This window comes from Candidatus Paraluminiphilus aquimaris (assembly GCF_026230195.1).
GTDB lineage: Bacteria > Pseudomonadota > Gammaproteobacteria > Pseudomonadales > Halieaceae > Luminiphilus > Luminiphilus aquimaris.
Genome location: NZ_CP036501.1, coordinates 749,729 through 865,071 on the forward strand (window position 1 = coordinate 749,729; position 115,343 = coordinate 865,071).

105 protein-coding genes and 1 tRNA gene (2 of these 106 running past the window's edge) are annotated in these 115,343 nt (G+C 52.6%); 47 read left to right on the forward strand and 59 right to left on the reverse strand.

From position 1 onward, the window contains the following. Positions 1-386: the 3' portion of a protein-export chaperone SecB gene (gene secB, locus E0F26_RS03420; protein ID WP_279242649.1), read on the forward strand. Its footprint begins 118 nt before the window's first position; 386 of the gene's 504 nt are visible here — the last part of the coding sequence; the start codon falls outside the window, past its left edge; the stop codon is at positions 384-386. Here the strand turns inward: secB and ntrC are convergent. From ntrC to glnA, 4 genes are all read right to left on the reverse strand, one after another. Further along, positions 383-1,777: a nitrogen regulation protein NR(I) gene (gene ntrC, locus E0F26_RS03425; RefSeq protein WP_279242650.1), complete on the reverse strand. Its 1,395-nt coding sequence runs from the start codon at positions 1,775-1,777 to the stop codon at positions 383-385. The two genes, secB and ntrC, sit on opposite strands and share 4 nt — an antisense overlap. A 1-nt stretch (position 1,778) precedes the next feature. Beyond that, positions 1,779-2,837: a nitrogen regulation protein NR(II) gene (glnL, locus tag E0F26_RS03430; protein WP_279242651.1), complete on the reverse strand. Its 1,059-nt coding sequence runs from the start codon at positions 2,835-2,837 to the stop codon at positions 1,779-1,781. 10 nt (positions 2,838-2,847) lie between these two features. Beyond that, on the reverse strand, positions 2,848-3,375 hold the full coding sequence (locus tag E0F26_RS03435; protein WP_279242652.1) for a DUF4124 domain-containing protein: 528 nt from the start codon (positions 3,373-3,375) through the stop codon (positions 2,848-2,850). 122 nt (positions 3,376-3,497) lie between these two features. Further along, positions 3,498-4,904 carry a glutamate--ammonia ligase gene (gene glnA / locus E0F26_RS03440; RefSeq protein WP_279242653.1) on the reverse strand — a complete coding sequence of 469 codons (1,407 nt, stop codon included), beginning with the start codon at positions 4,902-4,904 and terminating at the stop codon, positions 3,498-3,500. Between the two features lie 397 nt (positions 4,905-5,301). Between glnA and typA the strand changes: the two genes are divergently transcribed. Continuing rightward, on the forward strand, positions 5,302-7,119 hold the full coding sequence (gene typA, locus E0F26_RS03445; protein WP_279242654.1) for a translational GTPase TypA: 1,818 nt from the start codon (positions 5,302-5,304) through the stop codon (positions 7,117-7,119). A gap of 6 nt (positions 7,120-7,125) precedes the next feature. On the opposite strand, the gene E0F26_RS03450 is transcribed toward typA, so the two are convergent. Beyond that, positions 7,126-7,584 carry a GNAT family N-acetyltransferase gene (locus tag E0F26_RS03450; RefSeq protein ID WP_279242655.1) on the reverse strand — a complete coding sequence of 153 codons (459 nt, stop codon included), beginning with the start codon at positions 7,582-7,584 and terminating at the stop codon, positions 7,126-7,128. A gap of 107 nt (positions 7,585-7,691) precedes the next feature. On the opposite strand from E0F26_RS03450, the gene parC reads away from it, so the two are divergent. Further along, on the forward strand, positions 7,692-9,941 hold the full coding sequence (parC, locus tag E0F26_RS03455; protein WP_279242656.1) for a DNA topoisomerase IV subunit A: 2,250 nt from the start codon (positions 7,692-7,694) through the stop codon (positions 9,939-9,941). A gap of 15 nt (positions 9,942-9,956) precedes the next feature. Here parC and E0F26_RS03460 read toward each other — a convergent pair whose 3' ends face one another. Then, positions 9,957-11,198, reverse strand: a complete 1,242-nt coding sequence (locus tag E0F26_RS03460; protein WP_279242657.1) for a hypothetical protein — start codon at positions 11,196-11,198, stop codon at positions 9,957-9,959. A 102-nt stretch (positions 11,199-11,300) separates the two neighbouring features. Between E0F26_RS03460 and serB the strand changes: the two genes are divergently transcribed. The 3 genes from serB (at position 11,301) to epmA (ending at position 13,844) form a co-directional block, all read left to right on the forward strand. Further along, positions 11,301-12,182: a phosphoserine phosphatase SerB gene (gene serB, locus E0F26_RS03465; RefSeq protein ID WP_279242658.1), complete on the forward strand. Its 882-nt coding sequence runs from the start codon at positions 11,301-11,303 to the stop codon at positions 12,180-12,182. 124 nt (positions 12,183-12,306) lie between these two features. Next, positions 12,307-12,879, forward strand: coding sequence for an elongation factor P (gene efp / locus E0F26_RS03470; RefSeq protein ID WP_279242659.1), 573 nt, complete (start codon positions 12,307-12,309; stop codon positions 12,877-12,879). Between the two features lie 20 nt (positions 12,880-12,899). Next, complete coding sequence (epmA, locus tag E0F26_RS03475; RefSeq protein WP_279242660.1) at positions 12,900-13,844, forward strand: EF-P lysine aminoacylase EpmA; 945 nt, start codon at positions 12,900-12,902, stop codon at positions 13,842-13,844. Here the strand turns inward: epmA and E0F26_RS03480 are convergent. From E0F26_RS03480 to E0F26_RS03500, 5 genes are read right to left on the reverse strand one after another with little or no spacing between them, the layout of a single operon-like run. Beyond that, positions 13,841-14,272 carry an acyl-CoA thioesterase gene (locus E0F26_RS03480; RefSeq protein WP_279242661.1) on the reverse strand — a complete coding sequence of 144 codons (432 nt, stop codon included), beginning with the start codon at positions 14,270-14,272 and terminating at the stop codon, positions 13,841-13,843. The genes epmA and E0F26_RS03480 overlap by 4 nt on opposite strands. Beyond that, positions 14,269-15,687 (reverse strand): Na+/H+ antiporter NhaC, encoded by a 1,419-nt coding sequence (gene nhaC / locus E0F26_RS03485; protein WP_279242662.1) that lies wholly within the window; start codon positions 15,685-15,687, stop codon positions 14,269-14,271. Before nhaC ends, E0F26_RS03480 begins: the two co-directional genes overlap by 4 nt. A 3-nt stretch (positions 15,688-15,690) precedes the next feature. Further along, entirely contained in the window at positions 15,691-16,953 is a 1,263-nt protein-coding gene (locus E0F26_RS03490; protein ID WP_279242663.1) for an SAM-dependent methyltransferase, read from the reverse strand. A 9-nt stretch (positions 16,954-16,962) separates the two neighbouring features. Next, positions 16,963-17,715, reverse strand: a complete 753-nt coding sequence (locus E0F26_RS03495) for a DUF1365 domain-containing protein (RefSeq protein WP_279242664.1) — start codon at positions 17,713-17,715, stop codon at positions 16,963-16,965. Then, positions 17,712-18,992: an NAD(P)/FAD-dependent oxidoreductase gene (locus E0F26_RS03500; RefSeq protein ID WP_279242665.1), complete on the reverse strand. Its 1,281-nt coding sequence runs from the start codon at positions 18,990-18,992 to the stop codon at positions 17,712-17,714. The genes E0F26_RS03495 and E0F26_RS03500 overlap by 4 nt, the downstream gene beginning before the upstream one ends. A gap of 142 nt (positions 18,993-19,134) precedes the next feature. Here E0F26_RS03500 and E0F26_RS03505 point away from each other — a divergent pair, with 142 nt between their 5' ends. The 6 genes from E0F26_RS03505 to E0F26_RS03530 all read left to right on the forward strand — a co-directional run bounded on the left by E0F26_RS03505 (position 19,135) and on the right by E0F26_RS03530 (position 24,537). Then, positions 19,135-19,764 (forward strand): sigma-70 family RNA polymerase sigma factor, encoded by a 630-nt coding sequence (locus E0F26_RS03505; RefSeq protein ID WP_279242666.1) that lies wholly within the window; start codon positions 19,135-19,137, stop codon positions 19,762-19,764. Between the two features lie 156 nt (positions 19,765-19,920). Then, the gene (locus E0F26_RS03510; protein WP_279242667.1) at positions 19,921-20,571 is read left to right on the forward strand and encodes a ChrR family anti-sigma-E factor; all 651 of its coding nucleotides are present in this window, start codon (positions 19,921-19,923) and stop codon (positions 20,569-20,571) included. Between the two features lie 227 nt (positions 20,572-20,798). Next, positions 20,799-21,941 (forward strand): Re/Si-specific NAD(P)(+) transhydrogenase subunit alpha, encoded by a 1,143-nt coding sequence (locus tag E0F26_RS03515; protein ID WP_279242668.1) that lies wholly within the window; start codon positions 20,799-20,801, stop codon positions 21,939-21,941. Position 21,942: 1 nt separating this feature from the next. Beyond that, positions 21,943-22,224 (forward strand): NAD(P) transhydrogenase subunit alpha part 2, encoded by a 282-nt coding sequence (locus E0F26_RS03520; RefSeq protein ID WP_279242669.1) that lies wholly within the window; start codon positions 21,943-21,945, stop codon positions 22,222-22,224. Between the two features lie 2 nt (positions 22,225-22,226). Beyond that, complete coding sequence (locus E0F26_RS03525; protein WP_279242670.1) at positions 22,227-23,585, forward strand: NAD(P)(+) transhydrogenase (Re/Si-specific) subunit beta; 1,359 nt, start codon at positions 22,227-22,229, stop codon at positions 23,583-23,585. 250 nt (positions 23,586-23,835) lie between these two features. Further along, entirely contained in the window at positions 23,836-24,537 is a 702-nt protein-coding gene (locus E0F26_RS03530) for a GDSL-type esterase/lipase family protein (RefSeq protein ID WP_279242671.1), read from the forward strand. Positions 24,538-24,540: 3 nt separating this feature from the next. Here the strand turns inward: E0F26_RS03530 and E0F26_RS03535 are convergent, their stop codons facing one another. The 13 genes from E0F26_RS03535 to E0F26_RS03595 form a co-directional block, all read right to left on the reverse strand. After that, on the reverse strand, positions 24,541-26,385 hold the full coding sequence (locus tag E0F26_RS03535; RefSeq protein WP_279242672.1) for an ABC transporter transmembrane domain-containing protein: 1,845 nt from the start codon (positions 26,383-26,385) through the stop codon (positions 24,541-24,543). A 1-nt stretch (position 26,386) separates the two neighbouring features. Next, entirely contained in the window at positions 26,387-27,094 is a 708-nt protein-coding gene (gene tatC / locus E0F26_RS03540; RefSeq protein ID WP_279243187.1) for a twin-arginine translocase subunit TatC, read from the reverse strand. A 14-nt stretch (positions 27,095-27,108) separates the two neighbouring features. Beyond that, positions 27,109-27,450 carry a Sec-independent protein translocase protein TatB gene (tatB, locus tag E0F26_RS03545; protein WP_279242673.1) on the reverse strand — a complete coding sequence of 114 codons (342 nt, stop codon included), beginning with the start codon at positions 27,448-27,450 and terminating at the stop codon, positions 27,109-27,111. 12 nt (positions 27,451-27,462) lie between these two features. After that, positions 27,463-27,657 carry a twin-arginine translocase TatA/TatE family subunit gene (tatA, locus tag E0F26_RS03550; protein WP_279242674.1) on the reverse strand — a complete coding sequence of 65 codons (195 nt, stop codon included), beginning with the start codon at positions 27,655-27,657 and terminating at the stop codon, positions 27,463-27,465. Positions 27,658-27,695: 38 nt separating this feature from the next. Further along, a complete protein-coding gene (locus tag E0F26_RS03555) occupies positions 27,696-28,028 on the reverse strand; it encodes a phosphoribosyl-ATP diphosphatase (protein WP_279242675.1) in 333 nt (110 codons plus the stop codon). Continuing rightward, positions 28,021-28,404, reverse strand: a complete 384-nt coding sequence (gene hisI, locus E0F26_RS03560; protein ID WP_279242676.1) for a phosphoribosyl-AMP cyclohydrolase — start codon at positions 28,402-28,404, stop codon at positions 28,021-28,023. Before hisI ends, E0F26_RS03555 begins: the two co-directional genes overlap by 8 nt. 31 nt (positions 28,405-28,435) lie before the next feature. Further along, complete coding sequence (gene ubiB / locus E0F26_RS03565; protein WP_279242677.1) at positions 28,436-30,010, reverse strand: 2-polyprenylphenol 6-hydroxylase; 1,575 nt, start codon at positions 30,008-30,010, stop codon at positions 28,436-28,438. Continuing rightward, positions 30,007-30,654, reverse strand: coding sequence for a ubiquinone biosynthesis accessory factor UbiJ (locus tag E0F26_RS03570; protein WP_279242678.1), 648 nt, complete (start codon positions 30,652-30,654; stop codon positions 30,007-30,009). The genes ubiB and E0F26_RS03570 overlap by 4 nt, the downstream gene beginning before the upstream one ends. A 4-nt stretch (positions 30,655-30,658) precedes the next feature. Next, a complete protein-coding gene (ubiE, locus tag E0F26_RS03575) occupies positions 30,659-31,423 on the reverse strand; it encodes a bifunctional demethylmenaquinone methyltransferase/2-methoxy-6-polyprenyl-1,4-benzoquinol methylase UbiE (RefSeq protein WP_279242679.1) in 765 nt (254 codons plus the stop codon). 26 nt (positions 31,424-31,449) lie between these two features. Then, on the reverse strand, positions 31,450-31,836 hold the full coding sequence (locus E0F26_RS03580) for a gamma-butyrobetaine hydroxylase family protein (RefSeq protein ID WP_279242680.1): 387 nt from the start codon (positions 31,834-31,836) through the stop codon (positions 31,450-31,452). Between the two features lie 20 nt (positions 31,837-31,856). Next, on the reverse strand, positions 31,857-32,429 hold the full coding sequence (locus tag E0F26_RS03585) for an SPOR domain-containing protein (protein WP_279242681.1): 573 nt from the start codon (positions 32,427-32,429) through the stop codon (positions 31,857-31,859). Positions 32,430-32,444: 15 nt separating this feature from the next. Next, on the reverse strand, positions 32,445-34,130 hold the full coding sequence (gene argS, locus E0F26_RS03590; RefSeq protein WP_279242682.1) for an arginine--tRNA ligase: 1,686 nt from the start codon (positions 34,128-34,130) through the stop codon (positions 32,445-32,447). A gap of 72 nt (positions 34,131-34,202) precedes the next feature. Continuing rightward, on the reverse strand, positions 34,203-36,401 hold the full coding sequence (locus E0F26_RS03595) for a primosomal protein N' (protein ID WP_279242683.1): 2,199 nt from the start codon (positions 36,399-36,401) through the stop codon (positions 34,203-34,205). A gap of 40 nt (positions 36,402-36,441) precedes the next feature. On the opposite strand from E0F26_RS03595, the gene rpmE reads away from it, so the two are divergent. Then, complete coding sequence (rpmE, locus tag E0F26_RS03600; protein WP_279242684.1) at positions 36,442-36,657, forward strand: 50S ribosomal protein L31; 216 nt, start codon at positions 36,442-36,444, stop codon at positions 36,655-36,657. 67 nt (positions 36,658-36,724) lie between these two features. Here the strand turns inward: rpmE and E0F26_RS03605 are convergent, their stop codons facing one another. Continuing rightward, positions 36,725-39,136: a penicillin-binding protein 1A gene (locus E0F26_RS03605; protein ID WP_279242685.1), complete on the reverse strand. Its 2,412-nt coding sequence runs from the start codon at positions 39,134-39,136 to the stop codon at positions 36,725-36,727. Between the two features lie 169 nt (positions 39,137-39,305). On the opposite strand from E0F26_RS03605, the gene E0F26_RS03610 reads away from it, so the two are divergent. From E0F26_RS03610 to hemE, 10 genes are all read left to right on the forward strand, one after another. Then, positions 39,306-40,382, forward strand: a complete 1,077-nt coding sequence (locus E0F26_RS03610) for a pilus assembly protein PilM (RefSeq protein ID WP_279242686.1) — start codon at positions 39,306-39,308, stop codon at positions 40,380-40,382. Further along, positions 40,375-40,941: a PilN domain-containing protein gene (locus E0F26_RS03615; protein ID WP_279242687.1), complete on the forward strand. Its 567-nt coding sequence runs from the start codon at positions 40,375-40,377 to the stop codon at positions 40,939-40,941. The genes E0F26_RS03610 and E0F26_RS03615 overlap by 8 nt, the downstream gene beginning before the upstream one ends. Further along, positions 40,938-41,558: a type IV pilus inner membrane component PilO gene (locus tag E0F26_RS03620; protein WP_279242688.1), complete on the forward strand. Its 621-nt coding sequence runs from the start codon at positions 40,938-40,940 to the stop codon at positions 41,556-41,558. Before E0F26_RS03615 ends, E0F26_RS03620 begins: the two co-directional genes overlap by 4 nt. Beyond that, positions 41,551-42,090 carry a pilus assembly protein PilP gene (locus E0F26_RS03625; protein WP_279242689.1) on the forward strand — a complete coding sequence of 180 codons (540 nt, stop codon included), beginning with the start codon at positions 41,551-41,553 and terminating at the stop codon, positions 42,088-42,090. Before E0F26_RS03620 ends, E0F26_RS03625 begins: the two co-directional genes overlap by 8 nt. Before the next feature lie 16 nt (positions 42,091-42,106). Beyond that, positions 42,107-44,227, forward strand: a complete 2,121-nt coding sequence (locus E0F26_RS03630; protein ID WP_279242690.1) for a type IV pilus secretin PilQ — start codon at positions 42,107-42,109, stop codon at positions 44,225-44,227. Positions 44,228-44,257: 30 nt separating this feature from the next. Continuing rightward, positions 44,258-44,782 (forward strand): shikimate kinase, encoded by a 525-nt coding sequence (locus E0F26_RS03635; RefSeq protein WP_279242691.1) that lies wholly within the window; start codon positions 44,258-44,260, stop codon positions 44,780-44,782. Between the two features lies 1 nt (position 44,783). Further along, positions 44,784-45,875 carry a 3-dehydroquinate synthase gene (gene aroB / locus E0F26_RS03640; protein WP_279242692.1) on the forward strand — a complete coding sequence of 364 codons (1,092 nt, stop codon included), beginning with the start codon at positions 44,784-44,786 and terminating at the stop codon, positions 45,873-45,875. Positions 45,876-46,019: 144 nt separating this feature from the next. After that, positions 46,020-50,504 carry a glutamate synthase large subunit gene (gltB, locus tag E0F26_RS03645; protein ID WP_279242693.1) on the forward strand — a complete coding sequence of 1,495 codons (4,485 nt, stop codon included), beginning with the start codon at positions 46,020-46,022 and terminating at the stop codon, positions 50,502-50,504. Between the two features lie 10 nt (positions 50,505-50,514). Further along, positions 50,515-51,936, forward strand: coding sequence for an FAD-dependent oxidoreductase (locus E0F26_RS03650; RefSeq protein ID WP_279242694.1), 1,422 nt, complete (start codon positions 50,515-50,517; stop codon positions 51,934-51,936). A 61-nt stretch (positions 51,937-51,997) separates the two neighbouring features. After that, entirely contained in the window at positions 51,998-53,062 is a 1,065-nt protein-coding gene (gene hemE / locus E0F26_RS03655) for a uroporphyrinogen decarboxylase (RefSeq protein ID WP_279242695.1), read from the forward strand. Here the strand turns inward: hemE and cysE are convergent. Both cysE and trmB read right to left on the reverse strand, forming a co-directional pair. Then, entirely contained in the window at positions 53,050-53,874 is an 825-nt protein-coding gene (gene cysE / locus E0F26_RS03660; RefSeq protein ID WP_279242696.1) for a serine O-acetyltransferase, read from the reverse strand. The genes hemE and cysE overlap by 13 nt on opposite strands. A gap of 33 nt (positions 53,875-53,907) precedes the next feature. Next, positions 53,908-54,591 carry a tRNA (guanine(46)-N(7))-methyltransferase TrmB gene (gene trmB / locus E0F26_RS03665; RefSeq protein WP_279242697.1) on the reverse strand — a complete coding sequence of 228 codons (684 nt, stop codon included), beginning with the start codon at positions 54,589-54,591 and terminating at the stop codon, positions 53,908-53,910. A gap of 59 nt (positions 54,592-54,650) precedes the next feature. Here trmB and E0F26_RS03670 point away from each other — a divergent pair, with 59 nt between their 5' ends. Continuing rightward, positions 54,651-55,379, forward strand: coding sequence for an acyltransferase (locus E0F26_RS03670; protein WP_279242698.1), 729 nt, complete (start codon positions 54,651-54,653; stop codon positions 55,377-55,379). Here E0F26_RS03670 and E0F26_RS03675 read toward each other — a convergent pair. Beyond that, entirely contained in the window at positions 55,363-55,926 is a 564-nt protein-coding gene (locus E0F26_RS03675; protein ID WP_279242699.1) for a ComF family protein, read from the reverse strand. The genes E0F26_RS03670 and E0F26_RS03675 overlap by 17 nt on opposite strands. Positions 55,927-56,291: 365 nt before the next feature. Here E0F26_RS03675 and E0F26_RS03680 point away from each other — a divergent pair, with 365 nt between their 5' ends. Further along, entirely contained in the window at positions 56,292-56,504 is a 213-nt protein-coding gene (locus E0F26_RS03680; protein ID WP_279242700.1) for a DUF3094 family protein, read from the forward strand. Between the two features lie 84 nt (positions 56,505-56,588). Here the strand turns inward: E0F26_RS03680 and E0F26_RS03685 are convergent, their stop codons facing one another. The 3 genes from E0F26_RS03685 to E0F26_RS03695 all read right to left on the reverse strand — a co-directional run bounded on the left by E0F26_RS03685 (position 56,589) and on the right by E0F26_RS03695 (position 58,467). Continuing rightward, positions 56,589-57,134 carry a hypothetical protein gene (locus E0F26_RS03685; protein WP_279242701.1) on the reverse strand — a complete coding sequence of 182 codons (546 nt, stop codon included), beginning with the start codon at positions 57,132-57,134 and terminating at the stop codon, positions 56,589-56,591. Beyond that, on the reverse strand, positions 57,134-57,535 hold the full coding sequence (locus E0F26_RS03690; protein WP_279242702.1) for a hypothetical protein: 402 nt from the start codon (positions 57,533-57,535) through the stop codon (positions 57,134-57,136). The genes E0F26_RS03685 and E0F26_RS03690 overlap by 1 nt, the downstream gene beginning before the upstream one ends. Before the next feature lie 473 nt (positions 57,536-58,008). Continuing rightward, on the reverse strand, positions 58,009-58,467 hold the full coding sequence (locus E0F26_RS03695) for a tellurite resistance TerB family protein (protein WP_279242703.1): 459 nt from the start codon (positions 58,465-58,467) through the stop codon (positions 58,009-58,011). A 107-nt stretch (positions 58,468-58,574) separates the two neighbouring features. Here E0F26_RS03695 and E0F26_RS03700 point away from each other — a divergent pair, with 107 nt between their 5' ends. Together E0F26_RS03700 and E0F26_RS03705 are read left to right on the forward strand one after the other, a co-directional pair. Then, entirely contained in the window at positions 58,575-60,203 is a 1,629-nt protein-coding gene (locus E0F26_RS03700; RefSeq protein WP_279242704.1) for a hypothetical protein, read from the forward strand. 256 nt (positions 60,204-60,459) lie between these two features. Continuing rightward, the gene (locus tag E0F26_RS03705; protein ID WP_279242705.1) at positions 60,460-60,672 is read left to right on the forward strand and encodes a hypothetical protein; all 213 of its coding nucleotides are present in this window, start codon (positions 60,460-60,462) and stop codon (positions 60,670-60,672) included. Here E0F26_RS03705 and E0F26_RS03710 read toward each other — a convergent pair. After that, the gene (locus tag E0F26_RS03710) at positions 60,662-61,411 is read right to left on the reverse strand and encodes a winged helix-turn-helix domain-containing protein (RefSeq protein WP_279242706.1); all 750 of its coding nucleotides are present in this window, start codon (positions 61,409-61,411) and stop codon (positions 60,662-60,664) included. The two genes, E0F26_RS03705 and E0F26_RS03710, sit on opposite strands and share 11 nt — an antisense overlap. A gap of 160 nt (positions 61,412-61,571) precedes the next feature. Next, a complete protein-coding gene (locus E0F26_RS03715) occupies positions 61,572-62,867 on the reverse strand; it encodes an NAD(P)/FAD-dependent oxidoreductase (RefSeq protein WP_279242707.1) in 1,296 nt (431 codons plus the stop codon). Positions 62,868-62,941: 74 nt separating this feature from the next. Here E0F26_RS03715 and E0F26_RS03720 point away from each other — a divergent pair, with 74 nt between their 5' ends. Together E0F26_RS03720 and E0F26_RS03725 are read left to right on the forward strand one after the other, a co-directional pair. Beyond that, a complete protein-coding gene (locus E0F26_RS03720) occupies positions 62,942-64,369 on the forward strand; it encodes a glutamine synthetase family protein (RefSeq protein ID WP_279242708.1) in 1,428 nt (475 codons plus the stop codon). A 22-nt stretch (positions 64,370-64,391) separates the two neighbouring features. After that, positions 64,392-65,234 carry a shikimate kinase gene (locus tag E0F26_RS03725; protein WP_279242709.1) on the forward strand — a complete coding sequence of 281 codons (843 nt, stop codon included), beginning with the start codon at positions 64,392-64,394 and terminating at the stop codon, positions 65,232-65,234. Here the strand turns inward: E0F26_RS03725 and E0F26_RS03730 are convergent. After that, on the reverse strand, positions 65,224-65,445 hold the full coding sequence (locus E0F26_RS03730; RefSeq protein WP_279242710.1) for a PA3496 family putative envelope integrity protein: 222 nt from the start codon (positions 65,443-65,445) through the stop codon (positions 65,224-65,226). The two genes, E0F26_RS03725 and E0F26_RS03730, sit on opposite strands and share 11 nt — an antisense overlap. A gap of 334 nt (positions 65,446-65,779) precedes the next feature. After that, positions 65,780-66,310, reverse strand: coding sequence for a shikimate kinase (locus E0F26_RS03735; protein WP_279242711.1), 531 nt, complete (start codon positions 66,308-66,310; stop codon positions 65,780-65,782). An 83-nt stretch (positions 66,311-66,393) separates the two neighbouring features. Here E0F26_RS03735 and gcvT point away from each other — a divergent pair, with 83 nt between their 5' ends. Beyond that, complete coding sequence (gcvT, locus tag E0F26_RS03740) at positions 66,394-67,503, forward strand: glycine cleavage system aminomethyltransferase GcvT (RefSeq protein ID WP_279242712.1); 1,110 nt, start codon at positions 66,394-66,396, stop codon at positions 67,501-67,503. 91 nt (positions 67,504-67,594) lie between these two features. On the opposite strand, the gene E0F26_RS03745 is transcribed toward gcvT, so the two are convergent. Next, on the reverse strand, positions 67,595-68,146 hold the full coding sequence (locus tag E0F26_RS03745) for an HNH endonuclease (RefSeq protein WP_279242713.1): 552 nt from the start codon (positions 68,144-68,146) through the stop codon (positions 67,595-67,597). 240 nt (positions 68,147-68,386) lie between these two features. Between E0F26_RS03745 and E0F26_RS03750 the strand changes: the two genes are divergently transcribed. Together E0F26_RS03750 and E0F26_RS03755 are read left to right on the forward strand one after the other, a co-directional pair. Then, on the forward strand, positions 68,387-71,083 hold the full coding sequence (locus E0F26_RS03750) for a TonB-dependent receptor (protein WP_279242714.1): 2,697 nt from the start codon (positions 68,387-68,389) through the stop codon (positions 71,081-71,083). Positions 71,084-71,143: 60 nt separating this feature from the next. Next, entirely contained in the window at positions 71,144-72,184 is a 1,041-nt protein-coding gene (locus E0F26_RS03755) for a threonine aldolase family protein (protein ID WP_279242715.1), read from the forward strand. 57 nt (positions 72,185-72,241) lie between these two features. Here the strand turns inward: E0F26_RS03755 and E0F26_RS03760 are convergent, their stop codons facing one another. Continuing rightward, positions 72,242-72,853, reverse strand: coding sequence for a fumarylacetoacetate hydrolase family protein (locus E0F26_RS03760; RefSeq protein ID WP_279242716.1), 612 nt, complete (start codon positions 72,851-72,853; stop codon positions 72,242-72,244). A gap of 217 nt (positions 72,854-73,070) precedes the next feature. Between E0F26_RS03760 and E0F26_RS03765 the strand changes: the two genes are divergently transcribed. Beyond that, the gene (locus E0F26_RS03765) at positions 73,071-74,603 is read left to right on the forward strand and encodes an arylsulfatase (RefSeq protein ID WP_279242717.1); all 1,533 of its coding nucleotides are present in this window, start codon (positions 73,071-73,073) and stop codon (positions 74,601-74,603) included. A gap of 99 nt (positions 74,604-74,702) precedes the next feature. On the opposite strand, the gene E0F26_RS03770 is transcribed toward E0F26_RS03765, so the two are convergent. Both E0F26_RS03770 and E0F26_RS03775 read right to left on the reverse strand, forming a co-directional pair. Then, positions 74,703-75,491, reverse strand: a complete 789-nt coding sequence (locus tag E0F26_RS03770; protein WP_279242718.1) for an SDR family oxidoreductase — start codon at positions 75,489-75,491, stop codon at positions 74,703-74,705. A 77-nt stretch (positions 75,492-75,568) separates the two neighbouring features. Then, positions 75,569-76,705 carry an MFS transporter gene (locus E0F26_RS03775; protein WP_279242719.1) on the reverse strand — a complete coding sequence of 379 codons (1,137 nt, stop codon included), beginning with the start codon at positions 76,703-76,705 and terminating at the stop codon, positions 75,569-75,571. A 75-nt stretch (positions 76,706-76,780) separates the two neighbouring features. Between E0F26_RS03775 and E0F26_RS03780 the strand changes: the two genes are divergently transcribed. Beyond that, the gene (locus tag E0F26_RS03780) at positions 76,781-77,209 is read left to right on the forward strand and encodes an arsenate reductase ArsC (protein WP_279242720.1); all 429 of its coding nucleotides are present in this window, start codon (positions 76,781-76,783) and stop codon (positions 77,207-77,209) included. A 60-nt stretch (positions 77,210-77,269) separates the two neighbouring features. Here the strand turns inward: E0F26_RS03780 and E0F26_RS03785 are convergent, their stop codons facing one another. Then, positions 77,270-78,175: an SDR family NAD(P)-dependent oxidoreductase gene (locus tag E0F26_RS03785; RefSeq protein WP_279242721.1), complete on the reverse strand. Its 906-nt coding sequence runs from the start codon at positions 78,173-78,175 to the stop codon at positions 77,270-77,272. A 73-nt stretch (positions 78,176-78,248) separates the two neighbouring features. Next, positions 78,249-81,353 carry a bifunctional proline dehydrogenase/L-glutamate gamma-semialdehyde dehydrogenase PutA gene (gene putA, locus E0F26_RS03790; RefSeq protein WP_279242722.1) on the reverse strand — a complete coding sequence of 1,035 codons (3,105 nt, stop codon included), beginning with the start codon at positions 81,351-81,353 and terminating at the stop codon, positions 78,249-78,251. A gap of 94 nt (positions 81,354-81,447) precedes the next feature. Here putA and E0F26_RS03795 point away from each other — a divergent pair, with 94 nt between their 5' ends. From E0F26_RS03795 to E0F26_RS03810, 4 genes are all read left to right on the forward strand, one after another. After that, a complete protein-coding gene (locus tag E0F26_RS03795) occupies positions 81,448-82,113 on the forward strand; it encodes a crotonase/enoyl-CoA hydratase family protein (protein WP_279242723.1) in 666 nt (221 codons plus the stop codon). A 32-nt stretch (positions 82,114-82,145) separates the two neighbouring features. Further along, positions 82,146-82,343 carry a hypothetical protein gene (locus E0F26_RS03800; RefSeq protein WP_279242724.1) on the forward strand — a complete coding sequence of 66 codons (198 nt, stop codon included), beginning with the start codon at positions 82,146-82,148 and terminating at the stop codon, positions 82,341-82,343. Continuing rightward, complete coding sequence (locus E0F26_RS03805; protein WP_279242725.1) at positions 82,322-83,197, forward strand: fatty acid desaturase; 876 nt, start codon at positions 82,322-82,324, stop codon at positions 83,195-83,197. The genes E0F26_RS03800 and E0F26_RS03805 overlap by 22 nt, the downstream gene beginning before the upstream one ends. 67 nt (positions 83,198-83,264) lie before the next feature. Next, positions 83,265-84,698 (forward strand): Glu/Leu/Phe/Val family dehydrogenase, encoded by a 1,434-nt coding sequence (locus E0F26_RS03810; RefSeq protein ID WP_279243188.1) that lies wholly within the window; start codon positions 83,265-83,267, stop codon positions 84,696-84,698. 68 nt (positions 84,699-84,766) lie between these two features. Here E0F26_RS03810 and E0F26_RS03815 read toward each other — a convergent pair whose 3' ends face one another. After that, positions 84,767-85,423, reverse strand: a complete 657-nt coding sequence (locus E0F26_RS03815) for a YciC family protein (RefSeq protein ID WP_279242726.1) — start codon at positions 85,421-85,423, stop codon at positions 84,767-84,769. 148 nt (positions 85,424-85,571) lie between these two features. On the opposite strand from E0F26_RS03815, the gene E0F26_RS03820 reads away from it, so the two are divergent. Continuing rightward, positions 85,572-86,252, forward strand: coding sequence for a nitroreductase family protein (locus E0F26_RS03820; RefSeq protein ID WP_279243189.1), 681 nt, complete (start codon positions 85,572-85,574; stop codon positions 86,250-86,252). 20 nt (positions 86,253-86,272) lie between these two features. On the opposite strand, the gene E0F26_RS03825 is transcribed toward E0F26_RS03820, so the two are convergent. Together E0F26_RS03825 and E0F26_RS03830 are read right to left on the reverse strand one after the other, a co-directional pair. Then, a complete protein-coding gene (locus E0F26_RS03825; protein WP_279242727.1) occupies positions 86,273-86,839 on the reverse strand; it encodes a DsbA family protein in 567 nt (188 codons plus the stop codon). Next, on the reverse strand, positions 86,836-87,513 hold the full coding sequence (locus tag E0F26_RS03830) for a DsbA family protein (RefSeq protein WP_279242728.1): 678 nt from the start codon (positions 87,511-87,513) through the stop codon (positions 86,836-86,838). Before E0F26_RS03830 ends, E0F26_RS03825 begins: the two co-directional genes overlap by 4 nt. Before the next feature lie 107 nt (positions 87,514-87,620). On the opposite strand from E0F26_RS03830, the gene E0F26_RS03835 reads away from it, so the two are divergent. Both E0F26_RS03835 and E0F26_RS03840 read left to right on the forward strand, forming a co-directional pair. After that, positions 87,621-89,708 carry an NADPH-dependent 2,4-dienoyl-CoA reductase gene (locus E0F26_RS03835; protein ID WP_279242729.1) on the forward strand — a complete coding sequence of 696 codons (2,088 nt, stop codon included), beginning with the start codon at positions 87,621-87,623 and terminating at the stop codon, positions 89,706-89,708. Between the two features lie 15 nt (positions 89,709-89,723). Further along, the gene (locus E0F26_RS03840) at positions 89,724-90,092 is read left to right on the forward strand and encodes a hypothetical protein (RefSeq protein WP_279242730.1); all 369 of its coding nucleotides are present in this window, start codon (positions 89,724-89,726) and stop codon (positions 90,090-90,092) included. 11 nt (positions 90,093-90,103) lie between these two features. On the opposite strand, the gene E0F26_RS03845 is transcribed toward E0F26_RS03840, so the two are convergent. Beyond that, positions 90,104-90,742, reverse strand: a complete 639-nt coding sequence (locus E0F26_RS03845; protein ID WP_279242731.1) for a glutathione S-transferase — start codon at positions 90,740-90,742, stop codon at positions 90,104-90,106. Positions 90,743-90,867: 125 nt separating this feature from the next. Here E0F26_RS03845 and E0F26_RS03850 point away from each other — a divergent pair, with 125 nt between their 5' ends. Further along, positions 90,868-92,001, forward strand: coding sequence for a pyridoxal-phosphate-dependent aminotransferase family protein (locus tag E0F26_RS03850; protein ID WP_279242732.1), 1,134 nt, complete (start codon positions 90,868-90,870; stop codon positions 91,999-92,001). Positions 92,002-92,170: 169 nt separating this feature from the next. Here E0F26_RS03850 and E0F26_RS03855 read toward each other — a convergent pair whose 3' ends face one another. From E0F26_RS03855 to E0F26_RS03870, 4 genes are all read right to left on the reverse strand, one after another. Then, a complete protein-coding gene (locus tag E0F26_RS03855) occupies positions 92,171-93,724 on the reverse strand; it encodes a long-chain-fatty-acid--CoA ligase (protein WP_279242733.1) in 1,554 nt (517 codons plus the stop codon). A gap of 143 nt (positions 93,725-93,867) precedes the next feature. Beyond that, positions 93,868-94,506, reverse strand: a complete 639-nt coding sequence (locus E0F26_RS03860) for an NUDIX hydrolase (RefSeq protein ID WP_279242734.1) — start codon at positions 94,504-94,506, stop codon at positions 93,868-93,870. 74 nt (positions 94,507-94,580) lie between these two features. Next, entirely contained in the window at positions 94,581-95,741 is a 1,161-nt protein-coding gene (locus tag E0F26_RS03865) for an aspartyl/asparaginyl beta-hydroxylase domain-containing protein (RefSeq protein WP_279242735.1), read from the reverse strand. A gap of 94 nt (positions 95,742-95,835) precedes the next feature. Then, positions 95,836-98,847 carry a TonB-dependent receptor plug domain-containing protein gene (locus E0F26_RS03870; protein ID WP_279242736.1) on the reverse strand — a complete coding sequence of 1,004 codons (3,012 nt, stop codon included), beginning with the start codon at positions 98,845-98,847 and terminating at the stop codon, positions 95,836-95,838. Positions 98,848-99,281: 434 nt separating this feature from the next. Here E0F26_RS03870 and E0F26_RS03875 point away from each other — a divergent pair, with 434 nt between their 5' ends. Beyond that, positions 99,282-101,117 carry a putative 2OG-Fe(II) oxygenase gene (locus tag E0F26_RS03875; RefSeq protein WP_279242737.1) on the forward strand — a complete coding sequence of 612 codons (1,836 nt, stop codon included), beginning with the start codon at positions 99,282-99,284 and terminating at the stop codon, positions 101,115-101,117. A 49-nt stretch (positions 101,118-101,166) separates the two neighbouring features. Here E0F26_RS03875 and E0F26_RS03880 read toward each other — a convergent pair whose 3' ends face one another. Beyond that, positions 101,167-101,793, reverse strand: a complete 627-nt coding sequence (locus E0F26_RS03880; RefSeq protein ID WP_279242738.1) for a hypothetical protein — start codon at positions 101,791-101,793, stop codon at positions 101,167-101,169. Positions 101,794-102,018: 225 nt separating this feature from the next. On the opposite strand from E0F26_RS03880, the gene E0F26_RS03885 reads away from it, so the two are divergent. Beyond that, the gene (locus E0F26_RS03885) at positions 102,019-103,785 is read left to right on the forward strand and encodes an amidohydrolase (protein ID WP_279242739.1); all 1,767 of its coding nucleotides are present in this window, start codon (positions 102,019-102,021) and stop codon (positions 103,783-103,785) included. 187 nt (positions 103,786-103,972) lie between these two features. Continuing rightward, positions 103,973-104,857: a Rossmann-fold NAD(P)-binding domain-containing protein gene (locus E0F26_RS03890; RefSeq protein ID WP_279242740.1), complete on the forward strand. Its 885-nt coding sequence runs from the start codon at positions 103,973-103,975 to the stop codon at positions 104,855-104,857. A 220-nt stretch (positions 104,858-105,077) separates the two neighbouring features. Here E0F26_RS03890 and E0F26_RS03895 read toward each other — a convergent pair. Beyond that, positions 105,078-105,154: transfer RNA gene (locus E0F26_RS03895), tRNA-Ile, on the reverse strand. 154 nt (positions 105,155-105,308) lie between these two features. Here E0F26_RS03895 and E0F26_RS03900 point away from each other — a divergent pair. Then, on the forward strand, positions 105,309-105,686 hold the full coding sequence (locus tag E0F26_RS03900; protein WP_279242741.1) for a hypothetical protein: 378 nt from the start codon (positions 105,309-105,311) through the stop codon (positions 105,684-105,686). Between the two features lie 36 nt (positions 105,687-105,722). Here E0F26_RS03900 and E0F26_RS03905 read toward each other — a convergent pair whose 3' ends face one another. The 6 genes from E0F26_RS03905 to E0F26_RS03930 are packed head-to-tail and all read right to left on the reverse strand — an operon-like array spanning position 105,723 to position 112,082. Then, on the reverse strand, positions 105,723-107,009 hold the full coding sequence (locus E0F26_RS03905; RefSeq protein ID WP_279242742.1) for an NADH:flavin oxidoreductase/NADH oxidase family protein: 1,287 nt from the start codon (positions 107,007-107,009) through the stop codon (positions 105,723-105,725). A gap of 19 nt (positions 107,010-107,028) precedes the next feature. After that, a complete protein-coding gene (locus tag E0F26_RS03910) occupies positions 107,029-107,589 on the reverse strand; it encodes an acyl-CoA thioesterase (protein ID WP_279242743.1) in 561 nt (186 codons plus the stop codon). 54 nt (positions 107,590-107,643) lie between these two features. After that, positions 107,644-108,849: a Coenzyme F420 hydrogenase/dehydrogenase, beta subunit C-terminal domain gene (locus E0F26_RS03915; protein ID WP_279242744.1), complete on the reverse strand. Its 1,206-nt coding sequence runs from the start codon at positions 108,847-108,849 to the stop codon at positions 107,644-107,646. After that, on the reverse strand, positions 108,846-110,291 hold the full coding sequence (locus E0F26_RS03920; protein WP_279242745.1) for a parallel beta-helix domain-containing protein: 1,446 nt from the start codon (positions 110,289-110,291) through the stop codon (positions 108,846-108,848). Before E0F26_RS03920 ends, E0F26_RS03915 begins: the two co-directional genes overlap by 4 nt. Then, entirely contained in the window at positions 110,291-111,490 is a 1,200-nt protein-coding gene (locus E0F26_RS03925; protein ID WP_279242746.1) for a cytochrome-c peroxidase, read from the reverse strand. The genes E0F26_RS03920 and E0F26_RS03925 overlap by 1 nt, the downstream gene beginning before the upstream one ends. Further along, on the reverse strand, positions 111,468-112,082 hold the full coding sequence (locus E0F26_RS03930) for a c-type cytochrome (RefSeq protein WP_279242747.1): 615 nt from the start codon (positions 112,080-112,082) through the stop codon (positions 111,468-111,470). Before E0F26_RS03930 ends, E0F26_RS03925 begins: the two co-directional genes overlap by 23 nt. Before the next feature lie 145 nt (positions 112,083-112,227). On the opposite strand from E0F26_RS03930, the gene E0F26_RS03935 reads away from it, so the two are divergent. Beyond that, a complete protein-coding gene (locus E0F26_RS03935; protein ID WP_279242748.1) occupies positions 112,228-112,692 on the forward strand; it encodes a hypothetical protein in 465 nt (154 codons plus the stop codon). Positions 112,693-112,729: 37 nt separating this feature from the next. On the opposite strand, the gene rpoD is transcribed toward E0F26_RS03935, so the two are convergent. Both rpoD and dnaG read right to left on the reverse strand, forming a co-directional pair. Continuing rightward, on the reverse strand, positions 112,730-114,535 hold the full coding sequence (gene rpoD, locus E0F26_RS03940; protein WP_279242749.1) for an RNA polymerase sigma factor RpoD: 1,806 nt from the start codon (positions 114,533-114,535) through the stop codon (positions 112,730-112,732). 141 nt (positions 114,536-114,676) lie between these two features. After that, positions 114,677-115,343: the final stretch of a DNA primase gene (dnaG, locus tag E0F26_RS03945; RefSeq protein WP_279242750.1), read on the reverse strand. The gene runs 1,202 nt beyond the window's last position; only the last 667 of its 1,869 coding nucleotides appear in the window; its start codon lies beyond the right edge, outside the window — the gene reads right to left on this strand; the stop codon is at positions 114,677-114,679.

Consider the following 115,343-nt stretch of genomic DNA (forward strand, 5'->3'; position numbering starts at 1 on the left):
TTCGGCAGAACTGGCAGCCAAGCGTTAACGTCGACCTCAACACACGCTCAGCAAAGGCCGACGAAGATGGTAATCACGAGGTGGTGCTATCGATCACCGTGACGGCGAAAATTGAAGATAAAAACGCGTTTTTGGTCGAAGTTCAGCAAGCGGGTATCTTCTTTGCATCAGGCATTGAGGCCGAGCCGTTGAAGCAAATTCTTGCAACGGTCGCACCTAACATTCTGTTTCCCTATGCGCGAGAAGCCATCGATAACATCGTCGTAAAAGGCGGTTTCCCTGCGTTGATGCTCGCCCCTGTCAATTTTGATGCACTGTACGCGCAAGCTATGGCGCAGCAAGCAGCACAGGGTGGTGACCAGCCCGCTGAGGGCGCAACGCACTAAGCAAGCTGGCTGAGCTTTCGCGTGAGGGTATTTCGTCCCCAACCGAGAAGCTCAGCCGCTTCTGCTTTCTTACCCGCGGTGTGCTCCAGCGCCGCACTCATCATGATCGACTCGATTTGAGGCATGGCATGCTTGAGTACATTCGTCTCTCCGGCCAGAAGTCTGGTTCTGACCCAATCTGAGAGCTGCTTTTCCCACGAACCATCGGGCTGTGCGCCTTGATCTTGCTCTGATACCAGTTCTGGTGGGAGATCACTCATTAAAATGGTATTGCCCGCACCCATCACCGTAAGCCAGCGGGAGGTGTTTTCAAGCTGACGAACATTACCTGGCCAATCCAATGCGCTCAGATAATCTCTGGCCTGTGCGGATAATTCTTTTGTGGGTACACCGAGCTCTGAGGCGGCTTTTGCCAAGAAATGATTGAGTAGCACGGGTATGTCTTCGCGGCGGTCGGCGAGCCTTGGTACGTTTATGCCAATGACATTGAGGCGGTGATACAGATCCTCACGGAATGACCCTTCGGCGACAAGTGTCCTCAGGTCTTGGTGCGTTGCAGCAATGACCCGAACGTCTGTCTTGATAGCAGTAGCGCCACCGACCCGGAAAAACTCGCCCTCAGCAAGTACGCGAAGCAATCGGGTTTGCGTGTCGTGGGGCATGTCGCCAATTTCATCGAGGAAGAGTGTTCCGCCGTTGGCTTGTTCAAAGCGCCCCTCCCGCTTTCCAGCAGCCCCCGTGAAAGCGCCTTTTTCATGACCGAACAGCTCTGATTCCATCAGATCTTTGGGGATGGCTGCCATATTCAGTGCAACAAATGGGGCTTTTGCTCTTGGGCTATGTTGGTGGAGCGCCCGTGCCACAAGTTCCTTGCCTGAGCCAGATTGACCGCTGATCAGAACGGTGATGGCGCTTTGAGATAGCCTGCCAATAGCTCTGAATACCTCTTGCATCGCGGGCGCATTACCAATGATTTCTTTACTGCTATTAGGGTCATTTGCGCTATCAGAGGGTGCTTTTTGGGTGTAAGCAAGCGCTCGAGAGGCAACCTCAAGCATCTCGTCGATGTCGAAAGGCTTTGGTAAATATTCGAAAGCGCCGGATTCATAAGAGGTGACGGCGCTATCCAGATCAGAGTGCGCAGTGGTGATGATAACGGGTGTGTCCGGTACGGTAGCCTTGAGCTCTTTTAGTAGCGTAAGGCCATCCATTCCTGGCATTCGAATGTCACTGATAATGGCTTTAGGTGAGTCGTGCTCAAGTGCACTGAGTAACTCGTCTGCATTCTCGAAGGTCTTGCATGCGATGTTGTCTCCGCTAAGCGCTTTCTCAATCACCCAGCGTATGGAGCTGTCGTCATCTACTACCCAAATTTGATTTCCATCTGTCATGTTAGTTATCCATAGGTAGAAGTAGCGTGAAACAGGTATGCCCGGGTTGGCTACTGGCCTGAATAACGCCACCGTGCCGCGTCAAAATCATTTGTGAAAGCGAGAGTCCTAGACCGCTACCCTCAGGCCTTGAGGTCACCATCGGTAGGAAAATGGATGACATGAGGTCTTCGGGTATGCCCGGACCGTCGTCGATTATTTCAAGAGCACAAACCAGCTTGTGTCGCTGACCGTTAAGTGTGTACTGGCGTTTGCTCCGCGTTCTAATGGTGAGAGAGCAGCCGATAGGTGAAGCCTCCCACGCGTTACGAGCGATGTTTAGCACGGCCTGTGTCAGCTGGTCTGCATCGGCGTCGAACTCAGGGAGGCTGGGGTCATAATCCCGCGTTACCGTGATGCTTTTCCCTGCCTCGGCCTCGATTAACTGGCGGACGCGCTCTGTGACCTCGTGCACATTCATTGGCCGCTTATCCAGTGATTCTCTGGGGCCTAGGAGCCTGTCCACGAGAGCTTGGAGACGGTCCACCTCGGAAATAATGATGCTTGAGTATTCATCGAGTTCGTCATTGGGGAATTTTCTTGCCAGAAGTTGCGCTGCACCGCGTATTCCTCCCAGTGGATTCTTTACTTCGTGTGCTAGACCTTTGACGACGTTGTGAAGGCGGCTTTGCGCCTCGCGTAAATTTTCCGTTTCACTGATAGCCCGTGCGCGATCCAGCGCCGATATCTCCAGAAGAATGCGCGAGTCACGGTCGTAGTTAAGGGGAGTTATCACCACATCAACACTCACATCGCGACCGGTTTTGAGGCTCAGTTTCAAGTCTCTGCTGACAGCAGGTAAGCGAGTACTAACTACCGCTGTGAGTGTTTCATGCCAGTGTATGGCCGCATCCCCTGCGGCGCTGGCAAGCTCGCCAAATGGCAGACCCACTGCACGAAGCGACGATGTTTCAAGCAGCACTTGTGCGGCCTGATTCAGTGTGTCGACAATGCCGTGCTCGTCAATAAGGACAACGCAAGTTGTCAGCGAGTCTAGATCAAAGCCGGGTGATACATTCATGGGCGCCGACTCATAAGATCGAGGGCCTTAAGACGAAGACAGTGATGGGCTCTGAGACTGCAAGGACTGAGCCGTCTTTTGCAAACCACTTTGCCTCGAGTTTATGGGCTCCGCGGATGACATAGCTCAAGGTCCATTGAAGCGTCGTTTGCGCGTCATCTACTTTTTCACCGTCGAGATAGAGTGCGACAGTTTCACCGTCCCCAAGTTTGGCTGACGCCTTCACCAATACGTCAAAAATACCGGCGCCCATGGGAATCGTTGCATTGTCGGATGGACGGGTGATGCTGAGCTTTCGCTCAGCCATCTCTTCCATGTCTCCGCTCGCTTCTGGCTCAGCAGGTACAACAGAAAGCGCTTGCGCGGTATTGACCTGAGTGGGGAGGTTCATTTCCTCAGCCGCCCCACGCTCTTTAGCTGGCGGCTTGTCGCTGAACGTAACCACGCCGTTGGCGTCGACCGACTTGTAGATTTGCGCGTTTGCAAGGCTTGAAAACGCAAGGATGGTCGCAGCCAAAAGGCACAAGCACTTTTTCATAGAGGACCTCCTTGGGTGGGTTTTTGCACTATATTGGTGCATTTCTGTCTTTGTTACGCGATATCTAGAAATTTAGAGCAAAAAAAAGCCCGCGGTGTACTGCGGGCCCTGCGCTCGCTGTTTTACAGCGAGTAGTACATGTCAAACTCGACGGGGTGAGTGGTCATATTGAGACGCTCCACTTCCTCGCGCTTGAGCTCTAAGTAGCCGTCAATCATGTCGTCAGTGAATACGCCACCGGCTGTCAGGAAGCCACGATCAGCGTCGAGTGCGTCGAGCGCCATTTCAAGCGTTGATGCCACGGTTGGGATCTCAGCCGCTTCTTCTGCCGGTAGATCGTACAGATCTTTGTCGGCTGCCTCTCCAGGGTGAATCTTGTTTTGGATGCCGTCGATACCCGCCATCATCATCGCTGCGAAGCAGAGATAGGGGTTGGCAGTTGGATCACCAAAACGCACCTCGATACGCTTCCCTTTGGGAGAAGGCTCGTAGGGGATTCGGATGGATGCAGAGCGGTTGCGCGCTGAGTATGCAAGCATTACGGGCGCTTCGAAGCCTGGAACAAGTCGCTTGTAGCTGTTAGTTGAGGCGTTGGCGAACGCATTGATTGCGCGAGCGTGCTTGATAATACCGCCGATGTAGTAAAGCGCAGTCTCTGAAAGACCTGCGTAATCGTCTCCAGCAAAGGTGTTCACGCCATCTTTTGAAATGCTCTGGTGTACGTGCATACCGGAACCGTTGTCGCCAACGAGTGGCTTTGGCATGAAGGTCGCCGTTTTTCCGTAAGCGTGCGCAACGTTGTGGACGCAATACTTCAGTATTTGCACTTCGTCGGCTTTCGCTACGAGGGTGTTGAAGCGAATACCGATTTCACACTGACCGGCTGTTCCCACCTCGTGGTGGTGTACTTCCACATCCAAACCCATCTGCTCCATGGCAGAGCACATCGCAGCGCGGATGTCGTGGAGTGAATCGACGGGTGGAACGGGGAAGTAGCCACCTTTGACACCAGGTCGGTGACCTGTGTTGCCTTCATCAAAGCTGTCGTTTGACGCCCAAGCGGCTTCTTCGGAATTAATCGCGTAGCTGGCGCCCTGCATTTCAACTTTGTACTTTACGTCGTCGAATACAAAGAATTCTGGCTCTGGGCCGAAGAAGGCTGTATCGCCGAGGCCTGTGGACGCGAGATACGCTTCAGCACGTTTCGCGACACTGCGTGGGTCACGCTCATAACCTTGCATCGTTGAGGGCTCGACAACGTCACATCGCAAAATGGCGGTCGCATCGTCGGTAAAAGGGTCGATAATCGATGTGCTGTCATCGGGCATGAGGATCATGTCTGACTCGTTGATTCCTTTCCAGCCAGCGATCGACGATCCGTCGAACATCTTGCCGTCTTCGAAAAAGTCTTCGTCGACTTGGCTTGCGGGGATGCTTACGTGCTGCTCTTTACCGCGTGTATCGGTAAAGCGCAGATCTACCCAACGAATATCGTTGTCTTTTATCAAATTGAGCGTGCGCTCTGACATGGATGCCTCCTAAGGACTGTAAAACCCGATCTAATCGGTCTGTGTGTGCGTAACTCAACCGCTTATGCACTTTCGTGAAACATAATAGCAAAGCTTGTGCCACTTCTCGATGTAAAGTGATGGCTGGGTAAGTGTTTGTTTTTCATTGCGAAAGTAAAAATTTAACGTAATGCGGCTGGCAATATAAGCACGAATTTGGTGCGGCAATGCATTAAGCGCACTTATTTGGTGCGTTTAGGGCCTGTTTGGCAGTCTCGCCCTGCGTCGATGGAACAACTTGGCCGCGTTTTTGTTAATGGTTGTGAATCGGCTTTATAAGGGCTTATTCACGGTCTTACCTTGCGCTGCTTGTGGTACAGTCGCGCCCGCTAAAAAACCAACGATAGAGACAACCCTTGTGATTGAGAATCTTCGAAACATTGCGATCATCGCACACGTAGACCACGGTAAAACAACATTGGTCGATTGCCTGCTTCAGCAGTCAGGCACGCTTGATCGAAAAAACCAGGGTGCGGAGCGCATCATGGATTCCAACGATCAAGAGCGCGAGCGCGGTATTACGATCCTTGCGAAGAACACAGCTATTCGTTGGAATGATTACCGCATCAATATTGTCGATACACCCGGGCACGCCGACTTTGGAGGCGAGGTTGAACGCGTATTGTCGATGGTAGATAGCGTGCTACTTATTGTAGATGCGGTTGACGGGCCAATGCCTCAAACCCGCTTCGTGACATCTAAGGCCTTTGAACGGGGTCTCAATCCAATTGTTGTGGTTAACAAAATTGACCGACCCGGGGCACGTCCCGACTGGGTAATTGACCAGGTTTTCGACCTGTTTGATTCCTTGGGGGCGACGGACGAGCAATTGGATTTCCCCATCATGTATGCCTCGGCTTTAAACGGCATTGCCGGTGACGACCCGGAGAGCATGGCTGACGATATGGAGCCTTTGTTTAACATGATCGTTGATCATGTGTCGGCACCTGCGGTGAATTCCGACGGGCCTTTTCAGATGCAGATTTCGGCCTTGGACTACAACAGTTATGTGGGTGTCATTGGGGTTGGTCGAATTACTCGCGGTCAGCTCACGTCTAACACTCAGGTCTCTATTGTCGATCGGGACGCAGGTGCGCGAAGCGGAAAAATCCTTCAGGTTATGGGGTATCACGGTTTAGAACGCGTCGAGGTTGAGACTGCTGAAGCGGGTGACATTGTCTGTGTGACGGGCATCGACGCCCTTAACATTTCGGATACCCTGTGCGATCCGTCCGCGAGTGAGGCGCTCCCGCCGCTCTCGGTTGACGAGCCTACGGTCAGTATGACTTTCCAAGTGAACGACTCTCCGTTTGCGGGTTTAGAGGGCAAGTACGTCACGTCACGGAACATCAGAGAGCGACTGGATAGAGAGCTTATTCACAATGTGGCGTTGCGGGTTGAGCAAGGCGACAGTCCAGATAAGTTTGTCGTGTCAGGTCGAGGCGAGCTTCACCTGTCAGTGCTAATTGAGAGCATGCGTCGCGAAGGCTTCGAGCTTGGGGTATCACGTCCAGAAGTGATTCAGAAAGAAATCGACGGCAAGCTTTGTGAGCCTTACGAGCAGCTCGTTATCGATTGTGAGTCCGAGCACCAAGGCGGTGTTATGGAGGAGCTCGGGCAGCGGCGCGCTGAGATGAAGAACATGGTGCAAGATACGAGTGGTCGTGTGCGACTCGAGTTCATTGTGCCTGCTCGTGGGTTGATTGGGTTTCGCTCCATGTTCATGACGCTCACCTCGGGCAGTGGGATTATGACGCACATATTCGACCACTACGGACCGGTCAGTAAGGCGGAGCTCGCACAGCGCAATAACGGTGTCCTGGTATCCATGGTCAAGGGTAAGACTCTAGCGTATGCACTCTTTACACTTCAGGACCGAGGTCGACTCTTTATTCAGGCAAACGTAGAGGTCTACGAGGGGCAGATCGTTGGTCTCCATAGCCGAAGCAATGACCTCGTTGTGAACCCAACAAAGGCCAAGCAGCTTACAAACGTGAGGGCGTCGGGCACTGATGAAGCGCTGATTCTGACAACCCCCGTGCTTCACACGCTTGAGCAGGCGCTGGAATTTATTGACTCAGACGAGCTTGTGGAAGTGACGCCCGACAGCATCCGCTTGCGCAAGAAGTTGCTGTTAGAGCACGAGCGTAAGCGTGCATCGAGGGCGGCTGCTTAGCCGCCGTTATTGAGTCGTCCCGCTGTAGAGCATCTCGTAATGGGGTATGTCGTCTTCCATGTAGGGGCCGTTCTCGGTCACAAAACCTAGGGCTTCATAGAACTCCTGCAGGTAGGCTTGCCCGCTAATGCGGATGCCCGTATCCCATTTGGACGCACAAAACCCCATGCCGATTTTCATGAGCTCGACGCCGCGTCGTTGACCTCTGAGTTTGCGTGATATGGATACGCGCCCGATTGAGCATTCGTCATAACTCACGCCGGGCGGGACGACTCTGAGTGTTGCGACTAGCTCATCACCCATATGCCCGGTTAGATGCCAGCACTTTAGGTCTTTGTAATCGGGGTCTTGGTAGGGGCACGTTTGCTCCACCACAAATATATCGGCACGCAGCATTAAAACTTCATGCCACGCTGCGGCTGACATTGTGTCGAAATGACGCCAACGCCACTTAATTTCTTCCATGTTAATCGCGCTACTATGAGATAATTCTGAGAAGCGAAGGCTACCACGACTGGGGTCATGCGCTTTTAAATTTCGAACGCTTTGTTTGCAAAGGTAGTAGTCAGTTTATGTCCGATATGTTCAACACGCCCCAAGCAACGGAAACGCTCTCGATAAAAGAGTATGCCGAAAAGGCGTATCTCGATTATTCGATGTACGTGATTCTAGATCGAGCGCTGCCGCATGTCGGCGATGGCTTGAAGCCGGTACAACGACGAATCGTGTATGCGATGAGCGAATTGGGTCTGAAGTCCTCGGCCAAATACAAAAAGTCAGCAAGAACCGTCGGTGATGTCATTGGTAAATTCCACCCGCACGGTGACAGTGCAGCTTATGAGGCAATGGTGTTGATGGCGCAAGACTTCTCTTACCGTCATCCACTCGTGGATGGGCAGGGGAACTGGGGCAGTGCCGATGACCCGAAATCCTTCGCCGCAATGCGCTATACAGAGTCAAAACTCACTAAATACGCTGACGTGCTTCTGGGGGAGTTGGGGCAAGGGACTGTCGACTGGCAACCTAACTTTGATGGCAGTCTGGACGAGCCTGTCGTGCTGCCCGCGCAGGTGCCTAACTTATTGCTCAACGGCACGACCGGTATTGCGGTAGGAATGGCGACCGACATTCCGCCCCATAATCTTCGTGAGGTGGTGAACGCCACAATCCATTTGCTCGATTATCCCGATGCGACGGTCGACGCGCTCTGCGGACACATACAAGCGCCCGACTTCCCTACTGACGCAGAAATTACGACATCGCCCGAGGAGGTGCGCGACATCTATCGCACCGGCCGCGGCAGCATCAAAATGCGTGCCGCATGGCAACGTGAGGACGGGGCGGTCGTCCTTAACGCGCTGCCGTACCAGGTTTCTGGTTCAAAAGTGCTCGAGCAGATTGCCGCTCAAATGCAGGCAAAGAAGCTCCCCATGGTGTCTGACCTTCGAGACGAGTCGGACCATGAGAATCCCACACGGTTGGTGATCGTTCCTCGATCAAATCGCGTCGACCTTGACGCCATGATGAGTCACTTGTTCGCGACAACTGACCTCGAGCGTTCTTACCGCGTGAACCTCAATGTCATCGGTATGAATGGTCGCCCCGGGGTTCGCTCGCTAGACCAGCTTCTGCGTGATTGGGTGCAGTTCAGACGCCAGACAGTTCGCAGGCGCTTGGAATATCGACTCGAGAAAGTGCTAAAGCGACTTCACATTCTAGAGGGCTACCTGGTCGCCTATCTTAATATTGATGAAGTTATCCGCATCATTCGCGAGGAGGATGAACCCAAGGCGGAATTGATGGCGCGCTTCGCGCTCTCTGATATTCAAGCAGACGCCATTCTCGATTTAAAACTGCGTAATCTGGCTAAGCTTGAAGAGATGAAGATTCGTGGGGAGCAGTCTGATCTCAGCGATGAGCGAGACGGCTTGGAAAAGACCTTGAGTAGCAACGCACTCATGACAAAGCTCATTCGCGGCGAGCTTGTCGACATTGCACACGAATACGGAGACGACCGGCGATCGCATCTCGTTCAGGTCGAGGAAGCGAAAGCGTTTTCAGAACTCGAGCTGACCAGTGCCGACCCAATGACCGTCGTTGTCTCTGAAAAAGGCTGGATCAGGGCTGCACGGGGTCATGATATTGATCCCGAGACTCTGAACTATAAGTCAGGCGATGCCTTTAAGTTTGCGGCACTGGGTCGGAGTAATCAGACGACCGTTGTTTTTGACTCGACGGGGCGAGCCTACTCGATTCCAACGCATCAACTCCCTTCCGCTCGGGGTCAAGGTGAACCTTTGACTGGGAGGATCTCACCACCATCAGGTGCTACGTTTGAAGGGTTGATGACAGGTACCGAACATCAAAAGTTTTTACTGGCAAGTGATGCCGGCTACGGCTTTGTTGCGAAATTTAGCGATCTTGTCGCCAAGAATAAAGCAGGCAAAGCGGTGCTCAGCCTACCTAAAGGCGCACAGGTAATGCCGCCAGTTGCTGTACCGGAGCGACAGAATTTGCTGGTGGCAGCGGCAACGACCGAAGGTCGCTTGCTGATATACCCACTAGCGGACCTTCCAGAGCTTGCCAAAGGCAAAGGGAACAAAATTATTGGGATTCCCACGGCGAGAGCCCAGTCGAGGGAGGAGTTGCTTGTTGGACTATTGGTCTTTGGAGACGACGATATTCTCCAGGTCAATTCCGGACGGCAGCACTTAAAACTGCGCTTGTCTGACTTGGAGCACTATCGTGGTGAGCGAGGAAGGCGTGGCAATCGTCTACCCAAGGGATTCCAAAAAGTCAGTGGGTTAGTTATTGCGCAGTAGCAGCAAGATGACCGATTAAAAGGGAAGGTCCGTTTGATCTCCGACGTCTGGAAATAATCGTCGTTGGAGTAATCGGCTCTGTTTTTCAAGCTCTGGCAAAAAGGCGCTTGTTGGCGAGCCGAGTTGGCAATCGCCATCTGCAGTATCGATGGTGTCAAAAAGGTCGGTGACCTCTTTAAAGCCGCTGATCGAGGTGGCCAACTTAATTGATGTGCCAGCCCGCTGTGCAAGTATATGAGCTTCGTCCAGTGCGGTCTGGATGTACAGACCTGCGTACGCCGACGCGTGTTCGCCCCGGCTGAGATCACTGTGGCTTACGCCGATCCCCGCGGCGAACTTCAACCGCCTACTGCGCTCGGCAACGGGAAGCAACTGCTGCAGAAGAGCTGATCCAACGGTTGCTCGCAGCGGTGATGTCATTCCCCGCCATTCACCCTCAAAGCTCATCGAGAGGCTCTGTGGTCGATTCGTGTCAGTTGTTCCCCCGAGCATTTGCGCGACGGCTTTGAGTAAGGCTTCGTAGGTGGCGACGTAACTGACAAGGCTCAGTTCATCGAGCGTTTCGATGTATCGCGTCAAATGATCCAGGCTGAGCGTAACAACAGCCATTGAGCGCATCGCGGACTCGTCCATAGCTTCAGATGAGGAGGTATCGATAAGATCCAGAGGGAGTGCGGAAAGGGCATCATCGAGCTCGTCTAATGGATCGCCCGCCCGCTCTGATGTTTTCTGTTGAGAGACCCGCGTGACAAGTGACCAGAGTCGATTTGTGTGCCCACGGTAGAGCGATGTGGTGAGGGCATAGATGAAGAGGGCGATCACAAGGCTAAGGCCTGTAATGGTCCAGCGAAGGGTTGTATCCCTGGCCTTAGTATTCAATGTGATGGTCAAGGTTCCGGCGAGGTCAGGGCCAATTTTGAGCGGGCCTTGATATTGTACGTCACTTGCGGGCGTCCCCACGGTGACCAGTGGCTCGCCCTCAACATCAGCCACACTTGCTGCGGCAACGAGATCGTTAGCAATTAAGCGATTCAGCTCGCTCGATACGGTGAGTAAGTCACCCGCGGCAATCAGGCCGGAGGTGCGGGATGCGGCTGAGCTGAGAATCACTCGAGCGTAGGCCGCGCGCTCATTGTCATCGCTATTTTCCTGCGAGATGAGTGAAAGGGTTAGGGTAATTTGCGCTGCAATAAGGACAGCAATAGCGGCGACCACGCCTGCTCGCTGACCAAAATCGAGGCGCCCCCAGAATCTCACGTTTGATTACCCCCTCACCTGTGGATTATTCACCGGCTTTGCCGAATTTACAGATAGATCAGAGTATCATGCTCACTTTGAATTGAGCGTACTGTGATCGTTATGCAACTCACTATTTTGGCTAAGTCCGCAGAGATGCCTGAGTTGAATTCTTTAAAAGGGTTCCTTCAGAGCGAAGGTGTTGGCGTGGCGCAAACACAGGCACTACCGATACCAAAAACGCTCGAAGGTCAGCGATCTGCTCTAAGACTGAGCCTCACCGGAAACACTTCGCATCTTGATCCAAGAGATATCGTCCTAAGTGGCCTTAAGGACGGTGTTGATGCCAACCTGCACAGTGCCAAAGAGCATGCCCCCGATATCAAGCTTGCTGTCTTTGATATGGATTCGACTCTGATTCAGTGCGAAGTTATTGACGAGTTAGCGAAGCACGCGGGTGTAGGTGACCGTGTTGTCGACATAACGGAGCGCGCCATGCGGGGCGAGCTCGATTTTAACGAGTCATTCACCGAGCGGCTCGGGTTACTAAACGGATTGGATGCGCGTGTGGCTCAAAAGGTTGCTGCCTCTCTCCCGTTTAGCGAGGGAGCACACGAATTGATGCTGACGTTGCGTGCTCGCGGCGTGAGAACCGTTGTGCTCTCGGGCGGCTTTGATGTCTTTGCGAACAGCGTCATCACTGCCTTGAAAATGGACGAATACATGGCCAACACCCTTGAGATTGTTGACGACAAGCTAACGGGGCGTGTGGTTCCTCCGATTGTAAATGCCGATGAGAAGCGAGCGCGATTGGTGGCAATAGCAGAGAGCATGTCGATCGATCTTTCTCAGACCATGGCGGTAGGCGACGGTGCTAATGACCTCAAGATGCTCCAGGCGGCGGGAATCGGCATAGCATTTAGAGCCAAGCCGGTCGTTCGAGAGCAAGCCCGCTATCAGCTAACCCACGTTGGACTCGATGGTGCGCTCTACCTGATGGGGTGAAACAGGTTGCCGTTCATGCCGTCGCGAAATGCGCATTTAATTGGGTGCTGTTTACCATGTGCTCGCTCGTAAGACACCGACTTTGATATGATTGGCGCTTACCAAAACTGCAGGGTCAGCACTCATGCCTAACTTTTCTACCAATGAATTCAAACCAGGCCTTAAAGTCATGCTCGAAAACGAGCCTTGCTCGATTCTCGAAAATGAGTATGTGAAGCCCGGTAAGGGTCAGGCATTTAACCGCGTCAAATTGCGTAATTTGCGTTCGGGTCGTGTCTTAGAGAAGACCTTCAAGTCGGGGGATTCGCTCGAAGGCGCCGACGTGCTCGATATTGATCTCGAATACTCCTACACCGACGGTGAGTTTTGGTATTTCATGGACCCTAATACTTTCGAGCAGCACTCTGCAGACAGGGCCGCGGTGGATGATGCAGAGAAGTGGCTGAAAGAGCAGGAAAAGTACGAGGTTACGCTTTTCAATGGCGCGCCTTTAGCCGTTACGCCGCCTAACTTTATTGAATTGGAAATCACCGAGACCGACCCTGGTCTGAAGGGCGATACGGCTCAGGGCGGGAGCAAGCCTGCGACCTTGAGCACGGGTGCTGTCGTTCGCGTGCCCTTGTTCCTTTCAGAAGGCGAGATTATTCGTGTTGATACGCGAAGCGGTGAGTACGTCAGTCGCGCGGCTAAATCATAAGCCATTAGCGCTTAGCCGTTATGTCAGATTGGCAGTCCAACGCGCGTGTTGACGACCTGCATGCGCGTGCGCAGCTGCTAGCATCTATCAGGGCCTTTTTCTCTGAGCGTGATGTGCTGGAGGTCGACACCCCGCTCCTTTCTCGCTATGGCGTTACCGACCCCAATATCGAATTATTCACTGTCTCCTCTGACAGCCCGCGCTATCTCCAGAGCTCTCCTGAATATGCTATGAAGCGCCTTTTGGCCTTAGGTCTGGGTGATATTTATCAGCTGGGTAAAGCTTTCCGGTGGGGCGAGAGCGGTGCGCGGCATAATCCTGAATTTACGTTGCTGGAATGGTACCGGAAAGACTTTAGCCACTTCGACCTTATTCGCGAGGTGGCGCAGTTGATCAAGACGGTTTTGCCGGTCAGCGCCTGGCAGGTTTGGTCCTATGCGGCGTTATTCTCAGAGATTTTAGATGTCGACGTGTTTGACGTGTCGACAGAGGCGCTTCGCAAGAAGGTCGAATCCGAGGGTATTTCTATCGATGCCTCGCTTTCTCGTCTCGATTGTCTTGATTTACTGATGACGCATCGAATTGAGCCCGCCATCACTGGGTGGGGCCTCGTCTTTGTCACTGACTTTCTTCCTGAACAATCAGCGTTAGCTCGAATCACCACCCGTGGCGCGAGAACAGTTGCCGCCCGATTCGAGGCCTATTACGGCGGTATTGAGTTAGCCAACGGCTATTGGGAAGAGACGCAGGCGGAGGTTCTCGCAGCGCGATTTGCAGACGATAACGCGAAGCGGCAGTTGCGCGGGCAACAGCCGATGACTCCAGACGTTAGGTTGCTTGAGGCTCTAAAGGCAGGAATCCCCAATTGCGCAGGCGTCGCTTTAGGTGTGGATCGACTGCTTATGTTGAGTCTGGGGAGAGCCTCTATCGCTGAGGTTTTACCCTTTGCATGGGACCGCGCCTAGCCAATCAATGCGGGCGTGTATCCGTCAATAAATGCTTTGGGTGGACGCTTTGGTTTGCCCGATGAAATCTCAATGCACACAAATTGAAGCCGAGCACGTAAAACCGTTTCTCCTGTGAGCAATGATTTAATCTGCATACGGCGCTCCATTAACATGCGCCTCTCCCACGTTGTAATCCATGTCCCAACCTCAAGTTGCTCGCCAAGGCGAGTGGCTTGAAGATATTGATATTCTGCATGTGTCAGTGCCATGGCTCGGTCGAGCGCTTTGTAGGCCTTTGCACCTAAGCCAAGCGCAGTGGTGTGTGCCCACGCGGCATCGTTGCACCAATTGACGTACTGCGTGTTGTTAGTGTGGTCCAGCGCATCAATGTGCTGGGGTAAGACCGTCACGCTGTGTGTGAAGGGCGTCGGGTAATCCCAAGTCATGCGGGCTCAACTGCTGCGGGTTTTTGTTTCACCAACAAATAGCCAAAGGCGATGGCGATGAGAGGGCAGACGATGTTGAAGATCGCATAGGGTGCGTAGTCAAATGTTGCAACGCCCAGCGTTGCCGCCATGTAAGCACCACAGGTGTTCCAAGGTATGAGAGCTGACGTCATAGTCGCGGAATCTTCTAACGTCCGAGACAGATTTTCTCGACTTAGATTGAAGTCGTCGTAGGTATTGGCGAAAAGCCGCCCGGGTAATGCAATGGCGAGAAATTGGTCGGCTGCGAGGATGTTGGTTACAAACCCACCGGTAACGGTAGCCAAAACTAAGTCCCCCGTGGACTTCACTGCCTTGAGCACCGCATCGAGAATTTGCTTCAAAATGCCTGTTCGCTCTAGCACACCCCCAAAAGCCAGCGCACTGACAATCAGCCAAACCGTGTTGAGCATGCTGGCTATTCCGCCCTTGCTAATCAGGCTATTGAGTGACTCATTATCGGTCGTTCCCTGAAAGCCTTCAAAGAGTGTGCGCCACAGCCCCTCAAGGAGAGGTCTTGTTGTGTCTGGGTTCGCTGCCAAGGCGAACTTTTCCAGCACTGGAACTTGTAGCGTCAGCGCCGTAATGATGCCGGCAACGGTTGCGAGCATGATGGCAGGGTACGCGGGAACCTTTCTCCATATGAGAAGCAGCATGACGACAAGCGGTGTCAGGACGCCAAAACTGACATTGAATTCGCCTCGAATTGCTGAGCGTAGCTCGGCAATTTGCTCTGGAGCCGCGGCCGAACCCGAGTCCATAAAGGAATAAAAGAGCAAGGCGACGCAAAAAGCGGGGACGGTTGTCCACAGCATGTGTCGGATATGAGCAAAGAGGTCAACATTGGTGCAGGCGGCGGCCAGATTTGTGGTATCCGACAGCGGGGAGAGCTTATCGCCAAAGTAGGCACCACTGATGATCGCGCCTGCGGCCATGGCAGGTGGTAGACCGTAGCTATCGGCAATGCCGATGAGGCCAATACCCAACGTGCCTGCAACGGTCCAAGAGCTGCCAATACTGATTGATGCGAGCGCACAGATGATGGCCGCTGCGGCGAAGAAAATATCGGGATCGAGAATCGAAACACCGTAGTAGATCATCGCGGGAACCGTACCTGCGATCATCCAGCTACCAATCAAGCCGCCCACAGCGAGAAGAATGAGTATGGGGGCTAGCCCAACCTTTATACCGTCGACCATGCTGTCTTGCACGTCCGCCCAGCTCATGCCGCGATACATTCCTACCAAGCCCGCGCATGCCGTGGCGATCAGCAGCGCTACCTGATTCGGCCCATAGGAAGCGTCAGCTCCAAACAGTTGAACCGCTGAGAACAGGAGAAGGACAAGTAGGGCAATCGGGGCAAACGATAGAAGCATAAGTTATGTAGGCCGGTAGTACGGCTTCGCCATGGTTATCTGATAAGTACCAATAATACGTTCACGGAAGCCACCTTCACAGTAGCTGAGGTAAAACCGCCACATTCGGATGAATTTTTCATCAAACCCCATCGACTTCACGGCGTCGAGCTCCGCTAAAAAGCCCTCCTGCCAGTGCTCAAGTGTTTTGGCGTAATCGAGTGCGATATCGCGAAGACCGATCATCTGCATGTCTGTTTTTCGCGTCAATGCACTGCTAATAACGTCCAGTGAAGGCAGGCAACCACCTGGGAATATGTACCGCTTGATAAAGTCCACTGATCGACGATACTCGTCGTAGCGTTGTTTGTTTATGGTGATCGCTTGAATCACTGCCTTACCGTTTGGCTTGAGCAACTTGCTGACACAGCTAAAGTACGTGTCAAAGTATTCATGACCAACCGCCTCAATCATTTCAATGGACACGAGCTTATCGAAGCTGCCTTTTAGATCGCGATAGTCTTCGAATAAAAGCGTAATCTTATCCGCTAGCCCCCGAGCGTTGACTTCCTTCTGAGCGTGCTCAAGTTGCTCTCGCGATATCGTTGTTGTTGTGACTTTGCACCCATAATTTTCCGCTGCGAAAATGGCCATTCCTCCCCAGCCCGTGCCAATCTCGATGAGGTGGTCTGTTGGTTTGAGCTCAAGATCTTCGCAGATCAATCGAAGCTTGTGCTGCGAGGCCTCGCTCAGATTGTTGCAGCCCTCAGGGAAGACGGCTGATGAGTACATGAGGGTGGGGTCGAGGAAAAGAGAGAAAAAATCATTCCCAAGATCATAGTGGGCTGCAATATTCTCTCGAGACCCCGTCAGCGAGTTCCGCCGCGCACTGTGTGCGAGTTTGAGTGTCGCCTTTACAAGCCAGTTTTGCTGATCCTTCATGGCTTCGAGAAGCGGCATGTTCGCACTAAAAACACGTGTGACATCCGTGAGTTGCTCGGTACTCCAATCACCATCGATGTAAGCCTCTCCGGCGCCAATCGTGCCGCCCATAATAATTCGGGAGTAGGCTCGGGGGTGATGAATGGTCACCGTAACGCTGGGTGCGACGGAAAGGTCGTTCCCGCCGAAACGAAATACTTGCTCGCCGTCACGCAGAATGAGTTCGCCGTGCTTGAGGTTGCTAAACAGACGAAACGCCATTCTCTGAGCCAGCTCGGTGCTCTTCCAGCTTTTTATTAAGGGCAGTTTAGCAATCTGTTTGATATCAACATTTTGAGTAGACATTGGGCTCTCCTAATGTGCTGAGTTATTTTTAGGGTGTGAGTAGAGCGGGACTCGTCGAAGAAGTAAGACCAGGGCTTGCCAGTAAATACCGAGGGTTACCTTTACAGTTTCAAGGGGGAATTTGGCAAGCAGTGTAAGGCCTGCTCTGGCGGAAATCGGGACGCGGCGGAGTTGCAATACAGCATGGAATACTCGCTTGTCTTGCTCGATGTTAGTCAGCTTGATCGCCAGGGACTCCGAGGGTGTTGTTGAAAACCATCGATAGCGTTGATCCATTCCATGAAACGGCGATACGTGAAGCTCTTTGGCAAATTCGGTTTGGAACGGCTGGGCTGAGTCTGTAACGGGGAGTACGTAGCTATGACGTTCGCCCCAGGGGGTGTTGGTCACCTCTGCGACGATATAATTGAGCTTCTCAGTGCTCGCCTCGAAACAAAAATAACAGGCGATGGGGTTATTTTGCAGGCCAAAGTAACGCCAATTAGCGAGGAGGAAAACGCGACCCGAAAACGCATAACCCGTTGCCTCCAAAATACGTGCCTTGACGGCATCTGATATGGGCATGTCTTGAGGCCCAATAAAATCGCTTCGAACGAATCTTGCCGGTGCCAGCGGCTTGCGGCTCCATAGGGGGATGTTGTCGGTAAGGGTCTCCACAGCATCGACATCGACGAAGGGCATAAAGACCTGGTAACTGAAGCGATGCGGTTTAGGAGTTAGTCGAGCGTGGCTCAATTGTCCCACATAAAAGGCAGTATTCATGCTGGCATACCTTTTACTGCTAGACCCCTTTTGGCCAGTATCGCATCGGCAACGCGGTTACCACTAAATAGCCCGTCTTCGTGGAACCCATTTCGCCAGTACGCACCGCAAAACCAGGTATTGCGAGGTCCATTTATTTCTTCCCAGCGCTGTTGTGCGGCAATACCTGCAATGGTGAATTGCGGGTGCGCGTATCGGTACTCGCCAAGGATCTTTTTGGGGTCAATGGACGCTGTATCGTTGAGCGTTACACAGAAGGTTTCAGGGCAATCGAAGCCCTGCAGGATATTCATATTGTAAGTGAGCGTTGCCTGATCATTGCGGCTTTTCAGCCTGTAATTCCAGCTAGACCATGCGCGCTGCCTTTTGGGTAGCAGACGCGTGTCGGTGTGCAATACCACGTCGTTTTCGGAGTAAGGAAGCTCAGAAAGAATCGCGTGTTCGTTAGGGTCTGCATCGCATAGGAGGCTTAGTGCTTGATCACCGTGAGCTGCGATGACGATATCGTCGAAAAATAGTACTTCACCGTCGTGGGTGCGAAGTTGAGGCTTTGAGTCAGCTGCTCGCTGTATCGCGGCCACGGCGCAAGACGTCCTAATGGATTCCAAAAATGGCGCACATAGCGGCTTCAGGTAGCTCTGGCTCCCTCCCTTTAAAACACGCCACTGAGGCCTATTTTTCACTTGGAGTAAGCCATGATTCTTAAAGAATCGAACGAAAAACTCTGCGGGGAAATTGAGGCTCTCTTCAAAATTTGCAGACCAAATTGCAGACGCCATGCTGATCAAATAGTTTCTGCGGAAAAACTCGCTGAACTGATGCCGTTCTAGATACTCCTGAAGTGTCTCACCACTTTGTAGTCGACCAGACTCAAGATCTGCGATGGCGACTTCATTGAAACGAAGAATGTCACGAACCATTCCGATGAAGGTGGGCGACAGTAAATTCCTGCGTTGGGCGAAAAGCGTATTCAGGTTATTGCCCGCGTATTCGAGGCCGCTTGTGTCATCGGAGACTGAAAACCCCATGGTGGTCGGCTGGTTTACAACGCCAAGCTCGTCCATGAGTGCGATGAATTGGGGGTAAGTCCAGTCGTTGTAGACGATAAAGCCTGTATCGACGTCGTAGTCTCCGCTGGCGACGCTCACGCGTTTAGTGGCCGTGTGTCCGCCGATAATATCGGCGGATTCGAAAATCGTGACAGGCTCTCCGGCTTTAGCCAGTCTGTGAGCGCAGCCGAGACCGGAGATCCCTGAACCAATGATGGCGGTTGTCATTTCATTCCTTCTTCCACATTTGGACGATCTGAATTCTCGAATCAATAATTCCTTTATGTCATATTTAATATACACATGTTAGTGTCAACTAAATTAGATTATGTGTATTCTTTCCGAAGATGCGCTCAAAGGGGAGTGATGGATGGTAGACAAGCAGGGAGAAGGCGCCCGGGGACAACCCGCGACCTCTGCTTGGTCCGTTCCCGAAGGGCGCCGGACCGACGAGTGGAGTCTATGCGTTGTTCGAATTGCGGAGCATCGTGATCGCGCCGCATTCGCAAAATTCTTCGCGCACTTTGCGCCGCTGATAAAAGCGTTTGCTCTATCGGGCTCGTCGCTCTCAGCCGCTCATGCCGATGAGCTGGTGCAGGAAGTGATGTTAAAAGTTTGGCAGAAGGCTGCCGGATTCAATCCTGAGAAAGCGGCCGCAAGTACCTGGGTGTATACGATTGCGCGCAATTGCCGGACGGATATGTTTAGGCGCCTACAAAAATTTGATACACAGTTGGAAGCTGAAGATGTGGGCTTCGAGCTCGAGAGCGATGAGCCGACGATGGCATTGCATGCGTCGAGGGGTGCCATTCGCGTTCGAGCGTTAATGAGTGACCTGCCTCAGGACCAAGCGCAGATCCTTGCCAAGGTCTATATGGAGGGGAAGTCTCACTCTGAGACCGCAGCTGAATTAGGTTTGCCACTGGGAACTGTGAAGTCGCGGGTTCGATTGGCGATTCAAAAACTACAAGTATTTATGGAGGCCGGATCAGAGGAGTGATCCGCATGGTGAAATATCGGTATTAATTTGCATATACTTACAAAAGCTTTGGAAGCGTTGAACCGACGATTACAGTCGATCGTAACCTGAGCGAAGTAAGTAAGCAGTTGATATGCAAGGCCGATCAGGACCTGTGGGGCAGGGCAGCAAAGGATTATGATTACATACCATCCAGATACAAATACGTTGACCGAATTTGCGGCGAACTCGTTGTCACCCGCACAAAGCGTCGTTGTGGCGACCCACCTAGAGGTGTGTGAGTTATGCCAGCAGCGCCTGGCAGAGCTTGAGTGTATGGGCGGCGCGCTCTTAGAAGACCTACCGCCCGTGGACGTGGATACCGCGGTATTTGACAAGGTTCTCGCCAAACTCGACGAAGTCGAGGAAGCGCCCGCTGCAAACGATGCGAATGCTTCGGACCTAGCGTGGACAGTTAAGCAAGTGCGACAGGGAAATCTTGAGGGGTTGAACTGGAGAAAAGTTACCAAGACCTTGCGCATTGCGGACTTAGGGCGCATTGACGGTGCGGCGGAATTTTCGCTCTATCATATTGCCGAGGGAGGTAGCATTCCTCAGCATAATCATTCCGGGACTGAAGTGACCCTTGTTCTGCAGGGTGGCTTTAGTGATGAAAGCGGTACGTATCATGCGGGAGATTTTGTGACTCGCGAGTCGGGTGAGGAGCACTCTCCTACAGCAATCGCCGGCGGCGACTGCATATGTCTCGCTGTATTAGAATCACCTTTGAGATTTACACGCTGGCATCATCGCCTTCTCAGCCCTCTATTGCAGTTGCGGGCGGGCTAACCCACTGGTCGTCCTAGCTCGTACCTAGCGAACTTGTGCGCGTTACGCGCGGTTCAGGGTTATTTACCTCTTACGCCGCTCGCTAAGCGCCCGCGGTTTCGTACCTGCTGATTTACTTGCTTTATACGCGCTATTGTGGATTTTTGTCGCGATAGAGCGGACTCAATGAGATCCTCTCAGCGAGCATTTACGTATCACCCACCAAACTTTAAAAGCGAGCATTATTCATGCGTATTGTTATTCCTCGCGAGTCGGTAGCGGGCGAGCATCGCACCTCTGCTACTCCCGAAACTGTTAAAAAGATGATTCGCCTCGGGGCAGAAGTGGCTATTGAATCTGGCGCCGGCGCGGCTGTGGGATTCACTGACAGCGTTTACACTGAGCTCGGGGCAGAAATTGTAACGGATAGAGCGGCGTTGCTAGGCTCTGCCGATATGGTCTTGAGACTCCGTAAGCCAGAGTCTGACGATATAGACATGATGAAGTCAGGTTGCATCCACGTCTCCTACCTCGACCCCTTCAACGAGCGAGATCTGATCAAAACGCTCGCCGCGAAGGGCATCACAGCGATCAGCATGGAGATGATTCCCCGCTCAACGCGGAGCCAAAAAATGGACGCCTTGAGCTCGCAAGCCAACCTTGCTGGCTACGTTGCAGTCATGTTGGCCGCTGCAAAGTTACCTAGCATCTTCCCTATGTTGATGACACCTGCCGGAACGTTGAAGCCCGCCAAGGTGTTCATAATCGGTGCCGGTGTTGCTGGTCTGCAAGCTATCGCGACCGCCAAACGATTAGGCGCGCGAGTGACGGCCTTCGATACGCGCCCCGTGGTAGCAGAGCAGGTGCAGTCGCTTGGGGGCAAGTTCCTTGAGATCGATCTTGGTGACACGGGACAGACGGCAGACGGATATGCGAAGGAGCTTACGCCTGAGCAGGTGGAGATTCAGCGCCAAGCCCAAAAAGACGTCATTGCTGACTCGGACGTTGTGATTACCACGGCGCAGGTATTTGGTCGAAAGCCTCCCGTACTTGTGACCAAAGACATGGTCGAAGGCATGGCGCCTGGCTCGGTGGTTGTCGATATGGCGGCCGAGACTGGTGGTAACGTTGAAGGATCCGTTCCAGACGAGACGGTCGTCGTCGACGGTGTCACCATCGTCGGTACCGCGAATCTCGCAAACGAAGTTGCACGGGATGCCTCGCAAATGTACGCGAGCAACTTGTTTAACTTGGTTGAGGACACGTGGGATACCGAAGCTAAGACATTTGTTCTCGACATGGAGAACGATATTTTGCCGGGTTGTGTCATTACACACGGTGGAGCGGTGGTTCACCCCACCATTAAGAACCTAATGGAAGGGGAAGGTTAAGATGGATATTTCATATCTTCTATTTATTTTGATGCTCTCGGTCTTTTTAGGCTTTGAGTTGATTAACAAGGTGCCTGCCACCCTACACACGCCATTGATGTCGGGTGCTAACGCCATCTCGGGTATCACGGTTGTAGGGGCAATAGCGCTGGCCGGTAACGGTAATCAAGATCTCGCGCAATGGCTCGGTGCGGGCGCTGTAGCACTTGCGAGCGTCAACGTTGTGGGTGGCTACATGGTTACCGACCGCATGCTTGGCTTCTTTAAGAAGAAGGAGGGTTGAGCATGAGTATCGATCTAATAATTCAACTGGGATATGTCATTGCGGCTGGTCTCTTTATCTTTGGCCTTAAAATGTTGGGCTCTCCCGACACAGCGCGTCGGGGTAACGGTGTGTCAGCCATCGGGATGTTGGTTGCCATCGTCTCGGCGCTGCTCGATCAGGGCATTGTTCAATACGAATATATTTTAGGCGGGATGATTGTTGGTGGGGCGATCGGGGCTATTGCGGCGCGCACGGTGGCGATGACTTCCATGCCTGAAATGGTGGCCCTGTTTAACGGGGTAGGTGGCGCGGCCTCAGGTCTCGTGGGTGTGGCAGCCCTATCAATCGCAGAGGGTAGTTTCACTTACATTACGATCATCCTGTCGATTTTGATTGGTGGTGTTACGTTCACTGGCTCCTTGGTGGCTTATGGGAAGCTATCTGAGACCATTGGTAGCGGCGCGATGACGTTTGGCGGACAGAAGTTCGTAAACGGCCTCATTGTCATTGGCATCTTGGCAAGCGCCGCAATGTTCGTGATGGATCCGACCGATACGAACATGCTGTATACGGTTGTCGGCTTGTCACTTCTGTTTGGCATCATGGTGGTTATTCCCATCGGTGGTGCCGACATGCCGGTGGTGATCTCTCTCTTGAACTCATACTCGGGCTTGGCCGCCTGTGCAGCCGGTTTCGCCGTCGACAATAATGTTTTGATCGTCGCAGGTTCACTTGTTGGCGCCTCAGGCATCATCCTCACGCAGATCATGTGTAAGGCAATGAATCGCTCATTGAGTAACGTTTTATTCTCTGGGTTTGCTAGCGTTTCAACCACAGTTACTGAGGTTGAGGGTGAGATTAAGCCTATCTCTGTAGAGGATGCTTATTACGTCTTAGAAGCAGCAACTAACGTTGCGATCATTCCCGGCTATGGGATGGCTGTGGCGCAGGCGCAGCACGCAGTAAAGGAGCTCATGGAGCTGCTCGAGGCCAATGGCTGCGAGGTGAACTATGGTATTCACCCTGTTGCCGGACGTATGCCGGGGCACATGAACGTGCTGTTGGCTGAGGCCGATGTGCCCTATGACCAGCTACTGGAGATGGACGACATCAACCCAAGGATGGAGACGGTCGACGTTGCGATCGTGATTGGCGCAAACGACGTGGTTAACCCTGCGGCGCGAGAAGTCGAGTCATCCCCCATCTATGGCATGCCAGTGATTAATGTTGCCGATGCGCGCACAGTTTTTGTATTGAAGCGTTCAATGGCGTCAGGCTTTGCCGGTATCGAGAACCCGCTGTTTTACAAAGACAATGCGCGGATGTTGTTTGGCGATGCGAAGGAGTCGATTGGCGGTTTGGTTAGAGAGTTCTCATAAACTAACCCGGCCATACAAGGGCGCTGTTTACAGCGCCTTTTTTTTGCCTGACGGAGATCGCCGCAGCGCAGACTTCTGCTCCTTTTATATGACTGCTCGCCCTAAGTTGAGCCATTATTTCCCATGAGGTTGGCCAATGGGGGGGTCGAGAAAAATAACGGTCGTTGTTGATAAAGCGATAAGGTAACGCAGGAGAGCGTTGCTCTTTGTCTAACGCTAAAACGGTTCAACACCCTTAGGAGCTTTAGACATGAAGCGCGGAATTGCTATCTTTGTTGTCCTCGTTCTCACTTACCTTGGAGCACAAATTTACGCCTTATCGGTGAGCTTAGAGCGTGTGCGCAGCGATGACCCTACTGTCTGGAGCGAGGATGTTGCCGCCCTTGCAAGTAAAGCACCGGGACCATCGGGTGCCTTATTGTTTGTGGGTAGCTCGAGTATTCGCCGTTGGGTCGATCTCGCCGAGCATATGGCACCCATCCCTGTGATCAATCGTGGTTTTGGTGGCTCTAAAATCGGTGATGTCATCTACCACTCAGAGACCCTGTTCCAAGCGCGAGCTCCTCGCGCTGTTGTTATCTTTGTTGGCACTAATGACATTACTCCCGAGGCGGCAAAACCCCTTGATGTAATGGTAGAAGCTTTTGAGGAGATGATGGGCGAGGTCCGGCGATTTCACCCACAAACCCCGGTTTACTATATCGCCATTACGCCCTCGCCATTGCGCTGGGAGGTTTGGGACAAGGCCCAAGCTGTGAATGGAGCGATAAGTGAGCTAGCGAGTGGGATGGCGAATACCACGGTTATTGATACGGGGAACGCGCTCATGGTCGACGGTTTACCTGATGAGACTAATTATGTGTTTGACCGACTGCATTTAAGCGAGAGGGGGTATGCCATTTGGGCTGACAGGGTCCGGTCTCGCGTCTTTTCCGATCTTGGCCTTGAGTGACGCCTAGACTGCTTCAGGTACGACCACCGCGGGCATAATCTCACGCTGAGTTTCGTCGACTTTATCGTCAGGTTCTTTAAATTGCATGCTTGCGAGGCGCTGATAAAGCCCGCAGCGAGCTAAAAGCTCGTTGTGGGTGCCAACATCAACAACCGAACCATTGTCGACTACTGCAATCGCATCGGCGTTCATAATTGTTGAAAGGCGATGGGCGATGACGATGGTCGTTCTGCCTCGCGTTAACTCGCTCAGCGCTAGCTGGACGTAATGCTCGCTCTCGGTATCTAGCGCACTTGTCGCTTCATCGAGCAGCAAGATTTCGGGATTCTTTAGGATGGCACGGGCCAGTGCTATTCGCTGCCGTTGCCCCCCCGATAGTTGCACGCCTTGAGCGCCGATCTCGCTTTTGAATCCGTTCGGCAGTCGTTCAATAAATTCCTTAGCGTAAGCTGCTTCAGCGGCGGCCTCTATTTGCTCGCTCGAGGCGTCTGCACTGCCGTAACCAATGTTGTACGTAATGTCACCGGAGAACAGGATGGGCGACTGCGGAACCAAAGCCAATTTTTGCCGCCACTGAGCTAGCGAGTAGTCGCTAAGCGATTTTCCGCCATAGGTGAGTTGCCCATCAGTCGGGTCATAAAAACGCTGTAAGAGTTCGAAAATAGTGGATTTGCCAGCGCCAGAGGGGCCGACTAGCGCAAGCGTTTTACCGCTTGGGATTCTGAGATTAAAGTCATGCAAAGCGGGTGTGTTGGGTCGAGAGGGATAGACAAACCTGAGATTGGAGGCCTCTAATTCCTGACCGCAGGTGATGGCTTCTCTGCCTTCATCTAGGATGTCGCTGTCTTGATGGAGCAGCTCAACGAGGCGTTCAGCCGCACCGGCGGCGCGCTGTAAATCGCCCCACACCTCTGAAAGCGTGGCAAAGGCTGAGCCGAGCATGACCGCATAAAAAACAAATGCGCCTAAGTCTCCGCCGCTCATTCTTCCAGCGAGCACGTCTTGGCCACCCGTCCACATCATGCCAACCATACCGCCTAAAAATAGGAAAATGGCGCATGCCATGAGCCAGGCGCGCTGCTGAATTCGTTTTCGTGCAATCTTGAATGCGGTATCCACTTCCTTGCCAAATACCTCACGCTCCATCGCCTCGCGCTGAAAACTCTGAACAATCTTTATCGATTGCAGGACCTCACCGGCGCGATTACCCACGCTTGCGATGCTTGCCTGACTTTTGTTGGAAAGGTTGCGGACTCGTCGACCGAGATACAGTACGGGAAGTAAGGTAAGCGGAACGCCAATGAGCATAATCAGCGTCAACTTGAAGTTGGTTAGTGACATCAAAATGAGCGCACCCACCAGCGTTAGCGCACTCCGTGCGGCGAGACTGACGGAGGAGCCTATGAGCGTCTGCAAAAGCGTCGTGTCTGTAGTGATACGCGACATGATTTCACCGGAATGGTTTTTCTCGTAAAACCCAGGGTGAACGGTGAGTAAATTATTAAAAACCTTCTGTCTGAGATCCGCACTTACACGCTCGCCCAACCAAGACACGAGATAAAAACGAATAAACGCGCCACTTGCCATGGCAAATCCGACAACGATCATGAAGACGACCGCCTGTCGTAACCCGTCCTCGGACGAATTGGCAAACCCCTGATCGATCAAGATTTGGATTCCGTAGCCCAGCGATAGCTGAGCCATGGCGGTAAAGACCAGTGCTAATGAGGCCGCAATGAGCCTAGACTTGTGCGGCCACAAAAAGTGGAGCAGCTCGCGAAGCGGTTTGAGGGATTTCGCTTTTGACGCTGAAATATCGCTAGAGGCTGTCGCCGCGTTATCCGTCATCTCATGTATCGCCTGTCTTCAGTAGTCGTCCCATGATCAAACCAACCTCGAACAGTAGCCACATTGGGAGGGCGAGCAGCGTCTGGGAAATGACATCGGGAGGTGTTAAAAGCATGCCTATTACAAAGCAGCCCACGATGACGTAGGCGCGGTTATTGGCTAGCTGCTCTGCTGACACAACACCCGTCAATATGAGTATGACGGCTGCGATGGGAACTTCGAAGGCTAAACCAAAGGCAAAAAAGAGCTTTAAGACGAAGTCCAAATAGCGATTGATATCGGTCATTACCGAAATGTCACCGGGGCCCACCGTTGTAAAAAAACTGAACAGTAGGGGGAAGACTACAAAGTAAGCAAAGGCAACGCCTGCGTAAAAAAGAATGACGCTCGAGGTGAGCAGTGGGATGGCGATGCGCTTTTCCGACTTATATAAGCCGGGCGCAATGAAACCCCAAACTTGGGCCAAAATCACGGGCATAGCAAGAAAAACGGCGAGAACAATCGATAACTTAAACGGCGTCAAAAAGGGCGACGTTACCTCGGTTGCAATCATTGAAGATCCCTCGGGTAGTAGACTTCTCAAGGGCTCTGAAATGAAGGTGTATAACTCATTGGCGAAGGGAAACAGTGCAATGAACGCTATGAAAACAGCTATGAGCGCATTTCGAAACCGATCTCTCAGTTCGCGCAAATGCGCAACCAGTGGCATGGGCTCGTCAGCGGTCACGGAGCAGGTTTCTCGCTATCAGCCTGTGAGTTGATTGCGGGGCTTTCGAGTGTGTCAGTCGCCGCATCGGCATTCTCATTTGAAACGGGGTCAAGTGATAGCGCACTACTAACATCGGTAAGGTCTTGTACCTCGTCACGACTCTCTCTGAGAGCCTGCATCACTTCTTCGTTATGAAGCTCACGGCTCACATCCGCTTTAATTTCTTCAAAGCCACGCCTGACCCGTCCGAGCCATAGCGAGATGGCACGGATAGCGCTTGGCAAGCGATCCGGGCCCACAACGAAAAGAGCCACCGCGCTGACGACTAAAAGCTCGGCAAAACCAATATCTAACATGATGACTGGCGCTTACTTGGCGTCCTCGTCTTTGTTCTCTTCTATTTTGGTGGTCTCACCGTTATCACGCTTCATTCCTTCTCGGAAGTTAGTGATAGCGCTGCCGAGATCTTTTGCGGCGCCCGGTAGACGTTTTGTGCCAAAAATTAAGATGACAATGGCGAGAATGATCAGTAGCTGCCAAATTCCGATACCACTAAATCCCATATCTATTCACTCTGTGTTGCAGGCACATGCTAATGAGCCTATTGATTTCTGGAGGCCTTCTCTTGAAGCCCTGATAGTCCTTGCCTCGACGCTAGCGCGTCCAGTACCTCATTATGACTGATACCGAGTCGATCAAGCATTACCAGTGTGTGAAATACGAGATCGGCGACTTCATTGATCAATCTGTCATTGGACGCCTCTGCCAACTCGGCATCTTTGGCTGCAATAACCACTTCAACGGCTTCTTCGCCGACTTTCTCAAGAATTTTATTCAGGCCTTTGGCGTTGAGACTGGCCACGTAGGATTCGTTGGGGTCAGCAGCACGCCTTTTGGCAATAACTAACGCGAGGGCGTCCAACACCTCAGACACCCTGATCTTCCTTTAGCTGCCATTCACCATCACTGGGTGCATAAAAGAAACACGTTCGGCGACCCGTATGACAGGCACCCGCGCCGGCTTGATCAACTTGTAGAAGTAATGTGTCACCATCGCAATCGAGTCGAGCGTCAACGACGGTTTGCACATTGCCTGAGGTCTCACCTTTGCGCCACAACGCTTGTCGCGAGCGCGACCAGTAAATGGCCTGCTTTTTCGCGAGGGTAAGCGCTAACGATTCTTCGTTCATCCACGCCATCATGAGAACCTCGCCCGTTCGAACATCCTGAGCGATGGCAGGTAGCAGCCCGTCGGCATTCCAATTGGGGTTCATGCTGGGCGGTGTATTGGGATCAATAGCGCTTTTCATCACGTAAGTATGCCACTTCTTCGCGCGGCATTCATTGGCGTTGTAAGAACAGCCCCACGACAGCGACCGCGACGCCCGAAAGCGCTAAGGAGGGTGACTCAGGCATGCTTACTAATGCGATGCCTACTGCGGCAATACCGCCACCTATGAGTAAGGTCGGTAATGGCGATGGCTTTTGTTGTGGTTGCTCCGCTTTTAAGCTTTGGCGCTGCATCGCTAAAAATTGGGGTATGACCTCTGGTAACTGTGACGCGTGATGCACAAAGGCGGGCGCGTCGCGCTGTAACTGTCGGACCACATTCATTGGGCTGTACTGACGCTTTAACCAATCTTCAAGAAAAGGTTTCGCTGTGTCCCACAAGTTGAGCTCGGGATAAAGCTGTCGACCTAGACCCTCAATGTTGAGCAGGGTCTTCTGTAAGAGTACGAGTTGAGGCTGAACGCGCATATCAAAACTCGCAGCTGCTTTGAACAGATTCACCAGCATGTGCCCTAGGGAGATCTCGTGCAAAGGTCGATCGAAAATAGGTTCACATAACATGCGAATCGTGGATTCAAAGTCTTGTACGCGTGTCGCGGCGGGAACCCAGCCGCTTTCTACATGGAGCTCGGCAACCAGTCGGTAATTTCGCTGAAGAATCGCAAGCAAGTTCCGCGCTACGTAATACTGGTCCCCCCGCGAGAGCTGACCCACGATGGCGCAGTCTATGGCGATATAAGTGGGGGCTTGGGGGTCTGATGCGTCGACAAAAATGTTGCCCGGGTGCATGTCAGCATGAAAAAAGCAGTCGTCGAACACCTGAGAGAAGAAGATTTCCACGCCCCGTTCGGCGAGCACTTTCATGTTGACCCCGGCCTCATTGAGCGCGGGGATGTTGCCAACGGGTATGCCAGAAATTTTCTCCGAGACCATCACCCTCGGTGAACTGTAGTCCCAAAAAACAGCCGGTACATAAACGAGCTTTCGTTTGCTGGTGTTCTTCTTAAGGAGCGAGGCGTTAGCGGCCTCATGGCGCAAGTCAAGCTCCGCCATGATCGTTGTCTCGTAGTCCTCGACCACCTCCGGTAACCGCAACCGTTTAAAGTCATCGGATAACCCGTTTATCACTTTTGCGAGCCGCTTAAGTAGGCGGATATCGGCACTGATTTGCTTTTCAATGGCTGGGCGTAGGACCTTGATCACCGCGGATTCGCCATCGGGTAAGGTGACGCTGTGCACCTGCGCTACCGAGGCGGCGGCGAGCGGCTCGCAATCAAACTCCCGAAAGAGCGTATCGGTAGATTTTCCTAATTCGCGCTCGATCGATGCGGCGGCAAGCGCCGAGTCAAAGGGTGCCACCTTATCTTGTAGCAGTGAAAGTTCGTCTGCTAGGTCGTCGGTTAATAAATCACGTCGTGTGGATAGGAGCTGACCGAACTTAATGGGGACGGGTCCGAGTTCCTGCAGAGCAAGGCGTAGGCGCTCCCCCTTGGATGCGTCGTGCCGCGGTGTTTTTGACCCGGCGAGGACCCAGCGTAGCAGTCCGCTCCCCGAGCCACCGGCTGGAACTAAGTCACCCAGCTGATATTTTCTGCCCGTGAGTAGAAATTTAAACGCTCTTCTCATTCGTTCAACCCATGTAACGCGTTCAGGCGCTTCTTAATACGCTTTAGACGCGAGCCCGCTCTGTCGACGCGCAGTGCAAGGTCATCCACGGCTGAGAAAAAGGCATTTTGTTCGGCTTTGGGTGGTGATAAACGGCCCTCTTCAAGAATAAATTCACTCAATTGCCGCTTAAGTCGTTGGTGTGTTGTGCGGGACGTTCTCGTGATCGCACGTATAACCGTCGCCAGCTGATGCCCCACGACAGGCCCTAAGGTCTCCGCCAGCGGTGCTTCCCAATCGACATCTAACTCAGTCATGACGCTTTGAAGTTGCATCAGCGGTACTGTGTCGCCCGAGATCTTGATATTGCCGTTGATTAAGGCCGAAGCGGGGTCCTCGGCAGAAGCAATGCCCACGAAGTCTTTCCAGCTTCCTTCGAGCGTGACGGTTGCAGCCCCTTCACGATAGCTTGCAATACTGATGGCGCCCTCTGCATCGATAGAAATGTAGAGGTCTATCTCGGGGCTCGAGCAGCTTATCGCGATGGTGAGTGGGTGAAGGCCCTGGAGCTCATTGCGCGTGCCTGTCGACAGATCGACCGCGCGCATAATGGCCGTTTCTGCAGCCAGGCATACACCCGCAATGACAGCTGGATCGTGCTGCATCTACTTAGCCCTTGATACCTCTATGCACTGCGACGATGCCGCCAGTCATGTTGTGATAACGGCAGTCAACAAAGCCCGCATCCTCCACCATCTCCAGCAACGTTTGTTGATCAGGGTGCTTTCTGATCGATTCAGCGAGGTATCGGTAACTGTCGGAGTCGTTGGTAATGATCTTGCCCATCGCGGGCAATGCAGAAAATGAATAGGTATCGTAGATTTTAGACAAAAGGGGTGAGACCGGCTTAGAGAACTCTAAAACGAGCAGGCGACCTCCGGGTTTGAGTACGCGATTCATCGACGCGAGCGCTTTGGCTTTGTCAGTCACATTCCTCAAGCCAAAAGCAATCGTGATGCAGTCGATGCTGTTGTCTTCAAAGGGGAGATACTGTGCATCCGCCTGAACGACGCTGATGTTGTTGAGTGCGCCTTTATCGATAAGACGATCCCGTCCAACCGAGAGCATGGCGGAGTTGATATCCGCAAGGATGACACTTCCGTCCTTGCCAACAAGCTTTGAAAATTTTGCCGCTAGGTCGCCTGTACCACCGGCAATATCGAGAACGGTCTGCCCTGGTCGGACCGCACTCAGTTCGATGGTGAATCGCTTCCAAAGACGGTGCAGACCACCCGACATCAAATCATTCATGAGGTCGTAGCGAGAGGCGACAGAGTCAAAAACCTCTCTAACACGTCCCGCCTTTTCCTCTGTTCTCACACGCTCGAATCCGAAGTCAGTCGTGTCGTCCGTCGCGTTTTCGTGTGTACTCATGACAGTTCCTATTGCCCGCGTGCTCGCTAACCAATGACTCTGACAATGTCAGTTGAGGGGTCGCGAGACGCTCCGGCATCGTCTAGTTTTTCTAAATAGCGTTGCCAGAGTATCTGCCTCTCGCTCGCTAGTTGGGCTAAATACGTCCAAGTGTACAGGCCGGAGCTATGCCCGTCGTCAAAACTTATTTGCACGGCGTAATGCCCGACAGGCTCGATTGCCGTAATACCCACTTCCGCCTTCCCTGTTTGCAGCACTTCTTGACCGGGCCCATGACCTTGCACTTCCGCAGAAGGCGAGAGCACTCGCAAAAGCTCAGCCGATAGACTGACTGACGCTTCACCGGGAAACGTTATCTCAAGCGTACGATCTGAACGGTGGTACTTAATCGATTCTGGTGCGTCTTGAGTCATCTCTGAAATGCCGTTGCCAATTATTGCGAGCGTTTCAAGAGCAAGGTGTCAACATCGCTTTGCGCGGTTAGGCTTCGCGCCTTGGCCATCGCCGATCGACTCTCAAACGGTCCAATGTAAACGCGGTGCCACGTGCCTGTATCGGTGGTTATCTCTTCAACGGCAGCTTCTAGGCCTAATAGAGCGAGCTCCCCACGACGACGGTCGGCATCGGCCGATGCTCTAAAAGAGCCTGCTTGCAAAACGTACTGAGTGTACTTGGATTCGATAGGTGTTGAACTCGGTGCTGGGCTCACCGAAAAGGATTCGTCTTCTAGTGTGGTGAAGAAGGTGAAGCTGGGTTGCCGGTTAGCTTCCTCATCGACGGATGGTGCCGCTGTTATTGACTGAGGTAAGGCCGATGGGTTGATCCCGCCGATGACGCCAAGGCTGGCAATAACGCCCACGATCAAACCGACAGTGAAGCCACTGACGTGCGAGCCGTTAAACAGCGGGCCAACCGGTGTGCTCTGCTTTTTTGTTGGGCTTGAGCGTCTGGTTGCACTCGTCGAAGTTGACCGCTTACGGTTACTTTTTTTGGGCGTTGTGGGCACGATTTACACTCCCTCTCACATTGCCTCGGGCGCCGACACACCAAGAATGTGTAAGCCCCGTGCGATCACCTGTTGTGTCGCTGCAGCAAGTGCCAAACGAGCAAGACTTAGTGACACATCATCATCAATGATCTTGTGTGCGTTGTAAAAAGAATGGAAGGCGGCCGCGACATCGCGGAGATAGTTTGCGACGGCATGCGGCTCGAGGCGCTTGGTTGCCCCAGCTACCACCTCGGGATATTTGCTCAGCACAAGCGCTAACGCCTGCTCTTCGTCCTGATTGAGCTTATCCAAGTGCGCAAGTCCGCTCTTTGGTGTCCAGCTGTCGAATTGTTCTGCCGCTTTGCGTTGAACACTACAGATCCGAGCGTGCGCGTATTGAATGTAATAGACCGGATTCTCATTGCTTTTAGAGAGGGCAAGGTCAATATCGAAGGTCAGTTGGGATGTTGCTGCCCTCGCTGTTAAGAAGAAGCGGGTGGCGTCGCGCCCTACTTCGTCAATGAGATCTCGCAAGGTGACATAACTTCCTGCGCGCTTTGACAGTTTTACTTCCTCACCATCGCGCATGACTGTCACCATTTGGTGCAATACGTAGTCTGGCCATCCATCGGGAATATTTTTGTCGAGACCCTGCAAGCCCGCTCGCACCCGGGTGATCGTGCTGTGGTGATCCGCCCCTTGCTCGTTGATGACGCGCTCAAAGCCGCGTTCCCATTTGTTGAGGTGGTAGGCAACATCAGGGACAAAGTAGGTGTAGCCTCCCTCGCGCTTTCTCATAACCCGATCTTTGTCATCGCCAAAATCGGTCGTGCGCAGCCAGAGTGCGTCATCCAACTCATAGGTGTGACCGTTGGCTATGAGTGTATTAACGGTATGTTCGACGGCATCAGAGGTGTAAAGCGATGACTCTAAAAAGTAGCAGTCAAAATTGACATCGAATGCCTTGAGGTCGTGGTCTTGCTCACGCCGCAGCCATGCGACCGAAAACGCTTGAATATCCGCTAGATCCTCGGCATTTCCCGAGGCGGCAATCGTTCTATCTGCAGCGGCGACCGTTTCACAGTTTGCGTAGGCTCTGGCGACTTCTTTGATGTAGTCGCCCTGATAACCGTCCTTTGGCCAGCGCTCATCCGTTGGCTCGATCTCGTCTAGTCGCGCCTTGACCGACAAAGCAAGATTGCTGATCTGCTGACCCGCGTCGTTGTAATAGAACTCGCTGTGAACGGACCAGCCCGCGTTATCTAGCAGTCGACATAGAGCATCACCAATGGCTGCGCCCCGTCCATGTCCGACGTGCAATGGCCCGGTGGGGTTGGCTGACACGAACTCAACTTGGACTCGTTTCCCCGCTCCGTCATCGGTTCTACCAAAATGTGCGCCTGACTCCAGAATTTTCTCAACGATTTGTATATTGCTTGCCTGCGAGATATGAAAGTTGATGAATCCGGGACCGGCAATATCGCAGCGTGAAATAACCGTATTTGTGGGTATACGTTCAACAATAGCCGCCGCTAAGTCGCGAGGTGCCATGCCCGCACGCTTGGCGAGCACCATGGCAATATTGGTCGCTAAATCTCCGTGACTGGGATCGCGGGTGTGATCGACCTGAGGTGTGGGTATGTCACCTTCGGTTAACACGCCATCGGTCAGGAGCTGTGAAACTGCTCCACCAATTAATTCGACTACTTGGTCCTTCATGTGCTGGGTTTTCTCTCTGCGGGGGCTCTGTTCGCTAACGGTCTCGAACGTTAAGGCGCCTAGTGTATCTCGTTACACGATTTCAGTCGGGTCGATTTCGACAAACCAACTTATTTTTCGACCTATTTTAAGGTTTGAGCCCACATTAATGGCCTTCTTTAAGGTTTGGTGAACCCTCTTGCGCGATTGGCTGTGCACAACAATGTGGTAGCGAAACAAACCCGCGCGTCGAGTCATAAGTGCAGGCATCGGTCCAAGGAGGCGGCAAATGGCATCGTCCGCGAGCACCTCTCGTGTTTGATTGAGGAACTCGATGGCATCGCGTTCCTGTTTGGCGTCGGCACGAATAACACCTAGCGCGCCGTGCGGTGGGAGTCCCAGTGCGCGCCTCTGATCTAGCAATGTGCGGGCAAGCTCTAAGTAAGGGGTGGTTGCGGCATGCTTGATCAGCGGATGATTAGGGCTTCGAGTCTGAATCAAGACCTGTCCTGGGAGTTCTGCACGTCCCGACCGCCCTGAAACTTGTGTAAGTAATTGTAAGAGTCTCTCCTCTGCACGGAAGTCAGCGCTGAATAGCAGCCCATCAGAATCGACAATCACAACACAGGTGACCCGCGGGAAATGATGACCTTTGGAGAGCATCTGTGTCCCAAGGAGAATTGCGGACGGCGTTTGCCGAATATTATCCAGCAGTGCATTGAGCGCGGTTAGGTTCGGGACACTGTCGCTGTCGACGCGAAATAGCGGTGTTTGACGCATTTTGCGGCTTAAAAAGGTCTCAAGCTGCTCGGTACCCACACCTCGACTGGTGAGGCGAACGCTGTTGCAACTGCCGCAGGATCGGGGCGTTGGGCGATGAGCTAGGCAGTGATGACACCGAAGCTGCGGCGGCGATTTGTGTACAGCCATTATGCTGTCGCAGTTATGACACTCCGCTATCCATCCGCAGTCCTCACACTGAATAGAGCGCGCAAATCCGCGTTTATTGAGGAATAAAAGTGCCTGCTCCCCCCGCGCGATGGTTGTTTCGATTGCGCTTATGGCTTCGTCGCTAAGGCCCGCTGTTAGGGCCAGACCACGGGTATCAACAAGTTTAATGTCGGGTAGTTTTGCTGCGGCGGCTCTCTCAGTTAGCCGGTGGTGGTGGTAGCGATGATTTAGGGCGTTGGCGAGTGTTTCTAAACTGGGGGTCGCGCTACCTAAAACGACTGGACAGTTACAAACCTGCCCCCGCTTGACCGCAACGTCGCGGGCTGAATAGCGAGGGTGATCTTGTTGCTTTAGCGAGCTGTCGTGCTCTTCGTCGACAATAATCAGACCGAGTGATTTAAAGCTACAAAACACGCTTGAGCGTGTGCCCAAGATAACGGGTGCAGCCCCTGAACGCGCCATTGCCCAGGCCCGACTGCGCTCTGTATCGGAGACGCCGGAGTGAATAACGGGCACCTGCAACCCCAATGCCGATTCAAAGCGCGATCGTGTTTGAGGCGTTAGGCCAATTTCGGGCACCAAGACCAGTACTTGTTGACCGGTGTCGATAACGCGCTTGATGCACTCGATGTAGATGGCTGTCTTTCCGCTGCCTGTAACACCATCGATGAGGTGCGTCGTGAACGACGACAATGAGTCAGCGACGCTGTTAGTAATGTCGGCTTGGTCGGGGGTAAGGGGGGGTGTGTAACCCTTTTCCGTATGGTGAGTCGTGTCGTTAACCACTTTCTCGACGAAGGAGGTTTGGGTTAATGCTCTAAGGGTCGCCTTTGATATGCCCTGTGACTCGATGTCTTTCAAGGTGCGGATTTTGTTCCCGATAAGTTCAAGTGCCCGTAATTGCTGGGGTGCACGCGAGAGAGCGATACGCGCATCCTCCAAGCTGGCAACCGCTTTTAATGCGTTAAGCGGTGCGGTCCACGAAGGTTTACCCTTTCGTTCGTTTCGGGCCAGACCCATCATCAGCGCATCACCGGTAGGTATCAGGTAGTAGTCCGCCACCCATCTTAAAAGTGTGAGTAGTGCAGGTTCGATCAAACTTTGATGGTCAAGGACGTCAATCACCCGCTTTAACTTTTGCGGATCAGCAAGCGTTGCCTCTCGTGACTGAATAAAAAACCCCACGGACTCTCGGCCTGAAAAGGGTACAAGCACGCGAGCCCCGACCTCTGGTGGCGCGATATTGTCATGAGGTAGATACTCAAAGGTCGTGTGAAGGGGCGCTGGAACAGCAATCTCCCACACGATAAGACTTGAATTGGCATTAGGCTCTGGTATCATCCGCGCTCTTTTTCACTGGACCCGCAAGGTTGAGGGCAACATGAAAGCAGATATTCATCCGCGTTACGAAGAAATTACGGCTCGATGCAGCTGTGGCAACGAGATTAAAACGCGCTCTACGCTTGCTCAGGATATCACCGTTGATGTGTGTAGCCGGTGTCATCCATTCTTTACGGGTAAGCAAAAGATTGTCGACTCAGGTGGCCGCGTTGATCGCTTCAACAAGCGCTTCGCTGGCAGAAGCTTGCGCAAGTAAAGCGCAGCATAAAAAAGAACCGGCAAATTTGCCGGTTTTTTTATGCCCGTTATTTTTGCAGCGCCGATTAGAACAGGCCATCTAAATCGTCGCTATCGCCGTCCTGTCCTCGCTTATTCTTACCTGAAGGGGTGAACTCCTCGAGAAATACCTCCCAAATTGAAGAAGATTGCGTATTAGTTCGCTCTCCTGACTCCTTATCAATTCGAAGACGCACGACACCTGGGGGCATTTCAGATGCCGCTTCTTCAGGAGGCAGTGCAACACGCATGTAGTCTATCCAAATGGGCAGCGCAGCGGTTCCACCAAACTCCCGACGGCCCATCAGGCTGTAATCGTCAAACCCTACCCAAGTCGTGGTAACAAGATCTCTGTTGTAGCCAGAGAACCAAGCATCCCGTGGTCCATTGGTCGTGCCTGTTTTGCCCGCAAGATCATCACGCTCGAGAACTCGCGCGCGGCGTCCCGTTCCCCGCTTTATGACATCTTCTAGCATCGAGGTGAGCACATAGGTAACGCGCTCATCGATGATTCGTGGTGCCTCTCTAAATTTAGGCTCTTTTTCTTCGAACAAGTCTTCAATTCGAGAAATCTCGTCGATGTCTTCATCCGCCTTGGGGCTTTCGCACTCGCTGCACGCAATCAACGGATCCGCTTGGAAGATGACATTGCCGTCTAAATCCTCAATGCGATCAATGAGCCAAGGTTCGACACGAAATCCGCCATTTGCAATCGCCGTATACCCTCGCGCGATATCCAGTGGTGTGAAGGCATGGGTCCCGAGGGCCAGTGTCAGATTTGGCTGCATTTCTTCTACGTCGAAACCCGTTCTGTCGGCCATTTCGATCAGTTTTCGAACGCCCAGTTGCTGTAGGACACGAATAGACACTAAATTGCGCGAAAACGTCAGTGCCTCTCTTACGCGTGTTGGTCCATAAAACCGGCCACTGTCGTTCTCAGGTCGCCACAAGTCTTCATCCGTCAGATTTCCCACTACGACGGGTGCATCGTTTATAAGCGTCGCCGGGTGGATCCCGTTCTCAAGCGCTGCTGCGTAGAGAAACGCTTTGAAATTGGATCCTGGTTGCCGCCTCGCCTGTGTTGCTCGGTTAAATTTGGATAGGACGAAACCCATACCGCCCACCAGCGCTTTGATCGACCCATCAATTGGGTCGAGCGACACGAGTGCACCCTGAACTCGCGGGACCTGAGCCAATTTAAAGGATTCATTCACTCGGCTGACGCGAATAAGGTCCCCCACAGAAAAAAGGTCGGCGGCCTCGTTGGCGCGAGCGCTTCGGCTGTCTTCTGTGATGTAACGTCGTGTTCTTCGGAGATCATCCTGCCATGATAGGCGGCTCCGCTCGCCGCCTCTGACGAGAAGATCAATACCGTCGGGGTCAACAGACGTCACAATGGCCGGCAGCAAATCTGCCACGACGGGCATGGCGCGAAGCGCAGCCTGCCACCGCGCGGTTAGGGGCTCTTCGGACTCGCCCTCAAGAGGGGGATGGCGTTGTTCGGGCCCTCGCCAGCCGTGTCGGTTATCGTAGGTAATAAGGCCATCGATAACTGCGTCGCGCGCCGCTTGCTGTAAATCACCATTAACGGTGGTGTGGACCACAAATCCGTCGTTGTAGGCGGCATTACCCAGTTTTTCAACTGCAAATTGGCGCGCCATTTCTGCAACATAGTCAGCGTCTACTTCTACTTTTAACCCATAGAAAGAGGCGACATCCGTACTTGCAACCGCTTTATCGTACGCGCCTTGGTCGATCATGCCGAGTGTCAGCATGCGGCCCAAAATCCAATTGCGCCTGACTTCACTGCGTGACGGGTTGCTCAGCGGATTGTTACGAGAGGGTGCCTGGGGTACGCCGGCCAACATGGCGTGCTCGGCGAGGGTCAACTCTGAGAGCGATCGACCGTAGTAGGTTTGTGCGGCAGTCTCAAAGCCATAACTTCGATGACCAAGGAAGACTCTATTTACGTAGAGCTCAAGGATTTGCTCTTTACTGAGACGCTGCTCAATTTCAAGTGCCAGCAAAATCTCCGTAAATTTTCTAATAAAGGTTTGATCGAGTGTCAGGAAGAAATTGCGCGCAACCTGCATGGTGATGGTAGAGCCACCGCTCTGCTTGCTGCCCGTAGTAACGAGCTCTGACACGGCGCGCGCGAGGCCTAAGAAATCGATGCCGGAATGTTCGAAGAAGCCATCGTCTTCGGCTGCGAGTAGGGCACTGACGAAGGTCTCAGGCAACTCTTCGTAGCGCGCTGGGATGCGTTTTTGTTCTCCAAACTGACCGATGAGTTGCCCATCAGCGCTGACAATTCTGAGCGGTGTCTGCAGCTTAATGTCCTGAAGCGCCTCCGCTTCGGGCAGCTTGGGGCTGAGATACAGATACAGCCCCGCGAGCCACCAAAAGGCGGCGGCGGTCATCAATGCGACTAAGCGCAAACTCTTTTTTACAACGGCCAAGCGAATGTCTCCGGCTCATTAGCCCCACATTGTGAGTTGAAATTCGCGTACTTCGTCACATTCTACCCTTCTATTCCTACTTTAATTCAACCTATGGTGTATCTGGTAGTTGCTGTCAGTTTATTGACGTCGCATGATGACATGTAAAAGGGGGCGCTAGGGCTAGTCCATGTCGGTTTTAGATAGGATTATCAAAGGCAAGAAGGCGACGCGCGTTGGGATTGATATCAGCTCAACGACGGTCAAGCTTTTGGAGCTATCGGAGTCCAACGAAGGGTTCCGTGTAGAGGCGTATTCTGTCTCTTCACTGCCGCACGGCGCTGTCTACGAAAAAAATATCAACAACGTAGGTGAAGTTGCTACGGCCATTCAAAGCGTTTTGCATCAAAGCCGGACGCGAGCGACCGAGGTAGTGACCGCTGTTTCCGGATCGTCGGTCATCAACAAAGTAATTGCCATGCCGGCAGGTCTCACGGATGACGAGATGGAGACCCAACTCGCGCTGGAGGCAGACCAATATATCCCCTACCCGCTTGAAGAAGTGGCCTTGGACTTTGAGGTGCAGGGGCCGACGCCGGGTCGGGAAGACCAGGTTGATGTGTTGCTCGCCGCCTGTCGCCGCGAAACCATCGATTCGCGGGTTGAAGCGCTCGAGATAGCCGGACTGATACCCAAGGTGGTTGATGTTGAGGCCTATGCCATGGAGCGCGCTTACGAGTTAATTCGTCCACTCGCCGGTGTGGATCCAGCTGCTACGGTCGCCGTTGTCGATGTAGGGGCAACCATGACGACACTATCGGTCCTCAATCAAGGCGCCAATGTCTACACGCGTGAACAGGCGTTTGGAGGCAAGCAGCTTACCGACGAGATCATGCGACGCTACAATCTCCCTCTGCGGGAGGCGGGCTTGGCGAAGAAACAGGGTGGGTTGCCCGATGGTTATGAGGAAGATGTGCTAACGCCGTTTAAAGAAGCTGTGGTGCAGCAGGTCGGAAGGTCGCTTCAATTTTTCTATTCATCGAGTAGTTTTAACGCGGTGGATCATATTTTCTTGGCAGGTGGCGTGGCAGTCACCGATGGTTTGGTTGCCTTGGTTGAAAATCGACTTGCGACGCCGACAACCATAGCTAACCCTTTTACTAATATGTCGATTTCCCCGCGTGTAAACGCCGTTGCCTTGAGCGGCGATGCGCCCGCCATGATGGTGGCAGCGGGCCTAGCCTTGCGAGGATTAACGCATGGCTAACATCAACCTACTCCCTTGGCGGGAGGAACTGCGGGCCGAGAGGCAACGGAATTTTGTCTCTTCTCTTGGTTTATCTGTGGCCTTGGCTGTTTTGGTCTTGGTTTTGGCGGATCGGATTATCGATATCAATCTCGACGCCCAAAATGCACGGAACCGATTTCTCACCGAAAATATTGCGCTGGTTGATGGCAAAGTGGCGGAGATCCGGGACCTTCGCTCACAACGCACGTTGTTGCTTGAGCGAATGCGGGTAATCCAAGAATTGCAGGGTAATCGACCCATTATTGTGAGGGTTCTTGATGAGCTGGTGCGCACCGTACCTGACGGCGTGTATTACCAAAATCTCAGCGCATCCGATGACACGCTCTACATCGAGGGTATCGCCGAGTCAAATAATCGAGTTTCGAGCTTGATGCGTCGCCTTGATGCCTCTGATTGGCTGAAGGCTCCCTCGCTCGATGGCGTGAGTGCCGCTGAAGACCTCGGTCAATCAGCGATGAATTTTAGTTTATCAGTCGAGATTGAAGCGCCTACTGTGCGCAGTGCAGGTGATTTGTGAGCTGGACTGACCGTTTAAAAGAGCTTAACGAGATAGATCTTAATGATCTCGACTTTGAAAATGTGGGAGCGTGGCCGGCTGCCGCACGGGCGATTGTTGCAATAATAGTCTTCGCGGCCTTGGTCATCGCTGGCTATTACTATCACGTCGCCGACCTCGCTGATCGCCTCGCCGCTTCAGAAAGTAAAGAGCTTGAGTTGCGTCGGGAGTTTGAGCGAAAGGCCTTCGAAGCCCTGAACGTAGGTGCTTACAAATTACAGCTTCAGGAAATGAGAGACAGTTTTGGCGCTTTGGTCAGCCAGCTACCCTCAGATACTGAGGTGCCCGGGTTGCTTGAGGATATCTCTGCAAAGGGTGAACTGAATGGTCTCGCTATAGAGTCCATTGACTTGCTAGATGAGGTTCGAGAAGAATTTTATGTAGAGCTGCCTATTTCGATTGAGGCCGAGGGTTCTTATCACGATCTCGGTGCTTTTATCTCGGGCATGGCAGGCTTGCCGCGCATTGTGACACTTCACGACTTCGATATTGAGATGTCGGGCGATGACAGCAGTAATTTAAGTATGGAGATTACGGCCAAAACCTATCGCTACCGAGATGAGGGCGAAGATGATTGATCTAACGTCACTGTTTAAGCGTTTTTTGATCGTCATCAGCACGCTCTTTGTTGCGGCCTGCGGGGGATCCGATGTATCGGATTTAGAGCGTTTCGTAACGGAAAAAACAGAGCGCCCTGGCGGCTTAATTGAGCCTATTCCAACCTTTACGGCCTACGAGGCGTTTGCTTATTCAGCACAAGGTATGCGTTCGCCATTTGATCGTCCTATCGAAGTTGTTCAGCTTGCGGCGCTGCGTTTGAGAGCCACTGTGGCGCCGGATCGCTCGCGGGCTCGAGAATTTCTTGAGGAATTCCCGGTTGACTCATTGACGCTGGTCGGAAAGCTTCAGCGCCAGGGTGTTGAGTGGGCACTCCTTAGGGATCCAAATGGTGGCATCCATCGTGTCCGCGAGGGGAATTATGTTGGGCCTGATCACGGGAAAGTGGTGGATGTCGGTGACAACTATGTGGCGATTATGGAAATTGTGACAGACGGTACGGCTAACGGATGGGTAGAGCGTCCACGGACGCTGGCCTTTGGGCCGCTGTGAAGAATAGGGTTGTTCTATGAAGATAATATCAATTAATGGCGCTATTCGTTCGGGGTGTGCGGTTGCCTTATCGGTTTGCGGTATTGTGTTTTCGGGCTTTACTGCTGCGGAGCAGCGCATTTCTGACATCGATTTCAACGCCTTACCCGATGGCCGCTTATCGATTGGGTTGGATTTTCAGGGTGTCGAGTCACGCGAATTCTCAAGTTACACCATTGAAGAACCGGCCCGCATTGTCATCGATTTTCCGAATACTCAAAGCGCCCTGTCACAGCGTCGCTTTTCGCTACCCGAGGGTAATGCGTCGAGTGTTGTCGTCTTGGCGGCCGGTGATCGGAGTCGCTTAATTGTTAACTTGGATAATCTGGGTCGATTCGACACCGCCTTTGAGGGGAATCGATTTACGCTTGAAATTCAGGGTGACTCTGCCGGCTCCTACACGGTACCCACCTTGGCATCCTCCTTGGATGTGCCATCAAACGACACTCAATCAGTTCGTGATGCGGCGATATCCGATCTTGAGTTTAGACGTTCTGCGCAAGGTGAAGGGCAGCTTATTTTGTCCCTTAGCGATGCCAACGTTGACGTTAATGTATTCAGTGAAGGCAGTCGTATCAGCCTTGAGTTATTGGGTGTTGATGTTTCCGACGCATTGAGCCGCCTTTATGACGTCACGGATTTTGCGACGCCCGTGTCGCAAATCGAGGTGGCACCATCCGCAAGGGGCGCGCGCGTATTGCTTAAAGCCAATGGATTTTACGATTATTTGGCTTACCAGCAGGGTGATCAGTATGTTGTGAGCGTTCAGCCTGTTACCGAGGCTGAGCGCGAGGAACGCTTGAGTGAATTCAGCTATGTAGGCGATCGTATCTCGCTGAATTTCCAAAATATTGAAGTGAGGGCAGTGCTACAGTTAATTGCAGATTTTACTGACCTCAACTTGGTGGCCTCTGACACCGTGTCGGGAAATATCACGCTGCGCTTGCAAAATGTTCCATGGGATCAAGCTATGGAACTGGTGCTTAAGACAAAGGGGCTGGATAGCCGTCAGATTGGTAATGTCTTGATGGTGGCGCCAGCGGCGGAAATCGCCGAACGCGAACGCCAGGAGATTGAGGCAAACAAACAGTTAGCTGAACTCGCCCCCCTAAAATCAGAATTCATTCAAATCCGATATGCCAAAGCCGCTAATGTCGTGACCTTGTTCGAGGCCGGTTCTGAGCAAGGTGGATCGCTGGTATCGGAACGTGGCTCGGTAGTTGTCGATGAGCGAACGAACTCGATTATTGTGACAGACACGACGGCGAAGCTTGATGAGATTCGCGCATTAATCGCCAATGTCGACATTCCAATTCGGCAAGTCATGATCGAGGCCCGTATCGTTATAGCGTCGTCTGATGTTGATGAGCAGCTCGGTATTCGATGGGGCGGAGGATATATTGATAGCGATACAGATTCAGTCCTCTCTGTGGCGAGGAATATCGAGGCAACGAATGCGATCAATCAGGCCGTTATTGGTGGCACTGTCCCGACGGCACCTACAACGCCTCTCGTTGACTTAGGTATTGCAAGTAGCACGAGTGGTTTTGCCGTCGGCTTTACCTCGGATGATCTCTTTCTCTCTGCTGAACTCTCGGCGCTTGAAGCTGCGGGCGAAGGTGAAGTCGTGTCACAACCCAAAGTTATTACCGGAGATAAGCAGCAGGCGACGATCAAGTCAGGGACTGAGATCCCCTACCAAGAAGGTGCGGCCTCCGGTGCGACCACCACGCAGTTCAAGGAGGCGGTGCTGCAGCTGACTGTGACGCCAAATATCACCCCGGATGATCGTATTCTATTGGATTTGGTGGTTAATCAAGATTCAGTGGGCGAGTTGGTGCCCAGTGCTAACGGTGGTCTGGTCCCATCGATCGATACAACTGAGCTAACAACACAGGTGCTCGTGGGAAATGGTGAGACCGTTGTGTTGGGGGGCGTTTTCAAAAACGAGGAAACACAACAGGTTCAGAAGGTCCCCGTACTAGGGGATCTACCCGGAGTGGGCTCGTTGTTTCGCAGCACGGCTAGCACCAACAAAAAGGTAGAAACTTTGATCTTTATCACGCCACGTATTCTCTCTGAAGTGTTGCTCGATTAAGCTCTACAGCTCTTATGAGCAGGGAATAACATGCGTGTTTTTTTGGTCGGTCCGCCCGGCTCTGGAAAATCTACGGTAGGCAAATTCGTCGCCGCACACCTAAACGCCCAATTTTTTGATCTCGATGAGGTGATCGAAGAGCGCGCTGGGGCCGATATTCCCTGGATTTTCGATGTCGAAGGGGAGAGCGGATTTCGTGATCGTGAAGAAGCGGTGGTCTCGGACTTTTGTGCACAAGAGAATGTAGTGGTGGCAACAGGAGGCGGGGTCATCATTCGAGATAAGAATCGCGCCACGATGAAGGCGCACTGCACTGTGGTGTACCTCTCTGCCACGCTTGACACGCTCGTTGCGCGTACGGCAGGCAAGGACAAGCGGCCGCTACTGGCGGGCAAAGACCCGCGCCCCATACTGGCACAAATGCTCGAGGTGCGCGGACCACTTTACGAGGAAGTGGCGGATGTCACGGTCGTATCCACAGGCGGATCTGCTAAAAAGTTAGCAGCGGTGATTGTTGATAAACTAGCGCAACTTGCAGAGACCAGAGACGATTAAAGTGAATGTCAGCGAACCTTCCGTAACGGTTAGTCTTGCGTCCGAAAAAGCGGATCGAAGTTACCCCATTTATATCGATAAAGACCTTCTATCCAATGCGCAGCTACTGGGGTCTTTGCTTGGGGAGAGAAGCGTTTGTTTGGTTACAAACGATACGCTGTCTGAGCTCTATTTGGATCGGGTTCGCGCGGTACTCGGAGCTGACCGTAAGGTAAGCGTTGTTATTCTTGCCGATGGCGAGCAGTACAAGACGCTCACAGCCTACGATCAAGTTCTCACTGCCGCATTAGAGGAAAGACACGAGCGAAGCACCGTTTTTATTGCTTTAGGTGGTGGTGTTGTAGGCGATATAACGGGGTTTGCTGCCGCCACGTTTTTACGGGGTGCGGACTTTATTCAGATGCCCACAACGCTGTTGGCGCAGGTGGATTCGTCGGTTGGTGGTAAGACTGGCATCAATCATGCCATGGGGAAAAATCTAATCGGGGCGTTCCACCAGCCCATCGCGGTCGTTTGTGATACGGCAACATTGGAAACGCTGGGTGACCGTGAGTTTTCAGCGGGTGTGGCAGAAGTTATTAAGTATGGGTTGATCGCGGATAAGGACTTTTTTCGTTTCCTGATAGACAACGCAGTTAGATTGAAAAATCGTGATCCTGAGGTGTTGGCCTACACAATCGCACGCTGTTGCGAAATCAAGGCGGACGTTGTGAGCCGCGATGAGCGAGAGGGCGGGATACGAGCAATACTCAATCTTGGGCATACTTTTGGGCATGCAATTGAGAAAGAGCAGGGTTTTGGCCAGTGGCTCCATGGAGAAGCGGTTGCTGCGGGAATGGTCATGGCCACGAAAATTTCCGTCGCTCGGGGCAGTATTTCGAGCGATGTTCTTGATGACTTACTCCTGTTTTTGCAGTGTTTCGATCTCCCTTGTGAACCACCAAGTTCGATGACGGTTGAGGTGTTTTTGAGCGCGATGCAGGGAGATAAAAAGGTTCAATCTGGCCGCATTCGGTACATCCTACTCTCCTCGCTTGGCGATGCGGCCGTTGTAGGGGATGTGAGTGAATCCGAAATCGCGGCCTGTCTGTAAATCCTTAAGAGACCGAATCCACAGGCGGCAGTAAGCTTTCGCTAAATTGTAGAAAGGGCACAGAAAGGTTAAACTATGCGGCCTTTTTGGCTGTCGCCTGTGTAGGTGAACAGTTCCGTTTAGATCAAACGAGCAAGTTCAGACATGAAGTCATCAGGCATCGTGAACGCGTCCGTTGGCACGAAGCAGCTGCGCGGTTTATATAATCCAGAGGAATTCCGAGACAATTGCGGTTTTGGGATGATCGCGCATCAGCAAGGTGTGCCCAGCCATAAGCTGCTGCAGACGGCCATAGAGTCCCTAACGTGTATGACGCACCGCGGTGGTATTGCGGCAGACGGTAAAACAGGTGACGGGTGTGGCCTACTCTTGCAGATGCCGACGCAGTTTATGCGCGCTGTCGCGAGAGAGATTTTAGGTCGCGAACTGAGCAGCACCTTTGCTGTCGGCATGGTGTTCATGTCTCGCGCTACTGAAGCACAGGACAAGGTGCGGTTGGCGTTTGAGACTGCGGCAGAAGAGTTTGGCTGCACAGTGGCTACATGGCGTGAAGTCCCTACCCAGCCGGACGTGTGTGGTGAAATTGCCCTTGAGCAACTTCCTCAGATTGAGCAAATTTTCCTAGAGACAGAAGAGGCAAGTCACGAAGCGGTTGCCGCCAAGCTGTTTATGATTCGACGTCGCGTTGAAATGGCGATGGCGGGTGATCAAGAGTTCTATATCTGTAGCCTCTCAGATCGCGTGATTTCGTATAAAGGGCTAGTGATGCCGGCCGACCTAGAGCACTTTTATCCTGACTTAGGGGATGAAGCGCTTGAGACCGCCATTTGCGTGTTCCATCAGCGATTTTCAACAAATACTTTGCCTCGTTGGCCCTTGGCGCAGCCATTTCGAATGCTGGCGCACAACGGTGAGATCAACACGATTCAGGGTAATCGAAGCTGGTCCCGAGCCCGTACGCCCAAATTGTCCTCGGCATTGCTGCCTGATCTTCACAGTGTGGCACCGTTGGTTAATGAGCACGGCTCGGACTCCTCTAGCCTCGATAACATGCTTGAGCTTTTGGTGACGGGCGGCGTAGATTTGCCAAAGGCGCTTCGTATGTTGATTCCGCCTGCCTGGCAAAATATCGAAGATATCGATCCAGATTTGAAAGCGTTCTATCAGTACCACGCCATGCACATGGAACCCTGGGACGGGCCTGCAGGTATCGTCTTAACAGATGGTCGATACGCGTGTTGTTTGCTGGATAGGAACGGTCTTCGCCCCGCTCGATGGGTCACAACTAATGACGGGTTTATTACGCTTGCTTCTGAAGTGGGCACTTACCACTACGAGCCAGAGAATGTGACCGCTAAAGGTCGAGTGGGCCCCGGTCAGATACTCGTTATCGACACGGCGACGGGTGAAGTACTGCACACGAAAGATATCGATAACAAACTCAAGAGTAGCAAGCCTTACAAGCAATGGTTGCGTGACAATGCGCGTCACATCGAAGCTTCCTATGGCACAACCGTCACCGCCCCCATCGAGGGCGATGCGCTGGATGTTTACCAAAAGATGTTCCAGGTCACGCTCGAAGAGCGCGATCAGGTGCTCAAACCACTTGCCGAGTCAGGTAATGAGGCGGTGGGGTCGATGGGTGACGATACGCCCATGGCGGTATTATCGTCGCGGGAACGATCCCTCTACGATTACTTTAGGCAAAAGTTTGCGCAGGTAACCAACCCTCCGATCGATCCATTGCGAGAAGCGATTGTGATGTCCCTCGAAGTCGATCTGGGTGGTGAGGCTAATTTGTTCGAGGAGACCGAATCACACGCTCGTCGCGTGAGCTTGACCTCCCCCGTATTGTCGCAGGGGAAGTTTGAGTCAGTGTTGGCGCTGAACGAAAGTGGCTTGAAAGTTCAGGTGCTCGATGCGACTTACAATCCCGAGGAGACAACCTTAAAAGAGGCCATAACAAGCCTTTGCCAAGAAGCAGGCGCCCATGTAGCGGGTGGTGCAAGTGTCTTGGTATTGTCAGACCGCGGATTTGCTGACACTCACGTCCCTATTCACAGCCTGCTTGCGACGGGTGCCGTCCATAATCACTTAATTGCCAACGGACTCCGTGCAGATTCGAACTTGATCATAGAGTCGGGCAGTGCACGGGATTCGCATCAGTTCGCCTGTTTGCTTGGCTTTGGTGCGACCGCGGTGTATCCCTACTTGGCTTACAGTGTTCTCGCCGAGCAATTGGCCAGCGGGGAGATTTTGGGTGCGCCCTCAGCCTGCTACAAAAACTACCGTAAGGGCATTAACAAAGGCCTTCTCAAAATCATGTCGAAGATGGGTATTTCGGCGGTGAACAGCTACCGGGGCGCGCAGCTATTTGAGGCCGTCGGTCTGGATGCTGAGGTTGTTGATGTTGCCTTCAGCGGGGTCTCTTCGCGAATAGCCGGCGCGGGCTTTGCGCACCTTGAGTTCGATCAGATTCAACTTGCTCGCGCGGCACGTTTGAAGCGTAAGCCTGTTACAGCAGGCGGATTGCTCAAATATGTACATGGCGGTGAATACCATGCTTACAACCCGGATGTGGTTGTGAGTTTGCAGCGTGCCGTTGTCAGCAACAACAACGCTGACTACCAGACGTATGCCGATCACTGCAATGACAGACCTGTGGCCGCACTGCGAGATTTATTGAATTTGAAGCCAAGCCCGCAGCCTATTTCGCTCGATGACGTCGAACCTATTGACGCTATTTTGAAGCGGTTTGACTCTGCGGGTATGTCGCTCGGTGCACTGTCACCCGAGGCACATGAAGCCTTAGCGATGGGCATGAATGCTATTGGCGCTCGCTCGAATAGCGGCGAGGGCGGTGAGGACCCAGCGCGGTTTGGGACAAATCGCGTGTCTAAAATTAAGCAAATTGCGTCGGGTCGATTTGGTGTTACACCGCATTATTTGGTTAATGCTGAAGTCCTGCAGATCAAAGTGGCGCAGGGAGCCAAGCCCGGTGAGGGAGGACAGTTGCCGGGTGGGAAGGTTAACGACCTGATTGCGCGACTCCGGTTTTCTGTGCCAGGTGTCACGCTCATTTCTCCACCACCCCATCACGATATTTATTCGATCGAGGATCTTGCACAGCTCATCTTTGATCTTAAGGAAGTGAATCCTGACGCGCTGGTGTCGGTCAAACTGGTATCTGAGCCTGGCGTGGGAACAATTGCGGCAGGTGTGGCAAAGGCCTACGCCGATCTCATTACGATTTCAGGTTACGACGGCGGAACCGCGGCGAGTCCTCTCACATCAATTCGCCACGCGGGATCCCCTTGGGAGCTCGGGCTGGCAGAAGTGCATCAGACGCTTAGGGGCAATCGTCTTCGCGGAAAGATTCGTTTGCAGGCTGACGGGGGTATGAAGACCGGTTTAGATGTCGTGAAAGCCGCGATCTTAGGGGCAGAAAGCTTCGGTTTTGGCACGGCGCCAATGATTGCTATGGGCTGTAAGTACCTCCGAATTTGCCACCTCAATAATTGTGCAACAGGGGTCGCAACGCAAAACGACAAGCTAAGAGAAGACCACTTTGTCGGCGATGTGGAGCGAGTGGTTAATTTCTTCCACTTCGTCGCGGAAGAGACACGTGAGTGGATGGCGTCGCTTGGCGTTACCAAGCTCGAAGACTTGATTGGGCGCGTAGACTTACTTGAGCATATTGATGGCACGACACAAAAGCAGAACGCGCTGAATCTTCATCCTATTACGTGGGTCGACGAAGCTGCGGTTGATCAGCCGCAATTCTGCGAGGTGGAGCGAAACCCACCGTTTGACCAAGGTGAAAAAGCCGCGGCTATCCTCGCTGAGGTTTTGCCCGCTATCGAGGCAAAACAGGGCGGCGAGTTTAGCTTTTCGGTAACGAATTGCGACCGGTCAATCGGCGCACGAATTTCTGGGGAAATTGCGAAGCGTTACGGAAACGCGGGCATGGACGCCGCGCCTATTACCTTAAGGCTTGAGGGGACTGCCGGTCAGAGTTTTGGTGTCTGGAATGCCGGCGGCTTACATATGTACTTGGCGGGCGATTGTAACGACTACGTCGGCAAGGGTATGGCCGGCGGTAAGCTTGTTGTTTACCCGCCTAAGGGCAGTCGATTTGAGAGCCGCAGTGCGAGCATCATTGGTAATACCTGTTTATATGGTGCAACCGGAGGCCGTCTGTTTGCATCGGGCTGTGCTGGAGAGCGGTTTGCGGTTCGAAATTCAGGCGCGCATGCAGTGATTGAAGGTGCAGGAGACCACTGTTGTGAGTACATGACAGGCGGTTGCGTCACGGTTCTGGGTGAGACGGGTCTGAATTTCGGTGCGGGGATGACAGGGGGTGTTGCATTCGTTTTGGATGAAACACGTGCTTTCCCCGATCGATACAATCACGAACTGGTGGAAATACACCGCATTAGCGGTGAGGCTGCTGAGGCTCACAGGCATTTCTTGCGAGACAATATCGTTGAGTTTGTTGAGGAGACCGGATCAGCCTGGGGACAGCACATCCTGGATAATTTTGCGGATTACGTAGGGAAGTTTTGGCTAGTAAAGCCAAAGGCCGCCGACTTCGATCAGTTGTTGGCGCGCTTTCGCTATACAGATTAAAGGTTGGTATATGACTGAGCGATTAGCAAATCCATTTCAGTTTCTCGATGTAGAACGGCAAGACCCCGATAAGCGATCCATGGAGTCGCGGACCGAGCAGTTCGTCGAAATTTATGATCCCTTTAATGAGCAAACGGTGGCGGAGCAGTCGCACCGGTGTTTGGAGTGCGGAAACCCTTACTGTGAATGGAAGTGCCCCGTACACAATTTAATTCCAAACTGGCTTAAGTTGCTGTCAGAAGGTCGTTTGTTTGAGGCGGCTGAGTTGAGCCACCAGACTAATACATTGCCTGAAGTATGCGGCCGGGTGTGCCCGCAGGACCGTTTATGTGAGGGCGCGTGTACGCTGCATGACGGTTTTGGCGCAGTCACTATCGGTAATGCAGAAAAATACATAACGGATACTGCGCTCGCCATGGGCTGGCGTCCCGATTTGAGCAATGTCATCCCTACGGGGAAGCGTGTAGCTATTGTGGGTGCAGGTCCTGCAGGTCTTGGCTGTGCCGACATTCTCGCTCGAAATGGTGTGACCCCCGTTGTTTTCGATCGTTACCCTGAGATAGGTGGTTTATTAACCTTCGGTATCCCCCAATTTAAGTTGGAAAAACAGGTCATGGAGCGCCGTCGAGAAGTGTTTGAGGGAATGGGTATCGAGTTCCGATTGAACACGGAGATCGGTGTTGATATTGACGCTCAAGATCTTCTCGAGGATTTCGACGCTGTCTTTTTAGGTATGGGTACCTACAAGGCCATGCAAGGTGGATTCGCCGGTGAGGATTTGCCGGGAGTACACAAGGCGCTTGATTACCTGATAGGGAACGTCAACGAAAAGATGGGGTACGCTCAACCACCTGAGAACTTTATCGATCTCAAAGGCAAGACGGTCGTTGTTCTTGGCGGTGGTGATACGGCCATGGATTGTGTTCGAACGGCAGTGCGACAGCAGGCAGAGCAGGTGTTTTGTGTCTACCGCCGAGACGAGGAAAACATGCCGGGATCTCGTCGCGAAGTCCAAAATGCGCGAGAAGAGGGTGTAAAGTTTCTTTTCAATCGCCAGCCGATTAGCGTCATTGACTACTTCGGTGAGACCGGTGGCGTGAAAGTCGTCGAGACTCGCTTAGGCGAGCCCGGACCAGACGGCCGCCGTCGTCCCGAGCATATCGAAGGGTCAGAGCAAGTGCTCGAGGCTGACGCAGTGATCATGGCGTTTGGATTCCAGCCGAGTCCCACAGATTGGATGGGAGATATGGAAATTGCGCTAAATGATTGGCAAGGCGTTATTGCTCCAGAGCACCAGGCCTTCAAGTTTCAAACATCAAATCCCAAAGTGTTTGCTGGTGGTGATATGGTACGCGGTTCCGACCTTGTGGTTACCGCCATTTGGGAAGGTAGGCAGGCCGCTGAAGGTATCTTGGATTACCTAGCGGTCTAAACATAAAAAAAGATCAGAGCGAGTTGCACGTAGAGGCGACCGCTCGGGGGATCCTGCCATTATGGCGACACTGCAAAATGATAGATTTTTGCGGGCACTTTTGCGTGAGCCCGTAGACCGTACTCCGCTTTGGATGATGCGCCAAGCGGGGCGTTATTTACCAGAATACCGAGCCACACGCGCTCAGGCGGGCAGTTTTATGGGCCTTTGTACCCAGCCCGAGCTCGCCTGCGAGGTCACTATGCAGCCGTTGCGTCGTTATGATATGGACGCAGCTATTCTGTTTTCCGACATCTTAACGATTCCTGATGCGATGGGCTTAGGGCTCTATTTCACAGAAGGTGAGGGGCCTCGTTTCGAGCGCCCGCTGTCATCCGAAGCAGATATCGCAGCCCTTGAGCCGAACAGAGCACGAGACGAACTCGGTTACGTGATGGATGCTGTTTCACTTATCCGCAAAGAGTTGAACGGGAAAGTGCCGCTCATTGGGTTCTCCGGATCTCCTTGGACCTTGGCCACTTATATGGTTGAGGGGGGGTCTTCAAAAGATTTCGCAAAGACTAAATCACTTGCGTTCAATAATCCTGCAGCGATGCATCAGTTACTCGATAAACTGGCTGATGCAGTAGCGGTGTACCTCACAACTCAGGTCGAGCAGGGTGCGCAAGCGTTGCAAATCTTTGATACCTGGGGTGGATCGTTAAGTCATGAGGCTTACCAAGAATTCTCACTGCGCTACATGCAGGCCGTGATTGAGAGGTTGCCTCGTGAGGCCGACGGACGCCGGGTCCCGATCATTGTGTTTACAAAAGGCGGTGGCCAGTGGTTAGAGCAAATCGCCGATTGTGGTGCTGATGCAGTGGGACTGGATTGGACTACGGACATCAGTAGTGCCCGTGCACGCATAGGCGATAAGGTCGCCCTCCAAGGTAATATGGATCCGGCAATGCTCAATGCGAAGCCGGAGCGAATCCGCGAAGAGGTCGCCAAGATACTTGCCGGTTATGGAAATGGTACTGGTCATATCTTCAACCTCGGCCACGGCATCACTCCCGGAATTGATCCTGAGTGTGTCGGTGCGATGGTTGATGCCGTTATCGAACTCTCACCCGCCTACCACTCGTAATCCGTCAGCTCGTGATTCATGTTGAGCGCGGGGAGATCTGAATCAGGTCTCCCCACCACTTTGGCGGGTACGCCAGCCACGGTTGTGTGCGCTGGGACGTCCTTTAATACAACGCTACCCGCGCCGACCTTGGCGCCTTCGCCGACATGAATGTTGCCCAAAATTTTTGCGCCTGCGCTGATTAAAACACCATCGCCAATTTTCGGGTGTCGGTCTCCATGTTCTTTACCGGTACCACCTAGCGTCACACTTTGAAGTATTGAAACTTTATTGCCCACGATTGCGGTTTCACCTACGACCAGACCGGTTGCGTGGTCAAGCATAATACCACTGCCGAATGTCGCCGCTGGATGAATATCAACCCCAAACTTCATCGAGGCTCGGCTTTGCATCAGTAGCGCTAGTGACTTGCGATTTTGCTGCCAAAGCCAGTGGGCGACCCGGTGAAGTTGAAGCGCATGGAAACCTTTAAAGAAAAGCAGAGGTAAGTGCAGTGATTCGCAGGCTGAGTCGCGCTCTAGAACAGCAGTAAGATCGGCTCGCATGGCACTGCGAATATCGTCATTCGTGGCGAAGGCCTCAGAAATAACATTGCACAACACGCGAGCCGGCACTGTGGCGCAGTCTACTTGTTGTCCCAACTGTGAACTCAGGGCACTTTCTAAACTCGAGTGGTTTAGGACTGATGCGCTCAAAAAATCGGACATCATGGGCTCATTGCGCACCAGCTCCTCGACTTCCCCGCATATTTGAAGCCAAACCGGATCCTGCGCATGTTCTTCTTTTGTGTTTGGCAGTACTTGAAGCGCCATTGTTCTCTCCATCAACGTATGAGCAACAGTACCTCAGTCATCATCTCTGGCTCCACCTTCTTGGGGCAGAATCGACTCGCACTGCCAGAGATTTTCATTATTTGCGTCGTACTTTCGCTCAAAGAGGGTCAGTGGGTCAGTAGCTCGTACTTCAGTTATCCGGCTGTGATACCCGATAAGATGCATGCCCATTTCAAATTCTTCAACGTAGGTCAGCCAATTGCTGCGCAGTACAACGGATCCCCCTAGGGCCCTTAGGAGGGGGAATGCTGGATGCCCGTGTATGCGTCTTTTTAGATGGGACTTTTTAGGCCAAGGGTTTGGGTACAGTAAGTAGTGCTGACTGCATCGTATCCCCGCCTTCACTAAAAGGGCCCATGTATGTTCGCAACTCGCTCGAATCAGATGATAGTTGGTGACCTCGGTAGAGACATGCTTTGCGAGTCGATCCTGAGACTTGTCGATACCGATTACGAGTGCATTGGGAAAGCGCTCGGCAAGCTTCATCGTACTCATGCCGGTGCCGCAGAACGAGTCTAAGATCAGTGGGCCACTATGCTGACGAGCGAGCTTTATAATTTTGTCCGCGGCAATCCGTGTGTGCTCGGGTATTGGCTCTTGCCAAGTGCTCAGCAGATGCTTTTTTATGGTTGTAGCGAGGTCCTCGTGTATCCCATTTTGATTCGAGTAGACGCTGGATAGTGGCTCATCTTTCATTTGATGTCGCTCCACGGTGCTGACATGATGTGATCGTTTTCTCTGGGGTTGGAACCATCATGAGACGGGATTTGCGGCCGTTTTGGATCAAGCGACTGTACCTTCGTATAAGAGCTTTGTGGATATGGTGGTTTTTGGCGCCACGCTGCGAGGCGTTAGGTCCGCATGCCACGATCATGTCTCCTTGGTTCGTTATCATATCAGGACCTAATATCCGAATTGGCCATTCATTCACCGCAATAGGTGAAATGCATCACCCCGTACAGATTGGTGTTTGGGGACGGGATTTCGGTGCGGGTCGCGTAGAGATTGGCGACGCGTGTTTGATGAGTCCGGGTGCGCGAATTTCCGCTAGTGATGAGATCGTTATCGGTGATGGCTGCATGATGGCCCATGGGAGTTACATCACTGACTCGGATTGGCACGGTATTTATGATCGGGTAAACCGGGATGAGACCGTGAAGCCAGTGCGCTTGGGCAATAATGTATGGCTAGGGGACCGTTCTACGGTACTTAAAGGGGTCACCATTGGGGACAATAGCATTGTCGCTGCGAGTTCCGTGGTAACCAAAGATGTTCCGGCCAATGTAATTGTTGCGGGCAATCCTGCGGTTATTGTTCGGGAGCTGGATGAGGGTGAGACGAGATATACGCGCAGCGATATGTTCGCGAATCCCGAGGAGACGATGGCTTATTTCCGCTCTCTTGATGCGACCTTGCTAGCGGAGAATACGACGTGGCGTTGGCTTACCAGTGCGATTTTTCCTCGTTCTAGACGAGAGCAATAGACCCGCGCTCGGCCGACGCAATCGTAAAGCCACAGACGGACTTAGCGCCGGAGCCCTTAAGTGCTAGCGCCGCCGCATTCAATGTTGAGCCCGTGGTAACAACATCATCGAGGATGAGAACCCTTTGGGCTAATACTTGTTGGTTTACTTGGAAATGCGACGCGGCAATGTGCCGCTCATGCCGATGTTTTAAATGCTGATAGGGCAGTTTGCGCCTCGGTTTCAGAATTAAAGTCGGCCTGTTAATGAAGCCATGTTTCATTAAAGCGTTGGCCAAAAGCCAAACTGGATCAAACCCTCGGGTCAGTCGCCTTTTCCAATGACTGGGAATGACGGTAACGATGTCATAATTAGGTGGGGCTATTAAAGCGTCTGTTATCAGTCCGGCGATGTAATTAGTGAGCTCGATCATGCTGCGATATTTCCAGCGTGTTATGAGCTCAGCCACAGCTCCCTGATAGTAAAACGCGGAAGAAAGGCTCTCTAATACGCGCTTATTTGCGTAGGGACTTCGGATGCCTAGACTCCGTTCTTTGTTATTCATCATTGCGCATAACGGCGTGCCAATGTCGGATACCGTTCTTATTGATAGGCAGTTTGTCCCCGGCGTGCGGAGAGCTAAAATGGCTGCCTGACAGGGGTCGCAGAGTTTGTCAGCTGTGCGATGATTCTTGTCACACAGAGCGCATTTTGGTTGCAGGGCCGTTGTTAATATTCGATGGGCGTAAGACCCTATTTTTTGAGTTTTCACGTCGGTCGGGACCGTAAAGGCGGCGGAACTCAGGATGGTCGGTAATTCATCTTGCCGCTTCGTCACCTTTGGTCGCAGATGATGAGCTTTAGCCTGTTAAGCTTCATCTTGTGCGCTTGATATGAAAACGCGAAAGTAACACAGCAGGTTGAGGTGAACGGATGAAAGACCCAGATACGAAAGCGTCAGAGATTGACACCCCTGTTCTGACGCCAGAAGATCAGGCGCGAGTCGATCGCTTTGTCAGTACGGGTGTGAACGCCACTGATAAAAAGCCGTTTCGCCCAATATTGTTGGTGATTCTGTTGGTGTCGGTGGTAACCGGGTTTTCTCTGCTCAGTCAGTTGCTCGCAAAAACGGCGGGGGTCTACTAGCGATACGGAGCGCGCTTAACGGTGAACACGCTAATCACTCGCCGTTAAGCCCTGCGTTTGTTGTTCCCCGGTGCTTCAGGCCTTTTAGTCGATAGCCAAAGCGGCCCTGTTTAATCTGCGTTCTTCGAGAATCACGATAATGAGAAGCGCTAATATGATCAGCAGATTGGCAGCATAACTCCCAATAACAATAAGTCTGTCATCAGGAAGAGTACGCCACTGACGAATGACACCGCTGAAGATAAAATAGGTCTGAACCCATGCAATCACGGTAAATACGCGCTCAATTTGCCAGTTGAAATTAAGGGCTACTGTGCCGACAACTAGCATCGCAAATCCGATAAGGAAGCGGATTTGGTGAATCTGATAGTCAGCCGATTCACCGGTGACCGCAGCCGCCATGTAGGGCTTGAGAATGCCGGAGAACCATCCCATTAAATAAAGCGTCGTTAATAGCAGCAGCAGAAACCAGGATGTCCTAAATAACTTCGATTTTTGCTGTAGCGTCTGTCTCACGCCGTTCAGACCAAACAGTGGCATGTCCTTAAGGAGTACGTCGAGCTCTTCTCGCGATGGTGCTAAATCCGCCTCACTGTTTTTGCGTTTCATCGCGTCGGATTCGTTAGGCATTATGCGTCCTCCGACTCAAATTGTTTGAAGCAGATGTAAGTCAGCGAGACCATGAAAAGGGGACGCATAACGACAGCGGCTTTTGCGAGGGGGTGCTCGGGAAGAAATAAGACTGAGTCGAGCACCATGTAGTCTTCAATGAACATCACCCAGGCGAGTGCGCTCATGATGGCCATGGGCATCGCAAGCGGCGCCTTGCTCGCAAGGAGCCAACTGTAGGTGGCAAGACCCGCTACCACGATCCAAATGCGGATTGCGGTTAAATCATAAAGCAGCGCCACGGATGAGGCGGAAGAAGGGTCAAGCTGCCCGGTTGATACGACAAGGGTGTACAAGCCTATCAATATCGCAGCGTACGAGAAGCTGATTGTTTGGGCGAGTGAGTATGAAAAATTGGGCAATTGATGTTCTCATGCTTCGTTATTGGTCAGTCTTATTTACAAGACTTCTTTTAATTGCGTACGTCACTCACGTAACCGTGCTACATCGACGGAAATATGTCAATCCTGACAAAATCGTCAAAAATTTGGCGAATTTACTGAGGCTGTCCGCCGGCCGATCCACGACGTTTTAGTCGCACATCGCCCCCTTGCTCGGGGTTCTTTCGCCAAGGGGCGCCGTGACATTGCTCACGATTAGGGCAGGCGTCCGTGCATCCTCTACAAGGGAGCGGCGTGGGTCGCTGAATTTGTTCCGCCATACTGTTCGCCGTGTCGCTATTGAAGACGCGTGAGTGTAGCGCGATGGCGCGGGGTGGAGAAACGATGTTGTATTTTTGACTCAGTCGGGTGTGGCCCCTTTTGTCCATGGTGCTGAAAAGTAGCTCAATGAATAATGTAATGAATAGCGCAATAAATAGTGGGACTCGACATCCTTACGAGGGCGTTAGCGAGTTGGTGGCCGCGATCTTTGCTTTGATGAACTCGGTGTGCGGGACGTACAGCAGCTCAGAAACCTTCCTGATGGCCGCCTCTTCGTATTTATCGATGATTCCATCCGCGTACGCGATTTGCCAGAGCTGTTTAACGAGGGAGCATCGATCTTCAATATTCATCTCGCTGCAGGCCAGTCGCGTGAATTCATAAAGGCCTGCGGAGTTCGCTTTGTCAGACCTAGCTGCAGCTAAAAGCGCTTCAGCCTCTTGCTCACTCTCTTGTGTATGACTGACTAAACCTGCCAACACGGTGCGAGTCTCGTCTTCGGTCTCAGAGAAGTCGCTTTGAGCCACCTCTAACATAAGCACCGCAATCGCGCGATTTAAGTCGACGCCGTCACCTTTCTTAGGGTGTAACCCCTCCGTGTCTGTTAGGCGCGTGAGCCATTTAAATGCCACGAGTAGTCCCTCAGTTGTCGATTGCTTAAAAGTCTGTGACCTGTCCTACGACCTCCGCTATTCTATCAGGCGAAAGCTTTCATCGTTATCAAAGACCGAATGCTCTAATGAAGTTTATTCAGCGGCTCACTACCAATTTAGTATTCTTACTTCCAGTCGTTGCGCTGGTGGTAGGCCTCATCTCGGTCAGTATTGCGAATGACAAAGCGCAAGCGCGCTACAAGGAGCGATTCCAGTTGCGCTTTGAATCTGATGCGGCGCTCCGACTTCTCATTCGCAACTCGGCTGTCGAAGTGGCACAGCGGGATTTTGAAGAGCTGGTCTCCGTCATGAGTGCTCGATCTTATGCCGGAGCCAACATTTTTGAAGACAGCGTTACGAGATTCTTAGTCGACTCCTTTGGTGGCCAGCTCTCCGCTCGGGCTATGCATATCATTATCGGGTCAGTCTCCTCAGGAGGCGAAGTATTTGTTGAATACGCTTTTCCAGGCAAAGAGCTTGTTGGCAGAGACATATCACAGCACCCGATGCTTGCGGATTTTAACTTGGGTTTGACGCCACCGTTCACTGACCAAATTAATTATCGCGCGTCACTCAGTAACGATCTGTCGTACACCAGTGATGGTGCGCTGGCCATTCGTCGGATGCTAATTAACATCCCCAACACGGATGATCCGTTGATCTTCATTTTAAAAGCTAATTCGACAGAGGTTCAGAGAGCGACCGATGGTGTGTTGAGAGACCTGGGCCCGATTCCAAGCTTGATTTACACCGGCATTGACCCGCTATCGGGTAAGTGTATGTCGGTTTACTTAGCCGGGGAGGGCGAAAAACCCTGCGAGCTTGGTGGCCAGGATTTCCCCGGGGCAATTGTGTCTGAAAAGTTTGGTGTTTTGGCGTACGTAAGTCCGTCAGAGGCCTACATTGAGGAGTTTGAGGGGGGGCGACCCCGGGTCGCCTACTTGGAGCTTCTGGTGGTGTTGTCTGCCACCGCCCTCGCTTGGTTATTCGCAGTCCTTATTCGGCGCCGCTTGGGTGAGGCGGAGCGTCAGATGCTTAGCTATCAGGGAACGATAAGTAACAAGGATCAATTAACGGCTTCGTTGCATGCGATGGTGGTAGACAATCTTGAGCAGGTAAGTTCATTAGCTCAGCGGGTTAAAGGTGCTGACGGTATCGACAATGAAGAGCGTCGCTATCTCAATATTGCCTTATCAGAAATCGGACAGCTCCGCTTGAGTTTGGATGCCCAGATCATATTGGACAAGCTGGCCCGGGATGATGAAAAAAAGCCAATCAATGCCGGCGTTATGGATACGCGAGCCCTTTGTCGCAAGGTCCGTGGTGAGCTTGAGCGAATGGCTGAAGATGAGGGGTTGGAGTGTCGACTGCTCGCCGATGATGAGTTGCCTCCGTCCTTGGCCGGTTCTCAATATTGGATCGAATCGGCAATTATCGCTCTGATCAATGCATGCCAGTCATTTACCGACGAGGGGTTTATCGAGGTGTCCATCTGGGCTGAGGCGTCGATGCAGGGTGAGCCCGAGTTGTACGTTCGCGCTCGTGACACGGGACTTACTTGGTCCACTGACGATGACGCGGAGCATGGGGCTGTTCGCATTTTGCGGGAAATACTTTCTGGTTTAGGTGCCGAACTGAAGAGCCAGCCTCTTAAGGCGGGTGGAGGGCAGGAGCACATCATTTATTTCCCTGGACGGCGTCATTTTGAGAAATAAATTGCAAATTGCAATTTAAATTGCAAAAAAGTAGAGACTTAGTGCGGTCTTCTTGCTAAATTAGACTTGACCGATTACTGGGATCTCATCATGCGGAATACTGAAAATCGACAGTTGGCTGCCATGGCTGCCCGTCGCAGCGCCAGTCGCAACTCAAGCGAGAAGCCTCTCAAGCAAAGACGTCTTTCTGCTGATGCATCAATGTTACAGCCAAGTCTTGCAGCAAATGACCCGCTCTTTTGCACTGGAGGGCAGCGTGATTTCACTTAATTCAGAGCAGCATCGTGGGCAATGGGCGAGCCCATTATCGGGGCGTGCGCAAGCTGTCTTTGCTGCAAGCCCGGCAAAACCTAAGCCGGGAGCAGTTGAAGACCCGGTAAGTCTCGAGTGCTGGTACCGGGAGCGAGGATTGCTGATCGAGATAAGCGACGCAGATTATGCAGAGCCAAAGTTAGCCGTTATTGGTTAACCGCAATAATAGGCGCAGTAAACCGGTGCCCCTCTCCGTAGTGCGTGGTAATAGGGTCAACTGCACTAACGTTGGCAACAATTTTTTGTCGTAAGCGTTTAATCACGGCATCCAAGGCGCGATTAGCCGAAGAGTCAAACCGGCCATACAGCGCTCGAGTTAGCGCCTCTCGGTTAGTGGGTTCACTTGATGAGTCCGCCAGTGCGCAGCAAACTTTCACCTCATTGCGCGTTAGCGCGACGACTTGGCCGCTTGGTGCCACTAGTTCGCGTTGCAAGGCCTTTACTTGCCAAGGTACGTTTGTGCCACTCGTTTTTGAGGGGAAGCTGACGACAGATGCGCGTTTTGTCACGGGTGTCTGGGCAGGGGTCGCCATAGACGACATTGCAGCCACAATTTCAGCGGTGCCGTCGGGGTCCCTTAGGATTAGCGATACGCCAGCCTGATAGAGACTAAGGCGGTTCTCGGCATTGTCTAACTTCCCGAAAAGCACCACATTTTTTGCGCGGTTCTCAGCAAGGTACTTCGCAACCACTTGGCCTGGTTGATCCGCCAGGTGCTGGTCTATCAGACATATCGAGAATCGCTCGGGTGACGACCATGCAGAGTAGCAATCGCGTGCAAGCGCAGCCCGAACAGTCTTGTAACCCAAAATATGAAGTGAATCAGTAAGCTGCTTTGCCAGAAAATTGTCTGACACAACTAACAACGCACTTGGTTTATTGGATGACTGGTTCATGATGTGTACCGAATACCGTACTCGCTCGCTGAGCACTTAGATTAACGTCTCAAACGTCACAAAGGTAGCTGCTATGACTCCTTTGTCGCATTTCTACGGACGACCCTTGGGTTGCTGTCACCGACCTAGCGTTAAGTCCGCCTTATTCAAGCGGTCGTCATTAACGCCCGAGCTTATCGAGAAGGCTGTAAAACAGCATTCCAGCTACGAGGCTCGGGCGCCGAAGCAGAGGTCCGCCTGGAAACTTAAGTGTCTTCAAGCTTGCCATCAGGTCAAAGTCTGCACAGCTGTTTGAAATCGCCATCGCGATAAGTTTGCCGGCCAAGGTTGCCGTAGGTACGCCGTGCCCAGAGAACCCCTGTGCGTAGTAAATCACTCCGTTTTTAACGCCCATATCAGGCATCCGATTACGTGTAATCGCAAGTGTCCCACCCCAACCAAACTCGAGACGTGTATCGGCAAGCTCCGGATAAACACCCAAAAGTTGGGGGCGCACGAAGTCGGTAATTGAGTCGGGGAATTTGTCGCTGTAAGTCTCACCGCCACCGAAAATAAGTCTGCGGTCCTCACTAAGTTTCCAATAATTGATGACAAATAGACTGTCTGAGAGGGAGGCATCCAAGGGGTTGACCTGTCTGGCCATCGCTTCGCTGAGTGGCTCGGTCGCAACAATAAAATTATTGATGGGCATGATGTTGCTGGCAATTGGCGAATAGAGTTGGTCCAGATAACCATTACACGCGATCACAACTCGCTCTGCGTTGACTGAGCCCGTTGCGGTGGAGATTTCAACACCTCGCTCATTCACCTTCAGCCTAGTCGCCTTGCTGTGCTCATAGATAACGCTGCCGGCCTTCATCGCGGCCCGCGCAAGCCCCAAGCAGTATTTGAGCGGGTGCAAGTGCCTTGCCCCGTTATCCAGTACCCCGTAGTGAAATCCGCGCGCGGAGCCTAAGGAGTGCAGTTCGTTCTTATCGACCCCTGTGAGCTGGTCATAATCGTAGGCAGTTTCGAGATGCGCTATCTCCTCTTTTAGATCACGAACATGTGCGGCCTTCGCCGCAAAGTGAATGTTTCCTCGCCCGAACTCACACTCGATATTGTTTGCCTCTATGAGCGACTCGACGAGTTCGACAGCCTCTAAACCCAGTCGCCACAGGTCTTTAGCTGTGGATTTTCCGTACCACTTCTCCAATGCGAATTGATCGGCACGCTGCCCCGTGCCGACGTGTCCCCCGTTACGGCCCGAAGCGCCCCAGCCCACTCTTGCAGCCTCTAAAACGACAACGCGTTTTCCGGCCTTGGCAAGATGAAGAGCGGCTGAAAGACCCGTGTAGCCGGCGCCGATCACGCACACATCGGCCTGCACAGCACCCTTGAGAGAGCCTTGCTCAGGCAGCAGGGCTGTCGATGCGCAATACCAACTGTTTGGATATTCGGATTTTATTAACGTCATGGGTGTAAGTATGAGGCTTGCGAGCAGTCTGGCGCCACACCATACTGGGGGTACCTAAGCAGAACGAAGGTTTTATGAGTGAGTCGAAGGAGCTACCTGAGCACAGCTCAACTATTGTTTACACGCCTGCGGCAGATGCGGTCTCAAGCCAGCTCAATCAGAATGATGACGAGATTCGTAAGTGGCTCGAAGAAAACAATATCTCAGAGGTAGAGTGCCTCGTTCCTGATATGACAGGGAACGCGAGAGGGAAGTTTATTCCAGCACACCAATTTCTCTCGCGTTCGGATCTGAAGCTGCCTGAGTCAATCATGGTGCAAACGGTCACAGGCGAATATACGGACGAGCATTGGGACTTTGTCGAACCCACCGATACCGATATGTTGTTGGTGGCTGACCCAAAAACGCTTAGAAAAGTTCCGTGGGCAAGAGAGCCCACGGCACAGGTTATTGCCGACTGTTACAGAGCTTCTGGAGAGCCTCATCCTTTATCCTCACGAAACGTGCTCAAGCATGTTTTGGCACTCTACGAAGCAGCGGGATTGCGCGCGCAGGTTGCGCCCGAAGTCGAATTTTTTCTCGTGCAAAAAAATACAGACCCAGACTATGAGCTCATGCCGCCAAAAGGCCGTTCAGGGCGCCGAGAAGTGGCGCGCATGTCCTTTAGTATCGATGCCGTGGCTGAGTTTGAGGATTTTGTAGAGGACATGTATGACTTCGCTGACGAACAGGCCCTCAGTGTCGATACCCTCATCCACGAGAACGGCGCGGCGCAATTGGAGATCAACTTCAATCATGGCGACCCACTGGACATGGCTGATCAAGTCTTTGTCTTCAAGCGTACGGTCCGAGAAACCGCGCAGCGCCACGGTATGTATGCCACATTTATGGCAAAGCCTATGCAAAAAGAGCCTGGCTCAGCGCTTCATATTCATCAAAGCATTTTATCGGTAGAGACCGGGGAAAATATCTTTAATGGTGAGGATGGCGAGCCAACAGCTGAGCTTATGAACTACATCGCTGGGCTTCAGCGTTACACGCCGGATCTCATCAGTTTCTATGCGCCAAATGTGAATTCATATCGGCGCCTCGCGCCCGATATCTCGGCGCCGATCAATTTAAGTTGGGGATACGATAATCGCACAACGGCATTCAGAGTGCCGGATAGTTCGCCCGATAACCGGCGGGTGGAGAATCGTTTTCCCGGTGCGGATGCCAACCCCTATCTGGCTATTGCAGCATCATTGGCCAGTGGACTACTGGGTCTGAAGGGCAAGCTGCAGCCTACCGCACCTCACCAAGGCACGGCTAACGATGACAATGTTGAAGTGGCAAGGTCCCTAGAAGAGGCGGTACGCCGCCTCAACGGTAACGCAGAATTAGCGCAAGTGATGGACGACTTATTCCTGCGCGCCTACGCGGCAGTCAAGCTTGATGAATTTGAAGAGTTCAATCGCGTCATCAGCTCTTGGGAACGAGAGCATTTGCTGCTGCAAGTTTGAATTCAGGACACTGCACTAAACTATGACCTCCTCCGCTGAAACGAGCAGCCTAACCCCATACCAGTTCCTGAAATACGGTGTTTATGTGGCGCTGCTTGCCAACGTATTTTTATTTTTGGTTGAGGAGATTGATTCGGCGGGTGCGATGAATGCCTCAGTCATTGGTGTTGCGAGTTTCTTTCAGATTTTTTCAACGACCATTGATACGGCAGCCTGGTTGGCCTTACTGATCTTTTTCGAGTTAGAAACTTACGTGTTGTCAGATAACACGCTGCGTGGCCGCACGGGTCGGCTTATCCACATCGTTCGCGCTTTGTGTTTGGTGACTATCTCGATAGCTTGCTGGGGTTATTTTGCTGAGTTTGCAGGACTTTTGGGCGTCAGCTCAGTCAACGCCTCAACCTGCGGTGCGATTGATAGTAGCTGGTCCGTGCTTATAAATTTAGATAGGTTTGAGTCACTGACGATCGACCCCTGTCTCACTGGCGATTGGGTGGCGTTAACTAACTATGAAAGGGTGATTGCGTCACCCGAGTCTTATCAACGGGCGGTTGTTCTGGCCGCCGTAGACTTTATTAATTCAGCAGCCTGGATTCTCGTCGTTGTAGTGTTGGAGTTGGAGGTGCGCTCACTGTTGGCGTCCTCTGACCGCACATTTCTTGGTCAAGCCGTTATAAGGCCCACCAAGGCATTCCTTTACTTAGTTTTATTCATGGCCGCGGTTTACTGGGGGTTTGAGGACGATTTTCTCGACTTTTGGGACGCTGTTTTGTGGTTGTTTGCCTTTTTTGTGATCGAGCGAAATGTGGCTTCTTGGCGACAAGAAACCGCGGCAGATGAGATAACTTCAGTCACTAAAAACTGAAATCTTCATCGCCTAATTCTTCCCGTAGGCGTCTTGCCTCAAGCATATCCTCAGCCCTACGCCGCCTCGCCAAAAGGTCCGCGGGTGACGTCTTCGCTTTGTTCGGTATTTGAAGAAAATCAAAGTCGAGCTCGTCGGAATCATCGAGCATGACCAGCTCAATATCGTCCGAGCTCGATGGATCACGGTTGTCAGCAATATCAAACTGCATAGTCACCTCCAGAGAAGCCAAAGGTACAACGGTTCGAACATCTGTTAGCTGGACTTTCTACTGAGTTCGAGCGATTGGCAAGTGTTTTTGCGCATTTTTTGTAGCCGATTTAAGGGTGTTAGCGAACCACTCCCGCCACCGCATCCCTGCAGTGGTTCAACGTCCTTGTTGAGGGGCGGGAGCTCACTAAAGTTTGCAATACACGTGCCAAAAATAGGCCTCGATTACGGCGCCCGTGCTGCAGTGCCTTATGGGGGTTGTTGGTATGATTTGGATGTGAGGTTCGATACAGCGCCAAAGCGGATTATCGTGGCATGGACGCGTCCGGAGGCTGTCAGAGAGCGTCCAATAACGACTTGATGTGTCCGGCTATGATCTCGGGGTCGTCAGCGTCTACATCGACCGTGATGTTTGCGTATCGCTCATACAGAGGCACTCGCTCGTTATAAACGTCTTCCAACGTGTGATTACCGGGAGAGGCAATTCCTCGGTCTGGTGCCAGAGAGATTCTGTAATCAACGGTCGATAATTGCGCCCTGAGATAAACCACGATCGACGCCTTCGCGAGGCGCTGCATAATCGCTTCGCTGTAAACCACCGAGCCCCCGGTGGAGACGATGGCTGGATAAATGGTCATATCCAGCAAGACTTGCTCTTCGATATCACGCAGCGCTTCGTGGCCTTTTGCGGCGATGATCTCAGCGAGTGTCGCACGCTCCTGCTCCTGAATGAGTAGGTCGGTGTCGACAAATGCCAGTCCAAGTCGTTTCGCAAGTAAAACGCCGACCGTGCTTTTGCCGCTGCCTGGCATTCCTATCAAACTGATTACGCTTGTGGAGTGACTCGCCATGGTAATGTCCTTCATACTCTACTTTTCTTTTTCATCATCTCGGCATCATGCCAGTCATCAGTCACAAAGAGCCGAGGTCCATACGCTGGGAGGCGTAAATGTCGCTTGAAACACCCCTGACACAATTGCACGTTCGACTTGGTGCGAAATTAGTTGAGTTCGCGGGCTATACGATGCCCATCAGTTATCCGAACGGCATTATTGCAGAACATCAACATACGCGCTCTAAAGCGGGTCTTTTTGATGTCTCGCACATGGGGCAGGTCCTAGTAAGTGGGTCTAATGTGGCTAAATTGCTTGAGTCAGTTATGCCTGCTGACCTCGTGGCGCTCGCGCCAAATCGAAGCACCTACGCATTGCTTACAAATGACATGGGGGGCGTACGGGATGATCTCATTGCCACGAAGTTAGAAGATGGTCGATTCTTCTTGGTGCTGAATGCTTCCAATAAGCACGCTGATCTTGCCTACCTGAGGCAGGCGCTTCCTGAATTAACCTTCGAGCTATTGGACGATCGAGCGCTCTTGGCACTGCAGGGGCCTGAAGCAAGAGCGGTACTGTCTCGGCTGGGTAAGAATACTGAAAGTCTTGGGTTCATGAGCGCACGCGAGTGCAGCGTCAACGATATTCCTTGCTTTGTCACTTGCTCGGGGTACACGGGCGAAGACGGTTTCGAGCTTTCAGTCAATGCGAGTCAAGCTGAGCACCTAGCCGAGCTGTTATTGGCGGAGACTGGGGTTGCACCCATTGGGCTTGGTGCACGCGACTCGCTCAGACTGGAGGTTGGGCTGTGCTTGCATGGGCATGAGCTGTCACCGGAGATAACGCCCCTAGAGGCCCGGCTCAAATGGGCAATTGCGCCCTCTAGAAGGGCGGGAGGGGATCGCGAGGGTGGCTACCCAGGTGCGGCTATTCTCAACGAGCAAATGAGTAATGGCGTTAACCGCGTGCGCATTGGCTTGAGAGTGCTCGGGCGGCGTCCGGTACGAGCCGGGCAGCCGTTGCTCAATGCGGACGGTCTCGAGGTGGGCAGTATTTGCTCTGATGCGTTTGGCGCGAGTGTTGGGGGTCCAATTGCGATGGGCTTTGTGCGCCCAGACTTTTCGCAAGTAGGTGCGATCCTCAAAGCCGATGTGCGTGGGAAGTTCATTGATTTGGAAGTTGTCGCGCTGCCTATGTTACCCCAACGCTATTACCGGACTGACTAAAGAGCACGCTTTCAACATTTGGCGTCCTTCTAGGTCTCGATCTTAGAAGGCCTTATCCAGCACATTTTTCAGAACTTATTCAGCGGAGGGTCTAATGTGCCCAATGTCGATCCGCTCTGAACTGCGTTGATAAGTACTCCATTTGGTCCGCGAGGACACGTTCCTTAGCAAGAAAGTGCCACTCATAGGCGTTGGGCCGGAAAGGCACAGCAAGAAGTGGCATTTTTGCTTCTTCTGGGGTTCGACAGTCTTTTAGCCAATTGCACCGTTTGCACGCGGCAACCACGTTTTCCCAGTTATTCCGCCCTCCTCGCGAAGTGGGCACTACGTGGTCGCGAGTCAGCTCGTGCCTTGCAAACTGATGACCACAATAGAGGCACCGGTGGTCGTCCCGTCGAAACAAAGTGCGGTTACTGAGCGGCGGCGTAAACTCGTCGAACACCCGACCGTTTAGCGCAATGATGGGCTGTAGCGTGAGGGCTGATCGCTGCCCTGTGAGTCGTTGTATGCCGCCAAACACGGTGGGAAGGGGGTCGCCAATGCCGTAGACGACGTCATTTCGGGCATACGCAGATATAGCCTCCTGCAGGCTCAACCAGCCCCGAGGTTGCCCTGCTACATCCAGTTTTAGGATCGCTTGCATGGCCTTCGCTCTCACGTTTTGACAACGCTACTGTCTTTGCCGGGAGAATACAATGTCGAGCCGAAATGAGTCGGTGGGCACACCTTACGTGCTTGAATTTCCATTCTCTCAATTAAAGGGTGACTAAAATAAATTTTTGCAATTGAAGACAGGCACGAATAATGTTGTACTCGATCAGGCGTGATAATTCATAACAACACGTTTGTGATTAAGACATTCTAATTATTATAAGGAGCAGTAATGAAGCGGATTACTCCGATTGGCATGGGTGGTAAGGCACTGCCATTTGCATTGAGTCTGTTGACGGCAAACCTGTTGGTTGCCAACACGGTGCTTGCGCAGGACGACAACAAAAATCTAGAAGAAGTCGTCATTACAGGTTCATACATCAAAGGCACAGGTACAGACGAGGCAACACCCGTTGACGTACTCAACAGCGACTACATTCAAAAGCAGGGTGCTTTGACAATCGGTGAGCTCACACAAAAGCTTGCAGTGAGCTCGGGTACTGAAAACAATCCTGACAGTTTTACGGCGGGTTCAACGCAGGGAACGTCGAACGTAAACCTCAGAGGCTTAGGTCTCACGTCGACCCTAGTTCTCGTTAACGGCAAGCGTCAGACTATTGCAGCGGCTGTGGCAAACGATGGTTCGGTCTTCGTCGATACGGCGACCATTCCTATGGCGGCGCTTGAGCGCGTAGAAATCCTCAAAGAGGGTGCGACGGCGACTTATGGATCTGACGCTGTTGCAGGCGTTGTGAACTTTATCTTGCGCGACGACTTTGAAGGCTTAGAGGTGTCCCTCGGTCATCAAACGACTGCGACCAGCAGCCAAGATACAAACGACGTCAGTATCTTAGCGGGTACCAACTTGAGCGATAAAACCAATTTGATGGTTGCTGCCAGTTTCTTGCAGCAGGACCCCATGAGCTCTGCTGAGCGGCCTTATACGACGATCAACGCTGTGAGCACATTGGGTCGTAGCTTCTTGAACTTGGGTGGTCTGGCTCCCGGTTTGCCGCCTGTTATTGATGGTGGCACGGGTGCCTATGCAGGTACCTATGGTCCTGGTGAGACAATTCCCGATGCGAATTGTGAGGCCAACGGCGGTATTCTCTCAGGTGGTTTTGTTCCTTCATTGGGTGGCCAAAAATGTGGATTCTTGTACGGTCCAAGGTTTAACTTGGTCAACGAGGAAGAGCGAACAAACGTTTTTGCCGTTCTGACACATGAGATGGATAACGGTATCTCGGTCAAAGGGGAAATCGGCTTTGCGAAGAACGAAGTACTCGATAACCCTCAGTCACCCTCGTACCCTAATCTGTCATTCCCGACTATTTTGCCGGGTCAGGCAGGAAGCCCTTTCAACGGGTTTGTACGCTGGTACGGTCGTCCGCTCGGTTCAGAGGCACCATCGCCTTTAGCGCCACGTAACTCCGAGACGCTTAGAGCATCGCTCGATCTATCGGGTACGCTTGATGACGGTGCTTGGGACTGGAAGGCCTCGTTAACGTATTCGGAAAACGAGCGTGACGGCACACAGCCTGACACCATCAAGTCGCGTCTTGATGCGGCACTTGTGGGTGCCGGTGGCGAGAGCGGTACCGAAACATTCAACATTTTCGACCCGAGTCAGAACTCAGCGAGCCTGATCGATTACATCAGTGCGGAGACCTATACAAAGACCACAACAGATCTCACCGTGGCGGATTTGGTGGTTTCGGGGCCATGGTTTGAGTTAGACGGCTTTGGCACCGTCAATTTGGCTTACGGCGCTCAGTTCCGTAACGAGAGTTTCTCCATTGCTAGAAATGATATTTCCACTCAGCGGCCTGATCCCATAACAGGTGTGTTGCAGGATGTGGATTTGATCTTCTTGGGTGGTGGAACAGAGCCTTCTGCATCGCGTGATTCATTTGCGGCGTTTGCGGAAGTCTCAATGCCGCTTAACGACTCCGTTGAGTTGAATGTGGCGGCTCGCTATGAGTCCTTGGAAACTGAAAGCAGTCTTGACCCTAAGGTCGCGCTTCGCTGGCAGGTATCAGACGACGTGGTCGTACGGGGTTCAATGTCGACCGCTTTCCGTGAAGCATCTCTGATCCAGCAATTTAACCGCGGAACTTCACTCCAGGGCTTGGTTGATCCATTGGCTGGCAGTGGAGCGCTGTTCATTCGCGTATTGACTGAAGGTAACCGCGATCTCAAACCTGAGACGTCTACTAACACCAACCTTGGTGTGGTTTGGACGCCAAGCGATAACTTCAACATGCGAGTTGATTGGTGGCAGTTTGATTACGAGGACGTGATCACGATCGAGAACGCTCAGGGTAAGTTGAATACAGATCCTAATGGTCCGGATATTCGTCGCAATGACTCAGGTCAGCTGCAAGGTGTTTCTACCAACTTCATTAACGCAGCGTCAGTTGAAACGGACGGCTTTGATGTCTCAGCTGATTGGAATCTGCCTGCGGGTGATGCCGGAGACTTCGGTGTTCAGTTGGCATACAGCCGCTTCAATAGCTATGAGATTCCAGATGGCAACGGTGGTTCGCGTGATGTAGTCGGCTCGTTCAATCACGATAACTTTGTCCGCTCAATGCCTGAGGCGAAGTGGAATTTGACGGCTGATTGGGAACGTGGCAACCACAGTGCTGCCGTGGTCCTTTATCACGTCGACTCATACACCACGAGCCGAGCCGTACCTGCCTCAGCGGTGGGCTTTGATAGCAACATTGACTCTTGGCGCACAATTGACGCGCGTTATAACTTCAACTTTAACGTTGGAGACACCCAAGCTGTCTTAACCTTGGGTGGTAAGAACCTTACCGATGAGGAAGCACCTCGTGTGTATGACGCGGCCAACTTCAGCTACGATCCTAAGCAACATGATCCACGTGGCCGTATCTACTACGCTCGTGTGAAGTTCGCGCTCTAAGTAAAACGCGTATGATTAAAGCCGCCTACGGGCGGCTTTTTTTTGTCTTAAGGAATGACGATGCCGGCAAATTTTGGTTCAGATAATGGAGCGGGAGCGCACCCCCTTATTCTTGACGCGCTTTTGCACGCCTCACAAGGAAGCGTTGCTGCATATGGAAATGATGACCTAACGACCGACGTTGAACGTCAATTGGCCGAGCTATTTGACTGCGACATCACAGTGCTCCTCTTGGGCACGGGGACGGCGGCAAACTGCGTGGGACTTGCGACACTCTGTTCCGCTTTTGGTGGTATTTACGCCCACCAAGAGGCGCACATTGTTAACGATGAGTCGACAGCACCGGAGTTTTATACAAGTGGCGCTCGACAGATCACCGTAGGGGGCTTGGCCGCCAAGCCCGACCTAACTGAACTTACTCGCACTATCGAGGTGTCCGGGGCCAGAGGTGTTCACTCGGTAAAACCGTCTGTGCTGGCACTCTCTAACCTCACTGAACTGGGTGCCCGGCTCTCGGCTACTGAAATTGCAGCCTATGCGGAGCTCGCGAAGTCCAAAGGAATGAAATTATTTGTCGACGGGGCCCGGTTTGCCAATGCTGTTGCAGCCGGGAGCGAAAGCCCAGCTGATTTAACCTGGCGGTCGGGTGTTGATGCGCTGAGCTTTGGCGCAACCAAAAACGGTGCACTGGCGGCCGAAGCATTAGTCTTCTTCAATCCCAAGGATGCAGAGCTTGCGCCGTACCACAGAAAGCGAGGTGGGCATTTATGGTCAAAACAACGTTTCCTTGCTGCCCAGTTTGATGCTTATCTGAACGACCACTTATGGCTTAAGTTGGCCACACACGCCAATGAGAAAATGCGTTATCTCCGTAGCGAGCTTGAGGCTGTGACGGGTGTTACCGTTTTGTCAGGTGGTGATGGCAACGAGCTTTTTGTATCGATGGACGACGCACTTGCTGAGGCACTACACGCAAAAGGACATACCTTTTACGCTTGGCCATCGTTACCAAAGGCCTTTCGCTTAGTGACCTCATTTATCACAGAGCAGGAAGAGATCGATGAATTCGTTGTAGATATTCAGACCTATTCAAAGGCCTAAGCGTTCGCTCGTCACCACAGGAGCGGGGCCATGAGCCATGGCAGATCGGAGGGGGTGTTATTGAGCTACCCAGGATGCCGAGGTGAGCTCGTTCTCATTATCTAGAATCCGGGCATGAAACCGGCTACCCGCGATGACGGGGCCCACACCTGAGGGGGTGCCGGTCATTATGATGTCGCCATCTTCCAAGGTGACAAAGTGGTTAAGCGCTTGGAGAATAACGTCGGGCGGATAAAGCATTTGTCGTGGCCCACCTCTTTGTCTTAGCTCCCCGTCGATGAAAAGCTCGAGCGTCAGATTCGCTAGGTCATCAGGGGCGTCAACGAATTCACTGAACATCGCTGCGCCGTCGAAAGCTTTGGCCCGCTCCCAAGGTAGACCGGCATCTTTCAGCTTTCCCTGCAGCTGCCGCTTAGTGAGATCAAGACCGAACCCCACGCCCGACACCCTACCTCGGTCAATAAGAAGACAGATTTCACCTTCAAAATGGATTGGCTCATCGCGAGTCGCTATAAGGTCCTTGGAGATGGATGTTGCGGGCTTCATGAAGACCGTCATTTCCTCCGACGGCACGCTGTTCATTTCCTCAATGTGGGCCGAGTAGTTCTTTCCAATGCAAATAATTTTATTGGGCCGAATAGGGCTCCCATTGAATGAAACTGTTGTCATGACAAACTCATTAATGCGCCTTTAATAGGTTGTCATTGTTTCATGTCGTCCCGTGACTGTCAGGCGCCTACGGTTCCTTTAAAAGCCAAAGGGTAAATTCGAATTAATAACAACGAACATTCGTCTAATTGAGTAATATATTTCCCAATCGGATCTCGCCAAGCGCAGGTTCTCGAAGTAGTCTTGAGCGACTCTAACAATAAACGGCGGTATTAAAATGCGGTTGTTCCTTTTCCTCTTAACCCTTGTGTTTGCCGGCAATGCAATGGCGCAAGAAAAACCCAATATGCTCATTATTTGGGGTGATGACATTGGTTTTTGGAACTTATCGACCAACAACATGGGGATGATGGGGTACGAAACACCCAACATCGATCGAATTGCCAACGAGGGCGCAAAATTTACCGATTACTACGGGCAGCAGAGTTGCACGGCAGGTCGATCAGCCTTCATTCTGGGGCAGTCACCCATCAGGACAGGCCTCACCAAAGTAGGTTCACCGGGCGCTGACCTCGGTATTCGACCTGAAGACGTTACCTTGGCATCGCTTCTCAAGGACGAAGGTTATGTGACCGCACAGTTTGGCAAAAATCACTTGGGTGACAAGGACGAGTTTCTACCCACCAACCATGGTTTCGATGAGTTTTTTGGCAACCTCTATCATCTGAACGCTGAGGAAGAGCCGGAGGACCCTGACTACCCCTCTGACAATGCATTACTCGTTAAGCTCTTTTCACCGCGTGGCGTGATTCACAGCTTCGCAGATGGAGACATCGTCGATACCGGTCCGTTGACTCGTGAGCGCATGAAAACGGTCGATCGGGAGTTTAAGCTTGCCGCACTCGATTTCATGACTCGTGCGGTCGACCAAGGTAAGCCCTTTTTCCTTTGGTACAACACCACGAGAATGCACTTCTTTACCCACACTGCTGATGACGAGCGCGGACTCTCTGGTCAAGGTTTCTATAACGACGCTATGGTCGGACACGACATGATGGTGGGTGAGCTTCTCGATCACCTTGATGCCTTAGGCGTCGCCGACAACACTATTGTGATGTATTCCACGGACAACGGTCCGCATTACAACACATGGCCGGATGCAGCTATTACCCCCTTTAGGAGCGAAAAGAATACGAATTGGGAGGGGGGCTTTCGTGTTCCCGCCATGGTGCGATGGCCGGGTAAGATTAAAGAGGGGCAGATCATCAATGAGATCATGTCGCACGAAGATTGGGTGCCGACACTGCTCGCTGCAGCGGGTCGTCCTAACGTGAAAGAGGAGTTGAAGGCGGGTGTCACGGTCGACGGGAAGCCCTATAAAAATCATCTAGACGGATTCGATTTTCTGCCGTTGCTCACGGGGAAGACTGACGTGGGGCCACGTAAGTCGTTTTTTTATTGGAGCGACGATGGCGTATTGACGGCGATTCGGACGGGTGATTGGAAAGTCGTTTTTGCAGAGCAGCGTGCAAAAGGATTTGCTGTTTGGCGTGAGCAGTTCGATGAGGTACGTATTCCCAAATTGTTCCATTTGCGCCGCGACCCGTTTGAGCGCGCCGATGAGAATGCAGACAATTACGAAGACTGGTGGGTGCGAAAAGTGCCGCCGCGAATTGCAGTTGCGCGCATGGAACTTCAGAAGTTTTTGATGACCTTGGCGCAGTTCCCACCGCGTCAACGGCCTGCAACGTTTGGTGTCGATCAAATGATGGAGCCGCTGTATAACCAGCAAAAGTCAAAAAATCAGTAGTTCAGGACGTTTCACGGTCCGTTATTTGCGCAAGATACAAAAAAGCCCCGATCATAATGATCGGGGCTTTTTTATGGACTGACCTTTATTCGCTAGGAATCAGGGGCTGATGGTCTCGGCGGCGTGGCCGTAAACAACACCGCCGTCAACGGCAATGGTCTCCCCAACAACGTAGTCGCCACTGCGCGCTGCGAGATAAATGGCGACCGCTGCCATATCTTCATCGTGGCCAATACGACCCGCTGGGACACCGCTTCCTACAGCGTCACCAAAATCGCGTGCCGCTTTATTCATCTCCGATGCAAAGGCGCCGGGCGCGATAGCGGTAACGTTGATGCTGTCCTTTATGAGTCGAGTCGCCATACGACGGGTTAGTTGAATGACAGCAGCCTTCGATGCTTGATAACTGTAAGTCTCCCACGGGTTGATACGGATACCATCGATGGAGGCAATGTTAATGACTTTGCCGGGCTGTGCATGTGAGGCGGCCGCTTTCAGTGGTCCGTGCAAAGCTTGTGTCAAAAAGAACAGCGACTTTACGTTGAGGTCCATGACCTTGTCCCAGCCGGCCTCTGGGAACGTAGCAAAGTCCTCACCCCATGCGGCGCCCGCGTTGTTTACAAGGATATCGAGTGACTTCTCATGTTCGAAATAGGCATCGGCGAGCATCTGACAGCCTGCGACTGTGCTGACATCTTGGGGCAGTGAGATACAGTTAGGGCCCAACTCTTCAGCGACGGCGTCGCACACATCGGCCTTGCGTGACGAGATATAAACTTTGGCTCCTTGCGCAATAAAGCCTGCCGCAATCATTTTGCCGATGCCACGAGATCCACCCGTTACCAGCGCTGTTCGTCCTTTCAAAGAAAAAAGAGTTGATGTATCCATTGAGTACCTGTCCCAGATTGTTTTATTAATGATGGAGAGTTATCTAACCACGGATCATTTCTAGAGACACCACATAGCTAACGAATAACCGACATTTCTCTTGCTCGAGACTGTGTGCGAAGCATGATAAGCACCGAGCTGATACTGACGCCCGTGAGGGTTAGCAAGACAGCGGTATCGCCGAAGATTGGCCATATCCAGCCCAAAATCCACGGCCCGATCGTTGCTCCCGTTATGGCGCTTAGTAAAACCTTTGCGCCCAATGCGGTTCCACCATGTCCTGTCATAAGCATCCACGCATACGCGTTTGGGAATATCAGCCCCATAAAGGCGCCTATAAATGTGGTCTCCGATAACGGGATGACGCCCGCCGTCACCAACAGCAGTGATACACACACTCCGCTCAGCCCAATAAGCGCAAATCCAAGCGTGGTAATCCATCGCGCTAGGGCCGCGGCCCCCAGTCGTACGACAACGAACCAGGCAAAAAAAGCAGCCATATAATTGGCACCAATGAGCTCGTTGTCAGAAGTTTCAACCAACAGCGATGGCATCCAATAGGTGAGACCGGCCTCAAGAAAGAGAATGAAAAAGGCTGTAACAAGAAGGGGCGTCACATTCTGAGCGCGGCGATCAGTTGTCTGCGTTTCAGGTAGTGTGCTTGGCACCCGATCATCGACGCCCCACGCGCCCAACATCACAACGCACGAGAGTGCCGCAATAGCGATGAAAATCTCCTCGCCCGAATAAATGCCCGTGCTGACTAGCCACGGTGCGGCCACGGCCCCCAGTCCATAGGTCGCATTCAAAACATTGAGCAGACCCGCATTTTTCTGAGAAAAATGGGTGACGAATAGGGTATTAAAAGACATTGATAGTCCGCCAAACCCCGCGCCCAAGAGGGGCGCCGCAAGGAGCTTTATTAACCACGAATCGCCCGCGACGACCATGGCGGCCCCGAGACTTAGGGAAAGGCTGGCCATGGCAATGCGCTTGGCATTTCGCCTCTCAAGCCGGCCGATAAGTGCAGAGCCGGTTACGATTGCCGACCCCACCCCGTGAAGGGCAAAGAATAAACCGAGCTCTTCAGGAGAGCGATCGAGCTGCGCCCCCATTTCTGCAACAAATAGCCCTAAGATTCCCTGCTCGAGCCCGATGAGCACGAAGGCGAGAAAGCCAAACGCTAAAATTCGACGAGTAGGAAGCGTTGGCATAAGGCTCTATAGTCGATCATCTGTAATATTTTTTCGTTACAGTTAGGGATTAAGGGGAAGGAAGAGTACAGCCCGTTGGAAAAACGCTCAAAGATTTTATTTGTTTGTACGCACAATCGCTGTCGAAGTGTGCTTGGAGAGGTTATTGCAAACGCACGACACGGCGATGTTTTTGAGGCCTTTAGCGCGGGGAGCGCACCGGTCGGCGAGGTGCACCCGCTAACACTTCAATACCTAAAAGCCCGTGGGTTACCGACTGACGGGCTTGTGAGCCAGTCTTGGCAAGACTTCTCAGACCAACATTTGGACCTTGTCATAACCGTTTGTGACAGTGCGGCAAACGAGGCCTGTCCTCTCTGGATGGGAGAAACCCCTCGGTTGCACTGGGGAATGCCGGACCCCTCAAGAGTCGAGGGCCCTGAGCATAAAGTTCAACAAGCCTTTTTCGATGTTATGGACGCGTTAAACGAGAAATTATTGGAACTTCGCCTATCGGGCGTCTAGCAGCGCCTACTCACATAAGCCCGTTTTTAGGCTTTCCTGCGGGTATTTACTTGAAGGCATTTACTTGAAGACATCGGGATTCGAGACGCTCGATGTGACCGCCCCCACAATGGGGCTTCTTTCGGCGCTTTCGAAGCAGCGATCGATCATCGCATAACGCTCACCCACTCCTGATCGGAAAGAGGGGTGTGTGAAGATGTAAAGGTCTCCTGCACGCAGCGACTCTATGACTCGGGCTGCCAATACGTCAGCATCAATCCCGTTTTTAACTTCATTGGATATACCGACTGACATTGTCTCTTGATCGAGGTCCTCATCCGACATGACGAGTTCTCTATGGCTGGCATCATAATCTGAGGGGCGCACGCGATCAGACAAATAAATACGCGTTTTCACAAAGCCCGGGCAGAGTGTTGCGACTTGAATGCCAGACGGTGCGAGCTCCATTGCCCAGCCTTCTGATAGCCCGGCAACAGCAAGCTTCGTGGCATTGTACGCGCCGCCGAAGGGGAAGCCATTCATACCTGCCATGGATGCGACATTGAGAATCCAGCCGCCACCTGCTTCTTTAATGTGGGGCACCATGGTCTTAACGCCAAAAACCACTCCCATTAAATTCACGTCGATCGTCCAACGCCAGTCCTCTGCAGACTGTTCCTCAATAGGACCGCTCGAACCGCCACCACCAACCCCTGCGTTATTCATGACGGCATGAATAGCACCAAATTTATCTAATGCTGCGCTTGCAACCCGCTCCCAATCACTCTCTTTGCGCGCATCGGCTTCCATGGCTAGTACGTGAATACCCTGCTCAGAGAGGCGTGCTTCGGCCACGCTCAACGTATCGGTCGATACATCAGTAATGACAACATTCATACCTTCGCGTCCAACAGCCTGAGCTACTGCAAAGCCGATGCCCTCAGCACCACCCGATACGACGACTGTTTTTCCCGAAAATAACTCCATTTCACGCTCCCAAGTGTGTTGTATTTTTGTACGACTTACGCACTGCAGAGTAACGCACTGCAAACGATTTCATTCAATTAAGATTAAATAAATCGGTGTTCCCGCCGAGCGCTGTGATGTTGTCGGTAATGGTATGTTCGCGAACCAGACGCTTTAAATAGTCCGGCCCGCCCGCCTTGGGCCCTGTTCCTGATAGCCCATGTCCACCAAAGGGGTTGCTCCCAACGACGGCGCCTACTGTGTCGCGATTGATATATAGATTGCCAATAAGTGCCTCGTCCTCCAGGCGTTTATGGAGACCGTGAAGTCGACTGTGGACACCCATTGTCAGGGCAAAATCGGAAGCGCGGATGTCTTCGATAATGGCCTGTAGTTCCTCGGCGCGATAGCGAATAACATGCAAAATTGGGCCAAATACCTCATTGGAAAGCCTTTTGAGCGAATCGATTTCCCAGGCCTGTGGTGCAACAAAAAAGCCGGTTCCCTGTTTTGAGTGCATCGGTGCTTTTGCGATACATTTGGCACGTGTTTCCAAGTCGGCAATGTGCTGTTTAATCGCATGTTGGGCCTCTCCATCAATTACCGGCCCAATATCGCTCGAGAGCGCTTGCGGGTCGCCTAGGACAAGCTCCGCCATAGCCCCTCGAAGTAGTTCAATCATTTTGTCAGCTACATCTTCTTGCAGGTAGAGAACGCGCAGCGCAGAGCACCGCTGTCCCGCCGAGCGAAATGCCGAGGTAATAACGTCATCAACCACTTGTTCGGGAAGCGCAGTCGAATCGACGATCATGCAGTTAATGCCCCCGGTTTCAGCGACCAGCGGCACAATGGCGCCTGGGCGTGCCGCGAGCGCGCGATTAATGGTGACCGCCGCTGCATGGCTGCCGGTAAAGGAGACTCCTTTAATTCTGCTGTCCGGTAACAGCTGTTCGCCAAGTTGAGGGCCATCTCCGTTCAATATCTGCAAGACACCCGGAGGGAACCCTGCCTTGATAAAAAGTGTTTGGGCAAAGAGGGCCACAAGTGGCGTCTGCTCTGCCGGCTTGGCAATCACCGTGTTGCCCACCGCCAAATTTGCGGTGATTTGACCGATAAATATTGCCAATGGGAAGTTCCAGGGGCTTATGCAGAGCCAGGGGCCACTCGCGTGGTGTTGCAGTCGGTTTGTCTCGCCCGTGACCCCCGGAAGGGCAGTCTCTGAGTCTATCAACGCCTCAGCATTCGCCGCGTAATACCGGCAGAAGTCGACCGCCTCACGTACCTCGTCAACACCGTCATTGAGTGTCCGTCCGGCTTCTAGGGCTATGAGCGCCGCAAGATCTATGGTGTGATTTTCTAGAAGCGTCGCGAGACTCCTCAGCAAGTCGCCACGGTGCATGGCGGTGAGCCGCGACCAGTTTGGAAACGCCTCGTACGTGGCGGCGACGGCGTGTTCAACATCCTCTGGTGTGGCGAGGGTGAACGTGCCAATAGGGTCTGCGTTAGTGGGTGAATACGAGGTACCGATGGTTGAGCTTGCAGTAGGGGGTGTGATGGCGCGTATGCAGTCTTGAGCTCTTGCCGCGATCTCGTCTGTGCGCATCTGCCTGATTAAATCACGATCGTCCAAATCAAAACCTTGTGACGCCTTCCAAGGAATGGCTGCATTAAAAAAGATCGCTTCGGGCAGTGGAATAGCCGACGGCAGAGGTGCGTCCGAATTGTTTTGCTTAGCAAAGGGGTCAACGATTAGATCATCGACAGGAAGCTGTTCGTCTAAAAATCGGTTAACGAATGAACTGTTTGCCCCATTCTCCAAAAGACGTCTCACGAGATAAGGCAATAGATCCTCGTGTTGTCCCACGGGTGCGTAGGTCCTTACACAAATATGAGGGTGTTGTTCGCAAACCAGGGTGTAAAGCAGGTCACCCATGCCGTGCAGCTTTTGAAGCTCGAAAGATGTCTCGCGATTCTCCGTCGCCTCAATGACTTGAGCTACGGAGCGCGCGTTGTGAGTAGCGAACTGGCAGAAGATGCTTGGACTCGCCAGTAAGGTGTGCATGCAGGCCTCATACGATAGATCGGTGTGCGATTTATCGGTAAATACCGGGTAGTCATCGAGACCTTGTTGCTGAGCAATTTTTATTTCTGTATCCCAGTAGGCGCCTTTGACAAGTCGAACCATGAAGCCTGATTGACGCGATGCGGCTAATGCCACGAGCCACTTGGCCACCTCCATGGATCGTTTTTGATAAGCCTGAAGGACAAAGCCTAATCCATTCCAATCAGTCAGTTCCGGGTGGCTGCAAAGCCACTGGAAAACATCCATGGACAACTCAAGGCGAGAGCACTCCTCAGCATCTAGACTCATCCCCATGCCGTAACCTTTGGCGAGTTTGGCAAGTATCAATACCTTCTCTTGAAGAGCGGGCAGGCAACGCGCGCTTTGGCTCTCTGTGAACCGGGGGTGCAAAGCTGACAGTTTGACTGACACGTTGTGGTTGTGGCGTACATCCGATCCCATGCAGCCCTCGCCGACACGGTGTATTGCGCTTTGATAGCTCTTGAAATAGCGTTCAGCGTCCTCAGCTGTGCGAGCACCCTCGCCCAACATATCGAAGCTGCACAGTGTGTTTTGACGCTTCGCACGTTTGAGAGCGGATTGGATATCTCGCCCCAGTACAAACTGGCCGCCTAAAATTTTCATCGCTTGAAGTGTTGCGAGGCGAACTGTTGGTTCGCCAACGCGCGAGACAAGATTGGCCAGCCAATGGGTCGGAAATGCCTGACTCGTGGACGATTTGCCTACAAGCTTTCCTGCCAGCATTAGCCCCCATACGGAGGCGTTTACAAGCTGCGAGTCAGAGGCACTCTCGTGAGCTCCCCAGTTTCCGTCACTGATCTTTTCAGCAATCAGGGCATCCAATGTCGCATCATCTGGGACTCTGAGCAGCGCCTCAGCGAGACACATCAGGGCAATGCCTTCACTGTTAGACAGGCCGAATTCGCGTAAAAAGGCATCGAGCGTACCTGACTCATCGGATCGTTTGCGGCTGTTTATTACAAAGTCTCGAGCAATTCCGGTGACACTTTGACGCCGATCATTGTCGTGTATGAGTCCGGCACAGGCGACCTCTAACGCTGAGGCAGAGGTTGCATAGTGCATTGCGCGAATGCTCGCTCTGTCGATAGCAGCCATCGTTATCCTCGGTAATGTAATAGGGTAATGGTTCTGTTTAAATATAGGCCGAAGAGAGGCCTAGCCAATAACACTAAATAGGTAAGGAGCTGCGATGTCACTCACATTGGATTTTCAAGATAATGTTGCGGTATTGACGCACGACGATGGGAAACGGAATGCTTTTTCACCCGATTGCATCCGTGATTTCAACTCGGCCCTAGATGAAGTTGAAGCGAAATCTGCTGCACTGGTGTGGGTTGGCCGTGAAGGCTGTTTTTCTGCAGGTTTTGATTTGAAAGTCATGTCGGGGGGAGGCGCTGATGCGGCTGCCGCCATGGTTAAAGCGGGCGGTGAACTAGCGTTACGTGTTTTCACTTTTCCCCACCCCGTAGTCTGTGCGGTGACAGGGCACTGTCTGGCCTTGGGCTCAGTCATGTTGGTATGCGCAGACAAGCGCATCGGTATTGAGGGAGATTTCAAATACGGACTCAACGAAACCGCTATCGATATGGATCTACCGGCCTTTGGCTATGAGCCTGCGGTCTATCGACTTGCCGAGGCGCACCGGTTCGAGTCGATTGTAGCGGCACAAATTCACTCCCCAGAATCGGCAATGGCTGCCGGCTTTTTGGATGAGGTCGTGGCACCAGATGACCTCATGGATCGTGCCATGGCGCATGCGTCTCGTTTAGGATCACTCCCTCAGCGAGCGTTCGCGTCGAACAAGTTGTTGAGCCGCTCAATCCCGATAGAGCGAATCCGCGCCGCAATGTCCTGAGTGGGAATACCCAGAGAATAAGAGTAAGAACGATGCTTGGGAAAATAATAGAGCGGTTTTTGGGGGCTTTGCCTTTTTTCTTCGGTTTAGCCTTTTTGGCTCCACTCGCGGTTCAGGTTATGGCAGAGTTTGGAGTCAACGCCATTGGTGGTGTTGATATGTGGACGGTGGCACTCATCATTTTTGGTGCCTGGGGAGGCGTAGCGTCATGGACGGGACGATGGATTTAACAGGCAAAACAGAACTTGAGCTCCGCGCGATGGAGCGGGCAATAGCGAAACAGCATCTCGATAAATTTCCCTATCTTTCCCTCGCATGGGCCTTTGGCAATTTAGCGTGTTGGATCGCTGTTTGGGTGCTTTGCCTCAACGGTGTGATGCCGCTCTGGTTGGGCTTTATCATTGCGACAGTCAACGTTGCCGCGTCCTACCTGCCATCTCATGAAGCTCAGCACTCCATATTTGCAATGCCTGGCAAACCAAAGCGCTGGCTTAACGAGTTGGTGGGCTGGCTGAGCCCCATTCCTTTGGTCATGCCTTTTTCTGTATTGCGTGCAACGCATATGGAGCACCACAAGCATGCGAACAATCCAGAGCTTGATCCAGATTACAGCGAACATTACGCCACGATAGGCGGCTTTTTTTGGTCGAGCGTGCAATGGCGCCAACCCAAACCTCGCGGGGGAGAGCATCCCTATGTGCGCTGTTTGAAGCGTATTGGTCGTGAAGATCTTATTCTTCACTCGGTGGCTTATCAGCTCGTTTATATGGGTGTCCTGTGTGGTATGGCACTCAATGGCTTGGCGATTGAGGCCGCACTACTGTGGTGGCTACCGAGAGTCGTCGCGGTGTTCTATGTCCAGTTTTATCTATCGTGGGCGCCGCATTACCCAGATTGCGGTACCGACCGATATAACGACACGCAAAGCTTTAAGTCGCGGTTTGGCAATATCTGGTCTTCAGGTATGCAGTATCACGTTATTCACCATTTATACCCTCGGATCCCGCTGGTTCGAACACCCCAGGCTTACCGTCAGATGAAGCCAATTCTCCAAGCTCAGGGTGCGCGGGTCGATGCGATCTAAGGTGTTATAGATCTCCAGATGCTGTAGGACTAAGCTTGCTGAAATGTGATCGAGTGGGGGCTTGATGATGTCTTCTCAGGAGTTAAGTTTTACAGCTAATGTTGACCGGCAGTTTCTGCGGGCCGCTAACCTCCTTGATCTGCCCCCCGGTCTGGCTCAACAAATTCGGACCTGTAACGCTACGTATACGGTCAGGTTTCCCGTGCGCCTCCGAGAGAGGATTCACGTGTTTACAGGTTATCGCTCTGTACATTCCGATCACATTTCGCCAGTTAAAGGCGGCATCCGGTATTCGCTGGCAGTAAATCAGGACGAGGTCGAGGCGCTTGCTGCTTTGATGAGCTACAAGTGTGCCGTGGTCGATGTCCCATTCGGTGGCTCAAAAGGGGGGCTTTGTATAAACCCCAATGACTACGACGACCACGAAATAGAGCAAATAACCCGTAGGTTCGCTTACGAGCTAATTAAGCGCGATTTGATTCATCCGAGCCAGAATGTCCCGGCACCCGACATGGGTACGTCGGCAACTGAGATGGCCTGGATTGCAGATGAGTATCAGCGGTTACATCCAACCGAGATGGATGCATTGGCCTGTGTCACGGGTAAGCCCGTTTACAAATCGGGAATCGCCGGCAGGGTAGAGGCAACAGGTCGTGGGATTCAGTTTGCGTTGAGAGAGTTTTTCCGTGAGCCACTGGACGTCAGACGCGCATCCCTCGAGGGCAGCTTGGATGGTCAGCGCGTTATTGTTCAGGGCTTGGGTAATGTCGGTTTCCACGTAACAAAATTTCTATCACTGGAGGATGGCGCCAAGGTCATAGGGGTTATCGAGCGGGACGGAGCACTAACGAGCGATGAGGGGCTTGATGTTGTCGCGGTCAAAGACTGGATAAAGACCACAGGTGGTGTTCAGGGTTTCCCCGGTGCCACGTTCGTTGCAAATGGTGGCTCAGTTCTTGAATCCGATTGCGATATTCTCATCCCTGCGGCGCTGGAAGGCGTTATTCATGCCCAGAACGCGGCTCAGATTAAAGCAAAGCTCATTATCGAAGCGGCCAATGGGCCCATTACGGCAGCTGCGGATGAGGTGCTAAGGACTCGCGGTGTGGTAGTGATTCCCGATCTTTACGCCAATGCGGGTGGTGTGACAGTCTCCTACTTTGAGTGGGTAAAAAACTTGTCGCATATTCGTTTTGGTCGAATGGAGCGCCGTGCACAAGAGGCTACTCAGGCGCTCATGCTGACCGAAATGGAGCGTTTAAGTGCCTTCGTAGGTTCCGATAAGTGGGCGCCAACGGAGAATTTCCGAACGAATTACGCGAAAGGTGCAGATGAGCTCGAGTTAGTGCGGTCGGGTCTGGACGACACGATGCGGGACGCGCTTCAGGCTATGCGAGAGCGATGGCACGAGGACGAGAAGGTGGATGACCTCCGACTCTCGGCCTACTTGATTGCGATTCAGAAAATTGCGCTCAGCTACCAGTCAAAATCTCTCGGGTAACTGAACGCACACCTATTTTCAGTCAGACGTCTGCCCTATTTCATAGGGGTGGTTCTGGTGTGGAAGTCTCAGTCGGCGTCTGTCTTTAAACTCTCGGCTGACGCCGTTTCAAAGGTCGCTACAAACACCTCGCCCATTGCAATAGCCAAAATTGGAAGCACCCAGATTAAGCCAATGAACAGCGGTATCGTGCCGACAATGCAAAGCAGCACTGCGATCAGAAGCAGCCCAAAATAACGCCACCAACAGGTCGTGATGGCTTTTCGAGACGTCTCGAGCGCTTCCCAGACCCCCATATTTTTTTCGACAATTAAATAAGGTGCAAATGAGTAGGCTACCGCTAGGTAGATACCCGGTAAAACGAGCAAGAAAAAGCCGCCGACAATGAGAAGTCCCATCAAGACAAGCATGACGATGAGAGGAATGAGTTGACTGTATGGTTCCCAAAGCGTGCTGAGCGGGGTGTCTTTTCCTGCAGCGCGCCTAATTCCCAAAAGACCGAGTCCAATCCCAAGTGGATACACGAGGATGTTAACAATGATCTGGGTTAATGTGGCGGCTACGCCTTCTCCCGTTCCGACTGTGGCGTCCTGCACGACTGCAATGATACCGGTGATTATGAGGTAGATGAGAAAGGGTCCGTTGTAGCTCCACTTGAACCCTACTTGTTTCTGCATAGAGGTTTTCAATACCTGGCCAATTTGCCAATCGGTATCCGTCGACATGATTTACTCCCGAAAAGGTGTTTTGGACATTCAGCATGGTCTTTCAGACTGGAAACTTCAAGGTTCTATCATTGAGCTGCCCAAGCGCTCGGTAATTGCCGCGGGTGTTACAGTGTCAAAGTTACCGGCCTACAATCCGCACAAGACCATGAAATACGATTACGACCCCATTCCCCTTAACCACTTAGATGCCTATGGGTCAGCCGAAATGCTAGTCCGAGCAAGGGATTATGCTGACGTGATATCTCAGCGCAGATCAGTTCGCCATTTTTCCAACAAGCCCATACCTCGGGAGGTTATTGAGGCATGTATCAGAGCCGCAGGTTCTGCGCCGTCAGGCGCTAATCACCAGCCCTGGCACTTCGTGTGTATAAGCGATCCGACGATTAAGCGTGAGATTCGGCTCGCCGCAGAGGAAGAAGAGCGCGCTTTTTATGAGGGTCGGGCTGGCGATCAATGGCTCGATGACTTGCAGGGTCTAGGAACAGACGCTCAAAAGCCCTTTTTGGAGACGGCGCCGTGGCTGATCGCGATCTTCGCAGAGCGGTATGGTTTTGATGATAACGGTGAGAAACAAAAAAACTATTATGTCCCCGAATCTGTCGGTATTGCCACGGGCCTCCTTATTAACGCGCTACATAATATTGGTCTGGCCACACTGACACACACGCCCAACCCGATGAAGTTTTTGAGCAAGATCTTGGGTCGTCCAGCGAACGAGCGGCCTATGGTCTTGTTAGTCGTAGGCCATCCGGCTCCCGATGCCAAAGTACCCAGGGCTGCGACAGTGAAAAAGCCGCTTGATCAGATTTCCTCGTTTTTTGAATAAGCGAGCAGCTTTTTAGCCACTCAATGACAGTCCATGTCTGTCAACAACTGACGCATCAAGGGAATATGTGCGCGTCCCATAAACATGTGCTCCTCGATAAAAAATGTGGGCGCATCAAATAACCCCCTAGCGACGGCCTGGCTTTCCAATGAATCGAGATCGATAGCTTCCTGCCTTATCGATAACCCACAATCAGCAGTGAGCTCCTGTAACACAGCCGAGTCATTGATATCTGTTTGGTCGATCCAATGGGCGGAAAACGCGCGCTTTACAAACAATGAGCTATCGCCTTCAAGGCCTGCAAGCCAGCGCAATGCAGCCGAGGTGTCCACTTGTGCGCGGCTAGGATCAATGTTGAGCCCTCGTATGTCCGCATAATGCCGTTGCAGGTGCCGTTCTGATTCGGTCCTGACATGATGATGGCTTTGAGTGACTGACTCGCTGGCTACCTGTGTGGGTAATGCTCGCTCTTTGGTACGAAAGGGTTGCCAGCTCACGTTGACACGGCAGTCTTCTGCAAGCCTTAGAATGGGATCAAGGGCAAGAAAGCAATCGAGCGACTTAAAGTCGATGTAGGCGGTAATCATACAGTCAACTCATTACAGACGTCGGGCGGCGTTCCCCGTTTGCCAGTCAGACTCCAGCGAATATAGGGTAAGTGCTCGCGGCCAAAGAAGACCTCCTCCTCCAATACATAGGTGGGGACACCATACATTCCAACATCGAAGCGATGCGTGAGAATCTGATCGTGCATGGTTTTGCCATTTCCGCTTACGAAATCATCAAACCCTGACGAGTCCACCTCGGCATTTTCTAAACACCCTTTAACGACATCGATGTCCTCTATGTCGAGTTCCCGGCGCCAGAAGGGCGGATAGACGGCCTCAAGGTACTGGGGCAAGCGATCCCGAAAATAGAGATTCACAAACAATATCCCCATATTGGCAATACTTGAATCCCAGATTTTTTCTGTACCTTTAAGGATATAGCCCTGTTGCTCTGCGTAACGCCGAGCATCTTTGTAGGCATAGCGGATCGCATTCCATATCGTAGGGCTTCTACCGCTGGACTCCACCACCGCCCCCTTTTCTTTTCGCGCTGAACCCAGATAACTGGGTATATCCAGCGTGTAAGGGCGCCAGTCGAATTCCAATCCAAGCTCACGTTCTAGCGCTAGAGCGGGCTTCACGGAGACAAAGGCGTAGGGGCTTTTGACGTCGAGATAGACAATAAGAGGACTATCGGTTTTGAGTGGATGCATTTAACGCGTCGCTTATTCTTCTTCTGTCCTAGTTTGCCTGTCTAAGGCGGCTATGCAAGCGCCGATATCCTGCTACTCTGGGACGGCATAATAAAGGAGACGTTGACGTGAGCACTGCTGAGCAACTAGAGACAACCGCTGACTATCCAAGATTGTTTGAGCCGTTAGATCTCGGCTTTACCACCCTTAAAAATCGATCGATTATGGGGTCGATGCATACGGGCTTAGAAGAAATGCCCGACGGATTCGAGCGGATGGCGGCGTTCTATGCCGAGCGAGCCGCAGGCGGTATTGGCATGATCATCACCGGTGGTATCTCGCCCAATGAAGAGGGCGGCGTGGCGGTTTACGATGAGCATGGCAACCCTGTTTTCGCCGCTTCAAAGTTAAATACCGATCGAGAGGCAGAAGGCCACAGTCTCGTAACCGGCGCAGTGCACACCGCCGATCCGGATGTGAAGATTGTGATGCAGATACTGCATATGGGCCCCTTGGCGCATAACCCAAACTTGGTTGCACCGTCCAAAGTCCGATCCCGCATCAGTAGGTTAACGCCGCACGAATTGGATGTTGAGGGTATTGAAAAACAAATAGCAGACCATGCGAATTGTGCTCGACTGGCCAAAGAGGCCGGATACGACGGCGTTGAGATCATCGGCTCAGCCGGATACCTCCTGTCGACATTCTTAGTTGAAAAAACAAATCAGCGAAAAGACGAGTGGGGTGGGAGTTACGAGAACCGAATGCGGTTCCCGCTCGAGGTGGTCCGGCGCGTTCGCGCGACCGTGGGCGACGACTTCATTGTTATTTTCCGTATTGCCGCAATGGACATGCTTCAGGGTGGTATGAGCTGGGACGAGATTGCTCTGTTGGCGAAGGAGCTTGAGAAGGCTGGCGCCAGCATTATTTCGACGCACTTTGTATGGCACGAGGCGAGCGTTCCGACTATCGCGACCATGGTCCCTCGCGCCGCGTTTACGGGTGTGACGGCGAGAGTTCGCAAGGAAGTCAGCATCCCTGTGATCACCTCCAACCGGATTAATATGCCTGAAGTGGCTGAGGAAGTGTTGGAGAGAGGTGACGCCGACCTGGTATCCATGGCTCGCCCCATGCTGGCAGATAGTGAGTTTATGAATAAGGCGGCAACGGGTCGCCGTGACGAGATCAACACCTGCATCGCCTGTAATCAGGCGTGTTTGGACCACACCTTCAGTATGAAAACCACCTCTTGTCTCGTGAATCCTCGAGCCTGTCACGAAACAATGCTGAGCTATGAACCGACGACCGCGCCCAAATCGGTTGCGGTGATTGGCGCGGGACCTGCAGGTCTCGCGTACGCAACCGTTGCCGCAGAGCGTGGCCATAAGGTCACTTTGTTTGACGCTGCCGATGAAATTGGCGGCCAGTTCAATCTGGCGAAACGTGTGCCCGGTAAGGAAGAGTTCCACGAGACTATTCGGTACTACAACAAAATGCTCGATAAGCTAAATGTTGACGTCAAACTCGGCAATCGAGTGAACGCAGATGACTTGCGCGATCAGGGCTTTGATCATTTAGTTGTTGCTACGGGAATTTCGCCCCGAGTCCCCAGCATTAAAGGGGTCGATCATCCCATGGTCGTGGGATACATCGACGCCATCATGGGCCGTAAGCCCATCGGTAAAAAGGTCGCGGTTATCGGGGCAGGCGGTATTGGCTTTGACGTTACGGACCTCATTACCCACGAGGGACCGTCAGCTGCACTCGATATCGACGTGTTCGCGAGAGAGTGGGGCATTGATTTTGAAAACCATCCACGCGGTGGGGTGACCGGCGTTGAGCCGCAAGTTGCCCGTGCAGATCGAGAGGTTTATCTGATTCAGCGTAAGTCGACGCCCGTGGGGCGCGGTCTGGGTAAAACGACAGGTTGGACGCATCGTACGACGCTAGGCCGGCGCGGCGTGAACATGATTAATGGCGTCGATTACCGATTGATCGATGACGATGGTTTACACCTTATGATCGAAGACAAGCCCGTCAGTCTCGATGTAGACACGGTGATCATTTGTGCGGGCCAGGAACCACTGCGCGAACTTTACGATTCGCTGGAGGGTGCAGGGGTCAGTGTTGAGCTGATTGGCGGTGCGTTTGAGGCGGCTGAACTGGATGCGAAAGCGGCGATTAACCAGGCCAGCTGGTCAGCGGCAAAACTGTAAGCGGGGTAGTTACAGATGGCATTCTGGTATCTCAATGCAGCGGCGTTCATCGCAGCGGTTGGCGCCGTGTTTCACGGCTACGTGGGTGGTCGCATTTATCTGGGCCACATCAACGGTAGTGATCTTGAAGACCTGACTAAGTCATTGAGCGTCGTCTCGTGGCAGGTGTTCACCATCTGGCTTGCCGTGAGCGCGGGCGTGCTGGTCTGCGTCTCGCTCGACGCCAGTTTGGGGCTCATGGCCTATCCCATCATTGCAGTGAACGCGTTATGCGCGCTGCTCTTTGTATACCTTGGTGTAACGGGACACGGGCAGCTACTGAAGTTACCGGGTGCTTACCTCACGGGCGCAACCGCGTGCTTGGCGTATCTAGGGGTAGGATGAGTCTGTGATCTTTAGGACGGAAAAGGAATGGCTGGGTCGCCCTCCTGCCATCTAGGATACTTTTTCATCACACCTTTGAAGAGGTCACCTTCAAGAAGTTGTTCTAACCAAGTGGCGACTTGCGGATACGGTCTCTCTGACCACCAGTTGGTATCGACCCCTGCAAATTGCCTGACAAAGGGCATCACGGCGACATCCACTGCGGACAGCGAATCGCTCCTTAAGTAACGATGATGAGTCAGTAGTTGCTCAAGCTCATCAAGAAAAAGCTCACCTTGCTCGCGGTACCACTGTTCGTTTTGCTCCGGGAACCGAACCGCATACTTATAGCGATCGAGCCAGTGTTTGAATTCATCATCACAGGTCAAAATAAGAGGGTCATCAAGACCCAAGCCGTCTAGCCAGTTTTCGGGGTCATTTTGAGCGAGCGCCCATCGCATGACGTCAAGACTCTCTTCGATGACAGTACCGTCGATGTCGATCAATACGGGAACGGTACCTTTTGGCGACACCTCGAGCATGGCTGTCGGTTTATCTTTGAGCACTACCTCGCGAAGTCCGACCTGCGCACCCGAGTAAGCAATACTCACGCGCGCGCGCATTGCGTAAGGACAGCGCCGAAAGGAATAAAGAATGGGTGTGTCTGTCATTTCCGCAGTGTACGGATGCTCGCTCGCTGAACCAAATCGAATGACATGTATTCAGTCAAATGATGCACACGAGTCGCATCATTACTTTGCTTAGTGCATTATTTCGTCCCTAGTTTGGAGGCCGTATGTCACGATCAAAAGCAAAGTCATCTACTTTTCATCCACCGGTACGTACCTTAATGGGCCCAGGTCCCTCGGATGTTTCACCTCGGGTACTCGCGGCGTCGGCACGTCCAACCATCGGCCACTTGGATCCGCTTTTTGTGGAGCTCATGGATGATGTAAAGGGTTTGCTGCAATACGCCTTTCAAACGGAAAACGAATTGACGATTCCACTGTCAGCTCCGGGCTCCGCCGGCATGGAGGCTGCTTTCGTCAATCTGGTGGAGTGCTCAGATAAAGTGATCGTGTGCCAGAACGGCGTGTTTGGCGGTCGTATGAAAGAGAATGTCGAGCGTTGTGGTGCGACCGCTGTCATGGTGATGGATCGTTGGGGCGATCCGGTCGACCCTGAGAAGCTCGAGGCTGCAATTAAAGAGCACCCCGATGCAAAAGTCGTTGCCTTTGTCCATGCGGAGACCTCTACCGGTGTCAGAAGCGACGCTGAGACACTGTGCCGGCTGGCAAAAGACGCGGGCATGTTGGTGATTGTCGATGCGGTGACGTCACTGGCAGGCATCGAGCTAAAGGCCGACGAGTGGGGTGCGGATGTGGTGTACTCGGGAACCCAGAAATGTCTATCGGGCTTGCCTGGCATCTCACCAATCACCTTCTCCAATGATGCCGTCGCCGCGATTCACGCAAGAAAGCATAAGGTTCAGAGTTGGTTTTTGGACATGAACCTCATCATGGGTTATTGGGGTGAGGGGGCAAAGCGGTCTTATCACCACACCGCTCCGGTGAACGCGGTTTATGCCCTTCACGAAGCGCTCTTGATGCTCGAGGAAGAAGGACTGGACGCAAGTTTCGCTCGGCATAAAGCGAACCACCTTAAGCTCGCCGCAGGTCTTTCAAAACTCGGTCTTGAAATGGCTGTCGCTGAAGAATGGCGCCTACCTCAGCTTAATTCTGTTTTGATCCCCGAGGGCTTGGACGACGCCCTTATCCGGGGTCGACTCCTCAATGAGTTCGACCTTGAGATCGGCGCAGGCCTTGGTGAGCTTGCAGGAAAGCAATGGCGTATTGGTCTTATGGGAACAAGTAGCAATACGGTGAATATGAATCGGTGTTTGACGGCTTTCGAAGCGGTGCTTGCGTAGAGGGTGTGGGTGGCCCTGTGGCGCCCCCACCATTTCCTTGTTGAGTTGGGCTATCAGTTCAACTGAAGCGAGCTCGGGCGCCGACATATCTACTATCGGCGCCTAAAAAATAGGTGTTTGCAGACTGAGGCTTGGCTGAAACACAGAGAGGGGTAGCACCCGAAAGCGGTTAGTTGACCTGCCGATCTAATGCTTCCCAGAAGGGTTTTCGAAGTTCGGTTTTCAGGACTTTACCCGCTCCAGAGAGCGGCATAGGCTCGTCCCTGAACGTAAAGCTTTTTGGAATCTTGTACCCAGCGATACTTGCGCGGCAGTGGGCAGTAAGATCATCCTCGCTCGCTGACGATCCTGCGTGAAGTATCACAATGGCATGGACGGCCTCGCCCCATTCGTCGTGTGGAATGCCAATAACAGACACATCTTGCACCGCTTCGTGACTGATTAAGGCGTTCTCCACTTCGGTGGTAAAGACATTTTCGCCGCCGGTTACCACCATGTCTTTGAGTCGGTCGACAATGTAGAGATAGCCGTTTTTATCAAAAAGTCCTGCATCCCCCGTGTAAACCCAGCCGTCTTTTAGTGCTTTTTGAGTCTCAACCGGCTTGTTCCAGTACCCCATCATTGTATGGGGGCCTTTAACAACCACTTCGCCCGACACGCCAACGGCACAATCAGCGCCGTCGTCACTCACCACACGCACGTCGTTGATGGGCGTAGGTCTGCCGGCTGATTTCAGGATTTGGCCACCAGCGCGATGATCTTCAGGCGAGAGCATGGTTGCGACCGGTGCGAGTTCTGTTTGCCCGTAGGCCTGAACAAGGCCAATGTGTGGCCATAATGCCATGCAACGCTCGAGAGTGGCGGCCGGCATCGGAGAGGCGCCATAAATAATTTTTTCCATGCTCGACATGTCCGCGGTCGCAGCATTTGGGTGATCTAACAGCACCTTAATCATTGCTGGTACCAGCAGAGCGTGTGTGACTTTCTCTGCGGCAATGGTTTGGTAGACCGCTGTCGGATCGAAACTTTGCATGACAATATTGCTCGCCGCCGATAGCGTTGCGGCCATACCCCCCGCGAAGTCTGCCATGTGGAACATAGGAGCAACGTGGAGATAGCGAGAGGAGCGATCCATACCAAACATGGGTAGTGAGCCCATGCCGCTAGCCCATATAGCCCAATGCGACTGCATCACGCCTTTTGGAAAACCGGTTGTACCACCCGTGTAGAAAACGCCCGCCATCTCCTCGCCGCCCCGCGATGACGGCGTAGAGACGGGGTGATCACGAATGAGGGTTTCTGCATCGAGAGCCCAGGTTGGGCAGTCTCCCTCGCCAATGAAAATACACTGCTCGAGACTATTAACCCGCTCCCGTAACTCCCTTACCTGTTCAGTGAAGGCGTCATCAAATAAGACAACACGTGTTCCGGAGTCAGAAATAGCGTACTCATTTTCCGGTACCGCCCATCGCGTATTCAACGGTACGACACACAGTCCTGCCCAGGGAATGGCGAAGAGCGCTTCGTAGTAGTTAGCGCTATTAAGACTCAGAATTCCGACACGATCCCCCGGCGACAAGCCAAGACTTTGAAGACTTGAAGCAAGGCCGCCAACGCGTTGCGCTGTTGTGTTCCAAGTTCTCTCATTCCCTTTATAGCAGGTGGCCACGCTCTCACCATTGAGGCGAGCTGCGCGCTCTATGAGTGACTGAAGTGAAATCATGGACGGGAAACTCCTATTTGCCGCTCTAACATTTTTATTATTCGAGCATTAAAGCTATTCATTGATTAGTTCTACGTCAATCGCTGCTAGCCCTGCACCCGTCACGCAATGCGATCTTTTGGTAAAGGGCGACTGGTATTATTTTAGCGCCACGCGAAGGGGGGTTGATCGTAGTGTGCTACTCGCGTGTCTCTTCCCATCAAAACCACTTCACGAAACTGATAAAGGACTGCGGCGGTAGGCGCAAATATCTGATCAAGGGTCAGTTGTAGTGAGAGAATTTCGGTACCTTCATCACTGTTTACATGGAACTTGGCAACATGATCCTTGGCGAGGTCTGAAAACGTTGCACTGTGTATTGAAGCTACTTCGCTAGGGTTGGGTTTGAGTCCACGTGTGTCGCGATCAGCCCACACCACCACGGGTGTAATTCGAAACCCGGATCGCGTGATGTAATCGTCGAGCACCCCAAGAATACTGTTTGCTGGGAGTAAAAGATTCACTTCTTCCTCGAGCTCACGAAGTGCCGCGTCCATGGCACTTTCTCCCGGATCCAAGCGACCACCCGGCAAAGCCCATTGACCACTGTGAGCTCGAAGTGACTTGGCTCGTCGCGTGAGAAGGACTGAACCTAATCCATCATAAGAGCTGAGCACCACCGCCACCGCTGCCGCTTTTAAGTCACCCAGTGGCTGGGCGATCCTCTCAAAGCTCGCGAGTTGCCCACGGGCATAATCGCGAAGACGCTCGTCGTACGCGAATCGAGTAAGTGGTGTAGCCACTATCCAAACTCCACTGCCATCTAGTCATCCGCCAAGACGACGTTTTGTTGCGCCGTACGCCCCCAGACGTGCCTTTAATAGCTGTCTACTGCCGTTAACATGCGTGTTGCCAGTGTTTGCTCGGCCTCAGTCAGTTCTGGGCGCCAGACTTCGAAGATCAATACAAATCGATCTTCGTTTGAATCGTTCCACGCTTCGTGCTCGATTGTGTCATCAAAGAGGAAGGCTTCACCGACGTTCCAAGACCGTGTGGTATTCCCAACTCTAAACCCGCAGTTTTCCGGGATAATGAGTGGTAGGTGGCCAATTAAACGTGTGTTGATCATGCCGTTGTGAGGGGGGATTTTGGCCCCTGGGCGAAGACGTGAAAATAAAATGTTGGGGCATCGCTGGCCCGAAAAGACGAGCGGTAGCGCATTCATTGCGGCCGTTGTCACAGGGCAGAGAGCTTGGTTCTCGGGCACAGGCTCTCCGTTGCGCCACAGATAGAGGGCGCCCCAATCATCGTTGTCCGCCATGCCGTGAGAATCGAAGGCGGGGCGGTCTGTGTTGCTTTCCAGATAAGCGTTAAAAGTACTACCTCCGCTGATCAAGCCCTTCAGCTCTTCGAGGATGGCCTCTGTTTGCCCTTCGAGCGTTTCTAACCATGGGAAAGACTCGCGTGGATGAAATTCATGGATGGGTAATCCGGGGTACATAATGTGGCGCGGCTGCGGATAGTATTGCTTGCGCTTACCAAGCAAGAGATCGACCGCTGCCTGCATGCGCGGTGTGCTCTGTGCCTCGTCCAGCAGAGGTTGAACTTCTCGCGTCATATGGTCTGCAAAGGCTTGTTGCAGCGCTTGGACACGGGTTTGCGCCCGTAAGAATTCGACTCGTATCTCTTGCACCATATCGGGGTGCAGCGGATTAATGATGAGGGCTTGCCGATAAAACGCGGCAGCTGCTTTCATATTCTCTTGAGCATAGAAGACGTCTGCTTTGACAATGTATGCGCGTGCATTTCGAGGGTCACGCGCAATGGCACGGTCGGCCGCGAGTTGCGCATTTTCATAGTCAGCAAGGTCACGATTAGCGAGAGCGATCACGCCCCAAACAGTTGTATCGTCGAGCCCCAATTCGACGGCTCGTTGCGCTAGATTCCGGGCCGCTTCAGGCTGGTTTTCGCGCAAGATGACAATAGCTTCCCCAAGACATTTTTGAGGATCCGTCATTGATAATGGGTTACGGCTCATGATGGTTTCCAAAGTGAGAAATTAACGGCGTTAATTATGCAAAAAAAAGGGAGGCTTTCGCCCCCCTTTTTTCTGTTAGGTACTAAACGATTGTTTAGAACTTAACGGTTACACCTGCGAACAGGTATGTGCTCACATCAAACAGACCTGGGTAAGTGTTGTTGTTACCTGTACCCGTACCTGAAGAGGTAGTTACAGGAGCATCATCACCCAAGACGTTTTGTGCGCCCACGCGTACGCTTACGTTCTCATTGACGTCATATGTTGCCGACAAGTCGAGGTAGTTACGCTCTTCCATTGCGTCTTCGAGGTAACCCTGTGGATCTTCCAATCCGTAGAGGTCAGTCTCGCCAATGTGACGCCATGTTGCCGAAACAACAACGTCGTATGGCGTTACCCAAGTCGCGAGGAAGCGGTGATTGTACTCAGGAGCAGGCAGACCACATGGACCTGCGTATGCGCCAGCACACTCAACCTTGTTATCACCTGGGATAGCAATCGAGTAGTTGGTATCCAGGAACGTCGCCGCGTAATCGAAGTTAAGCGTACCCATGTCGTTCAAGTCGTACGAGTAGGTTACGTTAAGGTCGACACCCTCAGTTGCGAATGTAGCAACGTTGACGTTCTGTGTACTAATACCCGCGAGGCCACCGTCAGGTGCTTCGTTGAGTAAGTGCAGAGTACCTGCTGTATCACGCTGAATGTTCCCACAGAACGCTGGGTCACCTGTCTCAAGACAGCGATCCAATGAAGTCTGCGCAGGAACTGAACCAATTGCGTCGGTTACTTCAATGTCGAAGTAGTCGATGGCAATAGAGAGGTTCTCGATCATGCTTGGCGTAATAACAACACCGAAGGTAGTTGTCTCGCCTTCTTCAGCAACAAGGTTAGGGTTACCACCCGTGATCAGGTTGAACTGACCAGCCGCACTTGGGTCAACTGTACCGTACTGCGATGCAGAAAGACCTGTGTTAGCACACGCCTGCTGTGAAGCAGAAGGCGTAGGTCCTGAACATGGGTCACCGTCACCGTTTACAGGTGCTAGCTCAACAAGGCCAGTGTTGATACCTACGTAGAGGTCGAACACGTTTGGCGCACGGATCGCAACAGACTGGTTCAAACGGAAGCGAACTTCGTCGTTTGGTGCCCAGCTGATACCAGCGAAGTAAGTGTCAGCGTCGAACGAGTTAGAAACGCCGTTACCGTTAGTTGTGTAATCAGAGTAACGATAACCTGCTGTCAGACCGAGTTCTTGAGCCATTGGCGCGCCCGTGATGAGCGGCAATGAAATCTCCATGAACACTTCTTCAACTTCAATCTCACCGGCGATTGGCAGAGTCGCACCACCGGTACCAGTCAGACCACGTCCGCCTGATACTTTGGAGATGTCATCTGACAAACGAGCCAGCATATCTTCACGGTATTCGAAGCCGATCAGACCAGACAGACCGGAGTCCGCCATTGGGCTCTTGAAGCCCATGCTAGTGAGATCACCTTCGATGGTGCCGCCAAAGACTGTCTGCTCAGTTTCACCGGTTACGATACCAACACCTGCGATGAACGCAGCTGCTTCGTCAGTGACCGCAGTTGAACCGTCAGCGTTACGTGTGAAGATGTTCCATGGCTCACAACCACCGCTGGTGTCACGACAAACGGGGTTGTCGAAGGTACCAGTAACGTACAACGCTTGCTGTACACGGTTGAAGTTCAAATCGTTCTGAGAGATACGTGTACCTTCAGTCGCAGCGAACTGGCCGAAGATATCAAACGCAAAGTTCTCGTTGATGTCGCCACGGAAACCGAAGATTGCACGCCATGAGCTGTTCTCGTAAGTACTTACACGAGGACCGCCTTCAACGTTACGGTGCGAGTTAATGAACTGAACATCGATAGACTCATTACCAGCGGCCATCCAATCGAGACAGCTGATGAAGTCACCGTTGTCATCGAATGTACCTGTGATGTCACCCAAACGAATACCGTCACCGTTTGGACCAGCACCGCCTGCAAGCAATGGGTTGTCACAGTTGGTCTGGAAAGGACGGTTGAACGACGCAGATTCCGCGATCTGAGCGGCAGTCTTGTTGTTCATGTACGTTGTATCGAAGTACGCTTCGACGTCATCAGTGATCTCGTAGTGACCACTTGCGCCAAGGTTCCAACGCTCAACTGGACGCTGGTAGTGGTTTACCGCGCCGTAGTTGTAGAACACGTCACTTCGGCTGAAGTCGATTGGTACGATTGTGCCGTCGAGCTCTTGGAATACAGTACCAGCAACGCCGTTACCGATTGTTCCGTTGAAACGACGGAAGTTAGATGAGCCACCACAGAAGGGAGCTGAAGAGCCGAACAGAGTACATGCGCCTGTGTCACGGTCACGACCGATCATAGACTCCATGTCTTCGTATGTTCCGAAGAGCGTGATGTTGCCACGGCCATCTTCGCTGTTTACACCCATCAATACAGACATAAGGCTAGCTTCACCGGCTGTGTTTGAACCCGGGTCAAAAAACTCTGCGTCCGCGAGCTTCTCTTGCATGTAGCCATTGTCGTTTGCGTTGTAGTTCGTGCTGTACTGGTAGTCGAACTCAAAACCTTCGAAGTCTTTCTTGGTAATGAAGTTCACAACACCGGCAACCGCGTCAGAACCGTATACCGCAGATGCACCTGCAGTTACGACATCGACACGCTCAACCATGCGAGCAGGAACCATGTCTACGTTAGCTGATGATGAGAATGGGCTACCGAAAGGCAGACGCTTACCATCGATCAGTACCAGTGTACGCTGTGAACCCAAACCACGAAGGTTCAGAGTTGACGTACCGCTAGCGCCGTTTGCAACTTCCGCTGTCTGCGAAACGAATACGTTTGGCAGAATGTTGACCACGTCTTCGACACGAGCAACACCACGGCTGTTAATTTCTTCTGCACCGATCTGCACGAGTGGTACAGATGAAGTAACGTTTGACTTGGTCAAACGAGTACCCGTAACCACAACCTCTTCGAGGTCAGCTGATTCGTCCTGGGCAGAAACGAGTGTGGGCAGTGTTGAAGCAACTGCCGCGGCTACCGCAGAACTGAGGTAGCGTGTTTTAAAAGATTTCATTAGAAACCTCCCCTAGTTTTATATAAAAGTTCAAGGACTCCTTGTGGCGCCTTTTGTATACCTGCACGCCGATGCAGTGCGATCGCACAACTGCACCTCGGGACCTTATCGAATGTTGGGTATTGCGCGATAGTCATTAGTGATAAATGTTAGGTAATTTGAGACGTAATGTGACTTATTTACACTAAAGTTATTGAACTTTTTGCCCAGAGGGCTGGTGAGGTTTCACTAATCTGTGCGGCGTTTTCGCGAATTCCTCTGAAAATCGTTAACTGACTTCGCTCCTTCGCCTGTGTTGAGCGCAGCGTGAAATCTAAGGTTACACTTAGCGACACAAAGACCCGCAAGCAGTGAATGAAGACGCCCATGTGCCGTATAACCGTAATCATCAAAACTGCGTCCGCACGCTCTTTTGCAAGCGCTGACGTCAAGCTATGAAACCGAACTTAAGACAAGACCTTGAAACGATACAGCGCCAACTCATGGCAGGTCAGTTTCAGGAAGGTATAGCGACCTGTCGGAAGGTCTTGTCATACGCACCCAAAGAGCCTAATGCCTTGTACATGATGGGGGTCGCCGCGGCTCAGTTGGGTGACGCGAACACCACCCAAGTGGCCTTCGACGCGGCGCTGAAGGTAACCCCAGATCGGGTCGATCTTTTGATGAACTACGGTAACTTTCTTCGTGAAACCGGCGCCTTAGATCGGGCTCAGGCGCTTTTGCAGCGCGCATCAGAGCTCGCACCGAAAACCGCGGGTGTTTGGCAGGCCTTGTCTTCCACTCAATTGAGGCTGGAACGATTCGACGCGGCGCTCGTCAGTGCTGAAAGATTCATCGCTTTAGCCCCCAAAGCGGCAGCGGCATGGGAATTAGCGGCGGGGGCAGCGCAGCGGCTGGGTAATCGTGATCGTGCACTTGGCATCATCAAGGAGGGGCTCGAAAGTCTGCCCGAGTCCCCCTCACTCCACTATGCTCTGGGTCAGCTCAACCGCGAGAGTGGTGAGTTCGCGGCAGCAAGTACGGCCTATGAACGAGCCCGCCAGCTCGGTTTTCAGTCCGCAGACTTGTATCGCAACAATGCAGAGTCGCTACTTGAGGAGGGGCGGCCGCTGGACGCAGCGGCTTTTGCTCGAATAGGGCTTGCCCGTTTCCCTTCAGACATCGCGCTTCATCAAGTGGCGACACGACTCCATGTTGAAAGTAAGTCGCCCGGTGATCCCGTGGGCGAGCTAATAAAAGCGGCTCGATCGGAACGTACGAATGCCACATTGTGGGAGACGGCAATCGGCTTTCTCAAATATCTCGATCGGCAAGAGGATGAGCGACGGCTGCTCGAGGAAGCTCTGTCATCAGGTAGCCCTAAAACGCCGCGCCTTCTGAGTCTCCAGGCGATAGCCATGGCTGATGCGGGCGATACCAAGCGAATGGTGGCGACATACGAGAATCTTTTAAAACGGTTTCCTGATGATGCAGGTGTCAAATTTGACTTCGCGATTCAGCTACTAAAGATGTCAGAGCCCCAACGCGCCGACCGATTATTCGATGAGGTGCTGAAGAACAGCCCCCTTGATCAAATGGCACTGGGTTTTAAAAGCACGGCGTTGCGTTTGATGGGTGATGATCGATTAAATGATCTAGTGGACCATAATGACATGGTCTTTGAGGTGGAAATCCCCGTGCCCAACGGCTACTCCTCGCGCTCTGCGTATTTCGCTGAGGTGGCAGCGGTACTTGAGACACTTCACCACACCCGTGCGCACCCGATTGATCAGAGCGTGCGTGGTGGCACACAAACCAATGGTTTCTTGTTCCGAATTGCCCACCCGATGATTGCTCAGCTCGAACAGCAAATTCGCCTTGCGATTGTCGATGCGCTTCATCGGTTTCCTACTGACAGCAAACATCCCTTTTGGCGACGAAATACGGTCGATACCGGGGCTGCAGATATTGTGTTTTCAGGCGCATGGTCAGTGCGACTGAGTGCGCAAGGTTTTCATACAAATCACATGCACCCTAAGGGCTGGATAAGCTCTGCGCTTTACATTGCCGTCCCGGATGAGGTGACTGGCGCGAGTGACGATGCCGGATACATTCAGTTTGGGGCGCCAGAGGAGAAGTTGGGTCTGAATTTGCCGCCGATTCGGACAATAAAGCCCCAAGTCGGAAACCTGGTGCTTTTCCCCTCTTATATGTGGCACGGCACAATACCCTTTAGTTCAAAGCAGCCAAGAATCACGGTTGCCTTCGATATTGTTCCGCATACCGAGTGAAAGGCCTAGTCGGCTTACACTCGTTGCCATGAGACGGCCGAATAGCGATCTACTTAACTTTCGAAACGAGCACTGACTTACCGCTAGAGACAACGGTCATCTCCCAGCCACCCATCCAGTTTTTATCAAATTTAACGCGGTAATCATCGCCGCGATGACGGTATTGTGACGACGATCGCTGACGCCAAATCTGACCATTGTCGAGCCTGAAAACGGTCTTGCCTCGCCAGCCGGTGAAATCGCCTGTCAGCATCGCATCAAAGGGACCGCGATTTGCGTTGGCTTTACTGTCTTGTTCTTTACGCGTGGCTAACTCCTCTGCCACACGCCGTTCAATCTCCTCGTCGATTGCCGTTTGCTTGCTCGGCTTGGGGGTACTATTCGTGCGGGTAGTAACGCGTTCTTGTGAATCCACGCTAGCCGCCTTACCGTAGCGCGCTTTCAACCAATCATTTAAGTACTGGCGCTGTTTAGACGTCAGCGAGTCAACACCGGATCGAACGCGCTCCTCTTCGGTCATTGCGCGCTCGAGGGGTTGGTATGCTGTATCGGCGCTGGCTATTGTAGCGGTTAGAAGCGGCGCAACCAAGGCGAGCTTAGCCAGATATCGCCAAAATGACCTGCTTGGCTTGTCAGAGCGATGGTCCTGGCTAATCCGTTTTAGGTGGGTGTACATGAGCAGACTCCTCAAAGAATGTGGTTAGGTCAGACATTGGCCATCCTCAAGCGTGTAATGTATGCCTTTCGGATACATGGGTTCAATCCACTCATGGATTGTAAAGGCCCTTGCGGGCGGTAGTCAGATGGCGAAACGCGACTGTCGAGTGGTCAATTGGGAGGTGGCATTATCAATTCAACTAACGCCAAAAAATCGTCATGGCCCCGTACGCAACGTCAAGGTTTGATACTCAATGTATTGTTGGTCACGGCCGGTTATTGCCTCAGCGCATCAGCGAATGCGAGTGGCAACGAACGACCGGGACCAGAAGGCGCTGCACGATCGGCAGTGAGTGAGGACTCTTCGTGTCAGAGTGCTGATTTACTCTTGCACAACGCACGCGTTTATACCCCCATCGACTACACGGTCCATGAAAGCGAGCCGGTGATAGAGCGTTTTGAGGCTGTTGCGATTAAAGACGGAACATTTGTTTTTGTGGGTTCCAACGCCTCGGCGGAGGCTTGGCGGTGCGGCGCATCTGAAGTGATCGACCTCAAGGAAAGTGCGGTCTATCCAGGCTTTACAGACAGTCACCAACACCTTGAGGGCGTCGGGCGCCGAACCAAGACTTTGAGCCTTTTTGGGATTGCGACGCTTGAAGAGACCGTAGCGCAGATACGCGGGTGGTCTAAGGGAGTCGCTGAAGGCGACTGGGTGATGGGCCGGGGCTGGATAGAGCGCGAGTGGGAAGATGAGCAGCGTTTTTTAACGCGCTGGGATGTCGATGCATTCACTGAGAGTAAGCCGTTGTTCATGCCAAGAGCAGACGGCGTGTCGGCACTGGTTAATTCGAAAGCGCTCTCGCTTGCGGGAGTCACTCGGGATACCCCTGACCCTGTTGGGGGTCGATTCGACCGCGATGCCGAGGGCGAGCTTACGGGTTATGTACTGGGTCGGGCGATGGACCCTTTCCGTGCAATTTTGCCTCCCGAGACGAACACGTACATCAAAGACAACTTGTTGCGAGGTATGCGGGCCAATGCCTCGCTGGGTTGGACTGCGACACACGATGCGGGTATGTCGTGGCGCGAGTTGAATCTGCTGCAGGAGCTCCATCAGGAAGGTCAGATGGCGCATCGCGTGTATGTCGCGGTGCCGATATCAGAGGCAGGACCGCTTATCGCGCAGGGACCCGAGCAGACGGAGGACGGTTGGATCGCGCTGAACGCCATAAAGGTTTTCATCGATGGCACCTTGGGCTCGCGCGGCGCGGCACTGCTGGAGCCGTACGCAGATGCCGATCACACTGGCTTTATGAATCGGACAACGAAAGAGGCGCTCATGCCCGTCTTGGCGGGTGCATTGGCAAAAGGTCTCCAAATAATGACGCATGTCATCGGCGACCGTGCGCTGAGGACGACGTTGGATTGGTACGAAGAGGCTTGGGACGCATTGCCATCGGGTGAATGGGCCAAAACAGACCTTCGGTGGCGACTTGAGCATGCGCAAATCATTCCAGCGCAAGACCAGGAAAGGATAGCCAGAATGAATGTCACATTGTCGATGCAGCCAAGTCACGCCATCGGTGATCTAAACTTTGCGCCCGCGAGGCTTGGTGACGATCGCTTGGCGCTTGCTTACCCCTGGCGTCCTCTTATCAAGCAAGGTATACCGGTAGTGGCTGGTTCGGACGCACCCGTGGAAGCCGGCGATCCGCGCATCGAATTTTACGCCGCCATTACACGTCAGCGGTTAGACGGCAGCTCAGGTGAGGGCTGGCATCCCGAGTTTGCTGTGTCGCGCGCGCAGGCGTTAAAAATGTTTACGGTTTGGCCTGCTTATAGCGCTTTTCAGGAAATTGATCGAGGCAGTATTCAAGTCGGTAAGCGTGCTGATCTGACCATTTTCGATACGGACTTTATGACAGCGACACCCGCGCAAATACTCAAGTCTCGGGCGATAATGACGATTGTCGATGGGAAAATTATCTTTAAGGTGTGGCCCGTTTAAATCCTGTGCGAAAAAACCGAGATCCAAAGGCGAGAATGTAAGGGGGCGAGCCGGTGAACGTGAGGACGCGATTTTGATGGGTGACACTCGCCATTGGGCGAAGCTCGCTGGTCGTCACGGTCCAGAAGACGTTTAAAAGCAGCAGCAGTTTATAAATAGAACGCTTAAGAATCCGCGGTGATTGATCATGAGACGACCATCCATAAGAACGCTCCTTTTTGCGCCTGCAATCCTATTTACCCTTTTTTACCTGACGGGCGTCGTTATGTTTGCAACTGAAGATCGGACGGTTGACGCGCTTGAGGGACGGGAGTCAGCACCCGATGTAATAGCGATATTTGGCGCAAGCGGTACGGCAGGCGACGGTATTTTAAAAGCGGCGCTCGCTGACCCTGATATTCAAAAGATTCATGTCATTACTCGTCGTTCTACCCCACGAATCGAGGAGGGTATTGCGTCGGGCAAGGTACAGATGACACGGCACATGGATTACCTCAATTACGCGAGTATCCAAGAGCAGATAGCAGAGGTGGATACTGTCTACTGGGCGATTGGTATCAGTTCCGTCGGTGCTGACGAGGAGACCTACGGCCGGATTCACGTCGATTTTCCGATGCAGTTCGTGCGTTTATGGACCCGTATCAACACCGCGTCTGATCTGTCATTCCACTTCATCAGTTCGAGCGATATTTCAGAGGATTCCAGCGTAATGTGGGTGCGTGAGAAAATCCGGGCTGAAAAGTCGCTATTTAACTTTGCCGAGGGATCGAACCTTCGTGTGATTGCCTACCGGCCTGACTACATTGGTCCGACAAAAGAAGAGGCGCACCTCGGACAAGACCTGCTGTACTGGTTCTTCCGACCAGTGGGGGCTGCGGTGAAGGCGACCGAAATTGGCCGAGCAATGATAGCCCTATCGTCGCGCGGACCGCGCATCGCAAATGGGATGACAATCAGCACATCCCGCATCATCCGCTTAAGCGATGCGTATGGCCGTCGGCACTCTAGAGACAAGACGGGACTTATTCCTTTCATGCCCGAAGATGAAGTAAGGAAAGTAGTGAGCCGATGAGGGTGAGGCTGGCGCCAACACGATGTTGGTGGATCGCGCAGCCCATGGATGGGCGAGAGCGATCAGGGAATTCGATTCGGCGCTGAATCCGAAAGGATAGTGGTGGGCCCAGTAGGGTGAGACCGGGGTTTCGACGAGCACTGCTCGTCGCCGGACGAACGACCGAGCGTCTCGCGAGGGCTGGGGTAGTCCGATGACGTCCATCACAAACGAAGTGAAGTGGTGGGCCCAGTAGGACTTGAACCTACGACCAATCGATTATGAGTCGACTGCTCTAACCAACTGAGCTATGGGCCCCAAATTCGCAACTAATTTGCGGGGTCGCGAGTGTAACATGGTGAAATCTGAAAAAGTCGGGGTGAGCGTCATTTCTTGATATCCCGTTCACTTTGAAATCACAAAGTGATAGCGTGCATGGCAATCCTTCAGAACTAAGAATAAGAAGACAACAATGAAGATTCTCAAGGTTTTTTTCGCCCTAACGTTGGGGCTTGTTAGTTCCTGTGCAGTGACTGAGTTCGACCTCGACCGAGAGGTCTACGAGCGACAGATAAAGCAAGTGCGCTTGGGTATGTCGTTTGACGAATTTCAAAACCTTTTTCCACAACGTATTTCTCGAGGCGCTATCAAGAGCAATGTGGGAACCATCGCGGCTTATGAGGTGGCCTACGCTTACTACTCTTTTGCCGCGACGGGTGTCGAGCGTCGCAATACGATCACAGGCACTGAACGGGTCGTCACTTGGTTTTTCTTTGCGAATGATCGCCTCATCAAGACCGGCGAGGTCGATGCTTGGCCTACCGAGGCTGAGCTGAACGTGGCGCGCTAGTCACTTCGTCTTGAAAGCATCAGTTCGCTCTCTGTACTAAGCGCGATTTTTTCGAGCCGTCATCCACGCTGACGCGGCCTTTTGTTGAGCCAGTGTTGCTCTGAAAACAGTAAGCTGTGGGTCAGGTTTCCCTGTGCGCCCAATGTTAGCTATTTGCTCATAGAACCAGAACTGGGTTGCGAAAGAATTAATGGTCCTCACCGCATTCAGTTTGGTGAGCCACATAAGCCACCTTGGAAGAAGTGAAAGGTTGTCCTCGTAGCGCGTCAGCTCGTCAGCTCCGTCTAACAATTGGTTGGGTCCCTCTGCATCAACACACAAGGGGCGCCCCACGCCAATCATGTCAGCACCACCGGTCTCTAACACATGATTCATCACTTCTTTTCGGCGCAAACCGCCCGTCACCATAATGGGAATGGATAATTGCTCACGCATTGCCTTTGCAAAATCGACAAAATACGCTTCGCGCGCAAGCGTGCTGCGCGCCAACGACTGCTCTTCAATGGGTTCAACACCATCGAGATTAAGTAACCGCGGTTGCTCGTAAGTTCCGCCCGAGATTTCTAGTAAGTCAACGCCCGCCTCAGCTAACCACTGGGCAACGGTTAACGAGTCATTGAAGTCGAATCCGCCTTTTTGGAAATCGGCGCTATTGAGTTTTACCGAAATTGGGAAGTCGTCTCCCAATGCCTCTCGCGCTTTCGTTACGACTGAGACGAGTGCACGAGCACGATTCTCAAGTTCGCCACCCCACTCGTCGTCCCGCTGGTTGGTAAGGGGGCTTAAGAACTGAGAGAGTAAATAACCGTGTGCGGCGTGAAATTGAACACCGGTAAAGCCTGCTTCTTTGCAGGTGACAGCGCAGTCTACAAAGCGATCAATTAGGGTTGTGATCTCTTCCGATGTGAGTGCGACGGGTTCACCAAACTGACTCTGTGGCAGTCGCAGTCGCACGGCGGAAGGCGCCTTTGGCGAGGGGTTAACAATTTTCTGAGTTTGTCTTCCTGCGTGGCTAATCTGAGCCCACAAATGGTTGCCGTGACGCGTGCCCGCCGATGCCATTTTCTCAAGGGCTTTGAAGGCGCTCGTAGAGAGTTTGCCGTCAACTATGACGTTCCCTGGGCGTTCCAGATGGTCACCATCCACTTGAATATTGCCAGAGAGTAAGATGCCCGAACCGCCATCGCTCCATATTCCGTAGAGGCGCTCCAGTTCCTCGGAGGCCGTTCCATCGGGGTGAGCCAAACCCTCTGTCATAGCCGCCTTGCATAGACGGTTGGGTACCACCGCACCGCATGGCAGTGTGAGGGGTTGGTCGAGCATGTTTATCTCCTGAGTCTCATTATTCTTCGGGTTCGAGGGTCACATGACAGCGTTGATCCTGCAGTAACTCTGCCGAGGCAAGATCATAAACGAAATTCTGCCGATATTTATCCATGAACTCGTTATCTTGAGTACGCAGGCGCTTGCGCTGAAGTGCGCTCAAATATCGGCGCACATCATCCTGTGTTTTCAAGATGAGGGCCGGCACCTCTGCAGTCTTGCCGTCGGGACTCTTTGCCACCATGGTGAAGTAGCACGTGTTCGTGTGTTTACTCACACCTGCCTGCAAATCTTCGGCAACGACTTTGATGCCGACCACGAGCGACTTACGTCCCACATAGTTGACTGACCCCATGAGTTTGATAACTTCGCCCACCTCCACCGGCTGTAGGAACTCTACGTTATCGACGGAGACTGTGACGCAGTAGTTTCCCGCGTGTTTGCTGGCGCAAACGTAGGCCACCTTGTCCATTAACGACATGAGTGTTCCGCCGTGAACCTTGCCACCAAAGTTGGCGTAACTCGGCACCATAAGTTCAATAATAGTACTCTGCGAGTAAGCGACTGTGTGTCCTTCCACGATGGATTCCTTGCGAGGATAGAGCTGTTTTTACCGACCCGGTTGAGGTCTGGATCAGCGCTCATCCTCACTTGGAGTGAGCCCATAGGGCTCAGCTAGCTTCCATACGTGTGCCGGCACCATCGTACGAAGTCGCTTGGGTGCGGCGCGGCGCAGGTGAAGTATCGACTCAGCGGCCTTCATCTCCAACCGCGTGCGCGCGAATTCAAGTCCTTTGGGACCGGTAAGCGGCATTATTTTACCTACGATAGGACGCAGCCATTGCGGCATTCGTCGAAGCGGAAGTCCACCTGTCGCGCGGCGGGTATTTTCAATGAAGCCCTTCACTGCGCTATGGCGTTTACCTCCGCTCGAGGGCGCTTTTAACGACAGCTCTGAACGAATTGAATTTAGGGCGTTTTGACCTTTCTGGTTGCGCACCAACAGCCATTGCTCACCGCGGCCGCCCATGTAGCCAACGGTTATGTCAGACAGCGTGTTGACGTAATCAACACAAGTGCGACAGGTGAGAGGAAAGAAATCATCTCTCAAGTCAGCGATCGGCAGCTGGAGGAAAGGGATGCGCCGTGTCTTTCCACCGTGGAACCGCAGCTCTACGTGAAAGTCAGGCATAAACTCCAAGTAGTTAATGCGCTCCGGGTTGTCGTCGAGAAGTGACAAAAACTCGTGGAAATTTTCCGTGGTAGTGTTATCCGAACAGGGTGTCCCGATAACCACTAAATGCTCTAAATCCAGTTCGTTCTCGAGGGCTCGCAGTGCATAGATTTGACAAGGTATACCGATAACAGCAAGTCGCTTATGACCCGCGGCGATGGCAGGCTCTAATTGTTCCAGAAGCGGCGCGTATCCCATGCGCATACCGCGGCAACTCGCCATGTCCTCGGCCGCTGTGACTAGTCGCGGCACGGGCTTCCAAGGGTCGTGTTCGTCAGGTCCCACGCAGAGAACGGCCGATACTTCACCAGAGGTTAATAAAGCTTCACCCAGTCGTGTGGTAATTCCTGTCCACTGGGCGCCGTCGCGTCGTGGCTTGAGCGCTGCTTGATGCATTTCCTGGATAACACCAAAGAAGGGTTCGATCTCACCGTCGGTCTGACGCACGCGACCGTGCACTGCACTCTCAAGCCGGGCGTAATCGGGATTGATAAATTGGCAGGCATAACCACAGCGACCGGGATCGCTGGTGCGGCTGATACCGCAATCCGTGCAAAGCTTACGATGCGGTGCGACGTCTTGTTCCTGCACCGCTATGAGGGTCATCCGTCTAGACCCAACATGTATTTCGCGACCAGTAAGCGCATATCCTCAGAGACATGTCCTTGAGGCGGCATGGAAGGGAAGTCTGGCCGTCGTTTTACGGGGTTCGCCACATACTCGGCGAGCGCTTCTGCGTCATCACCGTACTGCGCCTGAATCACAAGCGCAGGTGGACCGATCAGACGTACGTTGTAGGCATGACAGCCTGCACAGATGCCGTTATAGACAACCTCGGCACCGTTCGCATCTGCTGTAATTACCCTTGGATCAGCGGGTGCCTCTAACATTTTCGTGATGAGCTGCCGCGATGTCCCTATATCGTCTGCCGTCGCTACCGCGTCCGCGGCGCGTACGGTAGGCGCATCACAGTCGGCCCATTCCTCAAGACCGTAAGACCGGTAGGCCTCTCGCCGAGAGATACAGCTGCCACGCGCCTTATCGGCGGCGCTCTGATAGGCCAGTATGTCCGGACCTTTGGTGCTGAACTTACTCAGCATCAACAACTTCATCTCTCCATCGGGGTCGTTACCATTATCGAACATCACATTGTTGCGGATCTCGACATTGTCAGAGTGCGGGTCTGAATCGCGGTCACTGGCCACTTCGGTGACAAAGTCACCACTGGTAACAATGATGCCGCCTGTATTATTTCCCGTGATGATGTTGTCTTCGATGATGACTCGATCTCCTGACATCACAAGGACACCGGTGCCCGACGGAATACCTGCGACCAATGAACCGGGGATCGCAAAGTTGGGCGTGTTGTTGCTGGTTACAAAATTACGACGGATAACGGCGTCATAGGATGACTTAATGGGTAGGCCTGGGGTGATGAAGACCAATATCCCACCAGTATTATTTCTGGCGACGTTGCCTTCGACGAGAACATGCCGACTGTTTTCAACTTCGATACCCGCTACGTTATCGAATACCTGATTGTTTCGAACATCGATGTAGTCAGACATGCCGACATAGATGGCGGCGTCCTCAATTTCGCTTAGTATGTTGTTCTCGATAAGACCGTTATGACCGAACTCGGGGAAAATGCCATAAAGGCCGGTATCGATGACCCAGTTGTTTCTGATCGAGAAGTTATTTCCCGACTGCCCCATGATGGCATTGCCTTTGTACTTCGTGATTTTGAACCACTCGACGCTGAAGCCGTTTCCCGAATACAAAATGGCATCGTTAAGCACTTTTTCGCCATCGAGATGTGGCCACTCGCCGTCCTCAACGACACCAATCAATGAGATATCGTCCTTATCGACGAACACCGTCTCGTTATAGGTGCCCGGGTAAACCCTGATCGTGTCCCCAGCTTTTGCTTGCGTGACTGCTGCCTGGATCGACTCGCCTTCTTTCACTTCGAGCGTAGCGGCTTGTGCCACCCCTGTCGGTAGCGACGCCATCAGAATCCATAAAAATAGGCTGAGTTTTATTTTCATTATTGTGACCTCGAAGTCAGCTTTTGATCGTTTATTACTCGCCCTGGCGTCAGGCCGGACGGAACGCGCTCAGGTATGCGGGGCATAAAACCCTCATCGGTTAAAGCGTGGAGGAAATCGACCAATCTGTCGAGTTCTTCGTCACGCAGATTGGGTTCCCAGATATGCCAATGGATCAGGAGGTTCTCGTCCTTTGGCACTGCATGCCCTCTACCCCCGTTATAAAACGCCACGGTATCGCGCAGGGTCTTAAAGTTTCCCTGGTGCATATAAGGCGCCGTTTTTGCAATGTTACGAAGACTCGGCACCCTGAAGCCACCGTGCTGGCTGGGTATGCCTGATGTTGCGCCGGCTCCAGGGTCAAAGGGTCGGCCTTCTGGCTCCGGGACGCCAATAATGGCGATTTCCTGATTACTAAAGAGCGGGGGTGTATGACACTCCCCACAGCGAGAGACAAATGAGCGAAAGACGTTGAGGCCTTCTAACTCGCTCGGGGACAGGCTGTTGTGCAGGCCATGTGCGTAGAAATCATACCGACTGTTGAGTGAAATCAGCGAAGCCTCAAAGGCGCTCAGTGCTGCGTAGACCTGGTTTAGACTGATGTTTGGTGTTCCGAACGCGTCCGAGAAAAGCCGTAGGTAGGTTTCGTTACTTGAGAGATCTTCGAGCAGTTGCTCAGGCGTATTACCCATTTCATTCGACGCATACAAAGGTCCGAGTAGCTGGGTTTCAAGAGAGGCTTTACTGCCATCCCAAAGTAAGGTGTCAAAGAAACCTATATTCCAAAGACTGGGGGCCGAGCGATCGAGGCTTACACCATTGATGCCAACCGCGCGACCTCGGCCGTCTGCGAAGCCATGGTCAGGGTCGTGGCAGCTAGAACAGGCCATTGTATTGTCGCCTGAGAGCAATGGATCAAAGAAAAGGTAACGTCCAAGGTCAATTACCTGCGGACTGAATCCGTCACGCAGCTCGGGGAGCCCCGCGCGAGGGCCGCCGACGCCGCTGTTGTGAGGTGAGCCGTAATGGTTATAGAGGCTGTCGAGTTTGCAGACCGACTGCTCATTAATTTTGAAACCCGCTGGGCAGTTATCGACTAGAGCGAATTCACCGGCCTCGCCTTTTGCGATGGCGGCGGAGATCAGCCAAAGCAAAAGTAATAGGTTGGCGCCAAATTTACTCAGCGATGGAAACCACATAAGCCGTCACGTCGTCGATAAGCTGTGGGTCTTTTAACGCTTTGGATAGCCTTGCCATCTGTTGACCATACTTGTCGTTGGGGTGAGTACCGCGTTTACCCTTTGCAAACTCACCATACTGACGCGTCAGGTAGTCACTACTAAGTCCTAGCAAATTGGGGGCGCCCAGCGCATCGTTCCCGTTTGCACCCGTTCCGTGACAGGCGCCACAGTAGGCGGTGTACAAATCTTTACCCCGGGCAACATCGCCATTTCTTGGCACCGGCGACATGACGTTGCTGTCAGGCAGTTCGCTAATGGCCATCGTTGCACTGCTCAGAGTTCGCGTGTCGAGCGTCGCAATCGCGGCGGTCATCGACTGCGCGTAGTGATTATCTTTGCTGCGCCAGCCTTCTTTGAAGCCCTGCAGTTGCCGCTTGATATAGGATTCAGATAGGCGAGTCAGGTTGGGCGCACCCAGCGTATCGTTGCCCGCCCCAGTCGCGCCGTGACAGTGTGCGCAATGGGTCTGATAGCCGTCGTCAGCGGTAGCTGGCATCGTCGCCGCGACGAGGGTCATCAACGCCGCGCATATCCAGTTAGTAAGGCTCATCTTATTATTTTAATTCTTTTGATTTATAAGTCCCAAGTATAAACCTGAGGATGACGGGGATAAAGAAACTAGGAATTAGAGAGTAAAAGGGGCAGTCGTTCTTTTTCGATAAGCGCGCTAAACTCAACGCAGCAGGGGGTAGGGTATGGAATTCTTGAAACCGGATTGTCGTGCAACCCTAAGAGAGGGGCTCGACGAACTCTACCGCTTCGCGCCAGAGGTGGCAGAGGTATCTGAGCGCAAAGGCAAAAGCTTCAGAGATCACGACCTCACCCACGTGCTATTTGGTTGTGATACGTCGCTAAAAGGCGAGATTTTACTGAAGCCTTGGATCTTGTTTGGCACGACCATTACGCTTGATGAAATAAAAGCCTACCAAAGAGACCCCGAGGTTCAGCGGTTGAATCAAGAGGGTGTTGACATGCTGGGGGGGCGAATCAAAGCCTACCTATTGGCTTTTGTTTACTTTACCCCACTGTTTTTCTGGATTTGGGTTCGCCGTGTCCGGCGCATGTCAGCCAAATGGCCTCACTCGGAGGTGAGCGAGGCGATGTTAGACACACCGCTCGATGAGCTGCGAAGAACTTACAGAATTGAGCTATACCACTAAGCTAAATGGGCTCAAGAAGGGGCGGCGCCCGCCCAACTTACTCGTCTAGGAAGCTGCGCAGATAATCAGAGCGCGTGGGGTGGCGAAGCTTGCGCAACGCTTTAGCCTCGATCTGTCGTATCCGCTCTCGCGTGACATCGAACTGCTTACCCACTTCTTCAAGCGTGTGATCCGTGTTCATGTCGATGCCGAATCGCATTCTCAACACCTTTGCTTCACGCGCTGTGAGACCGCCGAGTACTTCTCTCGTCGCCTCGGTCAAGCCTTCTTCAGTTGCCGATTCGACGGGGCTTGCGATGGTCACGTCTTCGATGAAGTCACCAAGGCTTGAATCCTCGTCGTCACCGATCGGTGTTTCCATAGAAATAGGTTCTTTCGCGATCTTGAGGACCTTGCGAACTTTGTCCTCGGGCATATCCATACGCTCACCCAGTTCTTCCGGCGTGGGCTCACGTCCCATTTCCTGAAGCATCTGCCGGGAAATACGGTTCAGCTTGTTGATGGTCTCAATCATGTGAACGGGGATTCGAATTGTGCGCGCCTGATCCGCGATAGATCGGGTAATTGCCTGTCGAATCCACCATGTAGCGTACGTGGAGAACTTGTAACCGCGGCGATATTCAAATTTATCAACCGCCTTCATCAAGCCGATATTGCCTTCCTGAATAAGGTCCAGGAATTGGAGCCCGCGATTGGTGTACTTTTTCGCAATAGAGATAACGAGGCGGAGGTTTGCCTCAACCATTTCCTTTTTCGCACGACGCGCCCGGGCTTCACCCATGCTCATCCGGCGATTAATTTCTTTGATCTCACCCGTCTTAAGGCCCACTTCATCCTCAATCACGGCGATGCGTTTTTGCAGTCGGATGATGTCTTCGCGGTAGTTGGCAAGTCGCTCATTGACGTCTGCTTTTTTGGTCGCGCCATCAATCCAGTCGAGCTTGCTCTCGGAACCCTGGAAGCTCTTTATGAACTCCTTACGGTCCATACGGCACTCTCTGACAACCAGCCGCATGATTTCACGCTCTGACTCACGCACAACGGCCAGTACGGCTCGGGGTGTCTCAACGAGCGGGTCGAATACGCGGGGTGTTAACTTGAAGAACTTAAAGAGCTCACCCAGTTTCGTCATTTCTTTCTGGGCTTCTTTGCTGGTGTAGCCCTTTTCTTCAAGTACCTTTTCAGTCTTGGTGCACTGACGCTTTAATGCGGTAAAGCGCTTCTTCGCCTCGACGGGATCAGGACCCGTTTCGGTTTCTTCTGAATCGTCGCTGGCGTTGTTCGCATTCTGCTCTGCGATCTCTTGTGCTGATGGCACATGATCGGCTGGGTCAAGGTAGCCCACTAATATGTCAGACAGCTTTCGTTCTTCTCTCGCTACCGCGTCATATTCGTCGGCGAGCCTTCGTGCAATGCGAGGATAAAACGCCAGCGCGGCCATCAACTCGCGAATACCTTCTTCGATGCGCTTGGCAATAACAATCTCGCCCTCGCGCGTTAGAAGCTCAACCGTTCCCATCTCCCGCATGTACATGCGCACGGGATCTGTCGTTCTGCCGGCCTCGTTCTCAACCGCTGCCAAGGCAGCGGCTGCTTCGGCTGCTGCGATTTCATCTGCTGAGCGATCTCCCTCAGTGAGGATTAACTCATCGGCATCAGGGGCTTGCTCAAAGACTTGTATGCCCATGTCGTTAATCATCTGAATGATGTCTTCGACTTGATCGGGCTCAGAAATGTCCTGCGGGAGGTGATCGTTCACCTCTGCGTAAGTCAGATAGCCTTGTTCTTTGCCCTTGGCAATTAATTGCTTCAAGAGCGATTGTTGTTGTAGCGAATCAGACATGAAAGGATCCGGAGTAGAGACGGTCGGAAAAAATTTAGCGGGCAATTATAGTGCTCGCAGGTCTAATAAGCCATGTCAAAACTCGGACTTTGGCGTATTTATGCAATTTTGACGAATCCGTCGTTTCTGGTGAGTTGCGCGTCAGTCTCTGCCAGAAAGCTGTCGTATTTCAGTTGTTAGCGATACGAGCTCGCGCTTTTGCTCGTTATTGAGCTCGGTGTAACTCACCGATTTGAGCTCATGAGCACGTGTACGCAACAAAGCAACACGCCGATCTCTCGATAATTTATTCAACAGGGCAACGAGGTGCTCGTTGATCTCTTGTTCTGTATCGATGACTTCTTTGGCGGCGGCCGCGCTTAAGGCTTCTCCTTCTTCGGTATTGGTCCAGTACCCGAGCAGTGCCGCTGTACTCATGTCGGGTGTCTCTTGTACCAGCGCCACAACGTCTCTCAGTAAGTTGGCGGTTCGATCTGAGTTGTCGGGGAGCATTTCGTCTGCCACCAGAAGCGCGGCGGGCGGATGAAGTGCTATTAAGCCCAGTGCCCGCATTAATACGTTGTCGTTAAATCCCGAGTCTGGGGAGCGCAAGGCCGATGAATCGGCGTGAGCGCCTGTGTCTTGGAAACCCTCTGCAAACTGGTCGTAATCATCCTCAAAGTGGGGCGGTGCGCCATCGCTTTCCTCATGAAAATCGGGCGCCGTGCTCTCGGATTTTTCCTGCACTTCGCGCAAGCGCCGAAGGCTATCGACGTCCATATCGGTCCGCTCGGCTAGCGACTTGAACAGTAATGTTTTAAATACGCCA

What these genes read in the sequence shown, in the direction of transcription:
- E0F26_RS03890 (WP_279242740.1), top strand. Translation starts at nt 103,973, where the DNA reads ATGAGACGACCATCCATAAGAACGCTCCTTTTTGCGCCTGCAATCCTA.
- E0F26_RS03900 (WP_279242741.1), top strand. Translation starts at nt 105,309, where the DNA reads ATGAAGATTCTCAAGGTTTTTTTCGCCCTAACGTTGGGGCTTGTTAGT.
- E0F26_RS03570 (WP_279242678.1), bottom strand. Translation starts at nt 30,654, where the DNA reads ATGCAGCACGATCCAGCTGTCATTGCGGGTGTATGCCTGGCTGCAGAA.
- E0F26_RS03850 (WP_279242732.1), top strand. Translation starts at nt 90,868, where the DNA reads ATGTCACGATCAAAAGCAAAGTCATCTACTTTTCATCCACCGGTACGT.
- E0F26_RS03530 (WP_279242671.1), top strand. Translation starts at nt 23,836, where the DNA reads ATGAAGCGCGGAATTGCTATCTTTGTTGTCCTCGTTCTCACTTACCTT.
- gltB (WP_279242693.1), top strand. Translation starts at nt 46,020, where the DNA reads ATGAAGTCATCAGGCATCGTGAACGCGTCCGTTGGCACGAAGCAGCTG.
- E0F26_RS03825 (WP_279242727.1), bottom strand. Translation starts at nt 86,839, where the DNA reads ATGATTACCGCCTACATCGACTTTAAGTCGCTCGATTGCTTTCTTGCC.
- E0F26_RS03920 (WP_279242745.1), bottom strand. Translation starts at nt 110,291, where the DNA reads ATGAAAATAAAACTCAGCCTATTTTTATGGATTCTGATGGCGTCGCTA.
- E0F26_RS03505 (WP_279242666.1), top strand. Translation starts at nt 19,135, where the DNA reads ATGGTAGACAAGCAGGGAGAAGGCGCCCGGGGACAACCCGCGACCTCT.
- E0F26_RS03930 (WP_279242747.1), bottom strand. Translation starts at nt 112,082, where the DNA reads ATGAGCCTTACTAACTGGATATGCGCGGCGTTGATGACCCTCGTCGCG.
- ubiE (WP_279242679.1), bottom strand. Translation starts at nt 31,423, where the DNA reads ATGAGTACACACGAAAACGCGACGGACGACACGACTGACTTCGGATTC.
- E0F26_RS03710 (WP_279242706.1), bottom strand. Translation starts at nt 61,411, where the DNA reads ATGAACCAGTCATCCAATAAACCAAGTGCGTTGTTAGTTGTGTCAGAC.
- E0F26_RS03535 (WP_279242672.1), bottom strand. Translation starts at nt 26,385, where the DNA reads ATGACGGATAACGCGGCGACAGCCTCTAGCGATATTTCAGCGTCAAAA.
- E0F26_RS03435 (WP_279242652.1), bottom strand. Translation starts at nt 3,375, where the DNA reads ATGAAAAAGTGCTTGTGCCTTTTGGCTGCGACCATCCTTGCGTTTTCA.
- nhaC (WP_279242662.1), bottom strand. Translation starts at nt 15,687, where the DNA reads ATGCTTCTATCGTTTGCCCCGATTGCCCTACTTGTCCTTCTCCTGTTC.
- E0F26_RS03700 (WP_279242704.1), top strand. Translation starts at nt 58,575, where the DNA reads ATGAAGTTTATTCAGCGGCTCACTACCAATTTAGTATTCTTACTTCCA.
- serB (WP_279242658.1), top strand. Translation starts at nt 11,301, where the DNA reads ATGCAACTCACTATTTTGGCTAAGTCCGCAGAGATGCCTGAGTTGAAT.
- E0F26_RS03760 (WP_279242716.1), bottom strand. Translation starts at nt 72,853, where the DNA reads ATGACAACAGTTTCATTCAATGGGAGCCCTATTCGGCCCAATAAAATT.
- E0F26_RS03770 (WP_279242718.1), bottom strand. Translation starts at nt 75,491, where the DNA reads ATGGATACATCAACTCTTTTTTCTTTGAAAGGACGAACAGCGCTGGTA.
- efp (WP_279242659.1), top strand. Translation starts at nt 12,307, where the DNA reads ATGCCTAACTTTTCTACCAATGAATTCAAACCAGGCCTTAAAGTCATG.
- E0F26_RS03785 (WP_279242721.1), bottom strand. Translation starts at nt 78,175, where the DNA reads ATGGAGTTATTTTCGGGAAAAACAGTCGTCGTATCGGGTGGTGCTGAG.
- E0F26_RS03865 (WP_279242735.1), bottom strand. Translation starts at nt 95,741, where the DNA reads ATGAGCCGTAACCCATTATCAATGACGGATCCTCAAAAATGTCTTGGG.
- argS (WP_279242682.1), bottom strand. Translation starts at nt 34,130, where the DNA reads ATGAAGGACCAAGTAGTCGAATTAATTGGTGGAGCAGTTTCACAGCTC.
- putA (WP_279242722.1), bottom strand. Translation starts at nt 81,353, where the DNA reads ATGGCTGCTATCGACAGAGCGAGCATTCGCGCAATGCACTATGCAACC.
- E0F26_RS03750 (WP_279242714.1), top strand. Translation starts at nt 68,387, where the DNA reads ATGAAGCGGATTACTCCGATTGGCATGGGTGGTAAGGCACTGCCATTT.
- E0F26_RS03680 (WP_279242700.1), top strand. Translation starts at nt 56,292, where the DNA reads ATGAAAGACCCAGATACGAAAGCGTCAGAGATTGACACCCCTGTTCTG.
- E0F26_RS03495 (WP_279242664.1), bottom strand. Translation starts at nt 17,715, where the DNA reads ATGAATACTGCCTTTTATGTGGGACAATTGAGCCACGCTCGACTAACT.
- E0F26_RS03510 (WP_279242667.1), top strand. Translation starts at nt 19,921, where the DNA reads ATGATTACATACCATCCAGATACAAATACGTTGACCGAATTTGCGGCG.
- E0F26_RS03670 (WP_279242698.1), top strand. Translation starts at nt 54,651, where the DNA reads ATGAGACGGGATTTGCGGCCGTTTTGGATCAAGCGACTGTACCTTCGT.
- E0F26_RS03745 (WP_279242713.1), bottom strand. Translation starts at nt 68,146, where the DNA reads ATGCAAGCGATCCTAAAACTGGATGTAGCAGGGCAACCTCGGGGCTGG.
- E0F26_RS03905 (WP_279242742.1), bottom strand. Translation starts at nt 107,009, where the DNA reads ATGCTCGACCAACCCCTCACACTGCCATGCGGTGCGGTGGTACCCAAC.
- E0F26_RS03815 (WP_279242726.1), bottom strand. Translation starts at nt 85,423, where the DNA reads ATGTCGACGGATACCGATTGGCAAATTGGCCAGGTATTGAAAACCTCT.
- E0F26_RS03820 (WP_279243189.1), top strand. Translation starts at nt 85,572, where the DNA reads ATGAAATACGATTACGACCCCATTCCCCTTAACCACTTAGATGCCTAT.
- E0F26_RS03490 (WP_279242663.1), bottom strand. Translation starts at nt 16,953, where the DNA reads ATGTCTACTCAAAATGTTGATATCAAACAGATTGCTAAACTGCCCTTA.
- E0F26_RS03725 (WP_279242709.1), top strand. Translation starts at nt 64,392, where the DNA reads ATGACCTCCTCCGCTGAAACGAGCAGCCTAACCCCATACCAGTTCCTG.
- E0F26_RS03580 (WP_279242680.1), bottom strand. Translation starts at nt 31,836, where the DNA reads ATGACTCAAGACGCACCAGAATCGATTAAGTACCACCGTTCAGATCGT.
- E0F26_RS03625 (WP_279242689.1), top strand. Translation starts at nt 41,551, where the DNA reads ATGATTGATCTAACGTCACTGTTTAAGCGTTTTTTGATCGTCATCAGC.
- rpoD (WP_279242749.1), bottom strand. Translation starts at nt 114,535, where the DNA reads ATGTCTGATTCGCTACAACAACAATCGCTCTTGAAGCAATTAATTGCC.
- E0F26_RS03720 (WP_279242708.1), top strand. Translation starts at nt 62,942, where the DNA reads ATGAGTGAGTCGAAGGAGCTACCTGAGCACAGCTCAACTATTGTTTAC.
- parC (WP_279242656.1), top strand. Translation starts at nt 7,692, where the DNA reads ATGTCCGATATGTTCAACACGCCCCAAGCAACGGAAACGCTCTCGATA.
- E0F26_RS03775 (WP_279242719.1), bottom strand. Translation starts at nt 76,705, where the DNA reads ATGCCAACGCTTCCTACTCGTCGAATTTTAGCGTTTGGCTTTCTCGCC.
- E0F26_RS03715 (WP_279242707.1), bottom strand. Translation starts at nt 62,867, where the DNA reads ATGACGTTAATAAAATCCGAATATCCAAACAGTTGGTATTGCGCATCG.
- hemE (WP_279242695.1), top strand. Translation starts at nt 51,998, where the DNA reads ATGGCGACACTGCAAAATGATAGATTTTTGCGGGCACTTTTGCGTGAG.
- E0F26_RS03525 (WP_279242670.1), top strand. Translation starts at nt 22,227, where the DNA reads ATGAGTATCGATCTAATAATTCAACTGGGATATGTCATTGCGGCTGGT.
- E0F26_RS03610 (WP_279242686.1), top strand. Translation starts at nt 39,306, where the DNA reads ATGTCGGTTTTAGATAGGATTATCAAAGGCAAGAAGGCGACGCGCGTT.
- E0F26_RS03515 (WP_279242668.1), top strand. Translation starts at nt 20,799, where the DNA reads ATGCGTATTGTTATTCCTCGCGAGTCGGTAGCGGGCGAGCATCGCACC.
- E0F26_RS03595 (WP_279242683.1), bottom strand. Translation starts at nt 36,401, where the DNA reads ATGATACCAGAGCCTAATGCCAATTCAAGTCTTATCGTGTGGGAGATT.
- tatB (WP_279242673.1), bottom strand. Translation starts at nt 27,450, where the DNA reads ATGTTAGATATTGGTTTTGCCGAGCTTTTAGTCGTCAGCGCGGTGGCT.
- E0F26_RS03935 (WP_279242748.1), top strand. Translation starts at nt 112,228, where the DNA reads ATGGAATTCTTGAAACCGGATTGTCGTGCAACCCTAAGAGAGGGGCTC.
- rpmE (WP_279242684.1), top strand. Translation starts at nt 36,442, where the DNA reads ATGAAAGCAGATATTCATCCGCGTTACGAAGAAATTACGGCTCGATGC.
- E0F26_RS03730 (WP_279242710.1), bottom strand. Translation starts at nt 65,445, where the DNA reads ATGCAGTTTGATATTGCTGACAACCGTGATCCATCGAGCTCGGACGAT.
- E0F26_RS03795 (WP_279242723.1), top strand. Translation starts at nt 81,448, where the DNA reads ATGTCACTCACATTGGATTTTCAAGATAATGTTGCGGTATTGACGCAC.
- E0F26_RS03875 (WP_279242737.1), top strand. Translation starts at nt 99,282, where the DNA reads ATGAAACCGAACTTAAGACAAGACCTTGAAACGATACAGCGCCAACTC.
- E0F26_RS03915 (WP_279242744.1), bottom strand. Translation starts at nt 108,849, where the DNA reads ATGACCCTCATAGCGGTGCAGGAACAAGACGTCGCACCGCATCGTAAG.
- E0F26_RS03855 (WP_279242733.1), bottom strand. Translation starts at nt 93,724, where the DNA reads ATGATTTCACTTCAGTCACTCATAGAGCGCGCAGCTCGCCTCAATGGT.
- E0F26_RS03520 (WP_279242669.1), top strand. Translation starts at nt 21,943, where the DNA reads ATGGATATTTCATATCTTCTATTTATTTTGATGCTCTCGGTCTTTTTA.
- trmB (WP_279242697.1), bottom strand. Translation starts at nt 54,591, where the DNA reads ATGAAAGATGAGCCACTATCCAGCGTCTACTCGAATCAAAATGGGATA.
- E0F26_RS03735 (WP_279242711.1), bottom strand. Translation starts at nt 66,310, where the DNA reads ATGAAGGACATTACCATGGCGAGTCACTCCACAAGCGTAATCAGTTTG.
- E0F26_RS03450 (WP_279242655.1), bottom strand. Translation starts at nt 7,584, where the DNA reads ATGGAAGAAATTAAGTGGCGTTGGCGTCATTTCGACACAATGTCAGCC.
- E0F26_RS03500 (WP_279242665.1), bottom strand. Translation starts at nt 18,992, where the DNA reads ATGACAACCGCCATCATTGGTTCAGGGATCTCCGGTCTCGGCTGCGCT.
- E0F26_RS03880 (WP_279242738.1), bottom strand. Translation starts at nt 101,793, where the DNA reads ATGTACACCCACCTAAAACGGATTAGCCAGGACCATCGCTCTGACAAG.
- E0F26_RS03830 (WP_279242728.1), bottom strand. Translation starts at nt 87,513, where the DNA reads ATGCATCCACTCAAAACCGATAGTCCTCTTATTGTCTATCTCGACGTC.
- ubiB (WP_279242677.1), bottom strand. Translation starts at nt 30,010, where the DNA reads ATGAGAAGAGCGTTTAAATTTCTACTCACGGGCAGAAAATATCAGCTG.
- E0F26_RS03635 (WP_279242691.1), top strand. Translation starts at nt 44,258, where the DNA reads ATGCGTGTTTTTTTGGTCGGTCCGCCCGGCTCTGGAAAATCTACGGTA.
- E0F26_RS03630 (WP_279242690.1), top strand. Translation starts at nt 42,107, where the DNA reads ATGAAGATAATATCAATTAATGGCGCTATTCGTTCGGGGTGTGCGGTT.
- E0F26_RS03765 (WP_279242717.1), top strand. Translation starts at nt 73,071, where the DNA reads ATGCGGTTGTTCCTTTTCCTCTTAACCCTTGTGTTTGCCGGCAATGCA.
- glnA (WP_279242653.1), bottom strand. Translation starts at nt 4,904, where the DNA reads ATGTCAGAGCGCACGCTCAATTTGATAAAAGACAACGATATTCGTTGG.
- cysE (WP_279242696.1), bottom strand. Translation starts at nt 53,874, where the DNA reads ATGGCGCTTCAAGTACTGCCAAACACAAAAGAAGAACATGCGCAGGAT.
- epmA (WP_279242660.1), top strand. Translation starts at nt 12,900, where the DNA reads ATGTCAGATTGGCAGTCCAACGCGCGTGTTGACGACCTGCATGCGCGT.
- E0F26_RS03845 (WP_279242731.1), bottom strand. Translation starts at nt 90,742, where the DNA reads ATGACAGACACACCCATTCTTTATTCCTTTCGGCGCTGTCCTTACGCA.
- E0F26_RS03810 (WP_279243188.1), top strand. Translation starts at nt 83,265, where the DNA reads ATGTCTTCTCAGGAGTTAAGTTTTACAGCTAATGTTGACCGGCAGTTT.
- E0F26_RS03650 (WP_279242694.1), top strand. Translation starts at nt 50,515, where the DNA reads ATGACTGAGCGATTAGCAAATCCATTTCAGTTTCTCGATGTAGAACGG.
- E0F26_RS03870 (WP_279242736.1), bottom strand. Translation starts at nt 98,847, where the DNA reads ATGAAATCTTTTAAAACACGCTACCTCAGTTCTGCGGTAGCCGCGGCA.
- E0F26_RS03805 (WP_279242725.1), top strand. Translation starts at nt 82,322, where the DNA reads ATGGACGGGACGATGGATTTAACAGGCAAAACAGAACTTGAGCTCCGC.
- E0F26_RS03615 (WP_279242687.1), top strand. Translation starts at nt 40,375, where the DNA reads ATGGCTAACATCAACCTACTCCCTTGGCGGGAGGAACTGCGGGCCGAG.
- tatA (WP_279242674.1), bottom strand. Translation starts at nt 27,657, where the DNA reads ATGGGATTTAGTGGTATCGGAATTTGGCAGCTACTGATCATTCTCGCC.
- E0F26_RS03675 (WP_279242699.1), bottom strand. Translation starts at nt 55,926, where the DNA reads ATGATGAATAACAAAGAACGGAGTCTAGGCATCCGAAGTCCCTACGCA.
- glnL (WP_279242651.1), bottom strand. Translation starts at nt 2,837, where the DNA reads ATGAATGTATCACCCGGCTTTGATCTAGACTCGCTGACAACTTGCGTT.
- gcvT (WP_279242712.1), top strand. Translation starts at nt 66,394, where the DNA reads ATGTCGCTTGAAACACCCCTGACACAATTGCACGTTCGACTTGGTGCG.
- E0F26_RS03755 (WP_279242715.1), top strand. Translation starts at nt 71,144, where the DNA reads ATGCCGGCAAATTTTGGTTCAGATAATGGAGCGGGAGCGCACCCCCTT.
- E0F26_RS03800 (WP_279242724.1), top strand. Translation starts at nt 82,146, where the DNA reads ATGCTTGGGAAAATAATAGAGCGGTTTTTGGGGGCTTTGCCTTTTTTC.
- E0F26_RS03480 (WP_279242661.1), bottom strand. Translation starts at nt 14,272, where the DNA reads ATGACTTGGGATTACCCGACGCCCTTCACACACAGCGTGACGGTCTTA.
- E0F26_RS03840 (WP_279242730.1), top strand. Translation starts at nt 89,724, where the DNA reads ATGGCATTCTGGTATCTCAATGCAGCGGCGTTCATCGCAGCGGTTGGC.
- E0F26_RS03685 (WP_279242701.1), bottom strand. Translation starts at nt 57,134, where the DNA reads ATGCCTAACGAATCCGACGCGATGAAACGCAAAAACAGTGAGGCGGAT.
- hisI (WP_279242676.1), bottom strand. Translation starts at nt 28,404, where the DNA reads ATGAAAAGCGCTATTGATCCCAATACACCGCCCAGCATGAACCCCAAT.
- ntrC (WP_279242650.1), bottom strand. Translation starts at nt 1,777, where the DNA reads ATGACAGATGGAAATCAAATTTGGGTAGTAGATGACGACAGCTCCATA.
- E0F26_RS03925 (WP_279242746.1), bottom strand. Translation starts at nt 111,490, where the DNA reads ATGTGGTTTCCATCGCTGAGTAAATTTGGCGCCAACCTATTACTTTTG.
- tatC (WP_279243187.1), bottom strand. Translation starts at nt 27,094, where the DNA reads ATGCCACTGGTTGCGCATTTGCGCGAACTGAGAGATCGGTTTCGAAAT.